The organism is Shewanella oncorhynchi (assembly GCF_030848765.1).
GTDB classification, from domain to species: domain Bacteria; phylum Pseudomonadota; class Gammaproteobacteria; order Enterobacterales; family Shewanellaceae; genus Shewanella; species Shewanella oncorhynchi.
In genome coordinates this window covers 922,742-1,038,084 of sequence record NZ_CP132914.1, presented here as the reverse complement: position 1 = coordinate 1,038,084, position 115,343 = coordinate 922,742, and the positions used below count along the sequence as shown (strand labels likewise).

At 45.9% G+C, this 115,343-nt stretch carries 90 protein-coding genes (1 of these 90 cut by a window edge); 46 read left to right on the top strand and 44 right to left on the bottom strand.

Annotated elements, in window-relative coordinates; translation table 11 throughout:
- Positions 1-995: 995 nt before the first annotated feature.
- Genes RA178_RS04670 through RA178_RS04660 form a run of 3 tightly spaced genes read left to right on the top strand, consistent with a single transcriptional unit; the run spans position 996 to position 5,712 of the window.
- Complete coding sequence (locus tag RA178_RS04670; protein WP_306684745.1) at positions 996-3,893, top strand: xanthine dehydrogenase family protein molybdopterin-binding subunit; 2,898 nt, start codon at positions 996-998, stop codon at positions 3,891-3,893.
- Positions 3,890-4,423 (top strand): (2Fe-2S)-binding protein, encoded by a 534-nt coding sequence (locus RA178_RS04665; RefSeq protein WP_006082848.1) that lies wholly within the window; start codon positions 3,890-3,892, stop codon positions 4,421-4,423. Before RA178_RS04670 ends, RA178_RS04665 begins: the two co-directional genes overlap by 4 nt.
- On the top strand, positions 4,423-5,712 hold the full coding sequence (locus RA178_RS04660; protein WP_306685394.1) for a cytochrome c: 1,290 nt from the start codon (positions 4,423-4,425) through the stop codon (positions 5,710-5,712). Before RA178_RS04665 ends, RA178_RS04660 begins: the two co-directional genes overlap by 1 nt.
- A gap of 391 nt (positions 5,713-6,103) precedes the next feature.
- Here RA178_RS04660 and RA178_RS04655 read toward each other — a convergent pair whose 3' ends face one another.
- A complete protein-coding gene (locus RA178_RS04655; RefSeq protein WP_306684744.1) occupies positions 6,104-7,084 on the bottom strand; it encodes a dienelactone hydrolase family protein in 981 nt (326 codons plus the stop codon).
- A gap of 225 nt (positions 7,085-7,309) precedes the next feature.
- Between RA178_RS04655 and RA178_RS04650 the strand changes: the two genes are divergently transcribed.
- From RA178_RS04650 to RA178_RS04625, 6 genes are all read left to right on the top strand, one after another.
- Positions 7,310-8,257, top strand: a complete 948-nt coding sequence (locus tag RA178_RS04650; RefSeq protein ID WP_028761657.1) for a LysR family transcriptional regulator — start codon at positions 7,310-7,312, stop codon at positions 8,255-8,257.
- Between the two features lie 279 nt (positions 8,258-8,536).
- On the top strand, positions 8,537-9,745 hold the full coding sequence (locus RA178_RS04645) for a NupC/NupG family nucleoside CNT transporter (protein ID WP_105251603.1): 1,209 nt from the start codon (positions 8,537-8,539) through the stop codon (positions 9,743-9,745).
- A gap of 205 nt (positions 9,746-9,950) precedes the next feature.
- On the top strand, positions 9,951-12,248 hold the full coding sequence (locus RA178_RS04640) for a hypothetical protein (protein WP_306684741.1): 2,298 nt from the start codon (positions 9,951-9,953) through the stop codon (positions 12,246-12,248).
- Between the two features lie 9 nt (positions 12,249-12,257).
- On the top strand, positions 12,258-14,006 hold the full coding sequence (locus RA178_RS04635) for a toxin-antitoxin system YwqK family antitoxin (RefSeq protein WP_306684739.1): 1,749 nt from the start codon (positions 12,258-12,260) through the stop codon (positions 14,004-14,006).
- A gap of 159 nt (positions 14,007-14,165) precedes the next feature.
- Positions 14,166-16,478: a toxin-antitoxin system YwqK family antitoxin gene (locus tag RA178_RS04630; RefSeq protein ID WP_306684738.1), complete on the top strand. Its 2,313-nt coding sequence runs from the start codon at positions 14,166-14,168 to the stop codon at positions 16,476-16,478.
- A gap of 143 nt (positions 16,479-16,621) precedes the next feature.
- Positions 16,622-17,719: a calcium:cation antiporter gene (locus RA178_RS04625; protein WP_025008445.1), complete on the top strand. Its 1,098-nt coding sequence runs from the start codon at positions 16,622-16,624 to the stop codon at positions 17,717-17,719.
- A gap of 29 nt (positions 17,720-17,748) precedes the next feature.
- Here RA178_RS04625 and RA178_RS04620 read toward each other — a convergent pair whose 3' ends face one another.
- From RA178_RS04620 to RA178_RS04600, 5 genes are all read right to left on the bottom strand, one after another.
- Positions 17,749-18,654: a hypothetical protein gene (locus RA178_RS04620; RefSeq protein ID WP_306684736.1), complete on the bottom strand. Its 906-nt coding sequence runs from the start codon at positions 18,652-18,654 to the stop codon at positions 17,749-17,751.
- Positions 18,655-18,818: 164 nt separating this feature from the next.
- Positions 18,819-19,787, bottom strand: a complete 969-nt coding sequence (gene pbpG, locus RA178_RS04615; protein ID WP_105251600.1) for a D-alanyl-D-alanine endopeptidase — start codon at positions 19,785-19,787, stop codon at positions 18,819-18,821.
- A 396-nt stretch (positions 19,788-20,183) separates the two neighbouring features.
- Entirely contained in the window at positions 20,184-20,675 is a 492-nt protein-coding gene (locus RA178_RS04610; protein ID WP_028761651.1) for a GNAT family N-acetyltransferase, read from the bottom strand.
- A 174-nt stretch (positions 20,676-20,849) separates the two neighbouring features.
- On the bottom strand, positions 20,850-21,569 hold the full coding sequence (locus RA178_RS04605) for an LrgB family protein (RefSeq protein WP_028761650.1): 720 nt from the start codon (positions 21,567-21,569) through the stop codon (positions 20,850-20,852).
- A gap of 2 nt (positions 21,570-21,571) precedes the next feature.
- Positions 21,572-22,006 carry a CidA/LrgA family protein gene (locus RA178_RS04600; RefSeq protein WP_028761649.1) on the bottom strand — a complete coding sequence of 145 codons (435 nt, stop codon included), beginning with the start codon at positions 22,004-22,006 and terminating at the stop codon, positions 21,572-21,574.
- A 122-nt stretch (positions 22,007-22,128) separates the two neighbouring features.
- Here RA178_RS04600 and RA178_RS04595 point away from each other — a divergent pair, with 122 nt between their 5' ends.
- Positions 22,129-23,019, top strand: a complete 891-nt coding sequence (locus RA178_RS04595) for a LysR family transcriptional regulator (RefSeq protein WP_219251114.1) — start codon at positions 22,129-22,131, stop codon at positions 23,017-23,019.
- An 8-nt stretch (positions 23,020-23,027) separates the two neighbouring features.
- Here the strand turns inward: RA178_RS04595 and RA178_RS04590 are convergent, their stop codons facing one another.
- On the bottom strand, positions 23,028-23,846 hold the full coding sequence (locus RA178_RS04590; protein WP_371134985.1) for a hypothetical protein: 819 nt from the start codon (positions 23,844-23,846) through the stop codon (positions 23,028-23,030).
- A 433-nt stretch (positions 23,847-24,279) separates the two neighbouring features.
- Here RA178_RS04590 and RA178_RS04585 point away from each other — a divergent pair, with 433 nt between their 5' ends.
- From RA178_RS04585 to RA178_RS04575, 3 genes are read left to right on the top strand one after another with little or no spacing between them, the layout of a single operon-like run.
- On the top strand, positions 24,280-25,014 hold the full coding sequence (locus RA178_RS04585) for a basic amino acid ABC transporter substrate-binding protein (RefSeq protein ID WP_105251595.1): 735 nt from the start codon (positions 24,280-24,282) through the stop codon (positions 25,012-25,014).
- Between the two features lie 7 nt (positions 25,015-25,021).
- The gene (locus RA178_RS04580; protein WP_306684730.1) at positions 25,022-25,702 is read left to right on the top strand and encodes an amino acid ABC transporter permease; all 681 of its coding nucleotides are present in this window, start codon (positions 25,022-25,024) and stop codon (positions 25,700-25,702) included.
- The gene (locus RA178_RS04575) at positions 25,695-26,420 is read left to right on the top strand and encodes an amino acid ABC transporter ATP-binding protein (RefSeq protein ID WP_028761645.1); all 726 of its coding nucleotides are present in this window, start codon (positions 25,695-25,697) and stop codon (positions 26,418-26,420) included. Before RA178_RS04580 ends, RA178_RS04575 begins: the two co-directional genes overlap by 8 nt.
- A 487-nt stretch (positions 26,421-26,907) precedes the next feature.
- Here the strand turns inward: RA178_RS04575 and RA178_RS04570 are convergent, their stop codons facing one another.
- The 3 genes from RA178_RS04570 to RA178_RS04560 form a co-directional block, all read right to left on the bottom strand.
- The gene (locus tag RA178_RS04570) at positions 26,908-27,645 is read right to left on the bottom strand and encodes a hypothetical protein (RefSeq protein WP_306684727.1); all 738 of its coding nucleotides are present in this window, start codon (positions 27,643-27,645) and stop codon (positions 26,908-26,910) included.
- Positions 27,646-28,248: 603 nt separating this feature from the next.
- On the bottom strand, positions 28,249-28,605 hold the full coding sequence (locus RA178_RS04565; RefSeq protein WP_014611206.1) for a DUF6547 family protein: 357 nt from the start codon (positions 28,603-28,605) through the stop codon (positions 28,249-28,251).
- 77 nt (positions 28,606-28,682) lie between these two features.
- Entirely contained in the window at positions 28,683-29,048 is a 366-nt protein-coding gene (locus tag RA178_RS04560; RefSeq protein WP_306684725.1) for a glyoxalase superfamily protein, read from the bottom strand.
- 162 nt (positions 29,049-29,210) lie between these two features.
- Here RA178_RS04560 and nfsB point away from each other — a divergent pair, with 162 nt between their 5' ends.
- The 3 genes from nfsB to RA178_RS04545 all read left to right on the top strand — a co-directional run bounded on the left by nfsB (position 29,211) and on the right by RA178_RS04545 (position 31,910).
- Positions 29,211-29,864 (top strand): oxygen-insensitive NAD(P)H nitroreductase, encoded by a 654-nt coding sequence (nfsB, locus tag RA178_RS04555; protein ID WP_219233801.1) that lies wholly within the window; start codon positions 29,211-29,213, stop codon positions 29,862-29,864.
- Positions 29,865-30,197: 333 nt separating this feature from the next.
- Entirely contained in the window at positions 30,198-30,842 is a 645-nt protein-coding gene (locus RA178_RS04550) for a DNA-J related domain-containing protein (RefSeq protein WP_006082872.1), read from the top strand.
- Positions 30,843-31,154: 312 nt separating this feature from the next.
- The gene (locus tag RA178_RS04545) at positions 31,155-31,910 is read left to right on the top strand and encodes a DsbA family protein (protein WP_105251591.1); all 756 of its coding nucleotides are present in this window, start codon (positions 31,155-31,157) and stop codon (positions 31,908-31,910) included.
- A gap of 106 nt (positions 31,911-32,016) precedes the next feature.
- Here the strand turns inward: RA178_RS04545 and RA178_RS04540 are convergent, their stop codons facing one another.
- On the bottom strand, positions 32,017-32,544 hold the full coding sequence (locus RA178_RS04540; RefSeq protein WP_105253061.1) for a cytochrome b/b6 domain-containing protein: 528 nt from the start codon (positions 32,542-32,544) through the stop codon (positions 32,017-32,019).
- Positions 32,545-32,651: 107 nt separating this feature from the next.
- Entirely contained in the window at positions 32,652-33,173 is a 522-nt protein-coding gene (gene hemG / locus RA178_RS04535) for a menaquinone-dependent protoporphyrinogen IX dehydrogenase (RefSeq protein WP_306684722.1), read from the bottom strand.
- A 476-nt stretch (positions 33,174-33,649) separates the two neighbouring features.
- Between hemG and RA178_RS04530 the strand changes: the two genes are divergently transcribed.
- Both RA178_RS04530 and RA178_RS04525 read left to right on the top strand, forming a co-directional pair.
- Positions 33,650-34,858, top strand: a complete 1,209-nt coding sequence (locus tag RA178_RS04530; protein WP_306684721.1) for an MFS transporter — start codon at positions 33,650-33,652, stop codon at positions 34,856-34,858.
- Between the two features lie 144 nt (positions 34,859-35,002).
- On the top strand, positions 35,003-35,842 hold the full coding sequence (locus RA178_RS04525) for a TIGR03899 family protein (protein ID WP_028761753.1): 840 nt from the start codon (positions 35,003-35,005) through the stop codon (positions 35,840-35,842).
- A 105-nt stretch (positions 35,843-35,947) separates the two neighbouring features.
- Here the strand turns inward: RA178_RS04525 and cysC are convergent, their stop codons facing one another.
- The 5 genes from cysC to cobA form a co-directional block, all read right to left on the bottom strand.
- Complete coding sequence (gene cysC, locus RA178_RS04520; RefSeq protein WP_306684720.1) at positions 35,948-36,565, bottom strand: adenylyl-sulfate kinase; 618 nt, start codon at positions 36,563-36,565, stop codon at positions 35,948-35,950.
- 64 nt (positions 36,566-36,629) lie between these two features.
- Complete coding sequence (locus tag RA178_RS04515; protein ID WP_306684719.1) at positions 36,630-38,354, bottom strand: SLC13 family permease; 1,725 nt, start codon at positions 38,352-38,354, stop codon at positions 36,630-36,632.
- A 3-nt stretch (positions 38,355-38,357) separates the two neighbouring features.
- Entirely contained in the window at positions 38,358-39,800 is a 1,443-nt protein-coding gene (gene cysN / locus RA178_RS04510) for a sulfate adenylyltransferase subunit CysN (RefSeq protein WP_306685393.1), read from the bottom strand.
- 82 nt (positions 39,801-39,882) lie between these two features.
- Complete coding sequence (gene cysD, locus RA178_RS04505; RefSeq protein ID WP_168822611.1) at positions 39,883-40,791, bottom strand: sulfate adenylyltransferase subunit CysD; 909 nt, start codon at positions 40,789-40,791, stop codon at positions 39,883-39,885.
- 91 nt (positions 40,792-40,882) lie between these two features.
- The gene (gene cobA / locus RA178_RS04500; RefSeq protein WP_219253994.1) at positions 40,883-41,728 is read right to left on the bottom strand and encodes a uroporphyrinogen-III C-methyltransferase; all 846 of its coding nucleotides are present in this window, start codon (positions 41,726-41,728) and stop codon (positions 40,883-40,885) included.
- Between the two features lie 441 nt (positions 41,729-42,169).
- On the opposite strand from cobA, the gene RA178_RS04495 reads away from it, so the two are divergent.
- Entirely contained in the window at positions 42,170-43,054 is an 885-nt protein-coding gene (locus RA178_RS04495; protein ID WP_113939007.1) for a phospholipase A, read from the top strand.
- Positions 43,055-43,287: 233 nt separating this feature from the next.
- Positions 43,288-44,844 carry a S41 family peptidase gene (locus RA178_RS04490; RefSeq protein WP_306684718.1) on the top strand — a complete coding sequence of 519 codons (1,557 nt, stop codon included), beginning with the start codon at positions 43,288-43,290 and terminating at the stop codon, positions 44,842-44,844.
- Between the two features lie 61 nt (positions 44,845-44,905).
- Here RA178_RS04490 and RA178_RS04485 read toward each other — a convergent pair whose 3' ends face one another.
- From RA178_RS04485 to RA178_RS04465, 5 genes are all read right to left on the bottom strand, one after another.
- Positions 44,906-46,642 carry a hypothetical protein gene (locus RA178_RS04485; RefSeq protein ID WP_105251582.1) on the bottom strand — a complete coding sequence of 579 codons (1,737 nt, stop codon included), beginning with the start codon at positions 46,640-46,642 and terminating at the stop codon, positions 44,906-44,908.
- 402 nt (positions 46,643-47,044) lie between these two features.
- Positions 47,045-47,830 (bottom strand): monofunctional biosynthetic peptidoglycan transglycosylase, encoded by a 786-nt coding sequence (mtgA, locus tag RA178_RS04480; protein ID WP_105251581.1) that lies wholly within the window; start codon positions 47,828-47,830, stop codon positions 47,045-47,047.
- Between the two features lie 764 nt (positions 47,831-48,594).
- Positions 48,595-49,377, bottom strand: a complete 783-nt coding sequence (locus RA178_RS04475; RefSeq protein WP_306684716.1) for a phosphoadenylyl-sulfate reductase — start codon at positions 49,375-49,377, stop codon at positions 48,595-48,597.
- Entirely contained in the window at positions 49,370-51,067 is a 1,698-nt protein-coding gene (gene cysI / locus RA178_RS04470; protein ID WP_219253985.1) for an assimilatory sulfite reductase (NADPH) hemoprotein subunit, read from the bottom strand. The genes RA178_RS04475 and cysI overlap by 8 nt, the downstream gene beginning before the upstream one ends.
- Positions 51,068-51,166: 99 nt before the next feature.
- A complete protein-coding gene (locus RA178_RS04465; RefSeq protein ID WP_105251578.1) occupies positions 51,167-52,966 on the bottom strand; it encodes an assimilatory sulfite reductase (NADPH) flavoprotein subunit in 1,800 nt (599 codons plus the stop codon).
- A 419-nt stretch (positions 52,967-53,385) separates the two neighbouring features.
- On the opposite strand from RA178_RS04465, the gene RA178_RS04460 reads away from it, so the two are divergent.
- The 3 genes from RA178_RS04460 to RA178_RS04450 all read left to right on the top strand — a co-directional run bounded on the left by RA178_RS04460 (position 53,386) and on the right by RA178_RS04450 (position 57,010).
- Positions 53,386-54,912, top strand: coding sequence for a Re/Si-specific NAD(P)(+) transhydrogenase subunit alpha (locus RA178_RS04460; protein WP_105251577.1), 1,527 nt, complete (start codon positions 53,386-53,388; stop codon positions 54,910-54,912).
- An 11-nt stretch (positions 54,913-54,923) separates the two neighbouring features.
- Positions 54,924-56,408, top strand: coding sequence for a Re/Si-specific NAD(P)(+) transhydrogenase subunit beta (gene pntB, locus RA178_RS04455; RefSeq protein ID WP_105251576.1), 1,485 nt, complete (start codon positions 54,924-54,926; stop codon positions 56,406-56,408).
- Positions 56,409-56,629: 221 nt separating this feature from the next.
- Entirely contained in the window at positions 56,630-57,010 is a 381-nt protein-coding gene (locus tag RA178_RS04450; protein ID WP_263196151.1) for a hypothetical protein, read from the top strand.
- Positions 57,011-57,207: 197 nt separating this feature from the next.
- Here the strand turns inward: RA178_RS04450 and RA178_RS04445 are convergent, their stop codons facing one another.
- The 4 genes from RA178_RS04445 to hldE form a co-directional block, all read right to left on the bottom strand.
- Positions 57,208-57,792, bottom strand: coding sequence for a hypothetical protein (locus RA178_RS04445; RefSeq protein WP_131524277.1), 585 nt, complete (start codon positions 57,790-57,792; stop codon positions 57,208-57,210).
- 168 nt (positions 57,793-57,960) lie between these two features.
- Positions 57,961-58,440, bottom strand: coding sequence for a TetR family transcriptional regulator (locus tag RA178_RS04440; protein WP_006082899.1), 480 nt, complete (start codon positions 58,438-58,440; stop codon positions 57,961-57,963).
- Between the two features lie 151 nt (positions 58,441-58,591).
- Positions 58,592-59,419, bottom strand: coding sequence for a hypothetical protein (locus RA178_RS04435; RefSeq protein ID WP_306684712.1), 828 nt, complete (start codon positions 59,417-59,419; stop codon positions 58,592-58,594).
- Positions 59,416-60,846 carry a bifunctional D-glycero-beta-D-manno-heptose-7-phosphate kinase/D-glycero-beta-D-manno-heptose 1-phosphate adenylyltransferase HldE gene (gene hldE / locus RA178_RS04430; protein WP_028761811.1) on the bottom strand — a complete coding sequence of 477 codons (1,431 nt, stop codon included), beginning with the start codon at positions 60,844-60,846 and terminating at the stop codon, positions 59,416-59,418. Before hldE ends, RA178_RS04435 begins: the two co-directional genes overlap by 4 nt.
- Before the next feature lie 103 nt (positions 60,847-60,949).
- Between hldE and RA178_RS04425 the strand changes: the two genes are divergently transcribed.
- Complete coding sequence (locus RA178_RS04425) at positions 60,950-61,876, top strand: LpxL/LpxP family Kdo(2)-lipid IV(A) lauroyl/palmitoleoyl acyltransferase (protein WP_168822581.1); 927 nt, start codon at positions 60,950-60,952, stop codon at positions 61,874-61,876.
- Between the two features lie 90 nt (positions 61,877-61,966).
- Here RA178_RS04425 and RA178_RS04420 read toward each other — a convergent pair whose 3' ends face one another.
- Positions 61,967-63,697 (bottom strand): potassium/proton antiporter, encoded by a 1,731-nt coding sequence (locus tag RA178_RS04420; RefSeq protein ID WP_105251569.1) that lies wholly within the window; start codon positions 63,695-63,697, stop codon positions 61,967-61,969.
- 886 nt (positions 63,698-64,583) lie between these two features.
- On the opposite strand from RA178_RS04420, the gene RA178_RS04415 reads away from it, so the two are divergent.
- A complete protein-coding gene (locus RA178_RS04415) occupies positions 64,584-65,498 on the top strand; it encodes a L,D-transpeptidase family protein (RefSeq protein ID WP_105251568.1) in 915 nt (304 codons plus the stop codon).
- A 91-nt stretch (positions 65,499-65,589) separates the two neighbouring features.
- Here the strand turns inward: RA178_RS04415 and RA178_RS04410 are convergent, their stop codons facing one another.
- Entirely contained in the window at positions 65,590-66,417 is an 828-nt protein-coding gene (locus RA178_RS04410) for an N-acetyl-ornithine deacetylase (RefSeq protein WP_105251567.1), read from the bottom strand.
- Positions 66,418-66,633: 216 nt separating this feature from the next.
- Here RA178_RS04410 and RA178_RS04405 point away from each other — a divergent pair, with 216 nt between their 5' ends.
- Complete coding sequence (locus tag RA178_RS04405; RefSeq protein ID WP_306684707.1) at positions 66,634-68,052, top strand: M16 family metallopeptidase; 1,419 nt, start codon at positions 66,634-66,636, stop codon at positions 68,050-68,052.
- Entirely contained in the window at positions 68,049-69,614 is a 1,566-nt protein-coding gene (locus RA178_RS04400; RefSeq protein WP_131524282.1) for a M16 family metallopeptidase, read from the top strand. The genes RA178_RS04405 and RA178_RS04400 overlap by 4 nt, the downstream gene beginning before the upstream one ends.
- 44 nt (positions 69,615-69,658) lie before the next feature.
- Here the strand turns inward: RA178_RS04400 and RA178_RS04395 are convergent, their stop codons facing one another.
- A complete protein-coding gene (locus RA178_RS04395; RefSeq protein ID WP_131524306.1) occupies positions 69,659-70,456 on the bottom strand; it encodes a bactofilin family protein in 798 nt (265 codons plus the stop codon).
- A 281-nt stretch (positions 70,457-70,737) separates the two neighbouring features.
- Here RA178_RS04395 and zapE point away from each other — a divergent pair, with 281 nt between their 5' ends.
- Both zapE and RA178_RS04385 read left to right on the top strand, forming a co-directional pair.
- On the top strand, positions 70,738-72,024 hold the full coding sequence (zapE, locus tag RA178_RS04390; protein WP_131524283.1) for a cell division protein ZapE: 1,287 nt from the start codon (positions 70,738-70,740) through the stop codon (positions 72,022-72,024).
- A 581-nt stretch (positions 72,025-72,605) separates the two neighbouring features.
- Positions 72,606-74,231, top strand: coding sequence for a methyl-accepting chemotaxis protein (locus RA178_RS04385; RefSeq protein ID WP_306684705.1), 1,626 nt, complete (start codon positions 72,606-72,608; stop codon positions 74,229-74,231).
- Positions 74,232-74,354: 123 nt separating this feature from the next.
- Here RA178_RS04385 and RA178_RS04380 read toward each other — a convergent pair whose 3' ends face one another.
- A complete protein-coding gene (locus tag RA178_RS04380; protein ID WP_306684703.1) occupies positions 74,355-75,353 on the bottom strand; it encodes a LysR family transcriptional regulator in 999 nt (332 codons plus the stop codon).
- Positions 75,354-75,491: 138 nt separating this feature from the next.
- Between RA178_RS04380 and RA178_RS04375 the strand changes: the two genes are divergently transcribed.
- Positions 75,492-76,451, top strand: coding sequence for a sodium-dependent bicarbonate transport family permease (locus RA178_RS04375; RefSeq protein WP_306684702.1), 960 nt, complete (start codon positions 75,492-75,494; stop codon positions 76,449-76,451).
- Positions 76,452-76,528: 77 nt separating this feature from the next.
- On the opposite strand, the gene RA178_RS04370 is transcribed toward RA178_RS04375, so the two are convergent.
- Both RA178_RS04370 and glnE read right to left on the bottom strand, forming a co-directional pair.
- Positions 76,529-77,500, bottom strand: a complete 972-nt coding sequence (locus tag RA178_RS04370; RefSeq protein ID WP_263146473.1) for a GGDEF domain-containing protein — start codon at positions 77,498-77,500, stop codon at positions 76,529-76,531.
- Positions 77,501-77,604: 104 nt separating this feature from the next.
- Positions 77,605-80,460 (bottom strand): bifunctional [glutamate--ammonia ligase]-adenylyl-L-tyrosine phosphorylase/[glutamate--ammonia-ligase] adenylyltransferase, encoded by a 2,856-nt coding sequence (gene glnE, locus RA178_RS04365; RefSeq protein WP_306684698.1) that lies wholly within the window; start codon positions 80,458-80,460, stop codon positions 77,605-77,607.
- A 238-nt stretch (positions 80,461-80,698) separates the two neighbouring features.
- On the opposite strand from glnE, the gene RA178_RS04360 reads away from it, so the two are divergent.
- From RA178_RS04360 to RA178_RS04325, 8 genes are all read left to right on the top strand, one after another.
- Entirely contained in the window at positions 80,699-81,670 is a 972-nt protein-coding gene (locus tag RA178_RS04360; RefSeq protein ID WP_105251557.1) for a hypothetical protein, read from the top strand.
- 13 nt (positions 81,671-81,683) lie between these two features.
- Positions 81,684-82,583: a DUF350 domain-containing protein gene (locus RA178_RS04355; RefSeq protein WP_113939026.1), complete on the top strand. Its 900-nt coding sequence runs from the start codon at positions 81,684-81,686 to the stop codon at positions 82,581-82,583.
- 4 nt (positions 82,584-82,587) lie between these two features.
- Complete coding sequence (locus RA178_RS04350; RefSeq protein WP_263142677.1) at positions 82,588-84,312, top strand: polyamine aminopropyltransferase; 1,725 nt, start codon at positions 82,588-82,590, stop codon at positions 84,310-84,312.
- A gap of 78 nt (positions 84,313-84,390) precedes the next feature.
- The gene (locus tag RA178_RS04345; protein ID WP_105251554.1) at positions 84,391-84,804 is read left to right on the top strand and encodes a YjfI family protein; all 414 of its coding nucleotides are present in this window, start codon (positions 84,391-84,393) and stop codon (positions 84,802-84,804) included.
- Between the two features lie 11 nt (positions 84,805-84,815).
- Entirely contained in the window at positions 84,816-85,505 is a 690-nt protein-coding gene (locus tag RA178_RS04340; protein ID WP_028761835.1) for a PspA/IM30 family protein, read from the top strand.
- Between the two features lie 164 nt (positions 85,506-85,669).
- Complete coding sequence (locus tag RA178_RS04335; RefSeq protein ID WP_219253960.1) at positions 85,670-86,323, top strand: DUF4178 domain-containing protein; 654 nt, start codon at positions 85,670-85,672, stop codon at positions 86,321-86,323.
- A 101-nt stretch (positions 86,324-86,424) separates the two neighbouring features.
- Positions 86,425-86,754 carry a hypothetical protein gene (locus RA178_RS04330; RefSeq protein WP_028761837.1) on the top strand — a complete coding sequence of 110 codons (330 nt, stop codon included), beginning with the start codon at positions 86,425-86,427 and terminating at the stop codon, positions 86,752-86,754.
- 155 nt (positions 86,755-86,909) lie between these two features.
- Positions 86,910-87,734, top strand: coding sequence for an ion transporter (locus RA178_RS04325; RefSeq protein ID WP_105253058.1), 825 nt, complete (start codon positions 86,910-86,912; stop codon positions 87,732-87,734).
- Positions 87,735-87,817: 83 nt separating this feature from the next.
- Here RA178_RS04325 and RA178_RS04320 read toward each other — a convergent pair whose 3' ends face one another.
- Complete coding sequence (locus tag RA178_RS04320) at positions 87,818-89,311, bottom strand: CYTH domain-containing protein (protein WP_113939028.1); 1,494 nt, start codon at positions 89,309-89,311, stop codon at positions 87,818-87,820.
- A 231-nt stretch (positions 89,312-89,542) separates the two neighbouring features.
- On the opposite strand from RA178_RS04320, the gene RA178_RS04315 reads away from it, so the two are divergent.
- From RA178_RS04315 to putA, 4 genes are all read left to right on the top strand, one after another.
- Positions 89,543-90,223 (top strand): TIGR00153 family protein, encoded by a 681-nt coding sequence (locus RA178_RS04315; protein WP_105251552.1) that lies wholly within the window; start codon positions 89,543-89,545, stop codon positions 90,221-90,223.
- A 26-nt stretch (positions 90,224-90,249) separates the two neighbouring features.
- Complete coding sequence (locus RA178_RS04310) at positions 90,250-91,539, top strand: inorganic phosphate transporter (protein ID WP_028761838.1); 1,290 nt, start codon at positions 90,250-90,252, stop codon at positions 91,537-91,539.
- A 224-nt stretch (positions 91,540-91,763) separates the two neighbouring features.
- The gene (locus RA178_RS04305) at positions 91,764-92,315 is read left to right on the top strand and encodes a TIGR04211 family SH3 domain-containing protein (RefSeq protein ID WP_212600477.1); all 552 of its coding nucleotides are present in this window, start codon (positions 91,764-91,766) and stop codon (positions 92,313-92,315) included.
- A 257-nt stretch (positions 92,316-92,572) separates the two neighbouring features.
- Positions 92,573-95,767: a bifunctional proline dehydrogenase/L-glutamate gamma-semialdehyde dehydrogenase PutA gene (gene putA, locus RA178_RS04300; protein WP_306684693.1), complete on the top strand. Its 3,195-nt coding sequence runs from the start codon at positions 92,573-92,575 to the stop codon at positions 95,765-95,767.
- A gap of 144 nt (positions 95,768-95,911) precedes the next feature.
- Here the strand turns inward: putA and RA178_RS04295 are convergent, their stop codons facing one another.
- The 3 genes from RA178_RS04295 to RA178_RS04285 are packed head-to-tail and all read right to left on the bottom strand — an operon-like array spanning position 95,912 to position 99,958.
- Positions 95,912-96,724 (bottom strand): hypothetical protein, encoded by an 813-nt coding sequence (locus RA178_RS04295; protein ID WP_263196137.1) that lies wholly within the window; start codon positions 96,722-96,724, stop codon positions 95,912-95,914.
- Positions 96,725-96,762: 38 nt separating this feature from the next.
- Positions 96,763-98,373: a flotillin family protein gene (locus RA178_RS04290; protein WP_263196136.1), complete on the bottom strand. Its 1,611-nt coding sequence runs from the start codon at positions 98,371-98,373 to the stop codon at positions 96,763-96,765.
- Between the two features lie 22 nt (positions 98,374-98,395).
- Positions 98,396-99,958 (bottom strand): OmpA family protein, encoded by a 1,563-nt coding sequence (locus RA178_RS04285; RefSeq protein ID WP_263196135.1) that lies wholly within the window; start codon positions 99,956-99,958, stop codon positions 98,396-98,398.
- Positions 99,959-100,306: 348 nt separating this feature from the next.
- Here RA178_RS04285 and RA178_RS04280 point away from each other — a divergent pair, with 348 nt between their 5' ends.
- Both RA178_RS04280 and RA178_RS04275 read left to right on the top strand, forming a co-directional pair.
- Positions 100,307-101,050 carry a DUF599 domain-containing protein gene (locus tag RA178_RS04280; RefSeq protein ID WP_131524297.1) on the top strand — a complete coding sequence of 248 codons (744 nt, stop codon included), beginning with the start codon at positions 100,307-100,309 and terminating at the stop codon, positions 101,048-101,050.
- A gap of 93 nt (positions 101,051-101,143) precedes the next feature.
- Positions 101,144-101,320 carry a helix-turn-helix domain-containing protein gene (locus RA178_RS04275; RefSeq protein WP_006082937.1) on the top strand — a complete coding sequence of 59 codons (177 nt, stop codon included), beginning with the start codon at positions 101,144-101,146 and terminating at the stop codon, positions 101,318-101,320.
- 312 nt (positions 101,321-101,632) lie between these two features.
- On the opposite strand, the gene cyaB is transcribed toward RA178_RS04275, so the two are convergent.
- The 3 genes from cyaB to cydD all read right to left on the bottom strand — a co-directional run bounded on the left by cyaB (position 101,633) and on the right by cydD (position 106,012).
- Positions 101,633-102,220 carry a class IV adenylate cyclase gene (cyaB, locus tag RA178_RS04270; RefSeq protein ID WP_306684690.1) on the bottom strand — a complete coding sequence of 196 codons (588 nt, stop codon included), beginning with the start codon at positions 102,218-102,220 and terminating at the stop codon, positions 101,633-101,635.
- A gap of 91 nt (positions 102,221-102,311) precedes the next feature.
- On the bottom strand, positions 102,312-104,063 hold the full coding sequence (gene cydC / locus RA178_RS04265) for a heme ABC transporter ATP-binding protein/permease CydC (protein ID WP_306684688.1): 1,752 nt from the start codon (positions 104,061-104,063) through the stop codon (positions 102,312-102,314).
- Positions 104,060-106,012, bottom strand: coding sequence for a heme ABC transporter permease/ATP-binding protein CydD (cydD, locus tag RA178_RS04260; protein ID WP_306684686.1), 1,953 nt, complete (start codon positions 106,010-106,012; stop codon positions 104,060-104,062). The genes cydC and cydD overlap by 4 nt, the downstream gene beginning before the upstream one ends.
- A 279-nt stretch (positions 106,013-106,291) precedes the next feature.
- Between cydD and RA178_RS04255 the strand changes: the two genes are divergently transcribed.
- On the top strand, positions 106,292-106,810 hold the full coding sequence (locus RA178_RS04255) for a type II secretion system protein (protein ID WP_263178635.1): 519 nt from the start codon (positions 106,292-106,294) through the stop codon (positions 106,808-106,810).
- Between the two features lie 135 nt (positions 106,811-106,945).
- Here the strand turns inward: RA178_RS04255 and RA178_RS04250 are convergent, their stop codons facing one another.
- Positions 106,946-107,992 carry a DUF3626 domain-containing protein gene (locus RA178_RS04250; protein ID WP_306684683.1) on the bottom strand — a complete coding sequence of 349 codons (1,047 nt, stop codon included), beginning with the start codon at positions 107,990-107,992 and terminating at the stop codon, positions 106,946-106,948.
- A gap of 633 nt (positions 107,993-108,625) precedes the next feature.
- Between RA178_RS04250 and RA178_RS04245 the strand changes: the two genes are divergently transcribed.
- The gene (locus RA178_RS04245) at positions 108,626-110,170 is read left to right on the top strand and encodes a DEAD/DEAH box helicase (protein ID WP_168822533.1); all 1,545 of its coding nucleotides are present in this window, start codon (positions 108,626-108,628) and stop codon (positions 110,168-110,170) included.
- 196 nt (positions 110,171-110,366) lie between these two features.
- On the opposite strand, the gene RA178_RS04240 is transcribed toward RA178_RS04245, so the two are convergent.
- From RA178_RS04240 to RA178_RS04225, 4 genes are all read right to left on the bottom strand, one after another.
- On the bottom strand, positions 110,367-111,440 hold the full coding sequence (locus tag RA178_RS04240; RefSeq protein ID WP_306684681.1) for a hypothetical protein: 1,074 nt from the start codon (positions 111,438-111,440) through the stop codon (positions 110,367-110,369).
- A 288-nt stretch (positions 111,441-111,728) separates the two neighbouring features.
- Positions 111,729-113,105 carry an ATP-dependent RNA helicase DbpA gene (gene dbpA, locus RA178_RS04235; protein WP_011847678.1) on the bottom strand — a complete coding sequence of 459 codons (1,377 nt, stop codon included), beginning with the start codon at positions 113,103-113,105 and terminating at the stop codon, positions 111,729-111,731.
- Positions 113,106-113,442: 337 nt separating this feature from the next.
- Positions 113,443-114,330 carry a pirin family protein gene (locus RA178_RS04230; RefSeq protein WP_306684679.1) on the bottom strand — a complete coding sequence of 296 codons (888 nt, stop codon included), beginning with the start codon at positions 114,328-114,330 and terminating at the stop codon, positions 113,443-113,445.
- A 475-nt stretch (positions 114,331-114,805) separates the two neighbouring features.
- Positions 114,806-115,343, bottom strand: the end of a protein-coding gene (locus RA178_RS04225) for a hypothetical protein (protein WP_306684677.1). 890 nt of this gene lie beyond the right edge of the window; only the last 538 of its 1,428 coding nucleotides appear in the window; its start codon lies off the right edge, out of view; the stop codon is at positions 114,806-114,808.

Sequence of the window (115,343 nt, the reverse complement as noted above, 5' to 3'; positions counted from 1 at the left end):
CCTAACATCAGTATAATTATCAGTTAATCAACATACTCACGTAAAAATCATCAATTCCAACGGGTAAACTCGACAATCATTAGATCCTCAAAGCCAATACTAACGTCAAAAATTAATCCACATTCAGCGCTGACATACAAACCAGCACTATCAAAACGTTTCAACTTTGTCGTTAGACAAAAAGCCCCGCCATGGCTACCGCACTTGGCCAACAGCCGTTAGCCAAGGGATTGCACTGCAGTAATGCTTTTATAGATTCTAGGCCCTAGGCCCTAGGCCCTAGGCCCTAGGTTCTAGGTTCTAGGTTCTAGGTTCTAGGTTCTAGCGCCCAGAGACTTATCGCATATTGTTCAGGAAGCATTTCTAGCGAAATGAAGACACATCGTCCTGATGCAAGTGACTCGAATCGCGGGTACGCGATTAAAGCTCATCCTTGTTAAAAACCTAAGATAGCGACATAGCGTACACTTGTCTATAACTTTAGCATTACAAATCAAGTAATTAAGCAAGCACTGATTTAACAATGTTGATATGAATGCATGTGACTAAACCAATCGCCATCAAATAACACTATCTCTTGATTTTGCAGTGGCATGAAGTCTCGCTGTGTGAGGCGGTCTTGTTTTGGCAAATGGTCATATTTCGACATGCAAATAAGCCCCAATTGAGTGCATTGCTCAAGGGCTCTGCGCAAAGAGCACTGAGCAAAATTCAGGCATAACGTAACTGAGTTGAATCACAGTACGAACATCACTGTAGAAGCCTGATAACACGGGCTTTACACTCTGATTTAGCTTGGTCAAAACTGCAACGATTAACCGCCTAAATTTGCATTTTCGGCCCTACATGCTAACGTGGCTAATGTAAATTTACATTCAGTGTTTATCAAAGCTATGTCGCAACAATCAATAAAAAGTCGATCGACAACAAGCTTATATCGGGCGATACCATGCAGCGCGGCTGATATTACACGGAAGCACAACTGAGGTTGAGATATGGAACCATCTAATACGTCACGCCGGACCTTTATTAAGCAATGTGTGATTGGCGGGGTTGCCGTATATTCGGCCCCTTTGTTGTGGGAAATGAGTCGCGCTAATGCGGCGATTGTCTCACCTGAACTGGCAGCCCAATGGCAAACTCAGGTTAATGGTCAATCCAAACCTAAGTTTCGTAACGACGGCATAGCGAAAGTCACAGGCCAAAAGGTCTATGGCCGTGATTACCGCGCTATGGACATGGAAGGTTGGCCCAAGCAGCAAGGTTACGCTTTTATACTTCGCGCCGCCGATGCCTCCCATGTTTATCAAGGCTTTTCACTCGACCACCTGCCCGCGTCGGCTAAGCCCTATAAAGTGATCACTGCGGCCGATCTGGCCCGTGATAAAATCAAGCTGCCCGATTTTTACGGTGACAACATGTTACTGGCCGAGGGGCAAACCGCTGACTACTTAGGTCATGCGGTGGCTATATTGTTGTTCGACAGTTTCCCCGCCTTTAAGCAAGCTAAGTCCTTGCTGCAATTTGACCAGACCTTACTGCGCTTTGGTGAGCAAACGCCGTTTGTGTCGGACTCGAAAGACCCTTACGCCAGCTGGCGCCTTATTCGAGTTGAAGGTGAAAATGGCGCACGGGAAGATTTATATAGCCCGCTCCACGATGGGCTATTTTTCCCTAGCGTAAAAGATCGCAAGCCAGAATGGTTAGGCAATCCGAATGCCAAAGGGACTGTGTCTGAGCGCGGGCTTTATTATGCGGGCGAGATAGATAAGCAGATTGCTAGCGCCCAAGCCAATCAACAATGGCAAGTGCTAGAGCGGGAATATCGCACCCAGATCATCGATCCTATGATGATGGAACCCGAAGCCTTTAACGGCTGGTATGATGCGGCTAGCCAAACCTTTCATACTGTGATTACCTCGCAGTCGCCGCAGGACTTTCAAGAGATGGCAGTGCACATGCTGTTATCTAGCCCACTAGCAGGCAAGGTAAAACATCTTGTGGTGCACTCGCCTTATATCGGCGGTGGATTTGGCGCGAAAGACCATTCGATATTTCCTTATTACGGCGTGATCGCGGCCGTTTATGCCAAGGGACCAATCCGACTCGCCAATGACAGATTCGAACAATTCCAGTCTGGCCTTAAGCGTCATCCGTTCATCATGAAAAGCCGCTTAGCGGTGGATAAATCAACCTTAAAAATCCAAGCCTTAACTTCGCAGATGACAGTCGATGGCGGCGGACGAGTCAACTTTACTCCGTCTGTGACCTCGGTTGGTGCGACAGCGATGCAAAGCATTTATTACACGCCGCGCAACGATATTATCGCCATCGCCTATGCGTCACGTAACCCAGATGCGGGTTCGATGCGCGGTTATGGCACGCTGCAATCGATGACAGCGATGGAATGCATGATCCACGAGATCGCCGACGAGCTAAAGGTTGATCCCTTTAAACTGCGCGCCGCCAACGTGATGGAGTCTGGCCAGCGTAATACTCAAGGTGCGATTCCTAACGGCACTTTACGTTACCGCGAAATGCTCGACATGGCAGAGCAAGCTCCCGTGTGGCAAAACCGCGCGGTGAATAAAAAGGACTATGAGGCCAAACATCCGGGGATGCGTTACGGCGTAGGTTTTGGTATCGCCACCAAAGATTATGGTACGGGCGCAGCAGCGCCAAGTGCGGCGGTTCGCCTAGCTAAAGACGGAAAAATCACCCTAGAAATCGGCTTTATCGAAATGGGCACTGGCACGCAAACCTCCCAAGCCGTGGTGGTCAGCGATGCCCTTGGCAACTTTGCCGATGAAGTAAAACTCGCCGAAGTGGATATTTGGGATGCGATGCAATTAGTGCAAACCGATAATCCTTATATTATTTCGCAGCAACGCCAAGATGAAATGGCGGCCAATCCACGCTGGACGCCCGTTAAAGCCATGGCATCGTCGGCGTCTATGTCGGCCTATTACCAAAGCCATGTCAGCCGCATCGCCGCCGATATTATCTATCGCCACGGCCTGTGGCCTGCGGCGGTATCGATTTGGAACGAGTTGTATTTTAACACGCCAATGGGCTCGACTAATTTGCATAACTCACGGGATGGTCGCTGGGTCGATGGCAAGCTAACCGCCTTGGGCTTTCCGCCATTGTCGCTAGATATTCTCGCTAAACGTGCCCACGACATGGGCTTAGTGGTCGGCGTGATGGGCCATGCCTTTAATCGCTGGGCTTGGGCTGAAGCCGATTTCGACATTCTTGGCACTAAAGAGCGTTTAGCACTCGATGCGCTGGCGCTGCAATACGGCGAAGGCAACGCGACATTTGCGGCCACTTCCGACACGACTATGAGTATCAAAGCGCGCCAAGCCAGCATGAAGTCTAATGGCTATCACTTGATCGATCGTCAAGCCATGAGTTATCCCAAGGCCGAACTGAACAATGCCATGGTGACTTACTACGCCCCCTGCGCCACTTTGGTTGAAGTGGCCGTAAACGAAGGCAATGGTGAAGTCACGCTACTGAGTTCTCATACTTGGTTAGAGGCGGGCAAAGTGATTGTTAAAGAACTAGTCGAAGGGCAAATTCAAGGTGGCCTTGCGATGGGGATTGGCCATGCACTGCATGAAGGCTTACCGCCATTTGAAGCAGGCGCCGGCAATGGTACGTGGAACCTCAATCGCTATCAGGTGCCGTTAGCGCGGCATGTGGGCGTGTGGGATCAACGTCATACCATATTGCCGCAGTTATCTGATAACGATCCCAGCCGTGGTATCGCCGAAGTGGTGATGATCCCTGTGGTCGCGGCGCTGATTGAAGCCGTGTATCAAGCAACCCATGTCCGCTTTTACGATTTACCTATGACAGCGAAAAAAATTAAGGAGGCCATGGCATGAGCCAGTCTATTAAACTGACCATTAATAACCAAGCCGTAGGCCCGATTGAAGTCGCCGATGGTGTGATGATGATTGAGTTTCTACATGAATACTTGAACCTCACAGGCACTAAGTTTGGTTGTGGCGCAGGCGTATGCCACGCCTGTACAGTGATCGTCGACGACGAGCAAGGCATGAGCGAAGTGGTGCGTACCTGCATCAATGGTGTAGAGCGTTTTAATGGTAAACGCGTCCGCACTGTCGAAGGTCATGCTAGACAAAACTCCCTTGGCGAAATCACCGCCCTGAGCCCAGTGCAAGAAGCTTTTTTAGAGCACTTCTCGTTTCAATGTGGCTGGTGTACCTCGGGCTTTGTCAACGAATCGACTGCACTGCTTGAGCGATTAGAGCGACAACCTATCGCTAAAGATCAAGTTGAAAAAGTCGTTGAAGATGCCTTGAGTGAACACGTATGCCGCTGTACTGGCTACGTAAAATACTATGCGGCGGTCAAAGATCTGATCCTCAAAACTAAGGGGCTAACCCTGTGATGACATCAGCCAATCTGCGCCATTTCTCGCGCTATTTCCCGCACATTAGTAGGATAAAAAATCTGTTGAGTCACAATCTACTCCTGAGTTTAGGGCTAGGTTTGCTCGCCTGTTCCAGCAGCGTTGCCGATGAAGGCGGCAATACGAATAACGACATCGCACGCGGCGCGTATCTGATGAAGATAGGTGACTGCGTGGCCTGCCATACTGCGGTGGGTGGGCGCGAACTCGCGGGCGGTTTGCCGTTCGAAACGCCCTTTGGTGCTGTGTACTCAACCAATATCACCTCAGATAAAGAAACCGGGATTGGCAAATACAGTTACGAGGAGTTTTTTGACGCCATGCACCACGGTGTTGGCGTCAACGGCAACCTCTATCCTGCTATGCCTTACACTTCCTACAGTTTGCTCACGGACGCAGACACTCAGGCGATTTATGCCTATCTGATGAGTACTAAACCCATCAAACAAGCCAATCGCGACAATGATGTTTACTTTCCGTTTAACCTGCGTTTTGGCCTAAAAGCTTGGAACTTAGTCGCCCACGATGCCAAGGAATTTACCCCGAGCAAGGAAAAAAGCGAACATTGGAACCGCGGCAATTACTTAGTCAATGCCCTAGGGCACTGCGGTGAATGTCACACCCCAAGAGACACGCTGTTTGCCATGGAGCAGGACAAGCACTTTGAGGGCGCGATTATCGAAGGGCTAGAGGCATCGGACATTCGCCCCGCTGAGCTTAACAGGCAGAACTGGACCCATGAGGATCTTAAGTCGCTGTTTACCGAAGGCTACTCCCGTAAAGGCACCGTCTTTGGCGGCATGTATCCCGTGGTGTATCACAGCTTTAGCCACTTGACCGATGATGATATGCGCGCGGTGAGCAGTTATCTGCTCGATAACGACGATGATCTTAAACCGGATCCGCTCACCTTTAACGGCCATAAACCTGAACTGCCAGGTTATACGCTCTACAAAGGTTACTGCGCCGGTTGTCATGGTCAAAATGGTGAAGGTCGCCCCAACGTCGCCCCCGCGATGGCAGGTAACGCCACCTTAGATAAAGCGAGTCCGCACAATATCGTCGCCGTGATGCTAAAAGGTATTCAAAGCCAGCATTACAACGCTACCACCAGCTTTTATGCCATGCCGGGATATGCTGATGAGTTAAGCGACGAGCAGATTAAAGACTTAGCCAATTACCTAAGGCTCACCTGGAGCACACAAGCTGGTAATCTCGATGTGAAGACCATCCAAAGCTTAAAAGAAGTGATCCTCGAGCACGAATAACCCGCATAGTTATGTGGGAGATTTAAGATAAAAGCCGACTCTAGCGTCGGCTTTTGCTTGATTAACCTGAACTCGGGATAACGAGTGTCGAAAAATCTAAATTTAACAAACCAAATCAATGCTATAAATGATTAGTTTGAAACGAAAAATCTATTTTCTGACTGAATGCGCAGATTTTTGCGCATATCAAGGCGCTCTGTCGTACACCATAGCGAGCTATGGTTAGACAGAGCAACGCAGAGAGGCCCGAAAAGATGCCTATTCAGCGGCTCTGCTTATCCCGAGCTCAGGTTGATTAATATAGAGCGCGAGAATCGGTCACTCATCAACTTAATCAAAGTAAGCTGAATCAGAATAAGCGGGATCAGAGTAAGCGGAGCTTCACTTTCACTTAGCCACGCAGTCGAGTATCGAAGAAGGCTAAGCTGCGCGCCCAAGCGAGTTCGGCGGTGGCTTTATCGTATCGTCCTGTAGAGTCGTTATGGAAACCGTGATTCACATTCGGGTAAAGATAAGCGACATAATCGGCTTTATTGGTTTTTAGCTGGGTTTCATACTCGGCCCAAGTGTCGTTCACCCGCTGATCGAGCCCAGCAAATTGCAACATAAGTGGCCCCTTTACTCGGCTACGCAGCTCTGCAGCGGCTGGCGTGCCATAGAAAGGTACGCCAGCATTAAGCTCATCGGGAATCGTGGCGGCCAGCATATTGACGATATAGCCGCCAAAGCAAAAACCTACGGCACCGAGTTTGCCATTGCTTTGAGGATGGGATTTTAAAAACTGCGCAGCGGCAATAAAGTCTTGCTCGATTTTGGCTCTGTCTAAACTGCTTTGCATGGCGCGGCCCGCATCATCATTACCCGGATAACCACCGAGGGAATAAAGCGCATCGGGGGCGAAGGCGATATACCCCTGCGCGGCTAATCGGCGAGCCACATCTTCGATATAGGGATTAAGGCCACGATTTTCGTGCACCACTAATACCACAGCGGCTTTTTTACTGAGATCTAAGGTTTTCGGCTCACCTGCGGCACTGCCCGCGAGCAATAACTCATCGGGCATGACTAAGTAGCCGCGCCCTTCACCGTAACCATTTGGCGAGGGAAACTTAACATAGCTGGCTTGAATACTGGGATCGTTAAAGGAGACTTGCTCGGCGAGGGCATAGTTCGGCAAGAGTGCGCCCGTGAGCATCGTCATGGTGAAACCTAGCGCCACCAGCCCTGCGAGCCGCCCCATAAACTCACGGCGATCGATAATGCCATGGGCATATTCGTCATACCAGTCAAAGGCTTCCTGCGGTATCGGTTGTACTTTCTGGGCATGTATCTGACTTGTTTCTGCTAAGGCTTGCTTGTCTTGTTGTGTCATCGTTATTCCTCCATTGAACAAGCTAACCACAGGTAACACGTCTTCCCTAGCTTGTGGGTGTTAAGATTTAACTCAAGAGTAAAGTAAGAATCGCACTTAGGGCAACTGACTTTAACGTTTGCCGTTTGGTAAGTTTGTTTTGAAATAGCACACGATCGGCACAAACGGCTGTCGGTTAGGGCAAGGCTAGCTTAAAATAGCGATTTAGATTCTAGAGGGCCTAGCGTGATACAACATAGAGCTAGCCAGATGGTGATATTCCACACTCTGGTGACCAGTGGTAGTTTTACCCAAGCGGCGGCCAAGTTAAAAACCTCGACTTCCTATGTCAGCAAGCAGCTTGGCGCACTGGAAGCCGAGCTGAACTTGCTGTTAGTCCAGCGGACCACTCGCACCTTAGTGCTAACCGACGCGGGCCAACAGTTTGCCCATTACTGTGAGCAAGTGTTTGAAGCGACGCAAAATGCCGATGCGATTATGCTAGATGCCCGCGATGACATTAGCGGTACGATTCGTCTCGGTTCCTCCCAGTCCTTCGGCACCTTACACATCATCCCCGCACTGGAAGTGTTGCAGCAAAAATACCCCGAATTGCGATTTGAGCTAAGCCTGTTCGACCATAAAGCCGACATGCTAGAAGAAGGCCTAGATCTGTGGATCACTAACCATGAACAGCTGAACGAAGGTTATATCGCCCAGCACCTCGCCGAGACTAACTTTGTGGTGGTCGCCTCTCCCGATTATTTACTCAAGCACGGCGTGCCACACCATCCACAGGCGTTAGCGCAACACAATTGCGTTATCTATCAAAGCAAGAGCCGTAATTATGATCGCTGGAGTTTTGCTAAGGATGACCTAGAACAAACCGTGCATGTGGCGGGAAATTACCGTGTCGACTTAGCCGAAGCCGTGCGTAATGCGGTGATTGCCGGGCGCGGCATAGGCTATGTGGCCACGTATTTACTCAGTGATGAGTTTCAAAGCGGAAAACTGATCCAACTCTTACCCGATTGGAAACCACTACAACAGATGCCCGTCTATGTGGTTTACCCAAGGCGGCGCCATTTACCGACTAAGTACAAGGTGATAATCGAGTGTTTAAAGTCCCATATCGGCCACCCGCCCTACTGGGATAAAAAGCTCAAACCTTGGTTAGGTAAGACAGTCACTTAAACTGCAGCCACTTAAGCTACATTTCAAACCAGCACTGACTACGACACCAGCCTAAAGTCGTCTGTGGCGTGATTTCGATTATTGCCACAGGCACAAATATTATTTCCTCTGGGCAACAGTAGCTAAAATAGCTTTTATTCTCCTGCATAAACAGCAACTTAAACTGTTGCTATTTTCGACTATTTTATCGTAACAGCCCAGTAACGCCCTCGACTTGCCCTTACTGCGACTCGGCCTACAATGCGCGGCTTCTTCCTTAACTCAAAAGAATAACCCCTTATGACCGCGATATTAGGCATGATTAGTATCTTGTTTTTTGCTTGGTTACTGTCAGTGAACCGCAAGAATATTCCCTACCGCACTGTGATTTTAGCCCTAGGCTTACAAATTATATTTGCCCTGTTAGTGCTCTACGTCCCCGCGGGTAAGGCCGTATTGCAATCCGTTACTGCGGGCGTGTCGAGCGTGATAGCCTATGGCAACGAAGGGATTGGTTTCCTGTTTGGCGATCTCGCCACGGGTAAAGTCGGCTTCGTATTTGCAATCAATGTGTTAGGTATCATCATCTTCTTCTCGGCGCTGATTTCAGCCCTGTACCATATTGGTCTAATGCCTAAGGTGATCAACATTATTGGTGGCGGTCTGCAGCGTTTACTGGGCACGGGCCGCGCCGAGTCTTTATCTGCCACGGCGAACATCTTTGTCGGCATGATTGAAGCGCCGCTGGTGATCAAACCTTATTTAAAGCACATGAGCGATTCGCAATTCTTCGCGGTCATGAGCTGTGGTTTAGCCTCAGTCGCGGGCGGCACCTTAGTGGGATATGCCGCTTTAGGTGTCGATCTTAACTATTTGATCGCCGCCGCCTTTATGTCGGCACCTGCGGGTCTGTTGATGGCAAAAATCCTCATGCCGCCTAGCGACAATGACAAAAATAGTGCCGATGAAATCACCTCAGTCGAACTGCCACGCGCCACCAATGTGGTTGAAGCCTTAGCCGATGGCGCTATGTCTGGCATGCGGATTTCTGTCGGGATTGGTGCCACTCTACTGGCCTTTGTCAGTGTTATCGCCCTACTGAATGGCATGTTAGGCGCTGTGGGTGAATGGTTCGGTTACCAGTTAAGCTTCGAATTTTTACTCGGTTATCTGTTCGCGCCTATGGCGTGGCTGCTGGGTATTCCTTGGCATGAAGCCATTACTGCGGGCTCACTAATCGGCCAAAAAATCGTGGTCAATGAGTTTGTGGCCTTTATTCAGTTAATGAAAGTCGAAGACCAACTGAGCGCCCATTCTCAGGCCGTTGTGACTTTCGCCCTGTGTGGTTTCGCTAATATTTCCACTATGGCAATTTTGATCGGTGGACTAGGTAGCATGGTGCCAGAGCGCCGCGAATTTATCGCCCGTAATGGTTTTCGCGCCATTGCCGCTGGTGTATTTGCCAACCTCATGAGTGCGGCAATTGCCAGCGTGATCCTCTCGCTGTAATCCATCAGCTTGGGCTTTTTTAGGCACTCATCTCACCATTGAGTTAGCCACTCGCGCGCAGCAAAACCGCGATCAACACAAACCCAAATCAAGCAAGCTTGGTTTGGGTTTTCTTTTATGCCTCAGATATTTTTTGTGTATAATGTCGCCAGAAAAAGATTAATGAGTTTACATTTCAATAACATGCGTAGCCAAAGGAGTACGAATGGCCATAGTGAAATACAAGGCAGTTAACGCCGCAATCACACTTACAATGGCAGGTATAACACTCTTGTTAACCGCCTGCGATAACTCAACGTCACCCTCCAATTCAGTTAATACCAACATACCCACAGAGCGTGAATATCAGATTATCTCCACCATAAACCTCAATGATGGCTTTGAAACCCGCAAAGTGCTGCAGGCACGACTGCTGCTGGATTACCAATTACAGAATGCAGAGGGTAAGGCGACCAGCTTAACAACGCCGTTAACCCATAACGCCCGTTTTTTTATCCAACCTAATATGCTGCAAATTAGCGATTATGGCATGCCGATTCCGGTGAGTAATATCGACCCTAAAGGTAACTCTAATGAAATCTTTCAGTTGGTTAAAGATGGCTTTAATGTGGAATTTAACAATGGTGAAGTCCGCCAACTGACTCCCATTGCCAAGATGGATCAAAAAGATATCAAGGAATTATTTGACCACTGGGTGAATCTTAATAGCTTGTTTAAACAAGCTCCAACCTTGCCTGTAGCACTTGAGCCTAAGGTCGGTTATAGCATTAGCGCCCCCATGGACGCACGCCTAACTTGGACGGTTGAGGGAGTGACCGAAGATAAGTTATTTGCAGTAGTACAAGGTGAGAAAGACAACTTTAAGGCCTATGGCAAGTTCGAGCTTAACCGCAAAACCGGTTGGTTAGAGAGCATGGCGTTTTTTCAACAAGAAGTGCAGCAAGGCAGTACTCTCACCCGCCGCATCGCCATGGCGCCCAAGGATAGCCCTTATATTATGAGCATGCTTTGGCATGCCGACGCTCGCTACGATGCGGAGCGTGATATAGATGATCTGCAAAAAGAGCTCTACCCGATTAGCGATGTTCCGCGGGAATATAAAGCCCATGATAAGGACTTTATAAAATCCTTATTAGCTGATCAGCAAGGTATTCTTGATAATATTGGCCCATGGGGCGCTGACACGCCAGAAGTGCTGCAATTGCGCTTTGTGCATAATATGAGCCCGCGATATGTGGTTGCTAATGTGAATTATGAAGACTTAGCCGCCTTTGATGCCAGCGGAAATCCGATAGATATTCACTTCTGGCAGCACAGCAAAGGTGTGGCGATGAATTTCAACCGCTCGATTGAGTCTTCGGTGGATCTTATCGCCACAGGCTGGGACAACACCGCCAATAAACTCAAACAGATAGACCATATCACCGCCAAGCTGACCCTTATCCCCGAAAGCAATAAGATAGTCGAAAAATCGTGGGATGAACTGGTCGCCACTCCCTATACTTTTGGCGATGCGAGCCTCACGATTCAGGTGCTCGACGCCGAGGCAAAGCTATTTAAAGTCGTGACAAAGCAGAGTAAGACTAAAAACATTAACCTTCCTTTTCAGCAATTTAAAGGAAAGATGGCCGAAGCCCGTCGCGATGGTGATTATCCTAAATGGTTAACGGTGACGGATAAGGAACTACTGGGGGAATTAATCGGTGTCGATGATCCTCATCACCTTAGCACCCGCGCCCTGCTACTTAAGCTAGATGAAATCCCTAAAACCGTTGTAATACTGGAGAGCCAGCCACAGCCGGAGTTAAGCCAAACCAAGAACATCCGCTTTGTGACCTTTACCGACTACAACCAAAATCTGGCCAATCCCCTAAGCGAGTTTGGCGATTCGAGCCTCAATAACTTCCTCTATCAAGATCTTGAGCCATCAAACGCCGAAATCAGTGCGATCCAAGGGATAAAACCTGAGACTGAAAATGGCCATAATCTGTATATTCCTATGTCAGCCGCATTAGCGAGTGCCTGTAAACCTGAAATAGAACAAGGTTTTAAAGAGGGAAAACACGAAGTCACTTGGCTGTTTGAGCACAATGCCCCAAACGGACCAGCCTATACCCTGATGACACCCGACCGCGAGCGGCAGTTTTTCTACGATAAACACATCCAAGGAAAAATCCATTGCCAAGGTGATATCAGTTGGCAACCCTTAGAGCAGGCAGCTAACCCACGTCCTTGGTTAATCGATTTACAAGCTTGGCTAACAAAAACCGGTTATGGTGACGAGCCGAGTAAAGATCTTAAGAACTACTTTAAAGTCGAGGATGCCCAAGGCAAATCCCTAACGATTCGACTGCCCGAAACCACCGAACTGCGGATTAAAGAGGCGCTGGTCGATGGCCGCTATTTGAGTGTGGCGGGCCCTGCCGCGAAGGTGAGTTATATGACGCTCTCTAAAGACCCCGTAGATATCCCCTATGAATTCACCTTTAAACCTTTGCCATAAGGAGCGGTTATGCGTCTATTTACAGTAAAACGGCTCCTTGGAGCACTGGTACTTATCTGTATCACTCTCAGTGCCAATGCGAATGCCAATGCACAAAAGGTGTTACTCGATGCCCATTGGAAGGTTGTCAAAGATGAAAAACAGGCTCAATACTATCTAAAACAATCGACCGAAGTTATCGACGGCAATTATAAGGCTGAGGTTTATTACAAAAATAACGATATGCTTTTCTGCGCCAGTGCCCTCGCCGATAACAAAATTGGCAAAACCCTCACCAGTGAACAATTCCGCGGTGCTTATCAATGTTACTTTGAGGATGGCAAACCCTATGAACAAGGCTTTCGCAATGGGCAAGGCCAACTTCATGGTTTACTTAAAAAATACATTGCCACCGGCCAATTGTATGTTGAATCCCACTATGAAAATGGTGTGAAACAAGGCCTCGAAACGGGTTACTGGGAAGGTGGGAAGATCCGTTACAAAACGACCTATAAAGATGGTAAAGAGGTCGGTATAAGCGAGCTTTTTGATCGCGAGGGCAAGCTTAGGGGCAAGGTCTGTAATAGCGGCACTTGTGTTACCCAGTACTATGATAATGGCAACTTGCACCTCGAAACACCAATGGTGGACGGGCTCACACATGGCAACGAAACAAACTGGGCGTTTGGTAAAATCATCTCGACCCAAGCTTATGTCAAAGGTAAGAAACACGGGGATTACTTCGAATATTTTGACGATGGCAAGATTAAGCGCCACTACCGCTATCACAATGACTATAAAGTCGGTGAACAGCTAGATTACTATGAAAATGGCCAGATAGCGCAAAAGGAAATCATAGAAGCGCCATGGAATGTGACCTTATCGGTTAAATACAATGAAAAGGGCGAAATGCTCAGTTCAATCGAAGAAAAACACCAAAACAACAACTGGGTTTACCGTAAGCATCAACGCTTTAATGACGGTCAACTTACCTCTAACACAGAGGAGGACAAGCTTAAAAAATGGGTCCTCAACGAAATATTTGAGCAAGGTGAGTTAATTAGCCGCAGCGAGCATATCGATAACCAATTGACAGGTTTATATCTGCAAACCCTGAATCGTACCCAAAGCGTAAAAGTGATTACCCGCGAGTATTTTAAAGAAGGTAAGCGCGAAGGCCCCTACGAGATGCTGAAAATTAACCATGAGACAGGGGAGCAGTGGGTGGCCGAGCGCGGCCAATATGCCAATGACAAGCCCGTTGGCGCTTGGAAGAAACAACAAGAAGATGCCACCCTCACCTTTAGCTATGATACCCAAGGCGAGCTCGATGGTGAGTTCCGTAATGAGACAAGTTCTGGGCAATTGCTTGAATTAATAAACTTTAACCATGGCAAACCCGAAGGATTAGTACAACGCTACGCCACTGACGGCCAATTGTATGAAAAGGGCGAATACCGCAATGGGCAACAGGATGGCGACTGGGTGTACACCCATGGTGAGTTCGGTTTCAACCCAATGCCAAATCCTGAGAGACACTATTGGTACGGACGCTTCGACCAAGGTAAACAAGTCGGCCACTGGGAACTGCGTAATACCGAAGACTATGTGCTTGAAATAGCGAATTATGACGAGCAGGGCAGGCTTCATGGTAAACAATACGAATTTAGGGATAATGGCTGGATAGAAGTGATCAATAGCTTCCATCATGGCGAGTTTTTAAATCGGGAAATACCGCCGCCGGTGATTACCTCGGACCATGTTTTCCCTATTTTTTAGCCTAAGCATATTCGCTTAATCGATTAACTTAACCCTTGGCGCTGTGCACTCTATATAAGTGCACAGCCCGATAAATAAACTTAACAGCAAAAAATTAGGATTCTTGTATAGGCTGCAAACCGCGCGGCCTTAAGACCCAGAACAGAGCAAGGAATCAGCATGTTCAATACGCCATTTCGCTTTATCAGCCTCGCGATTGCGGGAGCCAGCTTAACCAGTGTCCATGTACAAGCAGCGCAAAATCTCTCCTCCATGATGGTCGAAATTCGCCAACAGGACGGAATTCCCAGCTATTACAATCTCGCCACTGGCATGCCCTTAAATGGCGATATCGCCATAGTGCGCGATAACCAAGGTTATACCTTAGGGCAGTTTTCCGAGGGGATCCCTAATGGTAAATGGCAAGTATTTCATACCAATAACAGCAAGCTAGTCGAAGGAAACTATCAGCAGGGTTATCAAGATGGCACTTGGCATATGTTCGATTTGAGCGGCACCGTTACTGAGGAACAGCAATTAGCCAAAGGCGTGCCCACGGGCGAATGGAAGGAATACAACAGCAGCGGCCATCTCAGCCAAACGACGCGCTATAAAGACGGTAAAAAGGAGCAAGTAAAACGTTTCTATGCCAGTGGCAAACTGCAAGCCCAAGAAAGCTACCTCGATAATCTGCGCCACGGGAAATGGGAAAGTTTCTATGAAAACGGCACCTTGTCCCAAAGCCAGAGCTATGCGAACAACCAACTCTCAGGTTCTTATTTAGAACAAAATCCCAATGGACAAGCCACAGTGACGGGCCGCTTCGATGCCGAAGGCCGTCGCCAAGGAGCATGGGAAACCTTTTTCGATGACGGGACTAAATCGAGCAGCAGCCAGTTTAATCTCAATCTGCTCGAGGGTGAAGAACGGACATTTTACCCCAATGGTGAACTCGCCAGCCGCTGTCAATATAGCGCTGGGCAACGCCAAGGGAAATGCCAGCAATTTAATGATGCAGGTAAATTACAAGTTGAAGAACAGTATGTTAATGGTGCATTAGACGGGCCACAGCAATATTTTAATGCCGAGGGCATGCTCACCAGTGCTCTCAACTATAAACAGGATCAACTCGCCGGTACGCAAAAGTATTTCCACAACAACGGCCAACTTAAAGAATTACGTAACTACCAAGACTCAAAGCAGGCTGACAATGGCCAATACCCGCTTCATGGACCATCGGAGCGTTATGATGCCGAAGGTCATCTGCTCGAAAAAAGCCACTACGACATGGGAATTAAGGATGGCCAATTTGAGCGCTATCACGCTGGCAAGCTGCAATCCTCCGAGCAATGGCGACAAGGGCAGCATCACGGTGAATCACGCCGTTACCACAACAATGGCAAGCTGCGGACGCTAGATCAATACGTTGAAGGTAAACCAACAGGGAAATCAGAAACCTATTTTGACGACGGCACAGTGAGTGAGCGCGGCGAACGTATCGATGGCCAATGGGTCGGAAAATATGAGTCATTTTACGATAATGGTAAACCTCGGGAAGTATCTCACTACGCACGGGATAAAAAAGACAATGCCAGTCGTTACCCTCTTGATGGCCATTTCGCCCGCTGGTATGCCAATGGTGATCCCAATGAAGAAGGCACATATCAAAACGGCAATAAAGAAGGCCTATGGATACAGTACAGCGAAGGCCTGAAACAACGGGAGCAAACCTTCGCCAATGGCAAACTTAATGGTAACTATGCAGAGTATTACCACGGACGCCGCCGTGTGACAGGGGAGTATCTGGACGACCAAAAAACCGGTCTGTGGACGGATTATCGCTACGAAGAGAAAGACCCTACCTATGGCACAATTCCCGAAGGGAATATCCAGCAAAAAAGCCATTGGCAAGAAAACAAGCGCCATGGAATTCGAGAGTTTTACAGCTTTAAGCAAGTGGTTTACCGCTCAGAAACCTATGATAAAAATGACAAAACAGGCCCGTATGCCGAGTACTATCCCAACAATGGCCAGCTAAAACTTAGCGGGGCTATGGATAAAGGTAATCAAACTGGACTGTGGGAAAGCTGGTTTGAGGATGGAATGCAAGCGGCCAGTACTGAGTTTTTAGACGGTCAAAACCATGGGAAAACGAAAGAATACTACAGCAACGGCCAACTCAAATTAGAGGCAATTTATGCTAAAGGGTCGCTTGATGGTCAAGTTAAGCAATATCACCAGAACGGTAAGCCAGAACTCGTTGAAACCTGGGTGAAAGGCCAAAAAGAAGGCGATGCCAGCTATTACCACAACAATGGCAAGTTAGCCGAACAAGGCACTTATCTTAGGGATCGCAAGGAAGGCCTATGGCAAAGTTTTTGGCCTAATGGTGAAAAACGCACTGAAGGCAGTTATCTCAGCGATCGAGAATCAGGGGATTGGAATCATTATGATCAACTCGGCAAGCTGATTAAAACAGAACACCATGACTAGCTTAAAAATGGGGTTTTAGATTAAAAAGCGATCTAGTTCAAACATTTATCCTTAACTCCAAATCTAAAGGAAGTTTCATGCAAAGTGTGCCATAACCAGTGTCTATACTAACGGCCTTTTTTTTCGTTTAGGACAAATTGCCTATGAAGACATTTATGAAAGACGAGTTAGCCCTGCTACTGGGAATACTGACCTTAGTATTCTTTAAAACCGGTGGCGATAGCTTACTCGCCGATGGCACCGCCCTCTCGACCTATATTCCCGTTTCACTCGCCCTATTGGGTGTAGTGACTTGGGCCATTTTCTCTGTGGTACGCCACTCAGATGCACTAGCGATTAAGCTTGGCGATCCCTATGGCACCTTAATCTTAACTTTATCGGTCATTTCACTCGAAGTGGTGATGATCTCCTCCGTGATGCTGACCGGAGAACCTAACCCTGTCATGGCGCGCGACACTATGTTCGCCGTAGTCATGTTGATCATCAATGGCTTAGTGGGCTTTACATTATTACTTGGCGGCTGGCGTTACCATACCCAGCATTTCAATTTAGATGGCGTAAAATCCTATCTCGTGGCGATTATTCCCCTCGCCCTACTCTGTTTAGTACTGCCCAATTTTACCGAAGGTGGCACTATTGGCGGCATGTCTAAAGCCATGTCTTGGATGCTGATCATTATTTCGATACTGCTCTATGGCGTCTTTTTAGTGGTACAGACGAAGAGCCACAGCCATTTCTTTGTCGATGCCGATCATGAAGACCATGAGGAACACCACGGCATACTGCGCAGTAATGCTTACCATACGATTCTATTAATTGGCTACTTACTTGTGGTCATTTTGCTGGCAAAAACCTTAGCTATGCCCATCAATTACAGCGTAGCAACCCTAGGTGCTCCACAGGCATTAGGGGGCTTTATTGTGGCCTGCTTGATTTTATCCCCCGAAGCTGTGGGAGGCTTTAAGGCCGCGTTAAACAATCAATTACAGCGGGCGATGAATCTGTATTTTGGCTCAGTGCTCGCGACGATTGCACTCACAGTCCCCGCGGTATTAATTATTGGCAGCGTGATAGATCAAGAAGTCCATTTAGGCCTGTCACCCGCCGACATGGTGCTGTTAATCACCAGTTTAATGGTCTGTAAGGTAAGCTTTAGCAGCGGTCGCACCAATGCACTGCACGGCGCGACTCATATAGTCTTGTTTATCGTTTACTTGTTCTTAATGTTTGAACATGCCTAAACTTTATTAAATCCAAGGCCGAGCGTGATTTATTTGCGTCTCGGCTTTACGCTTTTCTCATCCAGATTGACCCGCAGTAAGAGTACAAACCAGACTAAAGCGCCAACAACAAACCAGATAAAAATCCACACTAACTTATGGCCATTACGAGCCTCAAATGGTTCAAATTTGGGCATAAAAATCGTTTGATGTTCAGCTTGATAAAGCGGACTTTTTTGTGCGGCGCTGAGCAACTCTGAACGAAGTGAGGATGGGGCTAATCGTTCAAGGTAAACAAAACTCTGGGGATCCAACTCATTGAACTCATTTAGGGATTTAGCCAAAAACGCTTTGAATTGCGCTTCTTTCTCATTGGGTTCAAGTCGATTACTGATCTCCTGCTGATAAACTTTACCATACCAAGCGAGGGCATTAGCATGCCAACTGTCTGCACGCTCTGCAAAAATCGGCATAGCGATATACAGCGCCATATTTAAGTGACTACTATGTTTACCTGTAACCTCTAGGCTTCGCTGCAAACCAATTTGCGTCTTATCAATATAAGATTGCTGCAACTGATAATACTGAGTATTTTCATGGAGATATAATTCTTGTATCGAAGCTAATTGCGTTAACTTGCCCGTGGTAGTCTTGAGATATTCCTGCGCAACGATGCAAGGAACAGCCATTAATTGCACCGCGATCAATAAATAGAAAAAGCGCGAATTATCTTTAACAAACTTGAGTCGTTTTAGCCTAGGTCGGATATAAATGATCGATAATAGCCAAGACAGTATCTGCGGCAGCCACAAATTAACGATATCTTCATCTAAGCTAAAAAACTCAAGGTTAACCAACAACAGCCAATGGACAAAACTGTAACCAGAAACAAATAACAGGCTGAGAAATAAGAAGGGAAAATAGATAAGTTGAATTTTTTTTAAAAATACATCCACACGAATGTCATCCTTGAGAACATAAAATAACGACTATGGTACGCTCAAATCCATCATAAATTTACCAAAATTGAGTAGAAACTCAAAGCGTTAAAACATAAAGGCCAGATTGATTGCTCATCTGGCCTTTATGTTTGTACTTTTATAAAGCTGCAACCGAGAAACTAGGTCTCACTCAACTTAGCTAATTGCTGCTGGCTACGTTGTTTCTTGTATTGCTTAGCTTCAGCAGGAATAGGAGTGACTTTGCCAGTCTCTAACCAGTTACGTAAACGGTTAGCATCCGCAATATGCGTATATTTGCCGTAAGCATCGAGCACGACAAATGCCACTTGGCGTTTTGCCATTTCAGTACGCATCACAAGGCAATGCCCTGCTGCATTCGTAAAGCCTGTTTTGGTTAGATGAATATCCCAGTTATCTTTATAAACCAAACGATTGGTATTACGAAAATCTAAACTGTATCTTGGGTTGGCAAAGGTTACCGTCTTCTTCTCGGTCGAACTCAGCTGGCCTAGCATAGGGTACTTTTCACTGGCCTTAAGTAATACAATCAGATCACTGGCACTCGAAACGTTTTTATAGGATAAACCTGTAGGTTCAACATAGCGGGTATTTTTCATTCCCAGCGCTTTTGCTTTGGCATTCATCGCCTTAATAAAAGCTTTATGACCACCGGGATAATGATGTGCAAGACTTGCAGCTGCACGGTTTTCTGATGACATTAAGGTCAGCAATAACATTTCTTTACGGCTGATTTCACTGCCGATACGAACTCGAGAATAAACACCTTTCATTTCTTTGGTATCACGGATGTTTACCGCAAGCTTTTGCTCCATAGGTAACTTTGCATCCAGCACCACCATAGCTGTCATCAACTTAGTGACAGATGCAATTGACATTACTGCATTAGGATTATTGGAATAAAGCACTTCATTGGTTTTTAAGTCCACGACTATCGCACTACGTCCTGCAATTTCTTGCTTTAATGGTGCTTGCTTCGTTTTTGCTGTCGATTGAGTTTTGGTGCTTTTATATGCGACAGAGGCCGAATCGGCTGAATGCGCTGTCGTGGCAACGGTGAGACTGCTGCACGCAAGAATAAAACTACTGAGCAGAAAACGGATCTTCATATAGATTTCACTGAATAGATAAGGGATCGATTGTGCTATGGCACAGGTTTTGGCTAAGTATAGGAGTTCTACAGTGAAAGAAATAGAATGCAATTAGACTTTTATCAGTAAGATCAGCACTTTCTTCTCAATTTTTTTATATAAAACCAGCTTAACCTGTCACCAATCCAGAGCAATAAAGCATCTAGCTCTAGACCTTTCAATTGTAGTAGAGACAAAATCTTAGAAAGAGATTTTTTTCAGTATAATAATTTGAAATGAAAATAATGGGCGACTTTTTGCACTTTTAACAAAAGTCCCTGTACAACAGTGATTTCAAGCATCTAAATACGTCATTTTAGGCGAATGAAAGCGTTAACATACGCCCTAAAATGTCGCGTTATAGCATCTTATCCGCTAGCGTAAGACAAATTCGAGTAAGGCTTCAGTATCTTCGCTCTCTTGTATCAGTTGGTCTGTCAGCACAAAACCGTGTCTGAGCAGCACTCGCTGTGAAGCTAAATTATGTTTAGCCACATGGGCAAAGAGGGGTCTTAAACTGACTAAAGGCAAAAATTGCGCTAAGGTCTGTGTCGCGATACCTTTGCCCCAATATTCACGGTCAATCCAATACCCTATCAGCGCTTGTCCATCACTTTGCCAATGCCCAATATTGCCCACAAACTTGCCATCGACCACTATCGCCCTTGGTAATACATTCACTTGTCCGAGAATATTTTGATGCCAATGTTTAAAAAACGCTTCTCGATCCCGAGGAGGAAATTGAGCAAGCTGGTTAGCAATGGGATCGCTTTGATGCACAAAAATAGCTTCAAGATCACTTTCAATAATCGGGCGTAAACTCACACTGTATTGCGTGTTTGGTTGTTTGTCTGACTTACTAGACATAGGTATCACCATTAATACTATGTATTTCAACTTGGTACAGCATGTCACATTTTATGAAGGTAAGCTCAAAAAAAAGCGCATAACCGAGAAGGAGTTAGCGCTCGAAGAGGCAAATTTGCCGAAATTGAGTTGTGTAAATTCAAGCCATAAAACTCACACGATAGCATTCAAAGCCTAGATAAAAATCAATGCAAAAACGGGTGCGCCTAATACCATAGCGATACCAATAAAAATCATAGTCAAACTGGCGATAACGCCCTCTTGCTTGCCGATTTCATTGGCTTTTGCGGCGCCAGCACCATGGGCAGATGCCCCTAGAGCAACACCTTTACCTAACGAAGTACGAATACGCATAAATTTAAATAAGGGATCGCATACCAAGATGCCAATGACGCCTGTAATTAACACCATCATGGCCGTCAACTCAGGCACGCCGCCAAAGGCACTAGTCGCCTCCATCGCAAAGGGAGTCGACACCGAACGTACCAGCAAACTCTTAGACAACTCCACCGGCAGAGGCACAAACTTCACCAGCAGCCAAGAAGACATCATCCCCAGAAACAATCCGGCCGTTACACCTAACCCTATCGTCAGCGGATACTGGCGGATCAAGTTACGCTCACGATAAATCGGCAAAGCAAAGGCGATAGTCGCTGGCGCTAACATGGCCATCAACCAATGGGTGTACTCAAAATAGGTTGGCAGCGGGATCTTAAGATTAAACACCAATAAGGTAATCACTATTGGCGCTAACACTATGGGCGCTAACCACCAGACTCTATGGTACTTATAGAGACGCTTGGCGCCGAAGTAACAGAATATGGTCAGCAATAAGCTGAATAAGGCTAATCCCGTCTGCGACAACACAAAATCCACCACTTTTGAGTCAGTCATCATTAAGCCGCCTTAGCGTGGCGACGGGCTTGCTTTTTGATGTTCAGTTGGCGCTCAAAACGAAACACTCTATCGACCACAAAGCCTGTACCAAACATCACACACACACTGCCCATCACTAAAGTGAACAATATATTGGTGCCGTATTGCTCAAACAAACCTTCGTACTTAATAACGGATATCACTGGCGGGATGAAAAACAGCAATAACTCACCAATCAACCAAGCGGCACCCAGTTGTACTGCATTTTCAGGAATGAGTTTAAAACCTAATAAAAATAAGAGTATGCCTAAGCCAATCACACTCCCTGGAATAGGAGAATGTGCCCAAGTGGCGAACCAGTGACATGCGAAGGACAGTAAACAGAAGAGACCGATTTGGCTTAATAACAAAGCCCAATGTCGACACTGACGTATTGCGGCTTGTGGGAATGACATGATTTTCTCGGTTAGAACAAAGTTTTCTATAGGGCTATTCTAGGCTTGCCTATTTGATAAAAAAAATGAATATTAAGAATGTAATGCATGAATTTTAAGAATACATTTAAAGGTGAACCTTAATGGACCTCAAAGTTATCCGCTATTTTATCGAAATCGTCGATGCTGGAGGCTTCGGTAAAGCCAGCGAAAAAGTCCATCTCACCCAACCAGCACTATCAAAGGCCGTACGCCAATTGGAAGAGGAGCTAGACCTCATCTTACTCGAACGCGGTAAACGCGGCACCCAAGTCAAACTCACGCCCGCGGGCGAAGTTGTTTATCGACATGGCAAAGAGTTACTCGCTGGCCGACAACGCATGCTCGCTGAACTCACGGCCCAACGCAGCTTAACCGCGGGCGAACTCAACCTCGGATTGGCTCCTCTAGGCAGTGCCGAGATTTTTGCTCCTATTATTGCCAAATATCGCCAGCAATATCCGCAGATAGAGATGCACTTACTCGTCCGTGGCGGTGTAGAGCAAACCGCGGCAATCCAAAAGGGCGAAATTGAACTGGCCACTGGGATTATTGATTTTGATGAGGGTTATGACGGCATACGCGTGTTTAGCGATCCTATGGTAGTGGTACTGCCTAAGGAAAATCCGTTATCCACCCGACAGATATTATCATTTAGCGATCTCAGTGCCGACCCTCAGGTGATGTTCGAAACCGAATACACTCTCTATCAATTAGTGCTCAATGCCTGCCGACAGGCAGGATTTGTCCCTAAAAACATCACCCGCGTTAGCCAAGCCGATTTCGGGATTGCCTTAGTCGCCGCGGGCACAGGGGTTATGGTATTGCCGCGCTCCATCGCGCGGCGCTACAGCGTGCCCGGCGTCGTAAATATCCCACTGGCGAGTGACGAGCTGCGCTGGGAGCTATCGCTCTTTTGGCGCAAAGACCAAGTCTTATCCTTCGCGGCTCAAGCCATGATCGCCTTAGTCGAGAAGCACTTAACCCATAAATAACCCTATTCTTACCAAGGAACCACTAAGCTTAAACGCACTAGCGTATCGCTATCCCATGGCAGAATAGGCAAATACTCAGCCGAGTTAACATCGACTTTGGCATAGTGGTCTAAATTGTATTGCGTGTGTTCGGCGCTCAGCACGAGCAGGCTGTCAGGCCGCCAAAAATCGGTTTGGTAACTCAGCTCAAAGCGATATTGATTCTCTAACCATTTATCCTCGTCTTGCCAGGTTTGTGCGGCCACTTGCATATGTAGCTTAGGCGTCACATTAGCCCCTACACTTCCCATAAAGGTATAAGCAAACGTACCATTCCCAAAATCGCCACGATCGTAACCTCGAGTTCTAGGCACATCATCATCGATTTCGAGATAGTAATAACCCGCACCCGCCTTGAACTGGGCCTGTAATTGTTGTCCGTCAAAGTTAGCTGTCAGCCCAGGAAATACCTTAGCTTGTTTCTCAACCGAGCTAACGGTATTACGCTTTCCCTGTAAATCGAACTGCCAACCGAATGAAAACGCGGGATTAACACGATAAAGTTCACCGCTCGCGGCATAGGCAGACTTAAACCACACAGGGATATGGTCAGGATCCAGTTTATCGACATCTACGTCTAAATAGGCATCCAGCGCCGCCGTCAGCAAAATATCGCTTTGGGTTTTATGTTCTAACAATAGACTCGCATTCACCCCTAAGGTGTGAGAATCCTCGACCACAAAATCATGGCTGCCTAAGCTGTAATGCCACTGAGTTTGCTCTTCGGCCTGCAGTGCACTCGATAAGCACAGGGCTAAGCACACTAATGCTGAGTTGAGATAGTTCACTTTTGACTCCTGAAACATCGTTTCTAGCTTGATAATCAAATCAGCCAGAGGATTAAACTGCATAAAATAGGAATAACACCAACTAAGGTTGCCGTTAAAGAGCGGCTAAACTAGCCAATTTAATCAAAGAATAATAGGCGATAGTTCAAATTATGACACTCTCATTGAGAAGCCGCTAATAAACACCACAGAAGTATAGATAGCCAAAAACCTAACAGTAACAATAGTTACAGACCAAGGCACAATAATTCAACCCAGAAAAAACAACTTACACACAAATTTGTACAGGAAAGCAGCGGGCCTCAATCTTGCGACTGAAAACCGCAAAATAGAAATGAATTTTTAATCAAATTAAAAGCATAATTATTGACACTTAATGCTCATCTGCCTATAGTCGCCACACTGATAGTGAAATCGAACAAGAGAGTCTTAAATGAAAAAATCCATGTTATTAGGCGGCCTGACCTTAACTGCCACCTTGTTGTTAGCTGGATGCGGAAAAAGCGATGACGTGTTAGTCGTTGGCACCAATGCCGCCTTCCCTCCTTTTGAATATGTTGGCGGCCAAAGTGGCGATGAAATCAAAGGCTTTGATATCGATCTGGCCAAGCAAATCGCTAAAGATGCGGGCAAGACACTGAAAGTCGAAAACATGAAATTCGATTCACTGATCGTCGCACTCAACTCAGGCAAGATTGATTTTATCGCCTCAGGTATGACGATAACCGCTGAACGTCAAGCCAACGTAAACTTCTCTGAGCCTTACTACGAAGCGACCCAAGTGGTACTGGTTAATAAAGATAACAATAGTATTCATACGCTTGAAGATATTAAAGGCAAACACTTTGCGGTGCAGTTAGGCACAACCGCTGACATCATGTCAAAGAAATACACCCAAAATATCACCGCCTTTAATACGGGTTTCGAAGCCATTATGGAGCTTAAAAATGCCAAGGTGGATTTAGTGTTATTCGACAGCGAACCTGCCGCTAACTATCTGGCTAAAAATCCTGAATTAAAGATGATTAAACTGGATTTTCCTGCTGAGTTTTATGGTTTCGCCGTGTCAAAAGAGCAGCCTGAACTGCTGGCGAGCATCAATAAAACACTGGCTAATATGAAAGCTGACGGCCAATATCAGACGCTCGTTTCTGCCCATATAAAGTGATATCAGCATGATAGACGCAATTAATACCTCGCTGTTTAGCCCGATTGGCGAAGATGGCATGATAGGCATACTGCTGATATTAAATGGTTTGAAAGTGACGTTAATCGTCACTTTCTTCGCCATGTTATTAGGCGCAGTGTTAGGCATTGGCACTACCTTTATGAAGATGTCGTCTAAGTGGTATATCCGCTTCCCCGCCAATCTTTATGTCGGTGTGATCCGTGGCACCCCAGTAGTTGTGCAATTAGTGATCCTTTACTTCATCGTGCTTTCTGCCTTAGATGTCGATAAAATCACTGCCGCCATTATCGCTTTTGGTCTCAATAGCGGCGCGTATATTTCTGAGATAATCCGCGCAGGGATTCAAGCCGTTGATAAAGGTCAAACCGAAGCGGCCCGTTCACTTGGCTTGTCCCAAGCAATGACCATGAAATCGATTATTTTGCCCCAAGCAGTCAAGAATATTCTGCCCGCACTTGGTAATGAATTTATCGTGCTCCTCAAGGAAACCGCCGTCATTGGCTTTATCGGTGGTGTTGACCTTATGCGCGCCGGTGAAATCATCCGTAGCCGTACCTTCGAGGACAGTGTGCCCTTATTTACCTGCGCCCTCATCTACCTATTCCTGACCTACAGCTTCACGTTTGTGCTGTCGAAATTTGAAAAGAGGTTGAAACAAAGTGATTAAAATAACCAACCTGCATAAAAACTTTGGCGATAACCAAGTGCTCAAGGGCATTAGCGAGCATATTCGTCAGGGCGAAGTGGTGAGTGTGATCGGCCCAAGCGGCAGTGGCAAGAGTACCTTTTTGCGCTGTATCAATCTGTTAGAGCAGCCAAGCCAAGGCGATATCGAGATTGAAGGTCAATTGATCACAGCGCCAAACGCCTGCGTAGATAAACTGCGGCAAAAAGTGGGCATGGTGTTTCAAAACTTTAACTTGTTCCCCCATAAAACCGTCATCCAAAACATCACCTTAGCGCCTATTAGTCTAAAACTGATGACGCCAGCTCAAGCCGAGACCAAAGCCCTCGACCTACTGGCACAGGTTGGTTTAAGTGACAAAGCCAATGCCTACCCCGCCAGTTTATCGGGCGGCCAGAAGCAAAGGGTCGCCATTGCCCGCGCATTGGCCATGGAACCAGACTTGATGCTGTTCGATGAGCCAACATCGGCACTCGATCCCGAAATGGTCGGGGATGTATTAGACGTGATGAAAGATTTAGCGCTAAAGGGCATGACCATGGTCATTGTCACCCACGAAATGGGCTTTGCGCGCGATGTATCCGATCGAGTGATCTTTATGGACGGCGGTTATGTAGTCGAATCAAGCCCTCCCGATGAACTATTTAGCCACCCGAAAGAAGCCCGTACCCAAGCATTTTTAAGCAAAGTATTACGCTAGCTTAAGCGGCTTAAGTCCTGTCCCTCATGCTCACTGTCATGACCTTTATAAGTACGTGCAGTGAGCGAAGGATTCAAATTAGGATCCCAACATTCAACGTTTATGACAAAGACTAAATTAGACAAGTCAGGATACAATCATCTTTCACAACACCATAAAAATTATGCCTTTGAATTAATAGGTATTGAACAAAAGCTAAATAGCCGTTTATCTGTTCAGGGAGTTTATTGTCATTGTGTCTCCAGCGACACGCCATGAATATGTCCTTATAGGCTCGACGGCGACATCCATGTCGCCAACGGTCACTGGTGCCCCAATGCCAATTTAAACTACCAGTTTTGCTATATATACGTAAAAAGCTAGTAGACATAAATGGGTTAGAATTCTTGCTCTAATCTATGATTTTCGGATTAAATTTTCTATGGATTAACGCCGCGCTCTAGGACAAACCGAAGCGCAGCGCAGATTTGTCCCTAGCAGCGCCTTGTTATACGCTTGCCGCTTCACTTAAATCAATCTCCATTGGAATCTGATATGAATTTGTGTAAAGGCTAGCTTTAAATGATGCCCTCGGCGTGATCAGGACTTTTCCATCTTTTACTGAAATTGTACCGACCAGAGGAAATATATCCGATGGCCCCTTAAGATCAACAAACCTTTTAGTGAAAGTAGCACCTGTTTTGTGGTTAATGTATTTTACAAGCCCATGAGATGCTTCGCCATTTGGGCGCAATTTATATGAAACCAGAACCGAATATGACTTAGTATGTTTTGCCTTAACTGGAAGCTCGACCGCAGAACCAAATCTTTCCACCTCGTTTGAAGCAAGCTTGATTTTTTCGGTTTTTTCTATGCTCAACTTACAAAGGTGCTCAAGACACTCAAAGGTACTGCGAATTACAAATTGTTCAAGTTCGGACTCATTTAATGATTTTAATTTCTCAAAATTTACACCGCAGTCTATATACCTAAGCCACTTTTCTGGTGTTCTATCGGAAAAAACCATCGTGCCTTCTGGAATAGCATTTGTGTAGTTTACATATAGGTGATCGAATTCTCCGAGGGATAATCCATTTGCACCAAGTATTGTGGCTATACGAGTACCCCAGTAATGAAGCAGCTTAGGAAATTTGAAAAAGCTAGAACAACTCGAAGGTAGACTCTTACCTGTCTCATATAGGGAGTCGCTAGCGTAATACCTAATATCTATTAATGCTTTTTCCATTTATATATCCGATCTCTCTTCACGCATAAGCCGCAAACAGCCGCTGCTTTGTAGTGGATTATTTTGCGATAGCGTAGCAAAACAAGGAACGAAAAAGCCATCAGGCTGGTTTGCATTGTTATGTGTTACTCACAGAATGGACAAAATAAGTTGTTCATGAAGTCTAGTGGATCAATATTGGAGCTAGGTAGTAGAACCGTAACTCTACCGTGCTTTTGACATTCTATTTCTTGGAAGCCACCTTCTGCTTTTAAAGTACTTATTTCCAGATCGCTCCAGCCGCACCAAGGGCAACATTTTATCTCAGCCTCAGTGATAGCAGCTATTTCCTGCTCCCAGTTACACTCTCCGCAATGGACTTTGCGAATCGTTCTGGCTTCTGTGAGGTTTATTACTTTGGGTCTTTCGATCATTAAGATTCCCTTACACATAACGTTGGGGATAAGCGGATCCGCGTTAGCGAATAATAAATCAAGCCATCCATTTTAAACCAACAACATAATGCACTTTTGGTTTGCCTTCAACCAGCGATGACTTTGTTAAGTAACTGAAATCATTCAGCGATGCAAGGTGTTCGCTAGAAGCGAGATATTCCGATAATACCTATTCTTGCTCCCAATTATCCCCTTCTCGGCGACAAACATAGTCATAGTAAAGGGTGGAACCAAAGGGCTGAAATTCCATCTCAATGCCGTTTTCGTAATACTGACCATTTTCGCAGTCCATTCTGTCATTAAGTCGTACTAAGGCATCATGAATACCACCACGTCTAGCATTAATAAGCATCTTGACGAGAATCTCTCTTTGCTGGACAGTTAGTGACTTTAAGAACTCATTTATTTCTGAATTTTCCTGCCTGTTTGGATAGCTCCCTTCTTGCAAGACCCATTTTTCAAATACTCCATCATGTAACTGAGCAAACTCGTCAACAAAGCTTTTCCACAATTCAACTGAACTCATTTTTTCTCCTGAAAGCATAACACAGTGCCCATGCGCGTAAACTTGTAAATGCCGCAGGCCTCGAATGCCTCACTCTGTTATGTGTCTGCTGCTTCATTAAACAAAATCCTGTTTGAAAACGGATCTGTTACAGTAAAGCAACGATCGCCCCAAGGCGCATCTTCAATACTAGTTTTGTTGTATTTATATGGCTTAGAAGTCACATGAGCAAATAATTGATCAAGTTCACTCACATTCACAAAAACCTTACAGCCAGGACTACAGTCGCCTGAATGTTCACTCAAGTGCAAAACAAAATTGCCAAGTGAAACTTGTATATAAATCGGGTAGCCATCCTCAAAGCGATGTTCCCAATCTAATTCCATACCCAGAAAGCCAAGGTAAAACTCTTTGGCTTTATCTTCATCAAAGATCCGCATAATTGGGATTGTCTGAAACTTCATGCCATCTACTCCATCACACATAAGCTTTGTCTAGTGCGCATAAACACCCAGTTTCAAATTTTTTTTGAAACTAATACCTGCCTTGATCACATTGTTTTTTACTTAAACCTGCTTAAAATGCTGCCATTGAATTTGTATTCCTTAATGATTTGGAGCCGTTACATGAGTGATTTAAGTTTCTTCGCCAAAAAGCGCTACACCACTAAGGCCTTTGATCCAACTAAGACTATTCCTGCGGATAAAATAGCAGAAATCAAAACCTTATTGCAGTACAGCCCATCATCGACTAACTCACAGCCTTGGCATTTTGTGTTAGCAAGTACGGCGGAAGGTAAAGCGTTAGTTGCCCAAGCGACCGAAAACTATGCGTTTAATACCCAAAAAATTCTCGATGCTTCCCATGTACTCGTACTCTGTGCTCGTGCTCAATTAGATGAAGCACACTTACTGCAAGTACTCGAGCAAGAAGCGAAGGATGGCCGTTTTGCTAATGAAGAAGCCAAGCAAGGCCAACATAATGGCCGTTCTTTCTTCGCGAATATGCATAAATTTGAGCTGAAAGATGCCCAGCATTGGATGGAAAAACAAGTCTACTTAGCACTTGGCACTTTAATGCTCGGTGCAAGTGTATTAGATATTGATGCGTGTCCGATCGAAGGTTTTGATGCCACTAAAATGAATCAAGTCCTAGGCTTAAGAGAGCAAGGTCTAGGTGCCTGCGTGGTTGTAGCCTTGGGTTATCACTCAGAAAATGATTTCAACGCTAAATTGCCTAAGTCTCGCTTAGATCAAGAAGTGATCTTCACCGAGATCTAGTCCTTCACTCTATGTGAAAATAATCATGCCCTTGATTTTATGTGATATAAACAAGGGCATCATGTCTAAAACTAGCCCTCTCTTAACTACCTACCCCTAAAACCTAACTGCTGTTAACGGCTTATTTACGCCGAGAAACCATCTAAAGTAGGAGTAAACCATCACGGTATTGCTCTAAAATTCATCTTTGCCTACACTTTGGCTCTGTGGCATAGTTTGCGGCTCAACTTAGTGAATGATCATTTATCGTCGCCTTTCGAGTCATCTTTGTTGCAGCCCAGCGGTTTTATCGGCGCATTGGTAACACTCACAATTTAGGATGGGACAGTCAGTATGTTATTTGCCAAACCCTCACTCACTGAAGAACCTCAATCGATTCGAGTTGCAAACACTAAGGGCGATAACCCACTGATTTGGCCGTTGCTTACGGTTTTACAAGCCTCAAATCAAAGTTGGAAAATCCATCACTTAGCCACTGAATTACAAACCCAAGGGCTGATCCACCAGCTTGATGAAAATCCGGGTAACGATTTATTCAAACGTAACTTCCTACTGATGAACGCCCTGTTTGAGCTGCAAGAAATATTACTGCCCAAGCAATGGCTACAAGTCAAAGCCATGGAAATTCAAATCTTCCGCTTAGTACCATCAAACGTTAACCTGCTGATAATGCAAGATACTTCCCTGCGTGAGTATTACCTCGATTGGAATAACTACGACACCAGCGAAAACGTAGTACGAGAATTACTTGAAGCATTCTGGAGCAATTATAAGAGCTATATAGGCTTAAATATCAATCTGATGAACAAAGGTAACGCGCTGCGAGTTTTCGAATTAGACGAGAGTGCTACCGCCCGTGATATCCGCAAGCAATGGCGTCGTTTAGCGCTCAAATGGCACCCAGACAGACCCGATGGCGATGCGGCGCGTTTTCGCGAGGTGTGCGAAGCTTGGCAGTCGCTTAGGGATATTGCGTAAGAATTTAGCCAGTGGTGATGCAGAACGGGGCTTTAATCAACATGCACCGACTTAGCGATGCGATCCTGTCTACAGTCCTGCCAAATCTAAGGTAAAACTTCCATTGAGATCACAGATTTAGCCTACTAGCTTCATGCCAATTCAGTCATAATTAAGCCTTTCCATTTAACCTGAACCTATGTGTCAACGCTGCCATTTTGGCTAGCTTAAATCCTAGGTTGAAGCTCACTCTATCTCTTATGTTGACCGTTGAATACCAACGATAACAACGACTGACATTGTGAATTCAATCCCACCGAATTTGAGGAAACTATGATTAAACAATTAGCCTTGGCTGTAACCTTAGCGATTGCACCATTGAGCACCTTTGCCGCCAATTTTGTTGAAGGCACACATTACACTCAAATCTCGACCAAAGCGCCTAGCAGCGAACCAAAACTCACTGAATTCTATTCATTTTATTGCCATAACTGCTTCAATATGGAAACCAACTATTTGCCTGATATCAAGGCAAACCTCAACAAACAGATAAGTTTCGACAATAAGCATGTCGACTTTATGAATAGCGACATTGGCACCGAAGTGATGCGTTCATTAGCCGTGATCCAAAGCGTTGATAACAAAGACGCCTTAACCCATGCCATGTTTACCGCAATCCAAGGTGCTGAGGGCGCAAACGGCCACGATCACAGTGCACCTGGCCATCAGCATGAGCCGCAAATTAACAGCCGTGATGACATCAAAAAAGTCTTCGCCCAATTTGGTGTCGATGCTGCTAAATACGATGAATTAGCCGATAGCAAAAGCACTAATGAAAAGCTTTCCCTGTGGCGCACCCAGCAGAATGAATTCAAAATCGACAGCGTACCCGCCTTTATCGTGAACGATAAATATGCGGTAAATTTAAACAGCATCAAAACCTTAGATGAGTTAATTGGGTTAATTAACTACCTTGCTGTTGAGAAAGATGCCGCCCCCGCTAAAACCTCATCGGGTGGCAGTCTAGGCTGGTTATTTCTAGTCTTCGCCGCCGCAATTGGTGTGACCCGTCAGCAACGTCTTAGCTAATTTAAAACAATCGTTGAAATAAAAAATGGCCTCCAAATTAGGAGGCCATTTTTATGCGTGTTCAATCCAAGCTATCGATATAAGCGCTCAATATGGGTTATGAAGTTTATTGCCGAATAAAATCAAGAATATGGCTCGCTGCCAAGACGAGATGTAGGATCAAGAAACCAATAAAAGCCTGCGCAAAGACTTGATGATAACCACGCCATGCCAGTGCTGTTGGCGTCCCTTGAACAACAAACCAAACTAGGCCCGTAACCCCTGTAGCCACCAGCAACAGCATGCCAATACCTTCTATGGCACTAAACAGCCCTTTACCACCAGCGACGGGGAATTTGCCTTTAGCAAGTCCAACAATATCTTGCTTTAACTGTGCCCAATCGCCCGCCAACCAGCCAAAGTATTGGTGCCACTTGCCACGCAAGGTATTGCTGAGTAAAAAAAGAATCCCAAGCACAGTGCACGCTAAACCTAAATATACATGCAAATAATCCCAAAAACTGGCGTTATCGGGTATCCGTCGGCCCATAAAAATCCACGGACTGGAACACACGAGTAAAATAGTCGACACGACAATCCACACATGCAGTTGCGCCATAATGACTCGGGATAAGGAGCGAAGTTTAGTCATCATACTGATCATATTTAATGCTCCTTTGCCCTTGTGACTAAGGCATACATACCGCTTTCAGGGCGCGAATAGAATAGGGCTAAATGAAGCACCGAAATTTGATATCAAGCTTAAGCGCTGTGGATCTGCTCACCAAACTCAGTCACTTTCTGCCAATCCGTATATTCAACATTAGTAACAGGGTCCGTAGGTCCTTTCGTTAACCACATGATGAAACGGATAATATTTCTATCTAAAGCGTTATAGCCTTGGTAATTCAAGTTACCCCCAAAAACGCGCAGCAATTGTGGCCGCCAAGTGGTTTTACTTAAAAATGCCTGCATGTAAGGATTGGTCTCTGGGGTGTTTTTCTCGGGTTTACGTGCCACTAAGCTGACAGAGAAAAAACCACTGACCTTATCCGTCAATACGGCTTGATGCTTTTCAATAAACTCGTACAAACTTGGGTTATGTTTACCATGGCGAATACTGGCACCTATGATGATTTTGTCGAACTCTGTGAGCACTGGAGCGGCCTGGATATCGGCAGTAACCACTTCATTACCCAAAGCCATTAACTGCTGTGCGAGCTTTTTAGCAATCTTTTGGGTCTGGCCGTGAACACTAGAGTAAATGATAAGAATTCTTTTCAATTTAGCCTCGATTAATCCCAAGCAAAATAACAATAAGCGGCCTAGAAAAGACGGTGCAGGCGACTTAATTTCGACTCTCTATGCCCGTTTGGCATATCAAATGACATCACAACGCTCAGACTAAATGCGCTAAAAGTAGCAATGGACACTCAGAGTCATTGGCATTCCAGTGGAATTTAACTTGGTATGCAAAAGTAAAATGACAATTAAGATATTTCATACTAGGTGATTTACCCGCCAATTTACATGAAATAGATCACGGGCTTAGCGCCAAACACCCCAAGTATATGCGGTAGTTTTAACTGCCTCACAAAAATAACGCCTTAGGTATATTCTCGCTTTAGCGTCTTTGTAACCTAAGGAGTTAATTCGCCTAAACATTGTTACAAAATTGAAAGGGATAAGTCACACCTTATATAGCCAACCTAAGAAAAAAGCATTAGCATTTGAACACTTATCGCCTGAGTCCCTTATCCATGAAAGCTATTCAAGCAAAAGATCCTAAAGCACTCTTGCTGTGGATGACCTTTGTTATGTCGCTCGTGTTTGCCGTTTGGCAGGCATTGCTCAACAACTTCGTGATTGAGAAAGCCCAATTCACTGGTGCTGAAATCGGCATGTTACAAAGCCTGCGCGAAATCCCCGGCTTCTTGGCTTTTACGGCGATTTTTGTGCTGCTGCTCATTCGAGAACAAGCCTTCGCCCTGCTCTCGCTCGCCATTTTATGTATCGGCGTAGCGGTAACAGGTTTCTTTCCTCAGGTCATAGGCCTATATCTAACGACTGTGTTGATGTCTGTCGGATTTCACTATTTTGAAACCATCAACCAATCGCTAACGCTGCAATGGGTCGATAAAAAAGACGCGGCGGGTTTTATGGGTAAAGCACTGGCGTGGCGTTCGGCGGCCGCTTTAGTCGGTTATGCCAGCATTTGGCTAGTAATAACTTGGTTGAAGCTAGACTACCTGCATATGTATTTGATTATAGGCGTATTAGGTCTCATCATTGTGCTAACCATAACATGGTATTACCCCAAGTTTGAGACAACGGAAATACAACACAAAAAAATCATACTGCGTAAACGCTATTGGCTCTATTACCTACTCACCTTTTTTTCAGGTGCAAGGCGGCAAATCTTTATGGTATTTGCGGGCTTTATGATGGTTGAAAAGTTTGGTTATAGCGTCAGTGAAATCACTGCGCTGTTCTTAATCAACTATGCCGTTAATCTACTTTTTGCGCCTGCTATTGGTCGTTTGATTGGACGTATTGGTGAGCGTAATGCGCTTACTGTGGAATATATCGGACTCATCTTAGTCTTTATCAGCTATGCCCTAGTCGAACAAGCCAATATGGCGGCAGCACTCTACGTTATCGATCATTTACTTTTTGCGATGGCAATTGCGATGAAAACCTATTTTCAAAAAATCGCCGACAGCAAAGATATTGCCGCCACTATGTCAGTCAGTTTCACCATAAACCACATAGCGGCTGTGATTATTCCTGTGCTTTTGGGCTTATTATGGTTAACCGATCCCGCCTTTGTATTTTACATAGGGGCGGGCTTTGCAGTATGTTCGTTAATACTAGCGCTGAATGTTCCGCGCCATCCTGAACCGGGTAATGAAACCTTATGGTCTTGGCCAACTAAAAGTGCGAAATCAATCGCTAAAGTCGTTAAATAAAACGGCATAATAACGAACCAAAGAATTGGCTTAACGAGATGCTCAAACTAAAGAGATGATCATCTAAAGTAAGCTACAACCGAATGTAAGAGTTCACTAAACCCTCACCTCAACCACAGTGCAGGCTCAAGGATTAATAACGCGATGAAGGATTCAGATATTTTACTGTTGGCAGAAGAAGGCGAGTCAGCATCCGAGGTATCCGCTCGCAAAAAAGCCCTGCTACTTGGTCGCCAATTAGGGCTCGCCAGTGAGCAAGAATATCGCCCTGCGAACGCCTCAATAGCCGAGCGAGCTCAACATAGAGCACGCAAGTTATCGAGCGAATATCAGGCCAATGTGGAAACCATTTTTGCCTTAGCCCTCAGTTATACCCACTCAGATGTCACTGGGGTCGATCTTGATCCCGATTGGAGCCATCAATTTTTCTTGATGGCGGAACAAATCCATAACCGTAAGATGCAAGATTTGTGGGCTCGGATATTATCGAGCGAAATAGTGAATCCGGGAAACTTCAGTCTACGTACCCTAGCGCTGCTCAAGCAACTGACTCACAGGGAAGCACAAATTCTTGAAAAAGCCCTTGGCATGGCGGCTAAGGTAAATAACGAGCAGCGCCTAAAACTCATCAGTGGCTACCGCTTGTCAGGTGGGATTGGCCAGTATTTCCGTAAAACCACCTCAGTCAATTTAGGCTTATCCCAGTTTGGGCTACCTTATTCCAGTATTTTGACCTTAGTCGATGCGGGAATACTTCACAGCAGTGAGTTCGAAACCGGCCTACTTAATAACAAAACACCGATTCAATTTGCCCTGCAAGGCATACAAATGAAGCTTACGCCCAAGAGCGGTAATCTGCTTTTTAGCTATTATCGCTTAACACCGATTGGCGATGAACTCGCCCAACTAGTACAGCCTAAGCCAGATCAAGAATACTTGAAGGCTCTACAGCTCTTGTTTGCTAAAGACTTTAAAATAGAATAATGATCACGCCATAAAAATAGATTATGAGTCAATGGTATAAGCAGTAAAACCCAGAAATAACAAAGGAGCTTAAAGGCTCCTTTTAAGCAAGATAAGGGCTAAATGTTAAGCTAGCGCTTTTGCCTTATCGGCATTAATGACATTGATCGCCGTTAAATAATCGATTAATGCACGCACTTGAGTCACTAAATCGCCTTTGCTGGTATCTATGGTTAATTCGGCGGCTAATGGCGCTTCATAAGGTGATGAAATACCAGTGAAATTGCTAATTTCGCCACTGCGCGCTTTCACATATAACCCCTTAGGGTCACGCTGCTCGCACACACTCAAAGGCGTAGCTACATGCACTTCAATAAACTGCCCCGCAGGAAAACGGGCACGAATACCATCACGTTCTTCACGGGTCGGGGAAATAAAGGCCGATAACACCACAAGCCCAGCATCCACCATCAATTTGGCCACTTCGCCGACACGGCGCAGGTTCTCGTCACGGTCTTCAACCGTAAACCCTAAGTCTTTACACAGGCCATGGCGCACATTATCACCATCAAGCAAATAAGTGTGGAATCCCGCCTCAAATAACGCCCGCTCTAATGCACCCGCCAGTGTCGACTTGCCCGCGCCAGACAGTCCGGTAAACCAGAGTAATACGGGATTTTGGCCTTTCTGCTCGGCTCTGGCGACTTGATCTACAGGATGTTGATGCCACACGATATTTGTCATAAAAACTCCTCAATCCCCATGCTGTTAAACGGCTAACATAAGGGCAATAAACTCAAGCTAATCACTAAAAAGGAAAGATGATCGGCACCATAAATATCACTATCAGGGAATACAGCACAGATAACGGCAATCCTAGGCGGACGAAGTCACTGAAGCGATAATTACCCGCATTAAATACCATCAAATTGGTCTGATAGCCGTAGGGTGAAATAAAGCTCGCACTGGCACCAAAGACAACGGCCATAATAAAGGGCCTTGCATCGACACCGTAATTAAGTGCAATCGCGTAAGCGATAGGGAACGCCAACGCCGCCGCTGCGTTATTGGTCACCAGTTCAGTCAGCAATAAAGTCATTAAATACACGCCGACAAAAGCGCCAAATACCCCATAACCGTTAATAACTGAGAGTAATCCTTGGGCTAAACTGTTCGCAAGGCCTGTACTCATCATCAAGTTGGCAAGCCCTAATGCACTCCCCACGATCACCACTAATTCCAATGGGAAACGGCGTTTAAGCTCAGCCAGTGTGACTGCGCCTATGGCAAAATAACTGAGCAGCAATATCACTAAGCCCTTAGCCAAGGGTAATATGCCAGTGACACTCAGGATGATCGTTGCCGCAAAGCCCAGCAATACCCAACGACCACGACGACTGTCTAGACGCACATTCAAATCTAAGCCACTGATCGCTGCAAACTCTGAACTCAGCTTTGCGCTATTGCTAAAACCATCACCTGGCGTCAATAACAACACATCACCGGGTTGCAGAATAATGTCACCGAGTCCGCCCTTCAGCGGATGATTGCCGCGGCGGATTGCCATCACGGCCGCATCGAATTGCTCACGAAAACGCGATGCTTTCAACGAACTGCCGACTAAACGGGATGATGGCGCGAGTACAGCTTCAACTAAATTTTGTCCCTTAGCTTGATGCTTACCAAACCAATCTAAACCATCGAATTGATGTAATAGCTCAACCGATTCCACCGCGCCACTAAAACGCAGCACGTCGTCCGCTTGCAGCACTAACTGGGGCGGAACAGGACAAATACAAATGCCGCTGCGTTCTAATTCAACCAGATATAACTTCTTCAGCGCCCTAAGTTTGTTATCCACCACACTGCGACCCACTAAGGACGAGCCTTTTGCCACATGGGCTTCGAGCAAATATGGCAGCGCTTCTTCACCTGATTCTTCCCGTCTGTCGGGCAGAATGTTCGCCAGTAAGGTCAGTAACAATATACCCGCGACAACGATCACCACTGCAACTGGCGTAAACTCGAAGAACCCTAAGGCGGGTAAGCCGGCGTTTTCTACAAAGGAGTTCACAATCAAGTTAGTCGAGGTACCAATCAGGGTCAGTGTGCCACCTAAAATTGCCGCATAATTTAACGGCAATAATAACTTAGCCGGCGCGTGAGCCTGATTGCGGCGCACAACACCAATCAGTGATGCCACGACCGCAGTGTTATTGGTAAATGACGACAGCAAAGCCGTCGAAAAACCGAGCTTTGCCATTGTCATAGGCAAAGAATTATTACCTATGACTTGACTCAACTTTCCCAGCAGGGACGTTTTTTCTAACGCCGTCGCGGCCAACACCAACAGGACCAGCGTGACTAAGCCAATATTGGTAAAGCTTGTTAATGCGGTATCGAGCGCAACCATGCCAAGCAAATAACAGAGCAAAAATGCAAATAAAAACAATACCGCTGGATTGATACGGCCACTAATTAAGCCAGCCACAAGCCCTAACAAAATAATCGCTAATAGCCACAAGTCACTCACAAATTAAGCTCCAAGCTTAGTGATATCTATCGCTTGCCAATGGGGGAAGTGTTTACGCACTAAGGCATTAAACTCGACTTCAAAGGCACTAAATTGTGACGCTGTTTGCTTGTTAACATATTGACCCGACACCACCATCACTGCAGCAACCGTCGCATTACTCAGGCGGTCGATTAAGATCATTCCGCCCGTATCACGCACTAACGAATATGCATCAAACACTATGTCTTCGGTCAGTTCTAAGGTCACACGCGCAATGGCGTTTAACACAAGAGTGTCCGTCGCACTGCGTGCTAAGGTATTAACGTCAACCACATAATCGATAGCAGTCACAGAAGCTTGCGTCTTCTTACCAGCCACTTTGATGTCGTATAACTGACCGAGTTGTAATGGCTTTTCATCCATCCACACTATATCAGCGCTGATCACGTTAGCGACGGCTGGCGCAGAATCGGGTTTTGCCAGTAAATCGCCACGGGAAATATCAATTTCATCTTCCAGCGTGATAGTCACAGCTTGGCCTGCAACCGCTTCTTGTATGTCACCATCGAAGGTCACAATACGTTCAACCTTACTGCGTTTGCCCGATGGCAAAGCGACTAACTCGTCACCGACATTGATAATGCCAGAGGCTAACGTGCCTGCAAAACCGCGAAAATCTAAGTTAGGACGCGACACATATTGCACAGGAAAACGCACAGGCAATGAGCTGAGTTCACGCTGAGTATCAATGGTTTCTAGCAGTTCAAGCAGTGTACCGCCTTGATACCATGGGCTTTGGGTGCTGCGCTCAACCACGTTGTCACCATTAAGCGCCGATAACGGCACAAAGTGGATATCGAGGTTGCCGAAATCTTTAACGAAATCAGTAAAATCGGCACGAATACGGTTGAATACTTGCTCGTCAAACCCAAGCAAATCCATCTTATTCACGGCCACAACAAAGTGACGAATACCCAGTAATGACGCGATAAACGCATGGCGCTTAGTCTGAGTCTGCACGCCGTAGCGGGCATCGACTAAAATCACCGCTAAATCACAGGTTGATGCACCCGTTGCCATGTTGCGAGTGTACTGCTCATGCCCTGGCGTATCGGCGATGATGAACTTGCGCTTATCACTTGAAAAATAACGATAAGCCACATCGATAGTGATGCCCTGCTCGCGCTCAGCTTGCAGACCATCCACCAGTAAGGCTAAGTCAATGGCTTCACCTGTGGTGCCCATCTTGGCGCTGTCGCTCTTGAGGCTCGCTAATTGATCTTCATAGATCTGCGCGCTATCGTGTAACAGACGGCCGATTAAGGTACTTTTACCATCGTCGACACTGCCACAGGTTAAAAAGCGCAGTAAGCCTTTGTGCTGCTGCAGGGCTAGATATTCTTTCACACCATGGAGGGTAATTTCTGCCGCCATGAGATTGGTTTTATTGACCGCTTTGTCCATCATATTCTCACTCTTGATCTGCTTGGCTGAAGGTCGCGCTGATTAGCGCCACCTTCGCGAAATAGGATTAACCCTGTAGAGATTAGAAGTAGCCTTGACGCTTCTTCTGCTCCATAGAGGCACTTTGATCTGAGTCGATCAATCGGCCCTGACGTTCGCTCGAACGGGTTAACAGCATTTCTTCAATAATCTTTTCTAGACTGTCGGCCTCAGAATACATGGCGGCCGTGAGTGGGTAGCAACCTAAGGTTCTAAAACGCACCACTTCTTCTTTAATCTGCTCGCCCTCGGCTAACTTCATCCGCTCGTCATCGGCCATGATTAACTGACCACCGCGCTCAACCACTTGACGTTTAGCAGCAAAGTACAAAGGCACTAACTCAATGTTTTCTTGATAAATATATTGCCAAATATCCAGCTCAGTCCAGTTAGATAATGGGAACACACGAATACTTTCGCCCTTGTTCACTGCGCCGTTATAGGTGCGCCATAATTCTGGACGTTGATTTTTAGGGTCCCATCTGTGGTGGCGGTCGCGGAAGGAATACACACGCTCTTTGGCGCGCGATTTTTCTTCATCACGGCGAGCCCCACCGAAAGCCGCATCGAAACCATATTGGTTAAGTGCTTGCTTTAAACCTTGGGTTTTCATTATGTCAGTGTGTTTCGCACTGCCATGGTCGAAGGGGTTAATCCCCTGCGCCAACCCTTCTGGGTTAATGTGCGTCAGTAACTCGAAGCCAAATTTCTTTGCCTGCGCATCACGGAACGCGATCATCTCTTTGAATTTCCAACCTGTATCGACATGCAGTAGCGGGAATGGGATCTTGCCTGGATAAAAGGCTTTACGTGCTAAATGCAACATAACGGAAGAATCTTTCCCGATGGAATACAACATCACAGGATTATCGAATTCGGCTGCAACTTCACGAATGATCTGGATGCTCTCAGCTTCCAGTTGTTGTAAGTGGCTTAGTTCACGCCCGGCCATATTATTCTCCGTTACCTTAAATTCGCCGTGTTACCACAGCATGGATTAGCTTAATATTTTTAACTGCTTAATAACTTTAACTGTTTGCAGCTTAGCTTATCGACGCGACGGCCGAGACTCTAACCGATTGAGTCTGTTCATCACTGACCTGAGTCGATTCAATCGCTTCAGGTTTGAACCAATGCAAGGCGTCACTCAGCGTGACGACTTCACCTATGATCATCAAAGCTGGCATTTGTAATTCTGGATCGGCGGCAAGCTGTTCAAGCTCACCTAAACGGCCGATAAAACGACGTTGCTCTTTAGTGGTTGCCTTTGACACTATCGCCACGGGTGTTTCAGGGCTTCGGCCCGCATCGACTAGACCTTGGCGAATAATGCCTGCGTTCAGAATCCCCATATACACGACTAAGGTATTGTTAGGATTAGCATAACCTTGCCAATCCATAGGGCGACTCTCTAACTGACAATGGCCAGTGATAAAAGTGACGCCTTGGGCATGGTCTCTGTGGGTTAGGGGAATTCCCGCATAGGCTGACGTGCCGCTGGCAGCAGTAATGCCGGGAACGACTTCAAACTCAACCCCAGCTTCGACTAAAGTTTGTAACTCTTCGCCCCCGCGGCCGAAAATAAAAGGATCGCCACCTTTAAGGCGCACCACATTTTTACGGGTGTAGGCTTTAGTGACAAGTAACTGATTAATCTCGTCCTGTGCGGCGCTATGCTTGCCCGCACGTTTACCTACGGCAATCTTCTCAGCGTCTTTGGGAATAAGATCGAGGATATCTTGGCTGACTAAAGCGTCGTATAGCACTGCATCAGCAGTTTTAAGGATGCGCCATGCCTTTAACGTCAATAGCTCAACGTCGCCGGGACCTGCACCCACCAGCCAGACTTTGCCTTTGGCCGCTTGGCCCGGTAAAGAGAAAATTTCCATCAGAATCCCCAAGATCACTTTAGTCTGTAGAAATATAGCGCGTCTTATATTCCATAATAAATAGATAATTATTAGTTTTTATATCATTTAGATATAAAAGAATAAGTGACCACTCACTTAAAGTGGGGAAAACCTTAGGTTTCAAAATCAAAAATGCCCCAAATCCAGGTTAACCAATTGAAATAAAATGACTTAATAAGATTAAGCGAATTGCATCAAATTAATTTCTGTCCGCTAAGTGCATGATTTTGGCACTATGTTATTGCCAAAAATTCTACCTAAACATGTCTCTATGGGACTAAAAATGGCTGACTACAAGATTTGTCATTAAGTGACACAGGATTTTTCCATAACCATAAATTCACTTTCTAATGTTAAGCTGGAAATAACTATCTTTGTTGAGTACGACTGACAAATAAATAAACACATCAAGGAGGGCAGATGAAACCACTTTACTCAGGTATTGCATTGGCAGGGCTATTAGCCTGTACGGACATAAATGCCGAAGAATCATTAGTCAAAGGAAGAGTAAAAGATGAACTTGCCACGGCGGATCTACCTTTTGTGATTACGCCACATAAAGTGAATTACCTTTTACCAGTCACCTACAGCCCAGATCCCAACATGGCACCTTTCACCGAAGATGCAATACTCAACCCCTATTCATTAGATGAGTTTGAGGCTAAGTTCCAAATCAGTTTTAAATTTCCTATTTGGTACAATGTGTTTGGTGATAATGGCCATTTATTTTTTGCTTACACCAATCAATCCTATTGGCAGGTTTATAACAAAGACACTTCATCGCCTTTTAGGGAAACCAATCACGAGCCTGAAGTCTTTATGCTGTTTAATAACGATTGGAAAATTGGCAGTGTGACCAATTCCTTTTGGGGATTTGGTGCCGTACATCAATCGAATGGTAAAGCAGGGCCACTTTCCCGCAGCTGGAATCGCCTCTATGCCACTATGATTTTTGATGCAGGCCCACTCGCCTTCTCCACCAAAGTGTGGTGGCGTATTCCTGAAGATGAAAAGACAGATCCATATAAAGCCAGCGGCGACGATAACCCTAATATTGATGACTATATAGGTAAAGCAGAGTTTATTGGCGTTTATGGTATCGATGAACATAGATTCACTTTAACCGTTAAAACGAATCTAGAAGATATCGACAGAGGCTCAGCAGAACTGACTTGGAGTCATCCTATCGTCGGCAACTTACGCTTTTATACTCAATACTTTAATGGTTATGGCGAAAGCCTAATCGATTATAACTATCACAATCAACGTATTGGTATCGGAATTTCACTCAACGATATTCTTTAAGAAAGATATACCCACTTGATCCCGCTATTTAAGATTGTTTGGGTATATAAAGTGACTAAGTACAAAAATCGACCATAATTTGCTGCTAATCTACCAAACCTGCTGCTAAATTGCTCAGATGGACCTGAGTTTATGGCTCAGCGGGACGATTTACATTGATCCGAATGGCATTTAAGCCGATAGTCGCACACCTTTTTGTGCCCTGAAGCCGCGCCTTAACATCATGGAGGAATATGAGTTTTAGCTACCGCAGCATAGTCATGCTACTCAGTGTCATTATTTTCGCGAGCTTACTTAAGCTCGCGTTTTTCGCTGTGCCAAAAGATAGCGCTGCACCAGTGCTGAATGCACAAGAAGTACGCCAGGATCTCTATGCCTTATTGGATCAAATCGAGCAACACTCAGCGTTTTATGCCTTAACGGCCGACAAAGCCAACCCGCAGCTTAAATTTATGGCTAGCCTTATTGTTGAACAGTATCAAGATATTACTCCCAATGATCGCTTTGCTGCTGAAGTCACTAAATTACTCAATACCCTCAAAGATCCAGGCGCTCAAGTGCATAACTTCGATGATCAAAGCGGCGATCTCCCGTTAACGCTAAGGCCAGTCAACGACCAATGGTTAGCCTTGGATAACGGTAATAATCCAGTCAACAACGACTTCCCCTTTATCACTCATATTGATGGTTTACCTATGAGCAAATGGGTAGCGGCCAGCCAAGCCTACTTACCTGAGCCGGCAAAACAGAGTCAAGAAATGCAGTTACCTTGGCTGAAAAAACTTAACCTACTGCGCGAAGACTTAGGACTCAGCATAAAGCCCTATGTAGTCATTACGCTAATTAATGATGATCTGCAAAGCCAGCAGGTGACTCTCGCCCTGCCAAGCCATAAACCGCAAGTTCAATTAGCAACTATCAGTGAAAAAGACGAGACTCAAGATATTAATGTGCTCGAATTTATTAACCAATTATCTCAATTTGAGCGCACCGAATTTCAAGACATGCCAAATCAATTAGAGACGGTCAACAATACGACGGTCAAACTTAAGATCAGCGATCTCTACGCCTTTGAATTAGATAAAGAACAACAGCAAGAACTGCTCAAAGGCATGACACATCCCTTACTGATCATTGATTTACGTGATGCCAGTGGCTTTAGTCCAAAATTATTGACTATGCTGTCGCGATATCAAGATGCGGATTTAAATAACACTTTAGCACCTAATGTGATGGGATTTGCGCACTATCGCCGCTCACCAGAGCTGAGAAATGATTATCTACAGCCGCTCAATTTTATGCCTCTGGATGCGTTAGAGTACAGTCCTCCTAGGCTCAAATCTCTCACCCGTAACTTACCCTCTGTCGATAAAGAGAAATTCAGCCCTTGGTATGTTCGTACTAAGCCTGCGGTGGCTCCTGAAGGGCGAAATCGCTTAGCGCTACTCGTGAGTCCCCATTGTCGCCAAGAATGCGAGTGGATTGCCTATCGTACTAAATCTTGGTCTAGGGCAAATTTGATTGGTGAAAAAACCTCAGGCGACTTTGCACGTCAGTATCATTTCAAACTGCCAAACAGTGGATTAAACATAAGATTCAGCAGTTCGTTAACCTATGATGCACAGGGGAGACTCCTGTCCGGTATTGGGACTGAACCGGATATTTTGCTCCCTCAGAACAGTGATATTCAATGGCAAGGGCTCGTTAGTTTAATGCGCTCCGCCAAGCCCAAAGCGCAACTTGTTCTGCCAGCACAGCACACTAAGTTGGCTCAAGCTAAGCTAAATTAAGCCAAAAAAAGAGCCAGCAATCTGCTGGCTCATTTCAAACAAATATGAGTTTACTAACGCATTACTTCTTTTCAGTCGCTTTAGAATTGGCGACTGAACCTATGACCAAGCCTTGCTTATTCACATCAAAGCTCATTTGAACTCGCATGTTGTAATCTTTAAGCATTTGCATTTCTTCAGGGATCGGCTCACCGCTCATTTCTAACAGTGTAAGCACTGGTGTAAACATCTTGCCGTAATCAGCAGACAAGCTGTACATGCCATTAGCTGACAGTTTCTCGCCTGCTAATTTGTTGGCTAAAGCCAAGCCTTTATCACCGCTATACACCACTAAATGTTGGCCTTTAATCGCCAGCATTGGCTTAACACCTAACTCTGGAGGCAACATCAATATTGGAGATAAATCAGTAGCATCGCCGTTATCGGCTAATTGCACTTCAGCCAGCATAGGGGCGAAAGGTTTCACCATATTAAACAACATGGATGGGTTTTCGGCGCTGAGGCTGACTAAAGCATCTAAACTTTCTAACTTAGGCTCTTGATCTTGTGTGCTCATTTTAAAGTCGAGCAATGAAACGCTCATGCCTTTCACACCGTTAGCCATACCAGTGAACATGCCTAGCATAGCTGGGCTCTGTTGGCTCAACTCAGCCTGCAACTCTGCCAATGGTGCACAGGTCAGTTGCGGCTTTTGCAGATCATCCCAAATAGCCGTTAATGAAGGGGTAATTTCATTGATATCTAAGCCTATTCCCATGGAGAAGATAGTGCTGTCGATATCCGCCAGATGCGATGGAATAAAACCACGCATCTTTTGCATTGCCGCAAGAATAGGTTGATTCTTCGTTTCGACAACAAATGAAGCCGCCATATGGCTTTCTTTTTCAGTCACAGAAAACGCCGTTAAACCAGCAACTGTACGCGGCCAGTTAGCGGCAATCGCAGTCAGTTCGGTACGACATTCTGGTGTTCTGATTTGAGCTAATGGATCTTCACCCGCACTTTCATCAGCAAAAAATTGAGTCAGTTGCTTAGCTAGCATATTGCTATCTGCAGAGGTCAATGCCTTTACAATTTCCACATGGTTAATAAAGCTAATGCTGTCATCTTTAAAACCATGGGTCTTAATAATATCTTCTAATATGCCAGAAGCGGCTAATGACTGCGGCGCCTTCTTAATACCAAATGCCATTTCTAATAACTCAGGCTCGGTAATAGAGGTGCTGAAAGTCATCGTTAATATGCCATCTTTCTGGGCAAATAGCAGTTCAGCTTTCTCTGCTGAGCTTTCATCCGATAGTGCATAAGCGCGATAATCAACATCGCCCACTTTACGCATTTCGTGGGTTACACCACTGTCTTTTTCGGCTTTATCTAATACAGCCCAAAATGCTTCGGCCTGATTAACATCAATCTTTAATACTGGCAAAGCACCTAAAGTATAAATATAAGGTTTAACTTCATCGGGGAAACCGAAGGTTTTTAACAGTAAGGCAGGATCTTTCATCCCATCCATATACTGCTGATAAATGCTAACGAAGAACTTGCCCATAGGGCTATCCTGCACACCGAGTTCATCAAGCGTATTACTTGGATATTGCTGATAATTTCCAGAAATAGACTGTAAATACGCTTTTAACGGGAAGGGTTTTAACTGGCCCGAAAATATCGGCGTATCGGCAGGCACATAGTCGAGCAAAGGATTAGCAGAGGCACTAGAACCCGCACCATTCTGCATATACCAATAACCACCAGCACCTGCTGCAATAATTGCCGCGGCAATCACAATCTTTTTCATTTAAGAAACTCCATTTAATGACATTCAATTTTATGAAAACAATACCTAAAGAACTCACCTTAGGTATTTAAATATTTATCCGCTCTTACATATCCCTTATGCAGATAATGCAAAATCAGAAAACGCAACGACTCAGCCCTACGCAATACAAACCCAGTTTAAAATGCTTAGGCTAAGCGAAACTAAGGTATAAAATATTCCCGATAATTTAACATTAAACCGACACAGAAGCGAACAGGATAGGAGTTCGCAGCATTAAAAACGTATTAGAACTAACGTTTATTCAACATGATTCCAATCTTATTTCAATTCGGTAATAAAACATCTCAAAGTCATCGACGATTAAGCAAAGAACCCAATGACAAATTAAGCTCATCTCACTCAAACTAACTCACCAGAGCATCATCGTGCTTCGTGGACTTTTTTAAGCGTGACGTCACCTAGCTGGCGCATTTGCTTACGGATCCAAGCTGAGCGCTGCTGCACATAGGATGACGGTGGAGACACCTTATAGCGCCAAGGATTGGGTAAAATGGCTGCGAGTAATGAGGCCTCGTATTGGGTAAGTTTTGCCGCTGACTTTCCAAAATAATGCTTTGATGCCGCTTCGGCGCCGTAAATGCCTGGGCCAAATTCTACAATATTTAAATACACTTCAAGAATACGCGACTTATCCCAAGTCAACTCCATCAATAACGTAAACCAAGCTTCCAATCCCTTACGAAAGAAACTACGACTCGACCACATAAAAAGGTTTTTCGCCGCCTGCTGACTTAAGGTACTTGCCCCGCGGACTTTGGTGCCTTTTTGGTTGTATTTCAGTGCCGAACTTATCGCGGCTAAATCGAATCCAGTATGCTCAACAAAACGTTGATCTTCCGCAGCAATCACAGCCAATTGTAATTCGGGAGAAATTTGCGCTAAATCGCGCCATTGATGCCTGATCTCACCGATAGGTGCAGGTGGAAATAAGGCACGCTCGATACGCCAAGTCCACATAGGAGGATCGACGAATCGTAGTAGGATCACTAATAAAATTGAGCAAATAAATGCCCAAACTAATCCCTTAAATAACCAAGACAATAAACGACGAAAACCACGCTTTCGTCTCTGAGGTGCTGGGTCACTCGACTTATTAACACTTGGACGCCTGACATGATCTCGCATCGCATATAAAGGGGCCGTCATTTATACCATCTCATCCACACACTCTCATTTCTTGTTTCTCATCTATCCAGTCAAGCCATCCCATTGCAAGAATTCTTTGGGGCAACCTAGGCTTACAGAAAATATTCTAAAGCTTTACGCGAGTTGCAAGCTGATCATGCTACGAGAATAGAGGAAACACCAAGGATATCTTACTCGATAATCAAAGATAGGTTGAGAAATAACCATAACAAGAACAAATCACTATTGGAGATTGACCGAGGTCGACTTAACTTGACCTCGGCAGCTTTGACGACAGCTGACCGAGGTAATGATGGCTGATTAACGAGAGCTAGCAAGTCAATCAAACTGCTTGATACTCGCAGGTGCGAGTCAGGTTTTCAACGCTTTCACTGCATCCAATTAAGCCATATCGATACACAGCAAACCCAGCCCATAAATACCGATATACAACAACTTAACCTCATAAAAGACATGAATCATGTCAATTAACGCAGTAAAACGCTTCAAAACCATCTACGGGAACTTCAAAATATAGCGCAGGCTTAACCAATGTGCATAACTCTGTGAGTAAAAATGTACAACATTTTTAGCATTTAAAAATGAATGCAAACTAACTATATGAATATCAATCTATCTTAGTTAAATGACGCTTAAATGACGTCACTTAACTTCCTCGGCAATCCAGAGTATTAAATTCACCCCAAACCCCACCTACCTTAAAATGATAAAAAAAACGCCCCAAACTAAGTTGAGGCGTTTAATATTTAAAATCAATAAAATGACTAGATATCGTAGTGCAAACCACACTCACGTTGTAGGCCATTAAAGCGAGTTTCTTCCTCTGTCATGCCTAATTCGAGTGGTTTACTCGAATGGGTATCTCCCAGAGAAACATATCCTTGGTCCCAAAGTGGATGGTACGGCAAGTCAAATTGAGTCAGATAGAGGTGCACATCTTTATTCGACCACTCAATAATCGGCAGTAACTTAAAGCGCGTGCCATGAATAGCCAGTATCGGCAACGCCTCACGGGTACTGGCTTGGCTACGTCTCAGCCCTGCAAACCAAGTGCCTACCTCAAGCTCGGCTAAAGCGCGTTGCATAGGCTCAACTTTGTTTAACCGGTTGTATTGCTCTAGTCCGTTTACCCCTTGCTCCCACAACTGGCCAAAGCGCGCCTCTTGCCATGCCGATGTCATCACTGCTTGGTACACTTTTAAATTCAGTGATAAACGCTCTGTCAGCTCGTCGATAAACTGATAAGTCTCAGGGAATAAATAACCCGTATCCGTGAGAATAACCGGAATATTCGCCTGTGCCTGACTCACCATATGCAGCATTACAGCGGCTTGGATCCCAAAGCTTGAGGACAGCGCATGATTACCGGGCAAATAAGTTAAGCCCCATAGCACTCGCTCTTGCGCGCTCAATCCGGCTAAGAACTGATTTATGCGCTCAAGCTCTATCACTTGCTCTGCCTTAGGCGCACTCAATAATGCCTTGAGTTCGGCAGCGCTGACCACAGTCGGCACTTTATCACTGGTTTTTTGCTCAAGATCAGCCATGAAAATCCTTAGCGGCATCGATCACCGCCTTCACTACACCCACGCGGACTGTGAAGTTACCAAAGGTTTCGCCTGCATCACGCTCTACGGCGTAGCGGCCAAACAGGGTATCCAATTCGGCGAGAATGTCCGCCTCTTGGATATTTTCTCTGTGCATTTTGTTCAAACGAGTCCCTTCAAAACTTGCACCTAAGTACAAGTTATAACGGCCCGGCGCTTTACCCACAAGGCCAATTTCAGCGGCAAATGGGCGAGCACAACCGTTAGGACAACCCGTCATACGCACGACAATCGCTTGCTCGCTAATGCCGTGTTTTGCCTGCAGCGCATCGATATGATCGATAAACTCAGGGAAATAACGCTCGGCTTCCGCCATCGCTAATGGGCATGTCGGCAACGCCACACAGGCAATCGAGTGACCGCGGGTTTGCGTCAACACTTGGCCCAGCAGACCATGTTTACGGGCTAAACCTTCAATGGTAGCTTTATCTTCAGCTGCGACGCCTGCGATGATCATGTTTTGATTCGAGGTCATGCGGAAATCGCCCTTGTGGATCTTAGCAATTTCACGCAGCCCCGTTTGCAGGGTTTGGCCTGGTAAATCTTTAATACGACCGCTTTCGATAAATAAGGTTAAATGCCACTTACCGTCAACGCCTTCGACCCAACCATAACGATCGCCGCGATCGCCAATCACTACATCACGTTTAGGTTCAAATTTCACCCCAGCACGTACTTCAACTTCGGCTTTAAATTTCTCATAGCCGTGGTCAACGATTGTGTATTTAAGGCGCGAGCGTTTACGATTAGAGCGATTACCCCAGTCGCGTTGCACTGTCATCACAGCTTCGGCAAACTTCATCACGTCTTCAGTTTTGATAAAACCAAAGTCGTCCGCTAGGCGGGGAAAGGTTTCTACTTCGCCGTGGGTCGAGCCCATGCCGCCGCCCGCGGTTAAGTTAAAGCCAACCAACTCGCCATTTTCGGCAACAGCAATAAAGCCTAAATCGTTAGTGTAAACGTCAACATCGTTATCGGGAGGAACCGCAACCGCCATTTTGAACTTACGTGGCAGATAGGTTTTGCCATACACAGGTTCGACGATTTCATCTTCGGTCGAAAGTAACTTTTCTTCATCTAACCAGATTTCGGCGTAGGCGCGAGTATGTGGTAATAGATGATCAGACAGTTGTTTCGCCACCGCATAGGCTTGCTCGTGCAGTTTCGATTCCACCGGATTGGGGTTACACATCACGTTACGGTTAACGTCACCACAAGCGGCAATCGAATCCAGCGCTTCACGATCTAAGTCTTGAATAATGGTCTTCAAGTTACGCTTAGGAATACCGTGGTATTGGAAGGTTTGGCGGGTCGTCAAACGAATACTGTTCGAGCTGGTGAGCGTCGAGGCAATTTTGTCCACGCCTAACCATTGCTGTGGAGAACAAATACCGCCAGGTACACGGGCGCGTAACATAAAACTATATAAAGGTTCGAGTTTTTGCTCTTTACGTTCGTTACGTAAATCGCGGTCATCCTGCTGATAGAAGCCATGGAATTTGATCAGCTGCTGATCGCCGTCACTGAAACTGCCAGTCACAGAAGAATCTAAACCTTCTTTGATGGTCCCGCGCAGGTAATCACTGTCGGTCTTTAGGTATTCGTTTAACGCTAACTTTTGCTCACTCATGGCAACTGCCTCTTAAAATTGGGTTCGCTGGCTGCACAGGTCATCACGTGTGCAGCTTTGGCTATTCTTATGCGTTTCTTATCTGCGCAACGGTTGAGATTAATACACGTCTTTTTGGTAACGTTTATCGCTGCGCAGGGTTTCAAAATAGGCTTCGGCAGCTTCGGTATTCAAACCACCGACTTCGACTGCCACCTCAATCAAGGCTTGGTGAACATCTTTGGCCATACGTTCAGCATCACCACAAATATAAAGATGCGCGCCATTTTGCAACCATTGCCACAGGGCTTGGCCTTGTTCTTTAATGCGGTGCTGCACATAAATCTTATGGGCTTGATCGCGTGAGAACGCCACGTCGATACGGCTGAGATCGCCATTTTTCAAATACTGTTGCCACTCAGTTTGATACAAGAAATCCTGCTCAAAGTGAGGATTGCCGAAGAATAACCAGCTATCACCTTTAATTCCTTGAGCAACGCGCTCCTGCATAAAGGCACGGAAGGGTGCAACACCGGTACCAGGCCCAACCATAATAACCGGTGTTTCTGGATTTTCAGGCAAACGGAAATGCTTGTTCGACTCAACATAAACCTTAACTTGCGTGCCTTCCTGCGCAGATGCTAAGAAGTGTGACGCACCGCCAAAACGTGCTGAGCCGTGGCGCTCATCTTCCACTAAGGCCACAGTTAAGTGGACTTCTGTTTCGACTTCGCTTTGACTTGAGGCGATAGAGTAAAGTCTTGGCGTTAATGGACGCAGTAGCTCAAGCAGTTTTGCTGCATTTAAGGTTACTGAGTTATTTGATAACGGATACTGAGTGACTAAATCGGCAAATTGATGCTTAAGGATAAAGTGGCGCACTTGTTCTTTATCTTCGCTCAATGCCAGCAGTTCAGCGCTGCCGCTCAATTCGGCCCAGGCTTTGACTAATCCAGGGTATAACTGGGTCAGTTCTTTCTTATCAACCAAAGCTTGCTTAAGGGACAAGGATTCTGTGCCTAGGGTTACTAACTCATCAGCGACCAATGACAGGCCTGCTAAGACTTCATCGACTAACACTTCGTTATTACTAAACCACACACCAAGGGCATCACCCGCTTGATAGGTTAACCCTGAGTCGCCTAAGTCGATTTCAACATGGCGCACATCTCGGTCTGATCCACGGCCGGTAATTTTCTGGCTCACAAGCACTTCGGCGCTATAGGGGTTTTGCTTAGTAAATTCACTTTCGCCAATCGCTTTAGCAGTGCCGATGGATACCACACTGGCGGACGAGGTTTCAATTAGCGGCTTAACGGCCTCTAATACATCGGCGTGCCACTGGCCCGCGGCAGCTTCATAATCCACATCACATTCAATTAAAGGTAACAGTGATTTAGCACCGAGTGCAGCTAGGCGGGCATCGAAGTCTTTACCAGTTTGGCAGAAAAATTCATAGCTAGAATCCCCCAGCGCAAGCACAGAGTAATGTAGATTGTCTAACTTAGGGGCACGTTTCGATGCTAAAAACTTGTGTAATTCAATCGCATCATCCGGCGCTTCACCTTCACCATGGGTGCTGACCACCAATAAAAGCACAGCTTCTTGCTTTAATTGGCGAACATTGTATTCGCCCATTGAAGCCAGATTGACCGCATAACCTTGCGCCAGTGCCTTATCGGCGAGCGCTTTAGCGACACCACGGCCATTACCCGTTTGGCTGCCATAGAGGATAGTCACAGTTTGAGCCGTTTGCGTTTGCGCGACGGGCGCTAATTGGCCCGCATTGGCTGTGGCAGCAAGATAGCCACTCACCCAGGCCAATTGCACAGCACTTAACTCAGAAGTGAGTTGTTTTAGCTTCTCGACTTGTCCTTGAGACAATGGCGAAGCCAGCGATGAAAGTTCTTTTAACAACATGAGACGGCCCTATGACAGTGTAATGTCCACAAGCTTATCGCGGTTTAAGAAAAGCAAAAAAGAATAAAATAGGATTTTTAATTCCATTTTGGAATATACAAAGTGCAAAATTTAAGCTACAAAAGTGTGCACTGGTTAAAAGTTTTTGATCCGACCAGTGAAGAAACGGCCTGCTTGAGAAATATGCACTTGTGCCAAGCTAAAGTATTGCCACAATGGTCATGAGCCTGTCGAACAATAATTTCTGTTGCCCACAGAATAGTTTGTTTTAAAAACAAAAAGTGTCCATCCTAGATTGAATGCCCTAACTGACTCGAATCACCCGCCGAATAAACGCTGGTGACGACAGATTTTGCAGTTGAGTACGATGAAGGAAGAACAGCAGGCGGAACGATTATATAAACCATCAGGGAGTAGTCATGCAGATTGGAATACCGAGAGAAAGTCTCGCCGGTGAAACTAGGGTCGCCGCGACCCCAGCCACCGTTGAGCAGCTTAAAAAACTCGGCTTTGAAGTTGTTATTGAGGCCAATGCGGGTCAACTGTCAAGTTTCGATGATGCAGCCTTTGAAGCTGCGGGCGCGAAGGTGACAACAAACGTTTGGCAAGCCGATCTGATCTTTAAGGTCAATGCGCCAAGCGACGCCGAAATTGAACAAATCAAAGACGGGGCGACTATCGTCAGCTTTATTTGGCCCGCACAAAACCCTGAGCTGGTTGCGAAGTTATCTAAACGTAAGATCAACGTGATGGCAATGGACATGGTGCCACGCATCTCCCGTGCCCAGTCACTTGATGCCCTCTCCTCTATGGCAAACATTGGTGGATATCGCGCAGTTGTTGAAGCCGCACATCAATTTGGCCGTTTCTTTACTGGCCAAATTACCGCTGCTGGTAAAGTACCGCCCGCCAAAGTGTTAGTCATTGGTGCTGGTGTAGCTGGCCTTGCCGCCATTGGTACAGCAGGATCGCTTGGCGCCATAGTGCGCGCCTTCGATACCCGCTTAGAAGTGGCCGAGCAAATCGAATCTATGGGCGGCCAATTCCTTAAACTGGATTTTGGTAACGAGGAAGGTGGTTCATCGGACGGTTATGCTAAAACCATGTCGGATGAATTTATTGCCGCCGAAATGGCGCTGTTTGCCGAACAAGCCAAAGAAGTCGATATCATCATCACCACAGCGCTAATCCCTGGTCGTCCAGCGCCTAAGCTCATCACCAAAGCCATGGTTGATAGCATGAAGAGCGGCTCAGTGATCGTCGATTTAGCCGCTGCGACGGGTGGTAACTGCGAATACACGCAATCGGGTGAGCTGTTTGTTACCCCTAACGGCGTAAAAGTGATTGGTTATACCGACCTTCCCGGTCGTCTACCGGCGCAATCGTCACAGCTTTACGGCACCAACTTAGTCAACCTGATGAAGTTAATGTGTAAAGAAAAAGACGGCACAGCCAGCATCAACTTTGATGATGTAGTCATGCGCAATATGACAGTGATTAAAGAAGGTGAAGTGACCTTCCCGCCGCCACCGATTTCGGTTTCTGCGGCGCCAGCAAAACCAGCGGCGAAAATCGAGCCTAAAAATACCACCCCAAAGGCGCCATCTAAGCTCAAATACGTGCTCGCCGCCTTAGGCGTTGCAGGATTTGCTGCCGTGGCATCGGTAGCACCACCAGAGTTCCTGTCGCATTTCACAGTATTCTTGCTGTCCTGCGTTGTTGGCTATTACGTGGTATGGAACGTATCCCACTCACTGCATACGCCTTTAATGTCAGTCACTAACGCGATTTCGGGCATTATCGTGGTCGGCGCCCTACTGCAAATCGGTCAGGGTTCAACTTTGGTCACTGTACTGGCGTTTATCGCCGTGCTGATCGCCAGTATTAACATCTTCGGTGGCTTTACCGTCACTCAGCGCATGCTGAAGATGTTCCGTAAGGATTAAGGGGGTTTAACGTGTCTCAAGGACTGGTAACAGCAGCTTACATTATTGCCGCCATTCTCTTCATCTTCAGTCTCGCGGGACTGTCGAAGCAAGAGACGGCAAAACACGGCAATTTATTCGGTATCTTAGGTATGGCAATCGCCCTACTGGCTACCATTTTCAACCCCGATACTAACGGAATTGCGTGGATCTTAATCGCTATGGTGATTGGCGGCGCGATTGGTATCCGTTTAGCACTAAAAGTCGAAATGACTGAAATGCCTGAACTGGTTGCCATCTTGCACAGCTTTGTGGGTATGGCCGCGGTATTGGTTGGCTTTAACAGCTTTATCGACTTACACCCACAGGAAGTCTCACAAGTCGTGGTGGCTGTCGGTGGTGATATCAATACGACCCTCGCCGCAGTACAAGATGCGCTAAGTGAAGCGGTGAAGACCGCCAGCAAAGAGCACCTCACTGGCGCTATGCTTAACATTCACTTAGTCGAAGTCTTCCTCGGGATCTTCATCGGTGCGGTGACCTTTACGGGTTCTATCGTTGCCTTTTGTAAGTTACGCGGACTGATTTCATCTAAACCTCTGATGCTGCCACATCGCCACAAGCTGAACCTAGTCGCAGTGCTAGTGTCTTTCGCCCTGTTGGTATACTTCGTACAGACAGGCGGCACTATGCCAGCATTGCTGTTGATGACCTTGATTGCCTTCGCCTTCGGCTGGCATTTAGTCGCATCCATTGGCGGCGCGGATATGCCAGTGGTTGTGTCTATGCTGAACTCCTACTCAGGTTGGGCAGCGGCAGCGGCAGGCTTTATGTTGTCGAACGACCTCTTGATTGTGGTCGGCGCATTAGTAGGTTCATCGGGTGCTATTCTGTCTTACATCATGTGTAAGGCCATGAATCGCTCATTTATTTCAGTTATCGCTGGCGGCTTTGGCACAGATGGTGTGGCCTCGACTGCCGATGAAGAAATGGGTGAATACCGTGAAACCAACGCCGAAGATGTGGCGGATATGCTGAAAAATGCCACTTCAGTCATCATCACTCCGGGTTACGGTATGGCAGTGGCGCAGGCGCAATATCCTGTTGCGGAAATCACTCAAAAACTACGTGATCGCGGCGTGAAAGTGCGTTTTGGTATCCATCCAGTTGCTGGTCGATTACCAGGCCATATGAACGTACTGCTCGCTGAAGCGAAAGTCCCCTACGATATCGTGCTCGAAATGGACGAAATCAACGAAGACTTTAAAGACACAGATGTCGTGCTCGTTATCGGCGCCAACGACACGGTTAACCCTGCGGCAATGGAAGATCCAGGCAGTCCAATCGCAGGTATGCCAGTGCTGGAAGTGTGGAAAGCACAAAACGTGATTGGCTTTAAACGTTCGATGAACACAGGTTATGCCGGCGTGCAAAACCCGCTGTTCTTCAAAGAAAATACCCAAATGCTGTTTGGGGATGCTAAGGCCAGTGTTGAAGCCATTTTAAAGGCACTTTGAGTTTAATTTAATATCAACAGAGTAGAAATCGCTTAGGCGATAAACACTATTCTAAAGAAATGAAGGGAGCCACTGGCTCCCTTTCTTTTCACATTTTTTTAAGCCTATTAAGCTAGTCTCTGCGCCAATATGATGCGAGGCTTATCTGCCCACAATGCTGATATGCTTAATGTAAGCTAAAACAGTAAGTTAAATCTAAAGCTGGTTTAAGGAAATAATAAATGTTGCTTGGGCTGTTTATCCTGTCTGCCGTGTTAATCAAAACCTCATTACTCGGGCTTGGCTGGATATCGATTACCATCGGCCTGAGTGGGTACCTGTTTTGTCGATGGTTTAATATCAATTTAGATATCAAACTGATTGATAAATTTAAACGACTCTTTATCACTGGTGCGGCTCTGCATCTTCTCGTCTATATCGGCTTAATCACTAAGCTTTTCCTTATCGACAGCTTTGAAGACTTGCCCACATTCCTGATAAGTCACTTAGTCTTACACCACGCAATCAGTGCCGTGATTGCTGCTGCATTAACCTTCTTGGCGATTCGCATCTATCTACAACAGCAAAAATTAACTCAAGCCTATCGACAGAAATTAAGCTAACTCAACAAGGTTTTGATGACAAATGCAGACGAATAAAAGCTGGGTAAATTCATCATTAGCTTAAGTGCCATAAATAATGGGGGGGACTAAAGCAGACCATGTAGAAGTGTTGTCAGCAACACTGAATTCATCAATGGATTCAAACATCAGGGATAAGAATGGCCCCTGATGTTTGGTGGGAGTTAAGCCAAGATACGTTAGTCGACGGCAATATCGTTATCTTTAAGCTCTTTTGACAGGGTTTCATAATTCGTTTTGAGTTTTGGCAAAGTATCTTCTTTGATTTTACTCAATACATTTTGCAACTGATCCTTACCGTAAGAAACGCTATAGTGACGGGTTTCAATATTACTAATGATCTTCTCAGACTCTAAATACAAACGACGAATATCAGACAAAATATCACTCGGTGTTTCTAGCGCATTGGCAGAATAGCGCATGTTATCCCAGACAAATAATCCCATCTGTGGATGCATTTTCACTAAACTATTACTACTCACAGTCTCAACTGTGTCAGCGTAATGACTCAAGATTTCAACATTGTCACTCACTTCGTCATATAGGGCATGACGCAGATGATAGTTATTCTGCATATTGCTCAGGGCATCAAATTTAATTGCCTGTGACAACCCTTCTTGCGCGGCTAAATACACGCCAACAACAGTCGCAATGATTATAAAAATCTGACTCACCCAAAAACTGGTTTTGATAAGCTCAGTGTTATCAAGCTTAATGGTGCGTTTAGGCATATCTGCCTCATTAGAGATGGGGGTCATGTCCATATGTTTTATCCTGTCAAATCAAAAGTACAAGGCAATATCACTAACTTAAATCATTATTGAGTGGTCATCCTACACTATTGGGGTATGACTTACCTCAGTACAAATCACGATTTTTACCCACAAAAAAGGAGCCATCTGGCTCCATTTTTATATTCATTGGTCAGTCTATTATGCTGCTTTTGCCACATCAAAATTGGATAGCAACATCACAGCTGTACGGCCTAATAAATGGTTGATCGTGCGATCGCCCGCTAAGCCTAACTCAGCAATCGCTTGCTGACGCGCTGTACTCACCGCTCTAAAGAGGGTAATTTCATTATTTGCACCACCACAAAGACTAAAGAACAGTCTTAATACTGCGCGGTAATGCTCTTCCTGCATTGCCTGCATCCAGGATGTTTCCAATGCCTCTTGGCTAGAAAAATCCAGCGCAGCAACAAATAGATTGCCGATACGACTATCCAAACGAACAAGAAAATCGCTTTTGCGTGGAAAATGGTGACTAATACCTGTGCGACTAATACCCGTTGCTTCAGATAACGTAGTATAAGACATAGTCTCAAAGCCGATAGTCAAAATTTGTCTTAACGCTTCATCCATAATTTGATTTATGGTTTGCTCAGTTTGTACTCGCGAGCGCTTAGCCATAGTAAAGTCTCCCCTCTTATTTTTAGGGGGAAAGCTTACCAAAGCCGCTCAGGGATTACTGCTGTTCACTGGGCCGTAACCAGCGTATTTCACTTTTGTTCAGCTAGGGTTCAGTTTAAAACAGGCTTCACCACAGATTTAATTAACACATTCATAACATTGAATTTTGTACCAACCAGTTATGTGCTTTTTCTTCGCCCATGAGTAAAACGAACGTCGGTTGGAGATAGTGTCCAAGATCAGCTTTTCGCCAAAATAGATATTCAGGAAGGGGTTGCAATACACTCGCGCCAAAAGTGCGTTGCATTAAGCTCGAATACTCACCTAATAATCTCGGCTCTAATTGCTCGGCTTTAGGGTAAAAATTCGTTAAAAAGTCCCGATACTCGGCAAATTTAGCCACTTGAGCAACATCGTATCGATGCAACACTTGTATCAACATTGGCGAACTCCAATGCGACAAATGTTGCGGGCTTGTTAATGCATCAAGGTTGCGTCTGTGGTATTGCTGCCACGCCAAGGCAAAATCATTTTTCTCCCGTGCGATACGCCAAACCAAATAAATGTCAGCTAGCCATTCATGTTGATATGCACTCAAGTGAGTAGGTAACACAGAGCCTTGCAGAGCAAGGTTCTCCAAATGACCGAGCTCATGCCATAGGGTTAATTGCGGCTGTTCAAGCAAAGGTAATTGGTAGGTCACCATATCGACACTGGCTAACTGTACTTGCGGTGTCAGCTGCTCATTCACTAAGACTAGGCCCGCAATCTTATTGTCATCAACGGGCATGACCATGGCACTTCTGCGGCCTAAATCGCGCTTAAATTGATCTAGCGTGGCGGGCAGCTGCGCCAACACTTGCTCTGGCAATAATGCCAAGCAAGTGCCAAGCTCTGGTAAAGGGCAAATCAAAGCCTGCTTATCGGCAATGGGCGTCCAAGTCAGGCTAGATGCGAATGCCAGAGCGACTAAGCTCACTGATTCGCCATGATATTTTGAATAATCGCCGTGGTTGAAATACCATCCTCAAAGCCCAGCACTTGCACTTGGCCACCGGCGGCAATCACTTCAGCGCCACCAGCAATATCCTCAAGCTTATAATCACCACCTTTGACCAGCAGATTTGGCAGCAATCGAGTAATGATGCGCTGCGGCGTATCTTCACTAAAAGGCACAACCCAATCGACAGAAGCTAAGCCAGCGAGCACAGCCATACGACGATCAACCTGATTAACTGGACGGCCTTCACCCTTGAGGCGTTTAACCGAGGCATCATCATTTACCGCGACGATCAAACGATCGCCCAAAGCTTTCGCCTGTTTAAGATAGCTCACGTGGCCCGCATGTAAAATATCAAAGCAACCATTAGTCATCACCACACGTTCACCGCGTAGTTTGGCTTGCTCTAAGGCGTAGGCCAGTTGATCTTCACTCACCACCCCAAAACCCGATTCTCCATGGTGCAAAGCTAAAGCTTCAATAAGCTCAATGCGGCTCACGGTAGAAGTGCCAAGTTTACCGACCACAACGCCTGCGGCGGTGTTCGCAATTGCGCAAGCCTGCGGTAAATCGGCGCCCGCGGCTAATGAGGTTGCTAAGGCTGAAATCACAGTATCGCCAGCACCCGTCACATCATAGACTTCACGGGCAACGGTAGGAATGTGCAACTCAGGCGCATTAGCGGTCACTAAGGTCATGCCCTTTTCAGAGCGGGTGACTAAAATGGCATCAAAATGATGTTGCTTGAGTAAACCACGGGCTTTTTCCAACAGGTCGGCTTCAGAGGTCACAGTGCCAACAACAGCTTCAAACTCGCTCATATTTGGGGTAATGAGTGACGCGCCATGATAACGACCAAAGTCACTGCCCTTAGGATCGACTAATACCATCACACCTTTCGAACGCGCTAAGGCAATAAAATCTCGCGGCTGATCGATAGCGCCCTTTGCATAGTCGGACAACACCACGACATCAACAGAATCGAGTAAAGCCTCAGATTGTTTCAGTAAACGCACGCTATCGGCCTTGTCGAAGGCTTCTTCAAAATCGAGGCGGATAAGCTGCTGATTACGTGATAACACCCTCAGCTTAGTGATGGTTGGTTTATCAGCAATACTTAACCATTGGGGTTCAACCCCTAAAGTTTGCACACCGAGCGTTAGGGCATGGGCAGTATCATCTTGGCCGACGAGCCCGGCAAGTTGGACTTGCCCTCCTAAGGTCGCGATATTGAGCGCCACGTTGGCCGCGCCGCCGGGTCTGTCTTCGACTTGATTAATCTTCACCACAGGTACGGGGGCTTCAGGGGAGATACGTCCCGTAGGGCCAACCCAATAGCGGTCTAACATCACATCGCCGACGACTAACACTCTGGCTTTTTCAAATGCTGGCAGAGAAACCTTCATAGTGCTCTTATCTTTATGCAGAAATTAAACCGTGATTGTACCTAATTTTCAGCAAAAATTGAGTTAGAATGAGCAGTAATTTTCAAAAGTAGTGAGTATTTTTGTGGTCGAGAAAGCCGAGTTTTCATCTTCTTTATATCATCCTAAGCATTGGCCCATGTGGTTTGGCGTATTTTTGATGCGTTTAACTCAACTTCTACCGCTTCCTTGGCAGATGACGCTGGGTAAGGGATTGGGTCGCTTAGTGATGAAATTCGCAGCTGGCCGCACCCACACAGCGCGCCGTAACTTGACCCTCTGTTTCCCTGAAATGACGGAAGCACAGCGAGAAGATTTACTCACGCGTAACTTTGAAGAAACGGGCAAAGCCATTTTCGATACCATCAATGCATGGTGGTGGCCCGATGAAAAAGTGCAGCAGCACATGAGTATCAAAGGCGAAGAACACGTACAAGACACGTTAAATGCTGGCCACGGAGTTATCCTCTTTGCCGTGCATTGTTTGCCGCTAGAAATGGGCGCACGTATCTTCGGCCAATTCCAACCCGGCGTGGGGGTTTATCGCCCACACAATAATCCTGTGATGGAATACCTGCAGGTCAAAGGCCGTTTACGCTCGAATAAAGGTCTCGTTTCTAAACGCGACTTGCGCCAAATGATACGCTGCCTACGCAATCCCGATGTGATTTGGTACACGGCCGATCAAGACTTTGGCCGTTCCAGTGCGGTATTTATCCCATTTTATGCCATGCCAGATGCGGCAACGATTACCGGTGCCACCACGTTAGCTAAACTCGGCAAAGCCAAAGTCCTGCCTTTTTTTGTGGAACGTACTACAGATGATAAAGGCTATCGAATTGAAGTGATGCCACCGCTGGATAATTTCCCCGGCGAAGATGAATTAGCCGACGCGATTCGCGGTAACAAGATTATTGAATCCATCATAGATAAAAACCGCGCCCAATATATGTGGTTACATCGCCGCTTTAAGACCCGTCCCGACCCAACGGACAAATCTTTATATCAGTAACTCAATCAGCTTTGAATACAAAAATGCCAGCAAATAAGCTGGCATTTTTTATGGTGACTTTCGATAGTAAGGACCATCTAGCACATAGGATTAGAGCGCATTCTCAGTCGGTAAACGAATACCTACGTTAGTGACTTTACCTTCATACAGCCCCGCCACCACCCAATGCAACGACTGCCAGTGGAACTGATCCCCAAGTACAGGATTGGCGCCAAGCTGAGATACAACAAGGTCTGCGACTGTCATATCATCAGCGAGATTATCTAAACTCAAACCATAAATAGGCGCGAGATCCGCAAGCTTAACGTCTGTTTCAATAAAGAAATCACCGAAGAATCGTTGTACTTCTTTATTTTCTGGCGCTTGGCTAAAAAGGTTACTCAAGGCTTCTAAACTTTTCTCCTGACCCAGCACACAGAGTATATCGCCCGCTTCGAGGCGAGTGCTACCCGATGGATGCAACAAAGTGTCATCCCTAAATACCGCCGCAATCCGTGTCCCATCTGGCATAGCTAAGCGCTTTAGCGGCTCACCAATACACCACTTACTTTCACTCAAACGATAGACAAACACTTCCCATTCGCTGCTCGGGTAAATTTCAACTCCCGAGCGCGAAACGGGTAACGGCTTTGGGGGCAGTTCCACCTTAGCTAAACGCGCTGCTGTGGTCAAAGATGCACCTTGAACCAGCAACGACACTAATACAACGAAGAAGGCTAAGTTGAAGTACAACTGAGCACCCGGTAAGCCCGCCATCATAGGGAATACAGCTAAGATGATAGGCACAGCGCCGCGTAACCCCACCCAAGAAATAAACCAGCGGTCGCGACTGCTAAAGCTCTTAAATGGCAATAGACTGATCCACACGGCGACAGGGCGAGCAAATAAAATCATTCCGAATGCCAGAGCAAAACCTGGGATCATGATATCGACTAAATCTGAAGGGGTAAGCAATAACCCTAATACGAGGAACATGCCGATTTGACTGACCCAAGTCATACCATCCAGTACGTTCAAAATCGCATGACGGCCACGGGTTGGCTTATTGCCGAGGAACAGACCCACTAAGTAAATCGACAAAATACCGCTACCACCCAGTTTGTTGGACGCAGCATAAATAATCAGACCACCGCTTAAAACTAAAATAGAGTACAGACCATCAGCTAACTTGCTTAAATTGACGAGCTTCCACAGCATCCAGCCGCCGCCCAAACCTAAACAGATCCCCAGACCAAATTGCTTAATAAAGCTAATAAGCATAAAGCTGAAGGACAACTCACTGTCGACATTGGCAAGAATGGCAATCAAAGTTACGGTTAAGAATACCGCCATGGGATCGTTACTGCCGGACTCAATTTCTAAGGTCGCACCAACCCGCTCGTTAAGGCTACGCCCTTTAAGCAGGGAAAATACCGCGGCGGCATCGGTCGAGCCCACAATCGCGCCCACCAGCAAACCTTGCAACCAATGCAAATCGAACAACCATGCTGCCATCATGCCGGTGATACTGGTCGTAATGGCAACGCCAAAGGTCGCCAACGATAATGCAGGCCATAGCGCCACCCTAAAACTGGCAACGCGGGTGCGCATACCGCCATCGAGTAAAATAATCGCTAAGGCTAAGTTACTGACTAAATAGGAAGTTGAATAATCATCAAACTGGATTCCACCAAGGCCATCTTCGCCAGCCAAAATACCCACAGCGAGGAAAATCAATAAAATAGGGATGCCCAAACGGGAAGACATAGGACTAAGTAAAACACTCACTGCTGTAAGCAAGGCGCCAATCAGAAAAAAACTATTGATGGAATCTGCATCCACAAACGCCTCCTTAATACAGGTTGTTTAGTTAAACGATAGACAAATCACCGAGGTTAAAAATGACTCAACTCACAATTTTATGATTTTATATTAGCACAAAAATATCGAATTATTGGAGCGTTAAATATTAAATTTCAATCATCTACATAAAAAATGTCATAAAAACAACTTTCTATTAACCTTTAGATAAAGGCTAACGTAAAACCTAAAGGATAGCAGAACATCTCCACATGACTTAATAAGAATTAAAAGAAATAAATATCAAATAGTTAAAAATAACAAACTGAACGTAAACTCAAATCATTCAAGCAAAACTCAGCTCACAAACCTGTATAAACTAACGGTATCATGACCAATTTAGTGTCAGATAAAATAATGTCGTGTAAAGAGTGAATATTTGAACATTATCCTTAAGCTAATTGTTTTAACTCCATTTATTTGCCAATGAGATGATTTAAACTCACTTTATCCGATGAGCAATAGCCTTGTCAGAAAATGACCACACACTGTTTTCCCAAAACAAATCAATTCAGTTCCAGTAACGCCATACATGCTCGCCATTCAAACAGACACGTTTTAGATTGGTTAACACTGCAAATATTTATCATCAAGCAGGAAGGCATACACAAGACAATTGAGTACAGCAGGTTTTAACGACAAGACTAAATACTGACAATTGACGCCGCCAAGGAAAACCGTTAAAACAAAAAATTAAGCGATAAATACGCCGTACTGATCATATTTCAGTTGAAATAATGTCCAAAATAAGGAAGGATGCGAGCTTCGCGCGCCAGTGCATTTTGCTCGTCAAATTGCCGCTCTCGTTTTAAGAGAGAAAGCTGCGTTAAACACGCTTTTTTATTAACAGGAATCGTAGTATCCGCTTATGAGTATGCTTCGCACCACAGCTTTATTATTGACTTTGGTTTTCCCTAGTCTGTCCGCTTTAGCAACGGAATATCCTTTACCAGCCGCCCAAAGCAGGCTAATTGGCGAGAACCAGTATTATACGGTTCCAGAGGGTAAACACACTCTCGAAGATATCGCAGCCAAATACCAGCTTGGTCTCAGTAACTTACTCGAAGCTAACCCAGGTGTGGATCCATTTCTGCCAAAACCAGGTAGCCAACTGATCATTCCATTGCAATTGATCCTGCCAAACGCTCCCCGTGAAGGCATAGTGATCAACGTGGCTGAAATGCGGTTGTATTACTATCCAAAAGGCAAAAAGACTGTTGAAGTGTTGCCTATTGGTATTGGCCAAATCGGTAAAGACACACCTGAAAACTGGGTGACCACTGTACAACGCAAGCGTGCGAATCCAACTTGGACACCCACACCGCGCATTCGTAAAGAATATGCTGCTAAAGGTGAAATCCTGCCAGCGGTATGGCCAGCCGGTCCAGATAACCCTATGGGACTGTATGCGCTGTATATCGGCAACTTGTATGCGATTCACGGTACTAACGCAAGTTTCGGTATTGGTTTGCGTGTCAGTCAAGGTTGTGTGCGTTTACGCCATGAAGATATCGAGCATCTATTCAAGACTGTACCAGTGGGAACCCGGGTACAATTTGTGAACCAGCCGATTAAAGCAACCGAAGAGCCAGACGGTAAACGCTACTTAGCCGTGCATCAACCATTGTCTCGCACTGTGGCGGAGTTTGAATCAAATGAGCCCGTTGCGATATCACTGCCAAAAGAGATCGCTAAGTTTATCGCTAAAGCTGACACTGATTCTTCTGTGATCAAGAAGCTACTCGATGAACGTACTGGTGTGCCAATGCGAATTAATCAATAATTCACTGGCGAATATCACCTAAAAAAATACCCGCAATCTGCGGGTATTTTTTGTCATGTCAGGCTACTCACTAACGTAATAGACTAACATATCAATCACATAAAGGTGCACACAGGGCCAAGAAGTGAGTCATAGCAGCACTGTTTGCTAATACGCGTTGATCGAAGTTTTGCAACGCAGGCGTTTCAGTACAAGCACCGACACGAGCACCACTTCGCACTAAACAAGCTTCAAAAGACGTATCAAAATGATTGAAGATCAAACCATCTTTTACAGGACACCCATCAATCTCACCGTCTACCGCAATCGGGAAATAACCACCTAAAGTATCGCGCAGATCGAGACTAAAACGTCCAGGTACTTGGCTTGGCTCAAAAGAATACACATAGGCTTCACGACTCAAGACATCTTCATGGCAAGTTAAAATACCGTCTCGACTCGCAGCAAGCAGTAACTGTGCGTGCTCTAACAATAGCTTACCTTCAACCGATGTATGTTCATTCGCTTTAGGTTTACCGTTCTCAAATACAAAACCACGATTTGGGTTTTCGCCGTATTTATTAAATCTATGACCACGACTGAATCCAGTAGGATTGACGAGAGGCAATAAACTCAAGTTCACCCGTTCAAATAGGTCTGCTGAAGCTTCACTCAAAAAATGCAACAAACCCCATGGGCCTGCAGATTCTTCGCCATGAAATCCTGTGCTGATCAATAAAGAAGGTAAGCCTGACTTAGCGGCCGGTGACTGATACAAGCTAACATCGTATTTACCCACTTCACCCAATGTTTTCTCAACCATGCCCAAACGGGTCATTTCCTGCTCAAGCAGCAGATAGAAATTATCAATATCAGTGCTTTCACAGTTAAAAATATCGCTTTTCCACTGAAAGGATTCGAACGGAGATCTGCTTACCATATCTTGTACTTATGCCAGAAAAAGAACTGTGCCATCATAGCAGTTCTTTTCAAAAACTGAATGCTATTCAACTGATTTCGATGAAATCCGAGCAGTCGTCGACAGTGGTGCAATCTGTATCGATACCTGCGAATGTATCAATTGCCTGTCGTTAATGGTATCCAGCTTGAGTAAGACATTTAACGAATTAAAAAATAAGCTCGGCAGGACGCACTTATGAACACTCAAATCACCTTTTTTATCGCCATTTCGGCCAGTGTTTTCAGTCATACGCTACAGGCCCAATGCCGCACCGAGCAAGATGCGCAAGCCTTATATGCGCTCGAAGCGAATATAGAGACCTATACGCTACAAAATGGCCTAACAGTGCGATTACTGCCCATGGCAGATAAACAAACAGTCACAGTCGCCAGCCAATTTAATTTAGGCGCCCGCAACGAAGCCCAAGGTCAGAGCGGTTACGCCCATCTGTTTGAGCACATGTTGTTTAAAGGGAGTGAAAATGCCCCCAGCGATACCTATGCTCAGCAGTTCAGTGCTTTAGGTGCACGTTTTAATGCCAGCACGCATTTTGACTACACCAACTACTATGTGACGCTGCCAAACCAAGCATTAGAACTGGGCTTATATCTCGAAGCCGATCGCTTTATCCGCCCTAGCCTTAACGCCACTACGGTTAAAAATCAGCAGGAAACCGTACTGCAGGAAATGGCACAAACCATAGATAATCAGCCCTATATCCGCAGCGCGATGGCGTTTTTACTCGAGCAAGTAAAAGGCACTCCCTACGGTCACGGTATTATTGGCAGTCGCGAAGATATCTTGCAAGCCACACCAGAAAACCTAACGGCCTTTCACCGTGCTTATTATCGTCCCGATGCGATGCAGCTTTCCCTTGTCGGCAAACTAAGCCCACAAACCCGACAATGGATTGAGCAAAATTTTGCGGCTTGGTCTAGGCCAACGATTGCTGAACCTGAATTTTCTGAGTTAACAATCCAGCCTAAACAAGTACATGCTGAGTTAGTGGATGAGCGCGGATCTTGGCCCGGATTACTGCTCGCTTGGCATACAGTAGGTAAAGATCACCCCGATGCTGCCGCAATTCGGCTGCTAGAAGGCTATTTATTTCAAAACACCACCAGTGCACTTGCTAAACTCAGTCTGCATAATCCCGAACAAATGCTCAGCTACTCCCTGCCCTTTGAGTTAGAAAATCATGGCATAGCGAATATCGTCTTGGTTCCACGGGCACGGACCTCACTCGATGCCTTAGTGCAAAAAGTGTTGGGACTTGTGGCACAAACGCAGCAAGATGCTCTGGATGAAGCAAGTCTTTGCACACTTAAACAAGTGTGGTTAAACAATCAATTACAACAACTGGATGACACGCAGGCCTTAGCCATCAAGCTTTCCGCAACGTCGGCTCAAGATAAAGACCATCCCTTCACTGCCCAGTGGCAACGGATCAACGCAGTCACGGCCGACGATATCCAAAGCGTCGCAAAACGGTATTTTAACCAAGATTATGTCCGAGTCGACCTACTGCCACCTTGGTATATTCGCTGGGGTAAAACGCTACTGGAATGGCTGCCTAACGATATGAGTGACAGTTTAGAGGATGCGGTATTATGACGACTCAGACAATGTCAAAGCAGCTACAAGGCTTAATGTTCTGCGCTGTGGCTTTATCACTAAACGCCTGCCAGCAGACGCAAATCGTCTTCACGCCGAGCGAACCGCCGAGTTTGGCCCATTTTGAAACGCCAAACTCTTTAGCCCATTCTTTGCCTAGCTCTTTGAACAATCATTTACCCAAAAGCAGCGTCATTATCCCCGTAACGGATGAAATTTTTACCGATGAAGTCCATACCGAATTGGATTTACCCTATCAGTTACATCGCCTTGCCTCAGTTCAAATGAATAACAGTGTGAGCAACAGGGTCAGTTTAGCGGCTGTGAGCCCGCAAGTTCCCTTCAATAATCCCGATATTTTACAGATTGCCTTTCAAGAAAAGGCCCGCGCACTTGCCATTAGCCGCGCAGATCCCTGTCTTGAGACTTTCAATATGCGTGTCAGCTTGCACAGCATTAATTTAAGCCTCACTTGCCCCGACGATGTTAACCATATCTACGGCTTACTACTGCAATTTTGGCAGCCAGATGCCTTTGTTGATGCGACAACCGCCCCCGTCGATGTCGACAATATTCGCCGTCAACTCAAGCTCAATAAACACTTAAACGCCTTTAGTGGCGCCGAGATAGATAAAGAGTGGCGCGAAAAACTGCTCGGCCCTGAACATCCCTACAATAGAGTGATCAATAATAATGCATTGTTCGATTCGCTCAGCCTAAGGCAACTGCAACAAATCCAACAACAGGCGGTAACACAAGCACAGTGGCATCTTTTTCTACCCAACTTTTTGGCAAATAATGCTAAATTTGACCTTCAGGCTAGCCTTAAACTGTGGCCAATATTGCCTAATTCAGTGCCGAAAGTGGATAAACTAGAGACAGTAAAGCCTCAGCAAATCAAGAGGATTTACCTTATTGATGCGCCGGGCAGCGTGCAAACCCAAGTCCGCCTAGGTTATGCCATAGATCATGTCCTAAGTGATGCATCAACTCAGCAGCAACTGAACCCACAGGAAGTCGCCTTAAGCTGTCGCAGTTTATCCGCACTCATGGGCCGCAGTTTTTCGGGCAGACTCTACTATGATTTACGGGAAAAACGCGGCCTCACCTATGGCATCTACGGCCAGTGCGCCAATGCACCGCTGTCCAGCAGCATCAAATTTTACGGCAGTACAGCCATAGAACATACGGGCGCGTTTGTGGTGGGTATACTCGATCACCTCGCACTGGTTAAGACGCAAGGTGCTAGCCAAGGTGAAATCGATGCACTTAAAACCTATTTGATCGGTGAAGATTTGCTCAGCCAAGACAACAGCATTCAACGTGAAAACCAATATATCCACCAAGTCGCGACAGGATTAACTCAAATTGAAGTTCAGCAGCTAAATGCAGGATTACAGGCTCTAACGCCCGAAAGGCTACAACAGTTAGCAAACGCGGCTTTTAGTGGTAATCCATTGATTATTTTGCGGGGCGATGTTGATCGAATTCTTCCTGACTTAAAAACCAAGCTACCAGAGTGGCAGTTTGAAAGGGTCAAGGTTGGCCTAACTGACAACTAAAGCCAAATAATCCTTCTAAAAGATTCAAATGCGCGATCGACAGATTAGAGCTTATTGGTCGCACTGTCGCTGGCTGGCGGTGCGCCATTATCACCCAGCGTCATCTGTTCATGGCCTTGTTCCATTTGTTGTAAATCTTCCATCGCCGAATCCTGCTGCATGATCTGCGGATCAGGATCATCTGCCGATAATACCGCCATATTGTCAGCATTCGCGCTATTTAGCGTAGCAGGTTGATCAGGAGCCATACCATTTACTGCCTTAAGCCCCTCGATTGCCGGAGACGCCTCAGTTTTCAGCGGGCTGTTACTAAGATTCGGTAACCACTCACGCAATTGCTCGGGTCCAAAACTAAAACCTAACGCTATGACGACAGTTGCCACAGCAACATACAGCCAAGGGCGAATCGCCAGATGATCACCTCTTAGTAAAGTGCTTTCACTGGCATATAAATGCGCATCCGAGCGTTGAGCTATTGGCGCGAGTGCTTGTAGCATGTCCGGCAAGGCATCGAGTTCAGGACCTTTAATACGCTGACCAATAAACTGCCCGCCTTCGTAAATCTCCATCTGATGACTGGCGACTTCACCGTCAACCACACCAGAACTGTTAATAATCAACTTATTACAACAGACTCTTCCGCGAAATACGCCACAAACCCGCAGCTCATGACAACTGACTTCACCAGAGATCTCGCCGCCAAGTTCGATCTTAATTTGTCCTGCAGATCTAATCTTGCCCTGCAATTTACCCGCAATGAATGCCGCGATCTCTAATTGAATGTCGCCCTCAATCAAGGTTTGTGCACTGATAACCGTAATGCCATTGCCCTTACTCGCCATAGGATTCATTCCATATCATTATTTTTGTGACAAAGATGTTATGGTAAAAGTCCTCGAGAATAAAGCACTGGTTTCGCTTAGTATTTGACCTAAGCCCCAGAGCGGGACTTAAGTCACGCCAGCGACTATGTTACCCTGAGCATCTTGCCATATGGCTCCCGAGTACCTGAATATGAGTAACAGGATGCCTCAAAAAGGTGAGTACTGATATCGCACTAAAACAAAGCTAAAGAACACACTAGCAGCAAACACCGAAAACAAACCGCCAACGAGACCCCGACATGGCACATTCAAACTCCGCTAGCTCGCAATCGATAGCCCCAATCGTGACACCACTTGAAGCGTATCGCGCCATGGTAAGCATAGATCTCATTGACGATCCCGCGCAGCAACAGGCGGTGTTGGCGCTCGATGTGCTATTTAAGCAGTTGATGCTACAGCCACATTCAGCACAGTTTTCCCTTATCAACAAACAAGCAATCAAAGGTCTGTATCTGTGGGGCGATGTGGGTCGGGGCAAAACGTTTCTGATGGATTTGTTTTTCGATTGCTTGCCGAGTGAAGGCAAGTTAAGACTGCATTTTCACCGATTTATGGCGCGGATACACCAAGCATTACGCGAACATTCGGGTAAACGAGATCCGTTAACTCTCATAGCTAAAAATCTCGTAAAAGAGTGCAAGGTGCTGTGTTTCGATGAGTTTTTTGTCTCGGACATTGGCGATGCCATGATACTCGCTGGGCTCTTTGAATGCCTATTCAAACAAGGTGTGGTGCTGGTCGCCACCTCAAATATTCCTATTGAGCGCTTATATGAGAACGGCCTAGCTAGGCACAGATTTTTACCTTGCATCCAACTGCTGCAAACACACACTCAAATGCTGCATCTCAATGGCAACCAAGACCATAGGATGCACGCCAGCAATCCTTCATTAAACAACGAGATTTGCATTGATAGCGCTGAAGTTAATTCCTCGATTTCCCGCAATATAGGCATTACCGGAACACTCGATTTTGAGCAGATTTTTGACAAGCTAGTGAATGAGTTAACGCCAAATACACTCAGTATGAGCGCTATTGGCATTAGTGATAGCAGAATGAGTAATGCTAGCCTCACCATCTGCAACCGTGAAATCCCTGTGATCCGCGCCGCTATAGCGCCAACAGGCAACTCAGTCGCTTGGTTCGACTTTTATGCCCTATGTGACGGCCCGAGATCCCAGCTCGATTATATCGAAATAGCCAGTCGATTTAAGATCTTAATGATGAGCGGCGTTCCCAAATTAGGCGGCGAAGTAAAAAGCTGGATCCGTGCCCGCGGCACAGAGGACGGTACAGGTGATAACCAAGCCGCAGCCACGGGCGAGCGCAAACTCTCCTATGCGGCCAACGACGACCCAGCACGGCGCTTTATTAGCTTGATTGATGAGTTATACGATCAAAATGTCAGCTTATATCTCAGCTGCGACGTGCCACTGAGTGAACTCTATCAAGGTGGCGCACTCAGTTTTGAATTCCGCCGCACCTACAGTCGATTAATAGAAATGAGTCGAAGTGAATGGCCGTAAAACATTAGCGATTTATCGCTCTGTTGAGTTAGACCAAAAGCCTAATATTGATAAGCGAGAAGTTAGCCATCACGATAAAAATTCGAGGAACAATTAGTGACAAGATAATTCATGCATTCAGAATATAACAAGCCAAATACGCTATTTGCAGATACAAGCCTAGAAAGATGAATAAGTACCTAAATTGAAAATCTGCAATCATAGATAAACTAGTACAGCAAAAACATTATAATAATTAAAAATCAAATACATAAAATATAAAACCCATCCTCCATAATCGATTCAATCCACACAACTAAATGACTCATTACGTTCAATTTGCTTCTAGCTGTTGCTAACCTTGAGTTTTAAGGTACGGTGTAACTTAGTTTCAATTGTTCTAATTTACAGCCTATAAGTTTAAATCGATCAAATTTACAACCTGCAACATAAAAGCTCAAAAATATAATCTATAGTTTATGCAATCAACTAAAGACTCATGATTCTGACTAAGCGCCATGACACTTAGTTCGAAGTATTCGCTAGAAAATATTAAGAACAGCCTTAAACGGAACTCTTTTAAATACAGGGACGATTAACTTATGTGGTTACGACAATTTAAGATTGGCTCACGATTAATTGCTGCGTTTGGATTACTTGCTCTTGTGTTGCTACTTCAAGGAATCATGTCATTACAGACAATGTCATCCATGCGCTCCACTGCTATAGAAATTGAAGATAATACCCTACCTTCGCTAGTCAGTCTGTCGAGCATCAACCTCAATGTGATGCGCGCTAGGGTGTTTACATTTCGCCTGTTATTAGCAAATTCGACTGCTGAACTTAATAAAGGACTCGATACATTAAGGCAAATCCGCCAGAGTATTAAAACGGATCAAAAAAACTATGAGCCTTTAATTAGCCTGCCAGGTGAGCAGGAGCTCTATCAAGAATTTAGTGGCAGCCTTGATCTGTATTTAAAGCATCAAGATGAGATGATCAGCAAGCTACAGGCGAATGATGCAGCCGAAGCTAAACGGATCATGGATGATGTCATGATAGTGCAAGCCGAAAAAATGACAAAGACGCTCATTAGCATTGGCAGCTTGAATACTGAATATGCAAAGGAACAAGATCAAATAACTGCACAAGCCTACGACGAGAGTAAATGGCTAAACAGCATTATGATAGTGGGCTCCTTAATCGCTGCATTTATGGTGGCAATATTTTTAACTCGCAGTATCGTGCAGCCAATGAAGGAAGCTGTAGGCATTTCAGTGGCAGTCGCAAAAGGGGATTTAACGCAGAAAATCAGCACAGAGGGTAAAGATGAAACCAGTCAACTGATGCAATCATTAGCTGAAATGCAGCAAAACCTGCGCGACACTTTATCCCATATAGCAAACTCCTCTAGCCAGCTCGCCTCCGCAGCCGAAGAACTCAATTCAGTCACTGAAGATGCTTCCCGCGGCATACAGCAACAAAATGATGAAATACAGCAAGCGGCAACAGCGATTACCGAAATGAGTTCGGCAGTGGATGAAGTAGCCAATACGGCGGTGCTCGCTTCAGAAGCCTCTGAAGAAACCGCCCGCAGTACCGAATTAGGTAAAAAACAGGTAGATCAGACAGTCGCAGCCATTATCGACATGAATCAGGATGTGACACAAAGTTCACAGGTTGTTCAAACCTTAGCGATTCAAGCGAGGGATATAGGTAAAGTTCTCGATGTGATCCGCGCCATTGCTGAGCAAACAAATTTACTGGCCTTAAACGCAGCCATTGAAGCGGCGCGAGCGGGCGATACAGGCCGTGGTTTTGCGGTTGTTGCTGATGAAGTTCGCGCCCTAGCCCATCGCACTCAGTCCTCGACCCGTGAAATTGAAGACATGATTAACAAAATCCAGCACGGCACCGAAACGGCTGTGCAATCGATGCAGCACAGCAGCCAAAAGGCTGAACAGGCACTCTCAGTCGCAAGATTGGCAGGGGATGCATTAAACACGATTAATCGCCAAATCAGTACGATGAATAACAGCAACATGGTCATCGCAAGCGCCGCCGAAGAGCAAGCGAAAGTCGCACGTGAGGTCGATAAAAACATTGTGAATATTAGTGATCTTGCCAGCCAAAGTGCTGCGGGGGCACAGCAAACCAGTGCCTCGGCACATGAACTCTCAAGACTCGCCGTTGAACTGAACAATCTACTGACGCGATTTAAAGTCTAGAGTATCACTTTATAATGGAATCTGAGGGTAATGGCGCAAGATGTGTTAAACCGTTACCCTCAATGCATAACGCTATGATCTAGTTTAATAAAGCTTCCATAATACAAGCGAGACTCAAGAATGCTAGGATCGAGCTTGCGGTGCATGATTAAAGTGCATAGCCAATTCACTGATATCAGTGGCAACCCATTCTGGCTCGATACACTCGACCAAATGCGCCGCCATAAAGTCCACCAGTTGCATGGCGGCATAGGGCAAACGGCGATCTTTACGGCCAACTAGATACCAGTTACTTTCGAGCGGAAACCCCGTAACAGTTAGAATTGCAGGTTTTTCGCGCCCTTCTTGCAAGGTATGCGCCGAAATCACCGACAAACCTAAGCCCGACGCGACGCTCAAGCGTATCGCCTCATTACTCTCGATTTGCATAGTGTCACCGAGCGTGATGCCTTGTCCGCTGCACCAAGACTCGAACATTAAGCGGGTGGCTGACCCCGGTTCGCGCACGATAAAACGCTCATTCTTAAGCTCGTTAAAATTCACTTGTTCACGACCCACTGCCCAATGCTCCTTTGGTGCAATCAGTTGCAGCGGATTTTTAATGATGCGTGCAGATAACACGTTATCGCCACTTGGAGGATGACTGAACAGGTATAAATCATCTTCTTGACGTTCAAATCTGCCTAATACATGGGCACGGTTACCAATGTTTAAGGTCACTTTAACCTGTGGAAACTGCCGATAAAATGCCCCTAAAATCCGTGGTAACACGTATTTTGCGGTAGTGACAATACCGATATTAATGTGACCGACACTGCCACCTTTAGCCTGCTGCATAAAAGCATCGAAATCCTCAAAACGACTCAAGGTATCGCAGGCTGCGCGGTACAACTCATTACCAATCAATGTCGGTAAAATGCGGCCATCACGACTCTCGAGTAATGGCTCGCCCAACACATCGGCCAATTTTTTAAGCTGTAATGACACTGTGGGCTGAGTTAAATGCAATGCCCTCGCCGCTGCGGAAATATTACCTAACCGCACCACTTGCACATACACCTGCAGTAACCGAAAACTCAAATGCCGCAATTTAAGCTGAGTCGATGACGAACGCTTATCCATAGACAATTATCTATACCTAGGTGGTAAACAATTTATTTTTCAATATAACTAATTAGGTCCAAAATCACCAGCCATCAGGATCACTCGACAAACAAGCGCGTTTTGAACCGCTTAAAAGTCAAACTTAATGAGATACTTATGCCCGATATTGTCATTGCATTTTTCGCCTTAGGCCTGTTAGCTGGCCTAGTGAAATCAGATCTTAAAGTCCCCCCCGCGATCTACGAAACCCTATCCATACTGTTAATGCTTACCTTAGGTTTAAAGGGCGGAATGGCGCTCCACGGTCACACTCAAAACTTAGTGATCACTGAGCTATTAGCGGTTGTTGCCTTAGGTTTGATTATCCCCTTGGCCTTATACCCTGTACTAACTCGGCTGGTTCGCATTGGCCATACCGATGCCATTAGTATTGCCGCCCATTACGGCTCCGTCAGTGCGGGAACCTTTGCGGTGGTGATGGCTATGGTTGAAAAATCTGGGCTGATCTTAAGGCCAGAAACGACCCTATATCTCGTGCTGCTGGAACTACCTGCTATTGTCGTAATGCTCTGGTTACACAGATACTTAAGTGCCAAAAAAGCAATTGAAACATCACCCAAAAATGAAAATCAATCAAGCGTGTTGCACGAAGCCTTAACCAGCCGCGGCGTTGTCTTACTCCTTGGCGGTGTGGTGATAGGTTGGCTTTATGGCCCAACGGGACTTGCGCCGCTTACACCTGTGCTACTAGGCGGGTTCAAAACTTTACTGGCATTATTTTTACTGGAAATGGGCTTAGTAACGGCCAAAGTGTGTTTGCCGCTACCACTTAAACAATGGCGCTTATTAGCGTTTGCCGCCGTAACGCCCTTTGTATTAGCTTGGTGCGGTATTGCTGTAGGATTATGGTTGGACTTACCTTCTGGCAGCATTTTAGTGTTAGCAGCATTAAGTGCCAGCGCATCTTATATCGCAGCGCCTGCGGCCATTCGAGCCGCAATCCCCGAAGCCAATATAGGTCTGGCTATGCTAGCCTCACTCGGGATCACATTTCCGGTTAACGTGCTAATTGGCTTACCCTTATATCAACATTGGGTAACGCTCATTACAGCTTAGTACTTCTTCGCCGAATAAAGTCCAATGAAAAGGGAGACATTATTGTCTCCCTTTTCATTGGCATAAGCGTAAACAATTTAAGATGCATCACTGTGATGTGTGGCTTTATCCTGATACATGGCTTTATCGGCGGAATCTAACAGATCCTCTAAGCTCATATCTGAATCCGGTGTCCAATGGGCGATACCTATGCTGGTCGCCAATCTATGTTGCTTAGGATGCTGTTGATTATATTGCTCAAGTAACTGCTTAAAACGCTCGATGACCCGATTGACTGTATCTCTATGCACAAAACTTAACAGCACCACAAACTCATCGCCGCCAAGCCTTGCGATCACATCCGACTCCCTAAAAGCAGTCATTAAGATATGGGCAAAATCATATAACACCTGATCGCCCTTGCGATGACCAAAGCTGTCATTCACTTCCTTAAAAAAGTCGAGATCGAAGAATACTAAGGCCGCCTCAGATTCGGTACGTCGACAACTCGCCAGTGACTGATGGGCCAGTAATTCAAAACCACGTCGATTCGAAATAGCCGTCAAGGGATCTAAGGTATTTTGCGCGATAGAGAGTAATTCAGCCTCTACCATTTGTCCTAAATCCGTTAAGGTTTCAATGTCTTCAGCCGTAAAATCCCGCGGTTCAGTACCGATTAAACACAAAGTACCCACCCGATATTGCTCGTGAATGGTGAGGGGATAGCCGGCGTAAAAGCGAATATGCGGCTGCTCAGTCACCAGAGGATTGTCACTAAAGCGGGGATCTTTGAGGGCGTCGTTCACGATGAAAATGCCGTCATGATTGATCGCATGTCCACAAAATGAAATTTCCCGAGGTGTTTCAGTCACCTCCAATCCTTGACGGGATTTAAACCATTGCCGATCGGCATCTACTAAGGTCACAACACAGATGGGCAAGGAGAAAATTCTGCGCGTAAGCCGAGTAATACGATCGAAACGTTCCTCAGCATCGGTGTCGAGCACATTAAGTGCCCGTAACGTGGCCAAGCGTTGCAGCTCGTTTTCAGGAATTGTAGGTAATTGCATGGCACTCTCAGCTAACTGCTCTCATTAAACTCTAGCCTAAATGGTGTATTCTTGCGGTGTTAAGGCTGAAATTCGTATCAGCCTTAATCCCCTTAAAGACTGCACTATTCAAGCACAGCACGATAAATGTTTAACACCCGCTCCGCATGGTCTTCTACCTCTGACACTGTTAACTGCCCCGCCTTTTGTTGCAGAGTCAGTCGATGATTTTCATCCCGTAGTAAGCAATAGGTCTGAGTTAAATGCTGGGCACTCATCATTGGCAAAAGTTCAAGCTCAGCTAACACACCAAAAATCCGCACATTGTCGGACCAAATCGTTAGCTCTGGATACTCGTGGGCATTAGCCAGCACTAAGTACTGGGCAATAAACTCAATATCGGCAATCCCGCCTGGACTCTGCTTTAAATCAAACATGCCATCACTGACTTTAAGCAAGTGATCGCGCATCTTCTGACGCATCTCACGTACCGCTTTTTGCAGCTCAGCTTTATCACGGGGCTTTTCCAATACTGAAGCGCGAATATGACTGAATTTAACCGCTAAACTATTGCCGCCAAAAACAAAACGCGAGCGAACTAAAGCTTGATGTTCCCAAGTCCACGCCTCATTAGCTTGGTATTCGCCAAAACGCTCAATCTCACTGACCATCAAACCCGAGGCGCCTGATGGGCGCAGACGCATATCCACTTCATACAACTCACCCGAAGTGGTACGAGTCGAGAACAAATGTAGAATACGCTGGGCGAGTTTGAGGTAAAAATGACCAACTTCAATCGGGCGATCACCATTGGTCAGGCCGTTTTCTGTTTTATTTTCACACAGGAAGACTAAATCGAGATCGGAGCCGTAACCCAACTCTATCCCGCCGAGCTTGCCATAACCGACAACGGCAAAGCCTGTGTCACTACCCTCAAGGTATGCTGGCACGCCATGGCGCACTGAAACCTGTTGCCACGCCTGCATCACCACTTGTTCGATAATAGCTTCGGCTAAAAAAGTTAAGTGATCGCTCACTTGCATCACGGGTAAAACACCCGTGACATCGGCGGCGGCGATTTTAAGTTGTTGTGAAAGCTTAAATTGTCGCAGCGCTTCCATTTGCTGCTCCATATCATCCTCGGGCACGCGCATCATGTACTGACGCAGCTCGCTCGGATAATCGTCAATGGAGGTCGTGTCATAGAGCTGCGACGGATCGATAAGCTCATCGAGCAACATGGGAAATTTAGCCAACTGCGCGGCAATCCAAGGACTGGCGCAACACAAGCTCACTAACTGCTGCCGTGCACCTGGGTTTTCACACAAAAGCTCAAGGTAAGTGGTGCGAGTTAAAATCTGCTCCAGCACCTTAGACACAGGCTCAAAAGCTGACGATGGACTCTGTTGATTAATCAATTCTTCCAATAATCTTGGCATTAATTTATCTAAGGTTTCCCGCCCGCGTGGCCCAATGGAACGCTTAGTCACTGTTTCACGCCAGCTGCTAAGCATAGGGCACAGCTTGTCATCATCAATTTGCTGTTCGGCCAACAACGCGATGCCATCATCAAGGTCTTGCATGTTCCACAACTGCGTCGTCCAATGTTCAGCTTTTTCTTCGCCTTCTTCGCCGCCCACTGTGGCTTTAAAATGACGATGGATTTTGCTCATTGCCGCTTCAATATGAGTGCGTAAATCAACCTCATTAGCCATATCGAGTACATGGCACAATCGTGCCCAATCCAGCGGATTATTCGGTAAGGTTTGGGTTTGTTTATCGTCTATGGCTTGCAGCAGATTCTCGACTCGGCGCAGCAGTAAATAACTGTGTTTAAGCTCATCCACCGCCAAATATTCGAACTGCCCTAAGCTGTAAAGGGTATCGATAGCACCGAATAAACTTTGCTGGCGCAGCGCGGGCTCGCGGCCACCACGAATTAATTGAAAACTTTGCACCACGAACTCGACCTCACGAATACCGCCTGCACCGAGTTTAATATTGTCGGTCAAATGACGGCGCCGCACTTCTTGCGCGATGAGTTGCTTCATTTTCCGCAGGGATTCAATTGCCGAAAAGTCGATATAACGGCGATATACAAAGGGTCTCAGGAGGCTGTGTAGTTCATCGGAGAAATGGTTCCAAGGCCCGAGCGCACGCGCCTTGACCATGGCATAACGCTCCCAATCTCGCCCTTGTTCTTGGTAATAATCCTCAAGACCACTAAAACTCACCACCAAGGGGCCACTTTCACCGTAGGGGCGCAAACGCATATCCACGCGGAACACGAAACCATCGACTGTGACTTGATCGAGCAAGTTCACTAGCCTTTGCCCCATGCGGATAAAGAATTGTTGATTATCTAAACTGCGACGACCGCCGACGGTTTCGCCATGCTCAGGAAACGTGAAAATCAAATCGATATCGGAGGAGAAATTAAGCTCGCGGCCGCCTAACTTACCCATGCCTAAAATCAGTAGCGGTTGCGGATTCCCTTCTTTGTCCATCGGCGTGCCGTATTGAGCGCACATATCTTTATAGAGCCAATCGCGGGCGCAGATCACTAACGCTTCGGCGAGCGCCGACAGATCAAGCAAGGATTCCTCTAAACTGGCATAGTCTAAAAAGTCACGCCAAGCTAAACGCACCATTTGATAGTTACGAAACCGTCGCAGGGTGGTTTTAGCCATCTCCTCTGTGGTCGCGCTAGCCAGCTCTTCATGTAAATCAATATCAAAGTTTTTACGATCAATCAGGCTTAAATCGCCCGCAAACAGCATAGCGATCCACTCGGGATGTCGGCATAGTTGAGCCGCCACATAATCACTGAGTCCCAAAACCGTTTTGAGTTCTTGCTGCTGAGCAGGCGTTAATTGCGCAAGTCCTTCGGACCATGCTTCCTCTAATCGCAGCCAATTGCGTTCAGCGGTTTGATTAATAAGAATAGACAATGACTTATTACTGTCTTTTTGCATGGTCATAATAATCCCTAACAAATTTAGCTATCGACATATTATGTCGTAAATGATATAGATTGACGCCACATCATGTTATGTTCGACGAGACTTGCAGCTACCTGATGTAACACACAAATAAAGGTTTACACTTTTATCTATGGTATTTAAGGGTACTATAACCTGCGCGGCAGGCATATTGGGCAAGCGGATTATTATTGCCTGCAAGTATTTGAGTTTTATTTCATTACCTTTTGGAGAAAACATGGCAGGAATGCTAACCCGTGTTCTCACATCGATACTTTTTTTAGCCGTTTCGCTATCGCTGACGGGTTGTGGCGATGACAGACCGGATAAAATCGCGAAGTATCAACAACTCACACAGCAACGTCTCGCTACGCTCACGACGATGATCGATGACGGGCAGTTGCGTAACGCTAACCTCTTAAAACAATACACGACACTGCTAAAGCAACAGAAACCCGATTTAGCGCCCTTACTCGATGAATTAGCAAAGGATTCTGGTACCCAAGGTCCCATGTATACCTCGCTAAAACGTCGTTTAGATGAATCAAAAGTGGCAAGTAACTTTGCTGATCTCGATCAACAGCTGGCCGAAGCAGAAAATCTTTATCAAGCTGCAGATCCCAGCCTGTTTAACGATATGTTGTCTGATCCCGTCAACGTGGTCGCCGATATGTCCGACGGCAAACTGGCTCGCGTAAATGCGATTAGCCGTGAGGCCGCAACATTAGCCAATGGCGGTGAAGATTTTGGTCCAGGCAGTCAATTAGTTGGTAATCCCTCTTACGGCAACTGGCAAACCGACTCAAGCGGCACTTCGTTTTGGGCTTGGTATGGCATGTATTCGATGTTTTCGAATGTTTTCAATCGCCCAGTTTCCTACGATCGTTGGTCGGGTAACCGAGGTTATAGCTATTACAATGACGTAGGTCGTTATCGCTATACCTCACCCAAACAAGCGGATGCGCAAAATAAGACCTTCGAACAAACGAAAAAACGTTTCGACTCACAAGGCAAGCGCTTTGACAGCCCTTATGCTAAGCCGCGAACTGGTGGCACGGCGTTATCCCGTGAAAGTACCAGCGCACCTAAGGCCAGCACGACAAGTGCGAGCAAGAGTTCGAACAGTAAGTTTCGATCTAACTATGCTAAAGACAGCAGTTTCCGCAATTCCAGCAATCGCACGACCCGCAGTGTGCGCCGGGGCAAGTAACTAAGGATTTCCAATGACATTATTTCAGGATTTCGGTATCACACCAGAGCTAGCCATCATTCTGGCTATCGATCTCACCATAGCCGTGATTTTGCTAACGCTAATGCGTTATTTGCAAGGTTGGAGTGTAAAGGTCAATAGCAGTAAGGAGCTGGCAGAGCGGGATAACTTTGCCTTTGGCATAAGTACCGCTGGCGCAGTTGCCGCCCTAGGCATAGTGCTTACAGGCGCTATCACAGGCGCTGCGGCACACTCTTATCTTACCGAAGCGATTGGCATGAGCTGCTATGGTTTATTCGGTTTAGTACTGATTAAACTCGGACGTTTTCTCCACGATAAAATAGCGCTAAATGAGTTTGATAAGAACGAGCAAATCATCAAAGGTAATGTGTCCGTCGCTATCGTCGATGCTAGCGTTGCTATTGCTACCGCCATTATCATTCGCTCCGTCTTGCTGTGGGCAGAAGATTTAACGGTCGATACCTTCATTGCCATCTTCAGCGCCTTTGCGATTTCGCAGTTGATGTTAGTGCTACTCACGCGCTGGCGTGAAAACCGTTTCGCAAGCCGCAACCAAGACTCATCTATGCAGCAAGCCTTAGCCCAAGGTCATACAGCGTTAGCGCTACGCCATGCGGGTTATATGATTGCTATGGCACTGAGCTTTAATGCCGCCAGTCACTTTATTATTTATAATCCAACGGCTTATGTGACTAACGTGATCGGTTGGTTAGTGTTCTCAGTCATTATGCTGATCGCGCTCTCCTTACTGCTGTTCGTCGTGAAGAAACTGGTATTGGCCCGTATCGATTTAGCCGATGAAGTGGAAAGACAACACAATATCGGTATCGCCGCAGTAGAAATGGCGATCAGTATCGCTATCGCACTTATTCTTACGGCACTGATGGCTTAATCGAATGCAAGAAATTAGCTTAACTCCCTCGGCGGCTAAACCTAGCCGCCTAGGTTGGTTCGACGATGTTCTCTTATTGGGCATTATGGCCGTATTAGCAGGTTGCGGCCTGATCTACGAATATCTTTTATCCCACTATGCGGGCCGCATTTTAGGCGCATTAGAAGCCGCCATTTACACCATGATAGGCTTAATGATTGTCTCCATGGGGCTAGGTGCCTTCGCCGCGCGTAAGATCCGTGATGCCTTTACCGGTTTTGTGATTTTAGAACTCACAGTTGCACTCTGTGGCTCACTCGCCATTTTAATCACAGCAGCGGTGATTGGTTTTGGTCAACAACTGCCATTGATCATTGCTAATACCTTAGGTTTACCGCCAGATCAACTGCCCGAAGGTGGCATGATAGGCTCGCTGCAAAAACTCAGCGAATACTTACCCTATGTGTGGGGTGTGTTATTGGGCCTGATGATTGGTATGGAAATCCCGCTGATTGCTAGGGTTCGCCAATCCCTTTCCGACGAGCATTTACTGCATAACGCGGGCACCATTTACGGAGCTGATTACATAGGCGCAGGCATAGGTGCCGCAATTTGGGTTGGCTTTATGCTCGCCATCGATATCCAACTCGCCGCCGCCTTAACCGCCAGTTTCAATCTATTGGCAGGTTTTGTGTTTATCTGGCGATTCTGGCCTAAAATCCGCCGCCCTAAACTGCTTTTGAGTGGGCATTTTATCGTGACTGGCGTCTTACTCGTATTAGCAATCCACGGCCCACGCTGGGAGCAAGAATTCAATAATTTGCTCTATAAAGACAAAGTGGTTTACGCCAAGGCGACACGTTTCCAACAGCTGACCTTCACCGAGCGGTTGCGCGGTAACGGTCTACCGCCCGTTTATGCTTTATACATCAATGGTCGCTTACAATTTTCTAGCATAGACGAGCACATCTACCATACGTTTCTCGTTCATCCTACGCTCGCGGCCAGTGCCCGTCACAACAAGGTGCTGATCATTGGCGGCGGTGATGGACTCGGTCTCAAACAAGTACTGCGCTGGGAACCTGAACAAGTCACGCTGCTCGATCTCGATGTGGGCCTAGTGCAATTATTTAAATCGCCCGATACAGATATGCCCGATAGTCTCAGTCGCGCTATGTTGGCGCTCAATGGCAACGCACTGAACGATCCCCGTGTCACAGTGATCAACGACGATGCATTTAATGGTGTCGATAAACTGATTGCCACAGGCGTGAAATACGATGCGATTATCGTAGACTTGCCTGATCCGAGCCATCCCGATCTTAATAAGCTCTATTCGGACTATTTCTACCGTAAATTAAAGGAACTTATAAGCAGTGATGGCGCTCTGACTGTACAGTCAACATCGCCTTACCATGCCCCTAAGGCCTTTATTTCGGTAGCAAAAACCTTGGCATTGGCGGGATTTGACGTCAAGCAGTACCATCATAATGTGCCCAGTTTTGGCGAATGGGGCTGGAGTATTGCAACATTAGGCGGACTCGATGCACAACACAGATTAGCGAAGTTAACTGAGTTGCCCATCAAAGATGACTGGCTCACTTTAGGTTTAGTGGATGGCGCCTTTGAGTTTCCAGCCAATTTTTATCAAGATGCCGCCAACATAAAACCCAATGAATTGGGTTCATTGCAGCTGTATCACTACCATTTGCAAGATTGGTCCGAGAATCAAGGACTGGATCTTTTTTAATAGGATGAGATAGTACTTGACATATTATGTCTCGGTGCTATCTTTGAACACAGACATAATATGTCAATAAGGACAAATATGAATATCCATACCATTGCCAATCACCTCAACAGTCTTGGCAACAACAGCCAAACTGGCTTTCAATTTGATTGTTATCCAATCGATGGTGAAGTCGAAGTGTTGCAAGTGAATGTGGTCGGCCGTGAAGAAATCCCGGTATTTGTATCGGTAACGGACAACCAAGTACTTTGCATCAGCTACCTGTGGGGCGAGAACGAAGTAAATCAAGAACGTCGCAGTGAAATGTTTGAAACCATGCTAGAGCTCAACATTCCAATGCCCTTGTCAGCTTTTGCAAAAATTGATGACAAATACGTGGTTTACGGTGCGCTATCACTACAATCTAGCATGCTCGAAATCGAGCAAGAATTAGCAGTTTTATCTGATAACTGTTTAGAAGTTATTGATGAATTGGTCGACTATCTGAAATAAGGAGCCACAAAATGGGCATTCTGAATAAAATTTTAACAGCGTTTCGCGGTGGTGCCACCGAAGTTGGCCAAAGCATCGTTGACGCAAACTCAACCCGTATTTTCGAACAGGAAATCCGTGATGCAGAAAAGCATTTAACCAATGCTAAACGTGAACTGACCGATGTCATGGCAAAAGAAATGCAAGCCAGCCGTGAAATTGACCGTCTGAAACGTTCGATTGCAGAACACGAAGGTTATGCGACTCAAGCATTGGACAAAGGTAATGAAGCCTTAGCGATTGAAATTGCTGAAAAGATTGCTCAGTTAGACCAAGAGTTGTCTGAGCAACAAAGCGCCAACGACAGCTTTAGCGCCCATGCTGCACGCTTGAAAGACTTAGTGAAGAAAACCGAACGCCAATTGTCTGATTATCAACGTCAGTTGAGCATGGTTAAAACCACCGAAAGCGTCCAAAAAGCGACGGCAACCATTACTGACTCGTTCGCGTCTAGCAACTCTAAGCTGCTGAACGCTAAAGATTCACTAGAACGTATCAAGGCACGTCAGCAACAATTTGACGACCGTTTAAAAGCGGCTGAAACCTTAGCCGATGAAAACAGTGATAAGTCGTTGCAAGCCAAACTAGCCGAAGCAGGTATTGGTGAGCAAAAGTCAAACGCAAATGCAGTGCTAGATCGAATCAAAGCACGTAAAAGCTAAGCAATGATTGACCGAATGCCGAGTCTCAGTGGGATCATCACCCCCTACTGACCTCGGCATTTTTTTGTTTCATCCTCATTAAATAAAAATGACCACTATTGCCCGTGAATATCCGCAGCCAATCAATATGAGGCCGCACGCGAGCATAGTCAGCAGGAGTCACTATGGGATTTTTCAATAGTATTTTTGGTAAGAAAGCCCCGCCACAGCGCGAGCTCAATCACCCGTCCCAGCTCAATGTCGGCGACATGATCTCAATTGATGATAGTTTTGCCCTGCCACCACAACTCCGTGGTCAACAATTAAGAGTCGAAGCCGTACATACTTACGAGTCTGAACGTAAACAACACTCCGAGTGGTTACTCAAGGGACATGGTAGTGATACTCTCTTTTTGAGCATTGAAGAAGACGACGAAACCTATCTCGCCTTTTCGATTAAGGTTTCCCGCGCCCAAGTGGAGCAATTATTCGATCTCGAGCAATTCAGCGCCCTGTTCGAGGAACCGGGTCATGCCGAGTTAACTACGCAAGTATTATCGGCCGACTTAGCTGAACAACTTGAACAATGGCTTGGAAAACAATACCACCAAGTGACTTTTGCCGCTTTTGGCTATTTCCATCGTCAGGATTATCGTGGCCAAAAGCCGCCACAGGATGCCAATGGCGCCACAGGTGAGCCCTTTGAGTACTATTTATTACTTGATGACAATGAAAGCTGCGCCGTCGAAGTGGAAGTCTACGAAGGGGGTGATACCGATGTCGTTTTGACCCTATATCGCCCGCTAACGGATATTCGGGAATACTGGCCGGCGAAATAACACGAAAATAAGATAAAGTGCGTGCTCGCACTTTATCAATAATCCCAATACAATCTCACAGATAAGCGCTAGAAACGGTTGATAGCAATAGGTAATACGCCATGAGTAAAACCAAACACCCTCTGCCCGAGCAATGGTTAAAGAACCAACAAGCCGCTAAGGCGACACAGGTTGCCTTCGATCTCGATGAAAAATTTCAATACTCTATTCGTAAAGCCGCGTTAGATGCAGGCGTTAGCCCTTCTGATCAAATTCGCACTATTTTAGGTCTTAGCGTATCGAAACGGCCAACGCGTCCGCGTCTTACCGTGTCACTCAATGCAGATGACTATGTGCAACTGGCAGAGAAATATGGTTTAAGTGCCGATTCACAGCTAGAAATTAAACGTCGTGTACTCGACGATTTAGTCCACTTTGTTGATGAAACCTAAAGCAACGCTGATCTCAAGCGCCAACCCTTCTTACCATTGGCTGGCGCGATTAATCGATTTATAGCCCTTTTATTAACTCAGTCAATTTACTCACAGCCTAAAGTCTTTTACTTTAGTAGTGATATTCGCCGCACTTAACAGGGATCATGTTTGGCATGACAGATAAAACCCCATGGTCGCTTCGCACCCTTGGCACTCCTTCTCCATTCGAAATGGCGATGATGCTATTGTCCTTGCTGTCGGTGATCATAGTACTTGTCATGACCTTCGGCCGCCTAGATAGCGAAACCTACCGCTTGCTCTTCTTTGTCGATACCAGTATTTGTATGATTTTTATGATCAACTTCTTTGTTGGGTTGATCCGTGCTCGCGATAAACGCTTTTTCATTAAACACCATTGGATTGATTTTATTGCCAGTATTCCGGCGATTGAAGCCCTACGCATGGCACGGCTTTTTCAAATCCTACGGGTAATACGCCTGATCCGCATGAGTCGCTCACTGCTGCTCCCACTGGTAAAACAACGTAAACAAGCCACCTTAGCCAGTCTACTGGTTGCTATGGTGACGATTCTGACATTAGCTTCCGTCATTATGCTCATCGTCGAAAGCGGCACCGAAGGCGCCAATATCCAGACCGCTGAGCAAGCGATTTGGTGGGCATTAGTCACTATCTCTACCGTCGGCTACGGCGATTATTATCCTGTAAGCACAGCAGGCCACATCATAGGTGGCGTGGTCATTGTCAGCGGTGTGAGTTTTTTTGGTGTGATTTCAGGCTATATGGCGTCGGTATTTGTCGCGCCAGATGAATCTGAACGCCAAGAACGTCAAGATGCGCATAAAGCCGAAATCAAATCAGAGCTTGAATTAGCCTTAGCAAGAATGGAAGAGAACCAACAAAAAATAGAACAAAATCAAGCGCAAATGCTGGCTCAAATTGCGGAACTTAAGCAGGCTATCGAAACAAAAAATAGCTGACTTTGTTGCGAAAACGGACTAATGGAAAGGCTCAATCTATATTAGATTGAGCCTTTCCCGTTTATCAGCGATAAAAAGTAATACTACCAGTAGACCTGCTGTTGCATCGCGTTACGGCGTGTCGATTCCATAGCAAACAACAAACTCTGCTGCTTGTCTTCCAGCCACTCAGCTAAATTGATATCTAACTCCCGACTCGCATCCTGTAAGGCGCGATAACAAGCCAAAGTTTTAATCCCAAGCGCGAGATCTTGCCAAGGTGCACGAAATGCGTCCCGTGATTTCGCCTCATATAAACTGCCGTAGGCATGACCCACAAGAATGCTCGCATCCAACACTGTGGCCACTTGTAGATAATTTGCCGCTGTCATGACGCTATTGAGTGGCATGACCTCAATTATCGCCATCCAAGAAGCTTGCTGAGCACGATCGGCATGCTGGCGTAAGCTAGGCTGATGGGGGATGTCCACTTCACCAGCACTGATCTTTAGCAACAGTTCAACAATAGCCAGCTGTAATTGACCATATTCGGTCTGTTGCCATAGAGAGAGTAAGCGTTCCGTCAGATTAATCTCTGTCAGTTGCGCCAGAAGTCGCGCCTTAACTTGGGCATGTTGGCCAAGTTTAGCAAATAAGCCTCTTTGGCTACCAAGCAAGGCGGTCAACGCCTGTGCCTGCTCAATAAAATCGAGCTGCTTCTCAATCAGCATAAATTGGCTAGACAGTGTCACATTCAATAATTCGAACTGATTTAAGGTCATCCGCAGCAAACGAATACAGGCGCGCATCCGCCACCATAGTGCCACACAGGCTTCAGGGTCGCTTTCCTCTGCAATCATGCTCTCTAATAATTGCCAGCGCTCAAGGGCGGTTTCAAGCAGGATTTGGCAGTTTGCACTTAAATCCTGTGAAGAATCGTGTGACTCGGCCAGTGGCAGAAATTCCAATGCTTTTAAATCGAGCGGCTTAGCCTTGCCCGCCAATCGATAGCCCCGCTGCGCTTTACTGGCCTTACCTAAACGCACGGGCACAACACTCGCCACCTGCATCGCCAGCTTAAGTAGCGCCTCAGTATCGCCACTGAGGAGTTCAAACTCGAGCTCACACAGGGCTTCTTGCTGACCATTGGCGGTGATTTCACCTATGTCTAACGCAACTTCGACCACGCTGTTATCAATCTGAACATGCCAAGCGCGACGATGAAAATCGGTGTGAAATATACAAGTTAACTGAGCTTGAGTTGCCGCTAAATCGGCATCAGTGGGCCAAATGCTGGTAGGAAATAGACTTAAATCTGGGCTATCGGATTGGATAGTCACATTGTATTCGGGCCGCGAATGAATGCCGCCCACGACTTGTCCTGCGGTTTTTATGGTCTGCTCTCGGTGCGCATCGTAACCGCGCACCCGCAATCCCATGTCCCACTGACGTAATTGCAAGTCAGGGGTGTCGAAGTAACCATTCGCCAAACGACGTTGACCTTGAGGTACGGCATTATCGAGACTATCTAACTTATTTATCAGGGATTCTTGATATATCGGCAGGAAAAACAGTTTTAATTCAATCTCAGCATTCATTGCGTAACCGCTCACTTTGTCATCAAATATTCATCGATGCGTCATCTTTAGTTCATAATGTCACAAATGTGTCATAAAAATCCCGTAGGATTTGGTTTTGCAGTTGGTATATAACCCGTTAGAATAAACCTGTCGTTTTTTCTGAAAAAACACAGTTTCAATACGCGGACGCATAGGTTAACATGCGCCCGCTTTTTCCAATAATGGAACAATCTAAATAGGTAAACGGCAATGCCAGTAAACTCTATTTTGGGCGTGTTTGCAAAATCGCCAATTAAGCCTCTTCAAGAGCACATGGACAAAGTACACGATTGCGCATCGTTACTCGTCCCCTTTTTCGAAGCCACTATCACAGGTAACTGGGACAGTGCAGTTCAATTACGTAAGCAAATTAGTTTAGCCGAGAAGCAAGCAGATTCACTGAAGCGTGAAATCCGCCTTACTCTGCCAAGCGGTTTATTTATGCCAGTAGAACGTACAGATTTATTGGAACTTTTAACTCAACAAGACAAGATAGCCAACAAAGCCAAAGATATTTCCGGTCGTGTTATCGGCCGTCAGCTGTTAATCCCTCAGGTCATGCAAGTCCCATTTATTGCTTATCTACAACGCTGTATCGATGCGGTAGCACTAGCAAAACAAGTCATTAATGAACTCGAAGATCTGTTAGAAACAGGTTTCCGTGGCCGTGAAGTCGACTTAGTGGCAAAAATGATCAACGAACTCGATATCATCGAAGAAGATACTGACGATCTACAAATTCAGTTACGCCGTCAGTTATTCGCTATGGAATCTGAATTGAATCCTGTCGATGTGATGTTCCTCTACAAAACGATTGAATGGGTCGGTGGTCTTGCAGATCTTGCCGAACGCGTCGGTTCGCGTCTTGAGCTTATGCTGGCTCGCGTTTAACAAATTAAGGTTATCAAGGTATCAATATGGTTGATGCAGGTATTGAGGTGGCTAACGTCTTAGTCACCAATGGCCCGTGGCTTATTGCCATTGCGGCTGCATTTGGTTTTCTCATGGCATGGGGTATTGGGGCGAATGACGTCGCCAATGCGATGGGAACCTCTGTAGGTTCAAACGCAATTACAATTAAACAAGCGATTATTATCGCAATGATCTTTGAGTTTTCCGGTGCATTTTTAGCTGGGGGCGAAGTTACCAATACCATTCGTAGCGGTATTATTGATTCTAGCTATTTCACTGCGACTCCTGAATTGCTGGTTTACGGCATGATAGGATCATTGTTGGCAGCAGGTATTTGGCTTGTCGTCGCATCTGCTCTTGGCTGGCCGGTATCAACGACTCACTCCATCGTCGGTGCGATTATTGGTTTCGCCGCCGTGGGTGTTGGTGCAGATTCAGTCTCATGGGATAAAGTGGGCGGGATTGTAGGCTCTTGGATCGTAACCCCTGCTATTTCGGGCTTTATGGCATTCATCCTCTTCCAAAGCACTCAAAAACTCATTTTCAACACTGACGATCCATTGAGTAATGCTAAGCGTTTCGTACCTTTCTATATGGCATTTGCTGGTTTCATCATGTCATTAATGACGATTATGAAAGGCTTATCCCATGTTGGTCTGCATTTCTCAGTTACCGAGTCTTACCTACTCGCAAGTGCTGTTGCCGCTGTAGTTGGTATCTTAGGTAAAATCGCCATTTCACGCTTACAAATGAGTGATAAAGCAGATCGTCAAACCCAGTTCAAAAACGTTGAAAAAGTGTTTGCGATCCTGATGGTTCTGACAGCTTGTTGTATGGCTTTTGCCCATGGTTCAAACGATGTAGCAAATGCGATTGGTCCATTAGCGGCGGTTGTTTCAGTCGTCAATAGCGGTGGTGAGATTGCAGCGAAATCACCTCTAGTCTGGTGGATTTTACCTTTGGGTGCCGTAGGTATTGTGATGGGTCTGGCGATTTTTGGTCAGCGCGTTATGCAAACTATCGGAAAAAACATCACTCACTTGACGCCAAGTCGTGGTTTTGCGGCAGAATTAGCCGCGGCAACGACTGTAGTTATTGCTTCTAGCACTGGTTTACCTATTTCTACCACACAAACCTTAGTGGGTGCGGTATTAGGTGTAGGTATGGCCCGTGGTATCGCAGCGATTAACATTGGTGTGGTACGTAATATAGTCGTATCTTGGGTTGTGACCTTACCAGCAGGTGCTGGCCTATCAATCATCTTCTTCTATATGATTAAAGGTATTTTTAATTAAGAAGTCTCGCTAAATGTGTTGCTGACATTAAGCAGTATTAGCGCCTAGGACTAGAAGGTCGTAGGAAAGATTGAATTAAATTGGAATGGTCATAGCATGGATGCCGTAAAGTTGAGGGAAGTCTATGACTTCCCTCTTGCATTACAGGCCTCAAATCCCTAGCATGTGCAGACTATTTCGTTGATGAGAATACAAAAGTGTTTAGACTCCTGACTCTGGTAGGAATGATCTTGCTGTCTTCCAACCTGCTGGCCGAAGGCCAATCCCGCTACATCTCGGATAACGTGTTTCTGTATCTTTTAGGTGGCCCTGGTACTGAGTTTCGAATTGTTGGATCAATTGAAGCGGGTCAACCTGTGACACTGCTCAACGAAACTCAAGGTGATTACTCCAAAATAATCGACCATAAAGGCCGTGAAGGTTGGGTACAAACCAACTTGATCAGTTCGACTCAAAGTTTCCGTGAGCAAGTCCCTGCGTTAACAACTGAACTCGCACAGGCCAAAGCTAAGTTAGCAGAAGTATCAAGTTCAACGGATAATCATGCCGGCGAACTGCTCGAATTAAAGGCTAAACTAAGCGAGTTAGAAACCACCCTAGCTAAAACGACTCAAGAACGTGATCAACTGAAAAATGCGGTAGATCGCACCGCTCAAGACGAACGTTTTGAACTTTGGCGCCAAGGTGGCTTAATCGCTGGCATGGGCTTAATCCTAGGCATTATTTTAGTGTATTTACCTAGACCACAACGTCGCAATAAAAAACGTTGGATGTGAGTCTGACACACAACAAGTCTTAATTTACCTTCCAAAAGCCAGTGTTTTCAAACACTGGCTTTTTTGTCAATCAAGCGTTACATCGACTTATTAACAAGCTAATCAAACAAGCTTCACAATCTTTCACGCTATAGTGTTGTCCGTCACATTTTGGTTGTATAATCTGCGCGCGCAAACCTTCATATTGTATACAAAATATCAAATGCGTTTGGCGCCTCCCAATTTGTTTCAACAATAGCGCCCCAATAACGGCCAAGATGGAAGCGATAACTATGTTCAAAGCGAGTGAAGTGCTGGCAGGCCGCTACGATTCTGCCAATCTCGACGAACTGTTCAAAGCAGTCAGCGACAACTACATTGTCGATGAAGAACAATACTTGTCAGAGCTGATCAAACTAGTGCCCTCCAGTGATGAAGCCATAGAGCGCGTCACTCGTCGTGCCCACGAACTGGTCAATAAGGTTCGTCAATTCGATAAAAAAGGCTTGATGGTCGGCATAGATGCCTTCCTGCAACAGTACAGCTTAGAAACACAGGAAGGCATTATCCTGATGTGTTTAGCCGAAGCTTTACTGCGAATTCCCGATGCGGCCACTGCCGATGCGCTAATTGAAGATAAGCTTTCAGGCGCTAAGTGGGATGAGCACATGAGCAAGAGTGACTCAGTGCTGGTTAACGCATCGACCTGGGGCTTAATGCTCACAGGTAAAATCGTTAAACTCGATAAAAAACTCGATGGTACTCCAAGCAACTTGTTGAGCCGCTTAGTGAATCGTCTGGGTGAACCTGTGATCCGTCAAGCCATGATGGCTGCGATGAAGATCATGGGTAAGCAGTTCGTACTGGGCCGCAACATGAAAGAAGCCCTAAAGAACAGCGAAGACAAACGTAAGTTAGGTTATACCCATTCCTACGACATGCTGGGCGAAGCGGCGTTAACTCGCAAAGATGCCGAGAAATACTATACCGATTACGCCAATGCGATAACCGAGCTCGGTGCTCAAAGCTATAACGAAAATGAATCACCGCGCCCAACAATCTCCATCAAGCTGTCGGCATTGCACCCACGTTACGAAGTGGCCAATGAAGACCGCGTCTTGACTGAACTGTACGACACAGTGATTCGCCTGATTAAGCTGGCACGTGGTTTAAATATCGGTATATCTATCGATGCCGAAGAAGTCGATCGCCTCGAGTTATCACTAAAACTGTTCCAAAAACTGTTTAATGCTGAAGCAACTAAAGGCTGGGGATTACTCGGCATAGTCGTACAAGCCTACTCTAAGCGTGCCCTGCCCGTACTGGTTTGGTTAACGCGTCTAGCGAAAGATCAAGGGGATGAAATCCCAGTGCGTCTGGTAAAAGGTGCCTATTGGGATAGCGAACTTAAGTGGGCGCAACAAGCTGGCGAAGCCGCTTATCCACTCTACACTCGCAAAGCCGGTACTGACGTTTCTTACCTCGCCTGCGCCCGTTACTTATTATCGGATGCGACTCGCGGTGCTATCTATCCACAATTTGCTAGCCACAATGCGCAAACCGTGGCGGCAATTTCCGATATGGCGGGCGATCGTAACCATGAGTTCCAACGCTTACACGGCATGGGACAAGAGCTGTACGACACGATTCTGGCTGAAGCTGGTGCTAAAGCGGTACGTATTTATGCGCCTATCGGTGCGCATAAAGATCTACTGCCCTACTTAGTTCGTCGCCTGCTGGAAAATGGCGCGAATACTTCGTTCGTCCACAAACTGGTCGATCCTAAAACCCCCATCGAGTCATTAGTGGTACATCCGCTAACAACACTGACGGGTTACAAAACCCTGGCTAACAACAGAATCGTTTTACCTGCCGATATTTTCGGTAGCGAGCGCAAAAATTCCAAGGGACTCAATATGAACATCATTTCCGAATCTGAGCCATTTTTCGCGGCACTAGAACAGTTTAAAAATACCCAATGGCAAGCGGGTCCTCTGGTTAACGGTAAAACCTTAACTGGCGAACATAAAACGGTTGTTAGCCCATACGACACTACCCAAACCGTAGGTCAAGTCGCCTTCACCGACAAAGCTGCAATCGAAGCAGCAGTCGCGTCTGCTGAAGCAGCATTTTCCTCTTGGGCACGCACACCAGTGGAAACCCGTGCATCTGCACTGCAAAAATTGGCCGATTTATTAGAAGAAAACCGCGAAGAATTGATCGCCCTGTGCACCCGTGAAGCGGGCAAGAGCATTCAAGACGGTATCGACGAAGTACGTGAAGCCGTTGATTTCTGTCGTTACTACGCAGTACAAGCCAAGAAGATGATGGCAAAACCTGAACTGCTTCCTGGCCCAACGGGAGAGCTGAACGAACTGTTCCTCCAAGGCCGCGGCGTATTCGTGTGTATCAGCCCATGGAACTTCCCATTGGCCATCTTCCTCGGTCAAGTGTCTGCGGCATTAGCGGCGGGTAATACCGTCATCGCAAAACCCGCGGAGCAAACCTCAATTATTGGTTACCGTGCGGTTCAACTCGCTCATCAAGCAGGTATTCCTGTCGAAGTGCTGCAATTCCTACCAGGTACTGGTGCGACTGTGGGTAGCGCAATTACGGCCGATGAACGTATCGGTGGCGTGTGCTTTACCGGTTCAACTGGCACAGCAAAACTGATTAACCGCACACTCGCCAACCGTGATGGCGCGATTATTCCATTAATCGCCGAAACAGGCGGTCAAAATGCCATGGTAGTGGACTCAACCTCTCAACCTGAGCAAGTGGTTAACGATGTGGTTTCATCGTCATTCACCAGTGCAGGCCAACGCTGCTCGGCGCTGCGTGTACTCTTCCTACAGGAAGACATCGCAGATCGCGTGATCGAAGTCCTGCAAGGCGCGATGGATGAGTTAGTGATTGGCAACCCAAGCTCAGTAAAAACCGACGTAGGCCCAGTTATCGATGCGACCGCCAAAGCCAACTTAGATGCGCACATCGATCATATCAAGCAAGTCGGTAAGCTTATCAAGCAAATGCCGCTGCCTGCTGGCACTGAGAACGGTCACTTCGTGTCGCCAACTGCAGTGGAAATTGACTCAATCAAAGTGCTCGAAAAAGAACACTTTGGCCCAATCCTGCACGTGATCCGTTATAAAGCAGCGGATCTTGGCAAAGTGATCGATGAGATCAACAGCACAGGCTTTGGTTTAACCTTAGGTATCCACAGCCGTAACGAAGGCCATGCCTTGGAAGTTGCCGACAAAGTGAACGTGGGTAACGTCTACATTAACCGTAACCAAATCGGTGCTGTGGTGGGCGTACAGCCTTTCGGCGGTCAAGGTCTGTCAGGCACAGGTCCTAAAGCCGGTGGCCCACACTACTTAACCCGTTTTGTGACTGAAAAGACTCGCACCAACAACATCACAGCTATTGGTGGTAATGCGACCCTACTGTCACTCGGTGATAGCGAAGAATAAGTACACTGAACTTGCTTTAGAATATCGCGATGCATCTTTAGCCATCGCGATAACAATAAAAAAGCCAGACTGAGTCTGGCTTTTTTATTAGAGTCTAAAACGGTACTTATCTATGACGTAACAACTTAATTAAAATCCCAGTCATTACATATCCGTCATTAATACGGGTTGACCAAAACCTTTAAGTTCAGCGTGGGAGGACTCAAAATACTGCTGCCAAAACTGTTTCAACGGCAACATTACTTGACCGCCTCTAAATCCTTTTGATGTAGCAGGAACCCAACCCGCACCTAATACGTAAATATCTGCCTGCTTAAAATCACTCAGCATGTTCGCTTTTTGTATTTTTAGCATTTCTTGCTCAGGTTCGATAACTTTTAAGGTGTTTTTACTGTAAAAGCTGGTCACATCTGAATTTTCAACCATATCGGACACAAGTAACAATACTCGGCGTCCTTCGGTATCGGCAGCCACTTGCGGCGCAATAACCTGAGATAAATTACTGAGGATTTCAGTTTTGGGCAAATCCACATCATTAGGTTTAAAAGCATGTTTTATATGGGCATCAATTTTACTTCTAACGAACTGAGCTTGCTTGTTCATGCAATTATCAAAAGCCATTAGATTTTTCTTCGATACGTCATCCCTGTCAGCAATATCAGTATCCAGCCTGCCACTAAACAAAACATCGGTATAAAAATCTTTTACATAAGCACTAAAGCTAATGATAGTAATTTTATCCCCAGCTTGTAGGAAGAGATGCACTTTCTCATGAACTAACTGTTTAATATTTATGTCCGGAGAAAAAGTACCATCGATCGCCACAAACAAATGTCGGCCAGAAACTGTCTTTGCCGTTAGTGGAGCAATTTTGGCAAACTCGTAGCAACTTTTAATATCATTTCTCTCAGCGGCCATCGCAGGCAAACACATAGAAATAGCTAAAGTGCCAAACAAGCCAGTAACCACCAACTTAGCAAGCTTTGTCATTCCTGTCATGAACTTAACTCTCCAAGTATCTCTTTGCGTAAACGATCGCGCATCTGCTCTTCCGTTTCAACAACCTTTTTTTGCTGAGTTATTTCAGCAAGCAGCTCTTGTCGAATACGTTGTTCAGCTTGTTCTGGCGTTTCGGCCTCTGCAGCCTTTTTAGCATTCGTTTCAGCAACAAGCTCGGCTTTCAATCTTGCTTCCATCGACTCTGGTGCTTCGGAAGTTTCTACCTCAACAACATGAGACGTTGCCACCACAGCGGCACTTTTCATCGCCTGATGGCTGGCTAATGTTTGATGCTCACGTAAACGTACCGATTGATCATATCGATTTTCGGCATTACCTAAATCTTCCATATACGTCAAGAATGAACGCTCACCACATGCCTCTAACACCTCTAGCACCTTAGGATCTTGGCAATTAGTTTCGGCTTTTTGATTCATTCTTTGCTGCAAGTTAGTTAGGCGCTTCTGGGCTACGCGCGCGACTTGCTGCTTTAAACGAGAATAATGCGTCTTAAACTCACGCTCACTTTTAAAGTTGCCAATTTCTTTGCGCGCATCTTTAGAATGTTTGCCAGCAAATCCGGTTTTAAAACCAATTAAAATACCGAAAATCTGTAATAGGATGAATAAGAAAGCAAGAAAAATAAAAGTTCCCCAACCGCCTTTCTGTTCACGATCCCACACGTCATCCTTTGCTTTATCACCTGCACTTTTAGACTCATCCAGTAAGAGTGCTGGAGGTGCTTCAGCATAGGGGTCTTGTTCTTGATACAATCCACTCGTTTGCTGAATATTGACTTCATCAATGTGCATTTTTTCAAGCACTTGACCACGCACATAGGTTGCCAATACTGCAATCACTAGGATCGCAATAGCTGTAACCGTGGTGATGAAATAACGGGGCTTAACCTCTGCGTTAGTAGAGATCCGATTAATGAGTTGCTTATATTGAGGCTCATTATCATCCTCAAAGGTTTTATCTAAATTAATGCGAGTATTAGGTGCCAGTTCTGGCGTCGATTTGTCGCGGTTTTTAGCATTTTTCCACCAGACCTTGGCCTTTTTAATGAGCGAGTTAGCATGCAGCTCATGTCCAGTAAAGTGAGTTAAACCTACCAGTAAAACCGAGATGATGAAGGCGATACCCACAGCACCTTGCTGCTGTAGTTTTTCCGATGCTCCGGGAATCGTGAAACCTGAAAGAACGTAACTAAATCCCATTGCTTCAACAAACACTAAGGCGGCAATCAATATCCACCCCAAAATATGTAAGTTGTTACGACCATTTTCAGTCACTTTACCTAAATAGTCTTGGCTTTTACTGAAAAGCTCCTCGTCCTTATTCACTTTCTCATAATGAGCGGCAAAATCAGTACACAGTGCGACTTCAGTATTCAACCAATCCTTATCGTAAATCTTAACTTGGGTTTCATAATCTTTCGCTAAGCGACTCTCCTTACCGATTACCGGAAAGGCATACCATGTATTAAGCCACCAGAAACTGACCTTATCCCACCAAACCGTAATAATGACCACTAATACCATCAACGAAAGTAACAGCGACACTAACGTGCGATACTCATTAAATAACATAGACACAAAATCCATTTACCGCTCCTAAGCACATTGCTTATAACAATTTGGGTTCAAAATCGGCTTCATAAACCGTTTTATTCTTCTCGTAGTACAACTTGCCAGCAATCGCGGTCGCTGAACGATCGATTGGCATCACCACATCCATACAGCGCACAGGAGAGTCTTTTTCCGTTGTAAAAACACGATATAACAAGCCTTTATCACCATAATAAGTCTCTACATGGCTCGTAAGCTGATAATTTGGATCATCTTTACTTGAACCTTTGTAATTCTTCCAAATATTCACTTTAGGCGCAGAAACAGCCGTGCCACTGTCCTTAATTACAGCAACAGGGGTCAAACCAATATAATGGCCATTCACTTTATAACCCCAAGCAGTACCATTCATACCCGGTAAATAATCTGCTGTGTTGTAATCCTTACGATTATAACTCTCACCTGTGGCTAAACTCTTCACGTCCCCCGTGACTCTCGGTCCCTCAACGGCGCAATTTAGGCTAGAGACTTCAGATGCATACGCCTTGCTAAATAATGCAAAACCGCTCTCTTTTTTAGCACCCACTAACTGGATAAAGTTTGTCGATGGGTCGAGCATTTTCTTACCACCAAAATCTACCAAGGCTTTTTGCAGTTTCACTGGCTCAAGTAACTTGACGATTTCCGACTCCGTCATTTGTATTTGAGCTGGTTCAAGGCGAGAAGTGCTCGGTTTAGTTGGCTGAGTTGTAGGCTGCTTTTCCACTTGATTAGTAGGCTTGGCTGCTGCCACTTTATCCTGCGATCGGCGGGATAAATAACTCAAATTTGCCTTCTGTTTGTATGAATAAGCCAGTAATTGATCCGGTTTACCGTCAATTTCAATAATTTCTACTCGACGATTTTTTGCTTTGCCAGCGTCATCACTATTAGCTGCAACAGGCTGTGACTCCCCTGCTCCTTGGAAGAATAATCGCTCAGTCGGAATGCCAGCTTGATTAAAGAGGGTTGCCACATAACGCGCTCTCGCTTCGCTAAGCTCTTGATTTAACGATTCAGCACCACTGGCATCTGTATGACCTGTAATCAAAATGTTTTGTTTAGAGTCTTTATAGATAGCGGCGAGTTTTTGAAATTTTTGTTTAGCTTGTGGCGTCGCCTCTGAAGCTCCAGAAGCAAACATCACTTCACTATTACTCGAAACTGTCGCAGCCATACCCACAACTTGATAATTAGCGTACTTTTCTGAATCTTCCTTCGACATGGTTTGTTCGGTTGAACTGATCAGTAAGCTACTTTGTTGTTCATCTGATGCTTTTGAAGCGCTGATTGAAGTAAATTGAATATCAAGATTTTCTGTTTTCGCTAACTGTTCTAATGCTTCGCGTTTTTGCTGAAAATCATAACCAACGGTACAACCAATCGCAGCACCAGCAGCACCGCCATAAAGCATACCTTCATTGCCACCTAAATAATTCCCAATCAATACACCTAAACCAGTACCAATAGCACAACCAATAACAGTTTCTTTATTATCTTCAACAGATTGAGTGATGGCACAACTGCTAAGCGCTAATACGCCAGCAACTGCGAGCGATATGGATTTCAAATTTGACTTCATAGTCATCCCTAACTTTTTAAAAATTCAAAATTGAATTTTAGATGCAATAAATTAAGTTAAGGATTAGAAGGAATTAGCCCTAAAAAGTCAATCTAAAGTTGATACTGATGTAACCAAAATATTAATTAAGGCTGAAATTTGTGAGCAACTTTATATCGAAGATATTTAAGCGACTGACACAGGAGTTGTCATAAAACAGTTTTATCCTAATGTGAAGTCACAATCACTATGCAAAAAAATCATTACTGGGAATCGTTTCTCAGTTGCACCAAATCTTTCATAGACCTCATAATCTGCACATGACTAATCTCTCTCTTTCTCCCCATATTACATTTTACTAAGGTGGCTATGACATTTTCGTTGTTAGATATTTCTGCATTGGTGTGGTTTATCGTTTCTTGGGCTGGCTACACCGCCTTTGCCCGTAGCAAGGCGAGAGATACCGACTGTATTGCCCGTGGTCTGCATAAGCATAGAATTTACTGGATGCTTGAGGTGATGACCCGCGGTGTGCGCGTGGGTGATGCGGCACTACTGGCCAACTTAGAACGCAATATTGCCTTTTTTGCATCGACCACGCTGTTTGTGCTTGCGGGTGTACTGACCTTATTTGCGCAAGTTGAACGACTAGAAAGTGTTATTGCGACGATTCCCTTTGCTACGCCACCGAATCATGCGCTGGTGCAAGTCAAGTTAGCTCTACTAGTCGGCATTTTTGTGATGGCCTTCTTCCAGTTTACTTGGTCAATGCGCCAATACGGCTTTGTGAACGTGATGATAGGCGCGGGCCCTCTGGACACCGATGGCTCAAATGACAATCTCAAAGCCTATGCAAGACAAATGGCGACAGTGCAAGATCAAGCGGCACACTCCTATAACTATGGTTTACGTGCCTATTACTTTTCAATGGCGGTATTGTGCTGGTTTGTACACCCTATACTCTTTATCTCGGCCAGCTTATTTGTGGTCGCAACCTTATATCGCCGCGAATTCAAGTCCCGTGCCGTTCTGGCGATCACGGCAGCGAAAGGCCATCTCCAAATAGAGAGCCAAGTGCGGGAAACCGCCCGCAACCACAAAATAGAATCATAGCCTTGGCGGTTTAGGCCGCTGGCGTCATCTTGATTGGAATTATTGTTCTATACTCTTTGGGTCGTGTTTCTATTGAATTACTGGGAGAGTGCCATGAGCGATAACTTATTAACCTTAGATGAAGTGTGCAAAATGCTAGATAAAACACCTGCGACCATCAAACGCTTCGCTCGGGAGAATTTACTCTCAAGTGTTCAAGATGGTGACGAATTAAAATTCCCCGAAGCGGAAGTTAAACGCTACCTCGCCTTTTCGCAACGCTTAGGCTAAAACGCATCAAGTAACTAACGGCAAATAAAACTGAATAATCAGTATGTAAGCCGTTTGAATTTGTAAAGGTGGTTTGAATTGAAATGTGATACTCGAATTCAAGTACGCTGCTTAAGTTTAAGTCGTCGATAGCGAGTTAAAACAAACGGTGAATGCGATATGGACAGTGAAGCTCAAAGGGATTTGAACTTAGCCATAGCGGTTTGTTGCGAAGGATTGGTTAGGCAAAATCTAGCGGTGTAAACCATAAAACTTAAGCGATGAAACTTTAAGCTATTAAGCCTCAAGCTGTTAATCCAAAAGATTGAACCATTACTTATTATTTAAAGCCTGCTGCAACTGCCGATAGGATAACCACTCTCGCTGCACTTCACTTAGGCCTAAGTCAGCGGCGAGTTGTTGCAATTGAACTTCATACTTAGGCAACAGGGTTTCATCATTGGTCATAATCGCGAGTTCAGCAAAATCCCCTAAACCTTCGATATGGTCAATTGTTAGATGAAATTCACCCAGAAAATAGATACTGCGTCGCTTTTTAATTTCCAGTACGCACTCATAACCTAAGGTCTGCAGCATACTTTTTGCTTTTGTTGCTTCAGTGATATTCACGGCTTCACAGCGGTCTTTTTCTGGCCCTTTCACTATCCACAGCATTATCCCCGATGGCTGCATCTCACGGATACACAAGCTCTTGTGCTCACCTTTAAGTGACTGTGATGGCAGATCAAAGTAACAGTCATGCTCAAGGTTATCTTCGAGCATGACCTCGGGATTTCTCATTTGTAAGGCAACGAAAAAAGCGTGGCGATCCAGTAAGTGGTATTTAAGCTCGACCTCAAACTTACCATTAAAATGGGCATTAATTTGTGGGGCTAATGCTTCCGGCATCGCAGGGTTCATAGATTCATATCCGCTTTTAATGGGTAAAATATATCGCTATTTATAATATTGAGCGCCAACATCTTAATTCTAAAAGATTAAATCCAAAACCTTAAGTGAGTCTTTGGTACAAGGCCTGATACTCTGCACTGTCTTCAATTAAGCTCTGGTGAGTACCAGACGCAATAATCTTCCCCTGACCGAGTAAATGAATTTGATCCATCTTCGCCATAGCAGTTAAACGATGGCTAATCATCAGCAAGGTTTTATCCTGAGCAAACTCAAATAGTAAACTTAAAATTTCCCGCTCAGTGCGTTTATCTAGCCCTTCTGTTGGCTCATCGAGCAATAGCAGCGGCGCATCACGCAGCAGTGCTCTTGCTACACCAATACGGCGCTGCTCGCCACCCGAAAGCTGACGTCCACCTTCACCTATCCACATATCCAGCGGCTTATCACCCGTGAGTAAAGCGCCAAGTCCAACTCGCTGTAACACATCAATCAAGCGTGCGTCGTGGGCCGTGCGTTTCTCGCCCTCAGTGACAGGTAAGGCTAATACTAAGTTTTCCCGCAAAGTACCCGCAAACAAATAGATGCGTTGACTAATTACAGTAATCGCATCCCTAAGACCGCGCTCGCTGTACTCTGAAAGTGCATGACCATCGAGCTTGATGTGCCCTTGCTGTGCTTGCCATTCTCGGGTAATCAGCGTCAATAAGCTCGACTTACCGCAACCCGTTGGCCCAAGTAACGCGACTTTTTGCCCGGCTTTTATCTCAAGGGACAAACCTTGCAGCACGTTTTGATCGCCTCGATAACCAAAGTGGATATCTTCAATCTGTAATGCGCCAGACTTTGCCCTCAAGCCAGTATCGACAGCAAATTGAATATCGGCCTTTTGTTCGGTGATTTCATTAATTCGCGTTGCGGCCAATACGCAGCCTGACAAATGCTGAAACGCGCCCGCGATCGGCATCATCATCTCAACGCAGGCCATAGTGGCAAACACCATAAGCGCAAACATGGGGCCCGGCGGCACGGCATCACCCACACCTTGAGCGGCTAAATAAAGCATCATGATCAAGGCTGAGCCCGTGGAGAGGATCAACATGGCTTGGCTGAGAGCAGTGATATTGGCCATCGCGCTTTGGCTGCGAAAAAGTGCAACTTCAGCATCATTCAGTTTTTGCCTGAATCTGTCGTTCGCGCCAAATAGGCTAAGTTCGGCTTGGCCTTGCAACATATCCAACAACTGCACCCGATAATGACGCTTGGTCTCGAGCATAGTTCGGCTTGGCGCGTGTCCAAGGCGATAAAATAGCAGTGGCATCACCAGCCAAACAGCGACTAAGAATAAGCAAAGACTCAGTGCAAGTTTGGCATCGAACCAAGCAAGAAACAGATACAAGAGCCCCGTCATCAGAAGGGATGCTGCCATAGGCGTGAGCAGTCGCAGGTAAAGATGATCTAGGGTATCGATATCGGCCACTAAGCGATTGAGCATGTCGCCACGGCGCAGACCTTGCAGATTTTTAGCACTGAGCGGCAAGAGTTTACGCCACGCCCAAACACGAAGTTCAGTCAGCAACTTAAAGGTCGCCTCATGGGTCGCTAAACGCTCGCCATAACGACTAGCGGTTCGGGCAATTGATAAGAAACGTACCCCGCCAGCGGGAGTGAAAAAGTTAAAGGACTGCGCCGTGACTATTGTCAAACCCGCGACCGCGGTAGCGGAAAGAAACCAGCCCGAAAGTGACAGTAAACCTATGCCAGCCATCAAAGTAATAATGGTCAGCAGCAAGCCCACGGACATCATTAGCCACTGGCGCGAGAACAATCGAATAAAGGGGATCAGCACTTTCATTGGGCATCTCCTTTAGTAGACTCGGCGGCAATGTCGAGTGGAGCGTCACTATCAAGCTGCGTCTCACTTGCGCTTGCCGATAACGGTACAAGTTCAATATCCGCCACGGACTCAACATTTTCACGCAGTAAGGTTTGGAATAAGCCGTTTGTGTCAGACAAAGTGGTGTAATCGCCCCGCTGCACTATCAAGCCTTTATCGAGCACAAGAATAGTATCCATTTGATCTAACTGATCTAATCTGTGGGTCACCATAATGCACATCTTACCCGCCATGGCGCGATTCAGCGCAGAACTCACCGCCTGCTCACTCTGGCTATCTAAACTGGCTGTGGGTTCATCAAGGACAAACAAACTCGCCTGCTGCCCAAGCGCCCTTGCTAAAGCAATACGTTGAGCTTGGCCAACGGATAAACCGGAGGATTGTTCACCGACTGGGGCATCTAAACCCAATGGCTGCGCCTTAACGAAGTCGCTGATATTGGCCTCAGCCAGTAAGTGCCACAGCGTATCGTCGGGCAGAGTGGGGTCGGCTAAGGCCACGTTATCCCGCACTGTGCCATGAAATAACTGCGGTTCCTGTCCAAGCCAAGCTAAGTGCTGTCGCCAATGGGCTAAGTCTAATGCGGATAACTCATGGCCATTAATCAACAAATGGCCCTTGTAGGGTAAAAATCCTAATAAGGCGTTGAGTAAACTGGTTTTACCCGCCCCACTCGGGCCAACTAAGGCTAAGCGTTCACCCTCTTTTAACTCAAAACTCAGCGGGCCAAGTAAACGCGTTCCATCGACACTGAACACCTCAAGATTGTCGGCACTCAGCGTCTCTATGCTATTGATACGGACGTGGCCGGCAAATTCAGGTTCCGGATGTTCGAGCAAGGTAATCAAAGCTTCTGCCGCGCCTATAGCCTGCGCCTTGGCATGGTAATGAGTCCCCATGTCGCGCAGCGGTTGATAAAACTCAGGAGCTAAAATCAGAATAAATAGCCCAGTAAATAAGCTGAAAGGAATACCGCCCACCTCAGGCACTATACTCGAGCTAATATTGGCATGGGCACCATAGTAGCCAAAATCCAAATGGCCTAAATAACTGAAACCAAAGTAAACCGCCAATACTGCAATCGATACCGCGGCAAAAAACTCTAAGACTGCCGAGCTTAAAAATGCCATGCGTAGCACCGACATAGTGCGGCTACGAAACTCTTCTGAAGCACTCGCGATCACCTTAAGCTCGGCATCACCACGGTGAAAAAGTTTCAACGTGCTTAAGCCTTTTAATCTATCCATAAAATGGCCGCTCAATCTTGCAAGCGCACTGAAGTTCTTGCGATTCGCATCGGCAGCGCCCATGCCAACTAAGATCATAAACATAGGGATTAATGGCGCTGTGAGTAACAGGATTAAGCCTGCCGCCCAGTTAATCGGGAATACCGCCGCTAAAATGAGGATGGGAATAAAACCAGCAAGGCTGATTTGCGGAAGGTATCTGGCATAAAAATCTTGTAAATCTTCGACTTGCTCTAAGACTATGCTGGCCCAACTCCCTGCGGGTTTACCTTTAATAAATGCAGGACCTAGCTTAGTCAACTTGTCCATCACTGCCGCGCGAATATGGCCACGTAGACGCTTACCCGCCTCAAAACTGGCGCGCTCACGCCCATAAGCCAGCAAGGCACGCAGTAACATCAAGGCAATTAACGCAATAAAATGAGAAATATAGGTATCAATACTCACGCTGGAACTGATCGTTTGGGCATTGTCAGTTAGCGGTACGACTTGCTGCCCTATGATCACTCCATCCAGAATCATTGCAATAATATAAGCCTGTGCCACCATAGCGACGGCGCTTATCATCCCAAGCCATAACGACAATTTAAGGAACAGGCCACAGGCTTTCTTCTGGGCTTTAAGCCAAACGAGAAGGGATTTTTCTAACGACTTATCCATGGTGCTCCAACAAGAAAACAATTAAGCGACTCGTAGCGGGGATCGACTATCGATAACAACTCAGTTTAAGGGGCTTGCAACAGCTAAAAAGTTCCGATAGGGACGCAGTATCGCAGGCATCTACAACAGATGAAACCCTATCACAGACTTTTGCTAGCGGACTCACAAAAACGAGCTAAAGATAAATAAATCTAGGAGTTAACGGAACTTTACCTAGTACTAGCCTGATTTTAAAAACTTAGGTAGCATGAAGCTCTTTGTATTAAATGTCCTCTATCTATGCCAAATAAAAATGCTGGTTTCACCCTGATTGAACTCGTTGTGGTTATTATTATTCTTGGCGTATTAGCCGTAGTAGCTGCGCCTAAATTCATTAATTTACAATCAGATGCCTATAAGAGTCAGCTATCAGGTGCACTGGCTTCGATGAAATCCGCCGTCACTTTATTCAAATCAAAGTCGGAAATTACTAACAGCGGCACCACGAATAGAGTCGTTTACGACGAAATCCGTGGCGAAAACTATCAGCCTTGGGCTGCCAGCACCAGCGGTATAACGCCAAGTACGGCTTACACGACTCCGCCAGAAATTTTTAAAGCGGCAGGGCTAAATGTGAATGAGTGGTCCTATCGAATTTACACCACCAACGGCACCTATGAAGTTATCGCCACACCAAAGCAAAAACTGAACCTTGCCACGCCCACAGAAGCGCAAGTCGAAGCGACAAATTGTTATATCGACTATAAATGGGAGACAACGGGCGTCCCCACTTATAAAAAAGTCGACACTGGTTGCTAGGCGACCTTAACGATAAAATATCTATAGAAAAACAGCGAGTTAACCTGATGTTATCTCGCTGTTTTATTTACGCCCTAAACTCATTTTGTTGTTAATGCTTACGTTTACAATTAAGCATTTTTAAAGAGTTCGCGCTTATTGCACTCCACCGTATTTCACTAGCACATGCCAGAGCAACTTAAGTTCATGGGCGACTTGCGCACGATTACCGCGCTCACGCCAATGCTGGGGGGAATGGTATAAATCCCGCGCCGCCACGCCTATGGCATAGGCATCAACTCTGTCTTCTATGGCAATCCGATTAGCCAGCGATGGCATAGTTGGCCCACGGAAATCACTGGGGATCTGCGCCGTATGCAGGCTAAAGCCACCATGATATTGCAGCTCAATATCATATTTATCGCAAATTTTACTTAAGCTTGCGCCAATATCAGTCCCCTTAAAACTGGGGTCCGCCACCAGCATGGCGATATCTTCATCGAGGGAAACATCGCCATGGATCTGCGCCTCTATATAATGGTCAAGATTATTCGATAGCGGCCGCTCGAAACGTGACAGCAAGGAAGCATTGAGCTGATGCCCAAAATAATGGATCACATTCAGCGGCTTAAAGTCGGATTTACCTAAGGCATAGTGACGCTCAAAACTCTCAGTCAACAGCGCCGCTAAAATATCATCGAAACATGACAGTGTGCCCTTCTCTTTCGGATTACGATACGAGTCGAGATAACTAAAGGTTGAGCGCGCCATCGCACTCGTATGAGTCAAAAAATAACAGCTTCCAAAACGTGGGGCGGGACCGTCCTGCCACATCCCCAGATCGAGTGCACCGTATTTAGGTCGAGATTTAGTGCCCTTGTATACATCCCCAAAAAGCTGATTTTCCCAATGATCCCGTGGGCCACCTAACTCAGGTGACAACTGACCATTAGAAATATGGGTCTCAAACTGGCTGCGGTATTGACCATCGCGCAGTAAACCTTCGGCAACCGTCATACCACGGCTATCAATTCTATCGGGATGAAAATGCAGCGCAATTCGGCCACAGTTGAGCAATTGTTTAAGCGCGAGTTGCATCTCATGCATGGGGATATTTGACATCTGCTGCACATTTTTAATCACAGCAACGGCTTGTTCACTGCGTCCTCGTGCAAGGCGTTCAATATGCTGTATCGCTGTCATAATCCACCTATAAATGAGAGGCGTTTAACCGTTCCCACAATGCCTCATCCTAAAATAAACGTGAGATAAATCGCAAGCATGCAGAGAACTGCTCTTAAGCCACTCCATCTAAATGACTAAGTTAAACATGAATGACTCAGTTAAACGTGACCGTGAAAACACTCAATAATTCTTTCGCTCGGTTCATTGTTAAAAATTCAGCGAATAACATCAATCACGAACTGAACAGATAGCTAAACCAATTGCGTCATTGATCAATTCTACTCCAATCGACTTTAGTTTATACCACTCTCATTATTGTAGCGTGATCTACCGCTAACTCATTCTAACTCTAGATAAAAAATGCCTATGACTTCAATTGATATTATGAAATAAGCCTAATAGTCATCTTATTCCTTGAAATCAATTAACTTCCATAACCTCAAACTCTGCCATCTAAACTTGCGCCTAAAAGATAAGCGAGGCCGAGTGAAAGCCGCCGACAAGCGATTTATGTGCCAATATGAATGAAACCCAGCCCAAAAACCTTTATTAGATGGCACTTAAAGCCCTGATCCTGTAAGCTGCACGCCCGCCAGCAGACCTGGCTATTGACCATAAATGCAGCACAGTGTTGCCACAAGAGACCAATCTATGAGTTTTACCTCCCTGGGCTTATCGGCCCCGATACTTAAAGCCGTTGCCGAACAAGGCTACGACACACCTTCGCCAATCCAAGCTCAAGCAATTCCCGCTGTGCTTCAAGGCAAAGATGTGATGGCGGCCGCCCAAACAGGAACAGGTAAAACAGCAGGTTTCACCCTACCTATGCTCGAACTCCTGAGTAAAGGTAACCGTGCCCAAGCAGGCCAAGTGCGCGCATTAGTGTTAACTCCGACACGCGAATTGGCAGCTCAGGTTGCAGAAAGTGTTGAAACCTATGGTAAGAATTTGCCACTGCGCTCAGCGGTGATATTTGGTGGCGTGCCTATCAATCCACAAATTGCTAAATTGCGCCACGGTGTCGACGTATTAGTCGCCACGCCTGGTCGATTGATGGATCTATATAATCAAAAAGCGGTGAAATTCAGCCAGCTTGAGATCTTAGTGTTAGATGAAGCCGACCGTATGCTCGACATGGGCTTTATCCGCGATATCCGTAAAATTTTGGCCATTTTACCTAAGCAACGTCAAAACCTGATGTTCTCAGCCACCTTCTCCGATGAAATTCGTGAGCTGGCCAAAGGCCTAGTCAATGATCCAGTCGAAATTTCGGTCACGCCACGTAACGCGGCGGCGACCACAGTAAAACAATGGGTTTGCCCAGTTGATAAGAGCCAAAAATCGGCACTCTTGATCCAACTCATCAAGCAAAACGATTGGCAACAAGTATTGGTATTCTCGCGCACTAAACATGGCGCTAACCGTCTGGCGAAAAGCCTTGAAGAGGCAGGTATCAAAGCCGCCGCTATCCACGGTAACAAGAGCCAAACCGCCCGTACTAAAGCCTTAGCCGACTTTAAAAATGGTCAAGCTCGCGTACTGGTTGCGACCGATATCGCCGCCCGCGGTTTAGACATAGACCAATTACCACAAGTGGTTAACTTCGACTTACCGAACGTGCCAGAAGATTATGTGCATCGTATCGGCCGTACTGGCCGCGCTGGCGCATCGGGTCAAGCCGTGTCACTGGTAAGTAACGAAGAAATCAAACTGCTGAACGATATCGAGCGTTTAATCAATCGCGTATTAGACCGAGAAATGGTTGAAGGCTTTAACCATGAATTGCCAGAATCACGTTTGGGTGGCGGCGGGAAAAGTAGCGGTAAATCAGTACCAAGCCGTAGAAATACCCGCAGCTCAAACCAACCTAGCTCACGCGATGGTGCCCCAAGAAGCGCCGAGCATAAAGATGGTCAACGCAGCGGTGACGTCGCGCGCGGTCACAAGCCAAACGACAAGAATCCAAGACACAGCGGCGAAGCCAGTAGCGCACCCCGCAGTGATGCCAAGCCTCGTCCACCACGTTCAAACGATGGCCGAGCCAATAGCGCAGGCGCTAGTCGTCCAACTGAAAGCCGTTCAGGTGCTGGCGAGAATCGTGGCCAAGCGGGTGAGAATCCTTACGCCAATGGCCCAAAGAAAAACACCCGTCGCCCAAATAACGGTGCGAGTCGTCCAAGACATTCACAGGATTAATGCAAAAGCTAAGCGAACTTGCTTAGCGATTTAGTCGTATTAAGTCCTAAACAGAAACGCCCAACTCCGTATGGAATTGGGCGTTTTTGTTTGTCTTAGTTTGTCTTTATCGATGCTTAGCTCGTTATCTACGCTTTGAACAATAATCGGCTTGAACAATCACTGCCTTAAAAACAGCCTAAAACGGCAACCTAAGTTAATTCGCCTTTGTATCTGGCAACTGCTGCAGGACTTCATCCGTAAAATAAGGTTCATCTTCAACCCAAAAAATGTAGTCTAAGCCTAGGTAATTTTGCGCAAAATCCAGCAGCTCAGGCACAGTATTCTTTTTACCCGTTTTAGGATTAATCTGCCGCAAATTACCGTCTTGCACCGCCATACCTTTCACCAGTGTCGCTGGGTACTCTTTAATAAAGGCATAACTTTGTGCCATATGACTTTTACGGTAAGGCATCAGATCTGGGCCACCCACACCTATGTTGAGCGATTTGGCTTGCGCAAATAAGCCTCGCATATAGCCTTTGTCATTCCATGGCAGCCATTCGTCTGGCAAAAAGTTCAAATACACCATAGCGGTTGAATGCTGAAATGACTCAGCTAATACCTGCATATTCTCGCCAATCGCATCGATATAGGCTTTAGGATTAAAATCACTGGGGAAGGTGGTCGTTCCATCGGCGTTTTCAGTCCCCACATCAATTGAGCTTTCACTAAAGTTAATGCCCGCAATTTTCCCATCAAACTCTTGGCCAAGCTGACGCACCAATTGTTGATAACGCGCACGCACTGAGGGCTCCCACATTTTGGCTGACCAGCCATACTCATCATCCGTCACCGGTTTATTGGGATCACGCTCTGGTGCACTCAACATGCTTTGCTTCAACACACCGCCTTGATAAATCGGATCATCGAGCAAATAACGCGGCACATTGACTCTGGGCGTAAAGGATTTCTCTTGCAGCTGGATCCACAATTTTTTGCCTATCGAATCGAGATACGCAATATCGGCCCTAATCGCACTGAAATCATATTCGCCCTGCTTAGGCTCTAAACAGCGCCAAGTATAAACAATCTGCGCACCGCCAAAACGGGGATCGCGCAGCGCCTTGTCGGCACGAATGTTTTCTCCGTTAGCCTCACGATGGTTAATGTAGATAAAGTGCTGTAACGGTTGCGGCTCTGACTTAGACTCAGGTTGCGGCTCTGGCAGAATTGATGCAGCGCTCGCTGCGCTCAAAAAGATGCTTAGTAAAATAGTCCATCGAAACATAAATACTCCAAACCGATGCAGCCCTATCACCTGACAAAGCCGTTAATCCGCTCATTTATTTTTTACTCAGAATCACTTCTAACACAGGCAAGCTGAGGGGCATATCAATTAAGCAGACAAATACAAAGTGTTACTTAATCGCCCAATAAGATTCGCGGTGAAGTAGACACAAAGGTGTAGTGACTACCGCTATAAAACCCAACAAAAAAGGGAATAAACCTGAGTTTATTCCCTTTAAAAATAGAGCGAATTAAATCGAGGTACGATTCAACTCAAGCTAGGCCAAACTTACTTCATTGGCCAAGCGCGGTAAGATTTTCCTTTGATCCGGCCGCCAGTAATTTTGTTCAGTGCTTTCTTGGCAACCTTACGATTAACGGCCACATAGGCGCGGTAATCGGTCACTTGGATTTTACCCACCTGTGAGCCTTCGATACCGTTTTCGCCCGTCAGCGCGCCTAAGATATCCCCTGGACGCAGTTTCTCCTTCTTACCGCCATCGATCTGCAAAGTGATCATGGTTGGCGCTGCAGGCGTGTTGCCGAGCAGGCTTTCAGATGGCAGTGATTCGCTGGTAATTTCGCGCTCTAAATACTCTTCTAACAAGGCAATCTTGTAACCGTCTTGGTCGTTATAGAAGGTATAAGCGGCGCCTTTACTGCCCGCACGGCCAGTACGACCGATACGGTGAATGTGGACTTCGGTGTCGTAGGCAACGTGATAGTTAAACACGGCATCCAGCGCATCGATATCTAAACCACGGGCGGCAACGTCAGTCGCCACTAATACACAGGCACTCTTATTAGCAAATTGCAGCAGGGTTTCGTCCCTGTCTCTTTGCTCTAAATCACCGTGCAAAGCCAATACGCTAAAGCCTAAACCTTCGAGCTCATCGGCCACTTTTTGAGTTTCGCGTTTAGTGTTACAGAACACCACTGCGCTTTCAGGCTTATGTTCTAACAACAATAATTGCAGCGCTTGCATACGCGCCTTATCATCGTCTAAGTGATAAAAATGCTGGGCTATGCTTAAACTGTCGTGATTACCTTCAACTTTAACCATGCTTGGGTCATACATGATTTGCTTAGCAATCGATTGAATTTGCTCAGGGAACGTCGCGCTGAATAGCAACGTCTGACGCTCACGTGGCGCTTGTTCGATAATCGCATCGAGGGCGGGTTGGAAGCCCATTTCTAACATGCGATCGGCTTCATCGAGCACTAACATGTTGAGATTGCTTAAATCTAAGCGATTGCGATCTAAGTGATCGACGATACGACCCGGCGTACCCACAATAATGTGCGCGCCGTGTTCCAGCGAGCCAACCTGTGGCCCCATAGGCACGCCGCCGCAAAGTGTCAATACTTTAACGTTATGAATACCACGGGCAAGAGTACGGATTTCCTGCGCCACTTGGTCGGCCAGCTCGCGGGTTGGGCATAACACTAAGGTTTGAATGCGAAAGCGTTTAACGTCTAACTTGTTCAGTAATCCTAAGCCGAAGGCGGCCGTTTTACCCGAGCCAGTTTTACCCTGACCTATCACATCCTGCCCCGCTAAAATGGGTGGCAAACTTTGCGCCTGAATTGGCGTCATCTCGTTGTAGCCCATAGAAGAAAGGTTCTCAAGCAGTTCGGGTTTTAGCTTAAGAGTCGAAAAAGCCATTGATGGATTAGGCTTAGTATCAGAGTTGCTCAAGGTGAATATCCTGTGGTGGGTAACGAAGCGGCTGCTAGGTTACTGAAATTGCGTTACTTATCGATTTAACTGGTCTATCAAGATTCAGGTTAGCTTTGGGCTAGCTTGAGTTTAGATTTAAGCTCTAGGCTCGCTCAACCCAAAAGCACGGCTATTGTAGCAACAAAGCGCGGCTTTTGCCTCAAGTCCTTAAGCAATAGACATAGCTTGCGTGAACAGCAACAAAAAAGCCCTGTAGGAATACAGGGCTTAAACTTAAATTGGCTTGGATTTAGAATTAGCTCAGTGCGACAGATTTAACAAATTACGCGATCTGGCCGAAACGCCCTTCTTGGTAATCGCGAATCGCCTGCTGAATCTCCGCTTGGGTGTTCATCACAAAGGGACCCATCTGGACGATTTTTTCACGGATAGGTTTACCCGCAAACAGTAACATCCCAGCGCCGCGCTCATCGGCTTTAAACTTAAGCACACTTTGGCTATCGAGCACTAAAAACTCGCCCTGATGATGTTGATTTGAAGCAGATGACCACTGTGAATCTTCGCCTTTACTCGAATCGCTTTTATATAAGTCACCTTGGTACAAGTACAAGGCGACAAACTCATGTTGAGACAAATCAAGCGTGGCCTCAGCATTTGGCGATAGACTTAAATCAGCAATGGCTGCTTCGCCCGCTAACCCTTGAATAGCTGCACTAATAAGCGGTTGATCTTCAAAGCCCCAATCACCCGCTAAGGCTTTTAAGCTAGCACCCGTGTCATTGGCCACTTCAACGCTCGCGCTACCCGCAGTATCTTGATACTTAGCTGGACGCAGCTTGTCTTTGGCGGGCATATTGACCCAAATTTGGAATCCATGCAGACCATCAACCGCATCGGCCAGCGGCATTTCAGAGTGCACTACCCCGAACCCTGTACTCATCCACTGCACATCGCCGGCACGAATCGCCTTTACATTACCCATTTGGTCACGATGCTCAAAACCGCCCTTACGAATATAAGTGAAGGTCTCCATCCCGCGATGGGGATGTGCAGGGAAGCCGCCGATAAAATCTTGTTCATCATCAGATTTTATTTCGTCGATCATCAAGAAAGGATCAAATTTAGTCGTCACAAAATCGTCGACACGGCGAATATTGACCCCATCGCCATCCATCGCGGCTTTGGCGGAAAACTGACTTAATACTTTCATTGCGCTCTCCTATCGGTTGAGCAAAGCGGTGCGTGAAACGCCAAAATACTGCGGCTAACACAAGACGCAAACGCTTTGCTGATGGAAGCAGAATAACAAGGAAGTTTACAAAAGAATAACGCGAAATCACGGCCTAAACATTCGAAAAAATAGAACGGTAGGCTGTTGATATCCACTCACACAGGTTTGCCATGGCATTTACTCGTCGACTCGCAGCCAGTCCGCCCATGGGGCGGACGGTCGTCTCGCTAATCACCATGACTCACTTTTTGGCATTAGCCTAACCTGTAGATTTAAAAGATATACGCAACACACTTTTGGACATTTCCGAGTTAAAAACTTAATTTTAACTCGTCAGTTTCGGATTAAGATTTCTATGGGTAACGCCCACTTAAGCGGACAAAAATTGTTGGCTACAATGTGGAGCGAAACGTAACCAACTGTTTTTTTTAGTTTAAAGTGCTTGCTAGGTGAATTACGCATAACCTACTATATGACGGTAACGAGCTAAAATATCCGGATATTTGCGTAACCGATCTTCAACATCAAAAGCATTCCACCAAAGTATTGCATTCTGCTCTTTTCTATCTCTTTGACGTTCTAACATTTCTGTTAAATCACGTGTAGTTTGGGTATTTACAACCAACATATAACCATCAGGTCGATAATCAAATAACGTACTTGGCATGTCTACACCAGATTTACCAATTGAAGTAGTCTTAGAGTGTTTTAAATTTGTTTTACACTGAATAATCATTTTTCCGAGTTTGATAGATTCAGCTCCTTTAGAAACTCGATTTTCATGGTGGAGCATATTGTATTCACAAATCAAATCTCGACCATTGTCACCCTGATTCGTGGGGGCTACTTTCTTAACAGAAAAGACCCATGGTTCACGATCTAGAAGTTCAAGAATTAGATCCTCAAATTCTCCACTGGCTTGCCGATCAATAATGTTCCATTCAAACTTTTGGTCACCAAATAGTAGAGAAATCTCTTTTTGTTGACGAAGT

Coding starts and splice junctions, on each gene's coding strand:
- RA178_RS04670 (WP_306684745.1), top strand. CDS start 996: ATGGAACCATCTAATACGTCACGCCGGACCTTTATTAAGCAATGTGTG.
- RA178_RS04665 (WP_006082848.1), top strand. CDS start 3,890: ATGAGCCAGTCTATTAAACTGACCATTAATAACCAAGCCGTAGGCCCG.
- RA178_RS04660 (WP_306685394.1), top strand. CDS start 4,423: ATGACATCAGCCAATCTGCGCCATTTCTCGCGCTATTTCCCGCACATT.
- RA178_RS04655 (WP_306684744.1), bottom strand. CDS start 7,084: ATGACACAACAAGACAAGCAAGCCTTAGCAGAAACAAGTCAGATACAT.
- RA178_RS04645 (WP_105251603.1), top strand. CDS start 8,537: ATGACCGCGATATTAGGCATGATTAGTATCTTGTTTTTTGCTTGGTTA.
- RA178_RS04640 (WP_306684741.1), top strand. CDS start 9,951: ATGGCCATAGTGAAATACAAGGCAGTTAACGCCGCAATCACACTTACA.
- RA178_RS04635 (WP_306684739.1), top strand. CDS start 12,258: ATGCGTCTATTTACAGTAAAACGGCTCCTTGGAGCACTGGTACTTATC.
- RA178_RS04630 (WP_306684738.1), top strand. CDS start 14,166: ATGTTCAATACGCCATTTCGCTTTATCAGCCTCGCGATTGCGGGAGCC.
- RA178_RS04625 (WP_025008445.1), top strand. CDS start 16,622: ATGAAGACATTTATGAAAGACGAGTTAGCCCTGCTACTGGGAATACTG.
- pbpG (WP_105251600.1), bottom strand. CDS start 19,787: ATGAAGATCCGTTTTCTGCTCAGTAGTTTTATTCTTGCGTGCAGCAGT.
- RA178_RS04610 (WP_028761651.1), bottom strand. CDS start 20,675: ATGTCTAGTAAGTCAGACAAACAACCAAACACGCAATACAGTGTGAGT.
- RA178_RS04605 (WP_028761650.1), bottom strand. CDS start 21,569: ATGACTGACTCAAAAGTGGTGGATTTTGTGTTGTCGCAGACGGGATTA.
- RA178_RS04600 (WP_028761649.1), bottom strand. CDS start 22,006: ATGTCATTCCCACAAGCCGCAATACGTCAGTGTCGACATTGGGCTTTG.
- RA178_RS04595 (WP_219251114.1), top strand. CDS start 22,129: ATGGACCTCAAAGTTATCCGCTATTTTATCGAAATCGTCGATGCTGGA.
- RA178_RS04585 (WP_105251595.1), top strand. CDS start 24,280: ATGAAAAAATCCATGTTATTAGGCGGCCTGACCTTAACTGCCACCTTG.
- RA178_RS04580 (WP_306684730.1), top strand. CDS start 25,022: ATGATAGACGCAATTAATACCTCGCTGTTTAGCCCGATTGGCGAAGAT.
- RA178_RS04570 (WP_306684727.1), bottom strand. CDS start 27,645: ATGGAAAAAGCATTAATAGATATTAGGTATTACGCTAGCGACTCCCTA.
- RA178_RS04565 (WP_014611206.1), bottom strand. CDS start 28,605: ATGAGTTCAGTTGAATTGTGGAAAAGCTTTGTTGACGAGTTTGCTCAG.
- RA178_RS04560 (WP_306684725.1), bottom strand. CDS start 29,048: ATGAAGTTTCAGACAATCCCAATTATGCGGATCTTTGATGAAGATAAA.
- nfsB (WP_219233801.1), top strand. CDS start 29,211: ATGAGTGATTTAAGTTTCTTCGCCAAAAAGCGCTACACCACTAAGGCC.
- RA178_RS04550 (WP_006082872.1), top strand. CDS start 30,198: ATGTTATTTGCCAAACCCTCACTCACTGAAGAACCTCAATCGATTCGA.
- RA178_RS04545 (WP_105251591.1), top strand. CDS start 31,155: ATGATTAAACAATTAGCCTTGGCTGTAACCTTAGCGATTGCACCATTG.
- RA178_RS04540 (WP_105253061.1), bottom strand. CDS start 32,544: ATGATGACTAAACTTCGCTCCTTATCCCGAGTCATTATGGCGCAACTG.
- RA178_RS04530 (WP_306684721.1), top strand. CDS start 33,650: ATGAAAGCTATTCAAGCAAAAGATCCTAAAGCACTCTTGCTGTGGATG.
- RA178_RS04525 (WP_028761753.1), top strand. CDS start 35,003: ATGAAGGATTCAGATATTTTACTGTTGGCAGAAGAAGGCGAGTCAGCA.
- cysC (WP_306684720.1), bottom strand. CDS start 36,565: ATGACAAATATCGTGTGGCATCAACATCCTGTAGATCAAGTCGCCAGA.
- cysN (WP_306685393.1), bottom strand. CDS start 39,800: ATGGACAAAGCGGTCAATAAAACCAATCTCATGGCGGCAGAAATTACC.
- cysD (WP_168822611.1), bottom strand. CDS start 40,791: ATGGCCGGGCGTGAACTAAGCCACTTACAACAACTGGAAGCTGAGAGC.
- cobA (WP_219253994.1), bottom strand. CDS start 41,728: ATGGAAATTTTCTCTTTACCGGGCCAAGCGGCCAAAGGCAAAGTCTGG.
- RA178_RS04495 (WP_113939007.1), top strand. CDS start 42,170: ATGAAACCACTTTACTCAGGTATTGCATTGGCAGGGCTATTAGCCTGT.
- RA178_RS04490 (WP_306684718.1), top strand. CDS start 43,288: ATGAGTTTTAGCTACCGCAGCATAGTCATGCTACTCAGTGTCATTATT.
- RA178_RS04485 (WP_105251582.1), bottom strand. CDS start 46,642: ATGAAAAAGATTGTGATTGCCGCGGCAATTATTGCAGCAGGTGCTGGT.
- mtgA (WP_105251581.1), bottom strand. CDS start 47,830: ATGACGGCCCCTTTATATGCGATGCGAGATCATGTCAGGCGTCCAAGT.
- RA178_RS04475 (WP_306684716.1), bottom strand. CDS start 49,377: ATGGCTGATCTTGAGCAAAAAACCAGTGATAAAGTGCCGACTGTGGTC.
- cysI (WP_219253985.1), bottom strand. CDS start 51,067: ATGAGTGAGCAAAAGTTAGCGTTAAACGAATACCTAAAGACCGACAGT.
- RA178_RS04465 (WP_105251578.1), bottom strand. CDS start 52,966: ATGTTGTTAAAAGAACTTTCATCGCTGGCTTCGCCATTGTCTCAAGGA.
- RA178_RS04460 (WP_105251577.1), top strand. CDS start 53,386: ATGCAGATTGGAATACCGAGAGAAAGTCTCGCCGGTGAAACTAGGGTC.
- RA178_RS04450 (WP_263196151.1), top strand. CDS start 56,630: ATGTTGCTTGGGCTGTTTATCCTGTCTGCCGTGTTAATCAAAACCTCA.
- RA178_RS04445 (WP_131524277.1), bottom strand. CDS start 57,792: ATGGACATGACCCCCATCTCTAATGAGGCAGATATGCCTAAACGCACC.
- RA178_RS04440 (WP_006082899.1), bottom strand. CDS start 58,440: ATGGCTAAGCGCTCGCGAGTACAAACTGAGCAAACCATAAATCAAATT.
- hldE (WP_028761811.1), bottom strand. CDS start 60,846: ATGAAGGTTTCTCTGCCAGCATTTGAAAAAGCCAGAGTGTTAGTCGTC.
- RA178_RS04415 (WP_105251568.1), top strand. CDS start 64,584: ATGAGTATGCTTCGCACCACAGCTTTATTATTGACTTTGGTTTTCCCT.
- RA178_RS04410 (WP_105251567.1), bottom strand. CDS start 66,417: ATGGTAAGCAGATCTCCGTTCGAATCCTTTCAGTGGAAAAGCGATATT.
- RA178_RS04405 (WP_306684707.1), top strand. CDS start 66,634: ATGAACACTCAAATCACCTTTTTTATCGCCATTTCGGCCAGTGTTTTC.
- RA178_RS04400 (WP_131524282.1), top strand. CDS start 68,049: ATGACGACTCAGACAATGTCAAAGCAGCTACAAGGCTTAATGTTCTGC.
- RA178_RS04395 (WP_131524306.1), bottom strand. CDS start 70,456: ATGGCGAGTAAGGGCAATGGCATTACGGTTATCAGTGCACAAACCTTG.
- zapE (WP_131524283.1), top strand. CDS start 70,738: ATGGCACATTCAAACTCCGCTAGCTCGCAATCGATAGCCCCAATCGTG.
- RA178_RS04385 (WP_306684705.1), top strand. CDS start 72,606: ATGTGGTTACGACAATTTAAGATTGGCTCACGATTAATTGCTGCGTTT.
- RA178_RS04380 (WP_306684703.1), bottom strand. CDS start 75,353: ATGGATAAGCGTTCGTCATCGACTCAGCTTAAATTGCGGCATTTGAGT.
- RA178_RS04375 (WP_306684702.1), top strand. CDS start 75,492: ATGCCCGATATTGTCATTGCATTTTTCGCCTTAGGCCTGTTAGCTGGC.
- RA178_RS04370 (WP_263146473.1), bottom strand. CDS start 77,500: ATGCAATTACCTACAATTCCTGAAAACGAGCTGCAACGCTTGGCCACG.
- glnE (WP_306684698.1), bottom strand. CDS start 80,460: ATGACCATGCAAAAAGACAGTAATAAGTCATTGTCTATTCTTATTAAT.
- RA178_RS04360 (WP_105251557.1), top strand. CDS start 80,699: ATGGCAGGAATGCTAACCCGTGTTCTCACATCGATACTTTTTTTAGCC.
- RA178_RS04355 (WP_113939026.1), top strand. CDS start 81,684: ATGACATTATTTCAGGATTTCGGTATCACACCAGAGCTAGCCATCATT.
- RA178_RS04350 (WP_263142677.1), top strand. CDS start 82,588: ATGCAAGAAATTAGCTTAACTCCCTCGGCGGCTAAACCTAGCCGCCTA.
- RA178_RS04345 (WP_105251554.1), top strand. CDS start 84,391: ATGAATATCCATACCATTGCCAATCACCTCAACAGTCTTGGCAACAAC.
- RA178_RS04340 (WP_028761835.1), top strand. CDS start 84,816: ATGGGCATTCTGAATAAAATTTTAACAGCGTTTCGCGGTGGTGCCACC.
- RA178_RS04335 (WP_219253960.1), top strand. CDS start 85,670: ATGGGATTTTTCAATAGTATTTTTGGTAAGAAAGCCCCGCCACAGCGC.
- RA178_RS04330 (WP_028761837.1), top strand. CDS start 86,425: ATGAGTAAAACCAAACACCCTCTGCCCGAGCAATGGTTAAAGAACCAA.
- RA178_RS04325 (WP_105253058.1), top strand. CDS start 86,910: ATGACAGATAAAACCCCATGGTCGCTTCGCACCCTTGGCACTCCTTCT.
- RA178_RS04320 (WP_113939028.1), bottom strand. CDS start 89,311: ATGAATGCTGAGATTGAATTAAAACTGTTTTTCCTGCCGATATATCAA.
- RA178_RS04315 (WP_105251552.1), top strand. CDS start 89,543: ATGCCAGTAAACTCTATTTTGGGCGTGTTTGCAAAATCGCCAATTAAG.
- RA178_RS04310 (WP_028761838.1), top strand. CDS start 90,250: ATGGTTGATGCAGGTATTGAGGTGGCTAACGTCTTAGTCACCAATGGC.
- RA178_RS04305 (WP_212600477.1), top strand. CDS start 91,764: ATGATCTTGCTGTCTTCCAACCTGCTGGCCGAAGGCCAATCCCGCTAC.
- putA (WP_306684693.1), top strand. CDS start 92,573: ATGGAAGCGATAACTATGTTCAAAGCGAGTGAAGTGCTGGCAGGCCGC.
- RA178_RS04290 (WP_263196136.1), bottom strand. CDS start 98,373: ATGGATTTTGTGTCTATGTTATTTAATGAGTATCGCACGTTAGTGTCG.
- RA178_RS04285 (WP_263196135.1), bottom strand. CDS start 99,958: ATGAAGTCAAATTTGAAATCCATATCGCTCGCAGTTGCTGGCGTATTA.
- RA178_RS04280 (WP_131524297.1), top strand. CDS start 100,307: ATGACATTTTCGTTGTTAGATATTTCTGCATTGGTGTGGTTTATCGTT.
- RA178_RS04275 (WP_006082937.1), top strand. CDS start 101,144: ATGAGCGATAACTTATTAACCTTAGATGAAGTGTGCAAAATGCTAGAT.
- cyaB (WP_306684690.1), bottom strand. CDS start 102,220: ATGAACCCTGCGATGCCGGAAGCATTAGCCCCACAAATTAATGCCCAT.
- cydC (WP_306684688.1), bottom strand. CDS start 104,063: ATGAAAGTGCTGATCCCCTTTATTCGATTGTTCTCGCGCCAGTGGCTA.
- cydD (WP_306684686.1), bottom strand. CDS start 106,012: ATGGATAAGTCGTTAGAAAAATCCCTTCTCGTTTGGCTTAAAGCCCAG.
- RA178_RS04255 (WP_263178635.1), top strand. CDS start 106,292: ATGCCAAATAAAAATGCTGGTTTCACCCTGATTGAACTCGTTGTGGTT.
- RA178_RS04250 (WP_306684683.1), bottom strand. CDS start 107,992: ATGACAGCGATACAGCATATTGAACGCCTTGCACGAGGACGCAGTGAA.
- RA178_RS04245 (WP_168822533.1), top strand. CDS start 108,626: ATGAGTTTTACCTCCCTGGGCTTATCGGCCCCGATACTTAAAGCCGTT.
- RA178_RS04240 (WP_306684681.1), bottom strand. CDS start 111,440: ATGTTTCGATGGACTATTTTACTAAGCATCTTTTTGAGCGCAGCGAGC.
- dbpA (WP_011847678.1), bottom strand. CDS start 113,105: ATGGCTTTTTCGACTCTTAAGCTAAAACCCGAACTGCTTGAGAACCTT.
- RA178_RS04230 (WP_306684679.1), bottom strand. CDS start 114,330: ATGAAAGTATTAAGTCAGTTTTCCGCCAAAGCCGCGATGGATGGCGAT.